Annotated in this window: 106 protein-coding genes (2 of these 106 only partly in view); 69 read left to right on the plus strand and 37 right to left on the minus strand. The window is 66.1% G+C overall.

The genetic code is table 11. The features are described 5' to 3' along the window. The 6 genes from GUV69_RS18740 to GUV69_RS18765 all read left to right on the plus strand — a co-directional run. Positions 1–1,164, plus strand: the 3' portion of a protein-coding gene (locus tag GUV69_RS18740; protein WP_164206770.1) for a TadA family conjugal transfer-associated ATPase. It extends 66 nt beyond the left edge of the window; the window shows 1,164 of its 1,230 coding nt (coding positions 67–1,230); its start codon lies beyond the left edge, outside the window; it ends in the stop codon at positions 1,162–1,164. Further along, on the plus strand, positions 1,161–2,108 hold the full coding sequence (locus tag GUV69_RS18745) for a type II secretion system F family protein (RefSeq protein ID WP_164205165.1): 948 nt from the start codon (positions 1,161–1,163) through the stop codon (positions 2,106–2,108). The genes GUV69_RS18740 and GUV69_RS18745 overlap by 4 nt, the downstream gene beginning before the upstream one ends. Next, positions 2,105–2,737 carry a type II secretion system F family protein gene (locus tag GUV69_RS18750; RefSeq protein WP_164205167.1) on the plus strand — a complete coding sequence of 211 codons (633 nt, stop codon included), beginning with the start codon at positions 2,105–2,107 and terminating at the stop codon, positions 2,735–2,737. Before GUV69_RS18745 ends, GUV69_RS18750 begins: the two co-directional genes overlap by 4 nt. 154 nt (positions 2,738–2,891) lie before the next feature. Continuing rightward, positions 2,892–3,254, plus strand: a complete 363-nt coding sequence (locus GUV69_RS23290) for a DUF4244 domain-containing protein (protein ID WP_244292781.1) — start codon at positions 2,892–2,894, stop codon at positions 3,252–3,254. Between the two features lie 125 nt (positions 3,255–3,379). Then, on the plus strand, positions 3,380–3,784 hold the full coding sequence (locus tag GUV69_RS18760) for a TadE family type IV pilus minor pilin (RefSeq protein WP_244292782.1): 405 nt from the start codon (positions 3,380–3,382) through the stop codon (positions 3,782–3,784). Then, entirely contained in the window at positions 3,781–4,140 is a 360-nt protein-coding gene (locus GUV69_RS18765) for an Rv3654c family TadE-like protein (protein ID WP_164205171.1), read from the plus strand. Before GUV69_RS18760 ends, GUV69_RS18765 begins: the two co-directional genes overlap by 4 nt. Here the strand turns inward: GUV69_RS18765 and GUV69_RS18770 are convergent. Beyond that, positions 4,113–6,545, minus strand: a complete 2,433-nt coding sequence (locus tag GUV69_RS18770; protein WP_244292783.1) for a DEAD/DEAH box helicase — start codon at positions 6,543–6,545, stop codon at positions 4,113–4,115. The two genes, GUV69_RS18765 and GUV69_RS18770, sit on opposite strands and share 28 nt — an antisense overlap. A gap of 27 nt (positions 6,546–6,572) precedes the next feature. Further along, complete coding sequence (locus tag GUV69_RS18775; RefSeq protein ID WP_164205172.1) at positions 6,573–7,265, minus strand: GNAT family N-acetyltransferase; 693 nt, start codon at positions 7,263–7,265, stop codon at positions 6,573–6,575. 270 nt (positions 7,266–7,535) lie between these two features. Here GUV69_RS18775 and trhO point away from each other — a divergent pair, with 270 nt between their 5' ends. After that, positions 7,536–8,429 carry an oxygen-dependent tRNA uridine(34) hydroxylase TrhO gene (gene trhO, locus GUV69_RS18780; protein WP_164205174.1) on the plus strand — a complete coding sequence of 298 codons (894 nt, stop codon included), beginning with the start codon at positions 7,536–7,538 and terminating at the stop codon, positions 8,427–8,429. Positions 8,430–8,439: 10 nt separating this feature from the next. Here trhO and GUV69_RS18785 read toward each other — a convergent pair whose 3' ends face one another. The 3 genes from GUV69_RS18785 to GUV69_RS18795 form a co-directional block, all read right to left on the minus strand. Beyond that, entirely contained in the window at positions 8,440–9,039 is a 600-nt protein-coding gene (locus GUV69_RS18785) for a hypothetical protein (protein ID WP_164205176.1), read from the minus strand. A gap of 110 nt (positions 9,040–9,149) precedes the next feature. Beyond that, positions 9,150–9,662, minus strand: a complete 513-nt coding sequence (locus tag GUV69_RS18790) for a hypothetical protein (RefSeq protein ID WP_164205178.1) — start codon at positions 9,660–9,662, stop codon at positions 9,150–9,152. Next, positions 9,662–10,099, minus strand: coding sequence for a DUF6023 family protein (locus tag GUV69_RS18795; RefSeq protein ID WP_164205180.1), 438 nt, complete (start codon positions 10,097–10,099; stop codon positions 9,662–9,664). Before GUV69_RS18795 ends, GUV69_RS18790 begins: the two co-directional genes overlap by 1 nt. 136 nt (positions 10,100–10,235) lie before the next feature. Between GUV69_RS18795 and GUV69_RS18800 the strand changes: the two genes are divergently transcribed. The 6 genes from GUV69_RS18800 to proC all read left to right on the plus strand — a co-directional run bounded on the left by GUV69_RS18800 (position 10,236) and on the right by proC (position 18,398). Then, positions 10,236–11,024 (plus strand): MerR family transcriptional regulator, encoded by a 789-nt coding sequence (locus GUV69_RS18800; RefSeq protein ID WP_164205182.1) that lies wholly within the window; start codon positions 10,236–10,238, stop codon positions 11,022–11,024. 132 nt (positions 11,025–11,156) lie between these two features. Further along, a complete protein-coding gene (locus GUV69_RS18805; protein WP_164205184.1) occupies positions 11,157–12,887 on the plus strand; it encodes a DUF7059 domain-containing protein in 1,731 nt (576 codons plus the stop codon). Between the two features lie 159 nt (positions 12,888–13,046). Further along, positions 13,047–15,776 carry a type I DNA topoisomerase gene (topA, locus tag GUV69_RS18810; protein ID WP_164205186.1) on the plus strand — a complete coding sequence of 910 codons (2,730 nt, stop codon included), beginning with the start codon at positions 13,047–13,049 and terminating at the stop codon, positions 15,774–15,776. A 53-nt stretch (positions 15,777–15,829) separates the two neighbouring features. Further along, positions 15,830–16,282 carry an SseB family protein gene (locus tag GUV69_RS18815; protein ID WP_164205187.1) on the plus strand — a complete coding sequence of 151 codons (453 nt, stop codon included), beginning with the start codon at positions 15,830–15,832 and terminating at the stop codon, positions 16,280–16,282. A 51-nt stretch (positions 16,283–16,333) separates the two neighbouring features. Next, positions 16,334–17,311, plus strand: a complete 978-nt coding sequence (locus tag GUV69_RS18820) for a Ppx/GppA phosphatase family protein (RefSeq protein ID WP_164205189.1) — start codon at positions 16,334–16,336, stop codon at positions 17,309–17,311. A 253-nt stretch (positions 17,312–17,564) separates the two neighbouring features. Continuing rightward, positions 17,565–18,398: a pyrroline-5-carboxylate reductase gene (gene proC, locus GUV69_RS18825; RefSeq protein ID WP_164205191.1), complete on the plus strand. Its 834-nt coding sequence runs from the start codon at positions 17,565–17,567 to the stop codon at positions 18,396–18,398. A 20-nt stretch (positions 18,399–18,418) separates the two neighbouring features. Here the strand turns inward: proC and GUV69_RS18830 are convergent, their stop codons facing one another. Together GUV69_RS18830 and GUV69_RS18835 are read right to left on the minus strand one after the other, a co-directional pair. Further along, the gene (locus GUV69_RS18830; RefSeq protein ID WP_191081982.1) at positions 18,419–19,057 is read right to left on the minus strand and encodes a potassium channel family protein; all 639 of its coding nucleotides are present in this window, start codon (positions 19,055–19,057) and stop codon (positions 18,419–18,421) included. 40 nt (positions 19,058–19,097) lie between these two features. Continuing rightward, entirely contained in the window at positions 19,098–20,531 is a 1,434-nt protein-coding gene (locus tag GUV69_RS18835; RefSeq protein ID WP_164205194.1) for a TrkH family potassium uptake protein, read from the minus strand. 104 nt (positions 20,532–20,635) lie between these two features. Between GUV69_RS18835 and GUV69_RS18840 the strand changes: the two genes are divergently transcribed. Next, complete coding sequence (locus GUV69_RS18840) at positions 20,636–21,847, plus strand: acetoin utilization protein AcuC (protein ID WP_164205195.1); 1,212 nt, start codon at positions 20,636–20,638, stop codon at positions 21,845–21,847. Positions 21,848–21,915: 68 nt separating this feature from the next. Continuing rightward, positions 21,916–22,461 carry an ArsR/SmtB family transcription factor gene (locus GUV69_RS18845; RefSeq protein ID WP_164205196.1) on the plus strand — a complete coding sequence of 182 codons (546 nt, stop codon included), beginning with the start codon at positions 21,916–21,918 and terminating at the stop codon, positions 22,459–22,461. Positions 22,462–22,544: 83 nt separating this feature from the next. Here the strand turns inward: GUV69_RS18845 and GUV69_RS18850 are convergent, their stop codons facing one another. Then, positions 22,545–23,882, minus strand: a complete 1,338-nt coding sequence (locus GUV69_RS18850) for an alpha-hydroxy acid oxidase (protein ID WP_164205197.1) — start codon at positions 23,880–23,882, stop codon at positions 22,545–22,547. A 105-nt stretch (positions 23,883–23,987) separates the two neighbouring features. On the opposite strand from GUV69_RS18850, the gene GUV69_RS18855 reads away from it, so the two are divergent. Beyond that, positions 23,988–24,695 (plus strand): FadR/GntR family transcriptional regulator, encoded by a 708-nt coding sequence (locus GUV69_RS18855; RefSeq protein WP_164205198.1) that lies wholly within the window; start codon positions 23,988–23,990, stop codon positions 24,693–24,695. 57 nt (positions 24,696–24,752) lie between these two features. On the opposite strand, the gene GUV69_RS18860 is transcribed toward GUV69_RS18855, so the two are convergent. Next, positions 24,753–25,826, minus strand: coding sequence for a LacI family DNA-binding transcriptional regulator (locus GUV69_RS18860; RefSeq protein ID WP_164205199.1), 1,074 nt, complete (start codon positions 25,824–25,826; stop codon positions 24,753–24,755). A 363-nt stretch (positions 25,827–26,189) separates the two neighbouring features. On the opposite strand from GUV69_RS18860, the gene GUV69_RS18865 reads away from it, so the two are divergent. The 4 genes from GUV69_RS18865 (at position 26,190) to GUV69_RS18880 (ending at position 30,730) form a co-directional block, all read left to right on the plus strand. Next, positions 26,190–27,674 carry a Gfo/Idh/MocA family protein gene (locus tag GUV69_RS18865; RefSeq protein WP_164205200.1) on the plus strand — a complete coding sequence of 495 codons (1,485 nt, stop codon included), beginning with the start codon at positions 26,190–26,192 and terminating at the stop codon, positions 27,672–27,674. A 67-nt stretch (positions 27,675–27,741) separates the two neighbouring features. After that, positions 27,742–28,710 carry an NAD-dependent epimerase/dehydratase family protein gene (locus GUV69_RS18870; protein WP_164205201.1) on the plus strand — a complete coding sequence of 323 codons (969 nt, stop codon included), beginning with the start codon at positions 27,742–27,744 and terminating at the stop codon, positions 28,708–28,710. Further along, positions 28,707–29,612: a 5-dehydro-4-deoxyglucarate dehydratase gene (locus GUV69_RS18875; protein WP_164205202.1), complete on the plus strand. Its 906-nt coding sequence runs from the start codon at positions 28,707–28,709 to the stop codon at positions 29,610–29,612. The genes GUV69_RS18870 and GUV69_RS18875 overlap by 4 nt, the downstream gene beginning before the upstream one ends. Next, positions 29,612–30,730, plus strand: a complete 1,119-nt coding sequence (locus tag GUV69_RS18880; RefSeq protein ID WP_164205204.1) for a mandelate racemase/muconate lactonizing enzyme family protein — start codon at positions 29,612–29,614, stop codon at positions 30,728–30,730. The genes GUV69_RS18875 and GUV69_RS18880 overlap by 1 nt, the downstream gene beginning before the upstream one ends. Positions 30,731–31,017: 287 nt before the next feature. Here the strand turns inward: GUV69_RS18880 and GUV69_RS18885 are convergent, their stop codons facing one another. Both GUV69_RS18885 and GUV69_RS18890 read right to left on the minus strand, forming a co-directional pair. After that, the gene (locus GUV69_RS18885) at positions 31,018–32,169 is read right to left on the minus strand and encodes a M24 family metallopeptidase (protein ID WP_244292784.1); all 1,152 of its coding nucleotides are present in this window, start codon (positions 32,167–32,169) and stop codon (positions 31,018–31,020) included. 22 nt (positions 32,170–32,191) lie between these two features. Continuing rightward, the gene (locus tag GUV69_RS18890; protein WP_164205206.1) at positions 32,192–34,234 is read right to left on the minus strand and encodes a DUF6807 family protein; all 2,043 of its coding nucleotides are present in this window, start codon (positions 34,232–34,234) and stop codon (positions 32,192–32,194) included. Positions 34,235–34,794: 560 nt separating this feature from the next. Here GUV69_RS18890 and GUV69_RS18895 point away from each other — a divergent pair. The 4 genes from GUV69_RS18895 to GUV69_RS18910 all read left to right on the plus strand — a co-directional run bounded on the left by GUV69_RS18895 (position 34,795) and on the right by GUV69_RS18910 (position 39,206). Next, entirely contained in the window at positions 34,795–35,739 is a 945-nt protein-coding gene (locus GUV69_RS18895; protein ID WP_164205208.1) for a carbohydrate ABC transporter permease, read from the plus strand. After that, positions 35,729–36,679 carry a carbohydrate ABC transporter permease gene (locus tag GUV69_RS18900; RefSeq protein WP_164205210.1) on the plus strand — a complete coding sequence of 317 codons (951 nt, stop codon included), beginning with the start codon at positions 35,729–35,731 and terminating at the stop codon, positions 36,677–36,679. Before GUV69_RS18895 ends, GUV69_RS18900 begins: the two co-directional genes overlap by 11 nt. Positions 36,680–36,776: 97 nt before the next feature. After that, positions 36,777–38,135: an ABC transporter substrate-binding protein gene (locus GUV69_RS18905; RefSeq protein ID WP_164205212.1), complete on the plus strand. Its 1,359-nt coding sequence runs from the start codon at positions 36,777–36,779 to the stop codon at positions 38,133–38,135. 273 nt (positions 38,136–38,408) lie between these two features. Next, on the plus strand, positions 38,409–39,206 hold the full coding sequence (locus GUV69_RS18910) for a hypothetical protein (protein ID WP_164205214.1): 798 nt from the start codon (positions 38,409–38,411) through the stop codon (positions 39,204–39,206). Between the two features lie 97 nt (positions 39,207–39,303). On the opposite strand, the gene GUV69_RS18915 is transcribed toward GUV69_RS18910, so the two are convergent. Beyond that, positions 39,304–41,151 (minus strand): HNH endonuclease signature motif containing protein, encoded by a 1,848-nt coding sequence (locus tag GUV69_RS18915; protein WP_164205216.1) that lies wholly within the window; start codon positions 41,149–41,151, stop codon positions 39,304–39,306. Positions 41,152–41,397: 246 nt separating this feature from the next. Then, a complete protein-coding gene (locus GUV69_RS18920; protein ID WP_164205218.1) occupies positions 41,398–43,413 on the minus strand; it encodes a beta-galactosidase in 2,016 nt (671 codons plus the stop codon). Positions 43,414–43,587: 174 nt separating this feature from the next. On the opposite strand from GUV69_RS18920, the gene GUV69_RS18925 reads away from it, so the two are divergent. The 5 genes from GUV69_RS18925 (at position 43,588) to GUV69_RS18945 (ending at position 48,796) form a co-directional block, all read left to right on the plus strand. Further along, positions 43,588–44,871, plus strand: a complete 1,284-nt coding sequence (locus GUV69_RS18925) for an ABC transporter substrate-binding protein (protein WP_164205220.1) — start codon at positions 43,588–43,590, stop codon at positions 44,869–44,871. Between the two features lie 45 nt (positions 44,872–44,916). After that, a complete protein-coding gene (locus GUV69_RS18930) occupies positions 44,917–45,885 on the plus strand; it encodes a carbohydrate ABC transporter permease (RefSeq protein WP_164205222.1) in 969 nt (322 codons plus the stop codon). Continuing rightward, entirely contained in the window at positions 45,882–46,799 is a 918-nt protein-coding gene (locus GUV69_RS18935; RefSeq protein WP_164205224.1) for a carbohydrate ABC transporter permease, read from the plus strand. Before GUV69_RS18930 ends, GUV69_RS18935 begins: the two co-directional genes overlap by 4 nt. A gap of 26 nt (positions 46,800–46,825) precedes the next feature. Continuing rightward, positions 46,826–47,470, plus strand: a complete 645-nt coding sequence (locus tag GUV69_RS18940) for a Poxvirus protein I5 (protein WP_164205225.1) — start codon at positions 46,826–46,828, stop codon at positions 47,468–47,470. 66 nt (positions 47,471–47,536) lie between these two features. Then, positions 47,537–48,796: an MFS transporter gene (locus GUV69_RS18945; protein ID WP_164205227.1), complete on the plus strand. Its 1,260-nt coding sequence runs from the start codon at positions 47,537–47,539 to the stop codon at positions 48,794–48,796. A 20-nt stretch (positions 48,797–48,816) separates the two neighbouring features. Here the strand turns inward: GUV69_RS18945 and GUV69_RS18950 are convergent, their stop codons facing one another. The 5 genes from GUV69_RS18950 to GUV69_RS18965 form a co-directional block, all read right to left on the minus strand. Continuing rightward, positions 48,817–49,404 carry a hypothetical protein gene (locus tag GUV69_RS18950; protein ID WP_164205229.1) on the minus strand — a complete coding sequence of 196 codons (588 nt, stop codon included), beginning with the start codon at positions 49,402–49,404 and terminating at the stop codon, positions 48,817–48,819. 109 nt (positions 49,405–49,513) lie between these two features. Continuing rightward, positions 49,514–50,713, minus strand: a complete 1,200-nt coding sequence (locus GUV69_RS18955) for a Gfo/Idh/MocA family protein (RefSeq protein ID WP_431197115.1) — start codon at positions 50,711–50,713, stop codon at positions 49,514–49,516. Between the two features lie 384 nt (positions 50,714–51,097). Further along, positions 51,098–51,256, minus strand: coding sequence for a hypothetical protein (locus GUV69_RS22880; RefSeq protein ID WP_167525102.1), 159 nt, complete (start codon positions 51,254–51,256; stop codon positions 51,098–51,100). Between the two features lie 24 nt (positions 51,257–51,280). After that, positions 51,281–52,684: an FAD-binding oxidoreductase gene (locus GUV69_RS18960; protein WP_208786674.1), complete on the minus strand. Its 1,404-nt coding sequence runs from the start codon at positions 52,682–52,684 to the stop codon at positions 51,281–51,283. A gap of 140 nt (positions 52,685–52,824) precedes the next feature. Next, positions 52,825–53,838 carry a LacI family DNA-binding transcriptional regulator gene (locus GUV69_RS18965; protein ID WP_164205231.1) on the minus strand — a complete coding sequence of 338 codons (1,014 nt, stop codon included), beginning with the start codon at positions 53,836–53,838 and terminating at the stop codon, positions 52,825–52,827. 141 nt (positions 53,839–53,979) lie between these two features. Between GUV69_RS18965 and GUV69_RS18970 the strand changes: the two genes are divergently transcribed. The 8 genes from GUV69_RS18970 to GUV69_RS19005 all read left to right on the plus strand — a co-directional run bounded on the left by GUV69_RS18970 (position 53,980) and on the right by GUV69_RS19005 (position 62,313). Further along, positions 53,980–54,327: an L-rhamnose mutarotase gene (locus GUV69_RS18970; RefSeq protein ID WP_164205234.1), complete on the plus strand. Its 348-nt coding sequence runs from the start codon at positions 53,980–53,982 to the stop codon at positions 54,325–54,327. A gap of 122 nt (positions 54,328–54,449) precedes the next feature. Further along, the gene (gene rhaI, locus GUV69_RS18975; protein ID WP_164205236.1) at positions 54,450–55,616 is read left to right on the plus strand and encodes an L-rhamnose isomerase; all 1,167 of its coding nucleotides are present in this window, start codon (positions 54,450–54,452) and stop codon (positions 55,614–55,616) included. A 4-nt stretch (positions 55,617–55,620) separates the two neighbouring features. Beyond that, positions 55,621–57,660, plus strand: a complete 2,040-nt coding sequence (locus GUV69_RS18980; RefSeq protein WP_164205238.1) for a bifunctional aldolase/short-chain dehydrogenase — start codon at positions 55,621–55,623, stop codon at positions 57,658–57,660. After that, positions 57,657–59,141, plus strand: coding sequence for a rhamnulokinase (locus GUV69_RS18985; RefSeq protein ID WP_164205241.1), 1,485 nt, complete (start codon positions 57,657–57,659; stop codon positions 59,139–59,141). The genes GUV69_RS18980 and GUV69_RS18985 overlap by 4 nt, the downstream gene beginning before the upstream one ends. A gap of 94 nt (positions 59,142–59,235) precedes the next feature. After that, positions 59,236–60,231, plus strand: coding sequence for an acetylxylan esterase (locus tag GUV69_RS18990; RefSeq protein ID WP_164205243.1), 996 nt, complete (start codon positions 59,236–59,238; stop codon positions 60,229–60,231). Between the two features lie 334 nt (positions 60,232–60,565). After that, positions 60,566–61,675 carry a 3-deoxy-7-phosphoheptulonate synthase gene (locus GUV69_RS18995; RefSeq protein ID WP_164205245.1) on the plus strand — a complete coding sequence of 370 codons (1,110 nt, stop codon included), beginning with the start codon at positions 60,566–60,568 and terminating at the stop codon, positions 61,673–61,675. Between the two features lie 137 nt (positions 61,676–61,812). Further along, positions 61,813–62,025, plus strand: coding sequence for a helix-turn-helix domain-containing protein (locus GUV69_RS19000; protein WP_164205247.1), 213 nt, complete (start codon positions 61,813–61,815; stop codon positions 62,023–62,025). A 189-nt stretch (positions 62,026–62,214) separates the two neighbouring features. After that, positions 62,215–62,313 carry a 30S ribosomal protein bS22 gene (locus GUV69_RS19005; protein ID WP_003792170.1) on the plus strand — a complete coding sequence of 33 codons (99 nt, stop codon included), beginning with the start codon at positions 62,215–62,217 and terminating at the stop codon, positions 62,311–62,313. A 120-nt stretch (positions 62,314–62,433) separates the two neighbouring features. Here GUV69_RS19005 and GUV69_RS19010 read toward each other — a convergent pair whose 3' ends face one another. Beyond that, on the minus strand, positions 62,434–63,252 hold the full coding sequence (locus GUV69_RS19010; RefSeq protein ID WP_164205249.1) for an HAD family hydrolase: 819 nt from the start codon (positions 63,250–63,252) through the stop codon (positions 62,434–62,436). Positions 63,253–63,351: 99 nt separating this feature from the next. Here GUV69_RS19010 and GUV69_RS19015 point away from each other — a divergent pair, with 99 nt between their 5' ends. Then, positions 63,352–63,606, plus strand: coding sequence for a glutaredoxin family protein (locus tag GUV69_RS19015; RefSeq protein ID WP_164205251.1), 255 nt, complete (start codon positions 63,352–63,354; stop codon positions 63,604–63,606). Positions 63,607–63,696: 90 nt separating this feature from the next. Then, positions 63,697–64,404, plus strand: a complete 708-nt coding sequence (locus GUV69_RS19020) for a redox-sensing transcriptional repressor Rex (protein WP_164205253.1) — start codon at positions 63,697–63,699, stop codon at positions 64,402–64,404. Positions 64,405–64,459: 55 nt separating this feature from the next. Here GUV69_RS19020 and GUV69_RS19025 read toward each other — a convergent pair whose 3' ends face one another. The 3 genes from GUV69_RS19025 to GUV69_RS19035 all read right to left on the minus strand — a co-directional run bounded on the left by GUV69_RS19025 (position 64,460) and on the right by GUV69_RS19035 (position 67,015). After that, positions 64,460–65,362, minus strand: coding sequence for a Yip1 family protein (locus GUV69_RS19025; RefSeq protein ID WP_164205255.1), 903 nt, complete (start codon positions 65,360–65,362; stop codon positions 64,460–64,462). A gap of 170 nt (positions 65,363–65,532) precedes the next feature. After that, positions 65,533–66,195, minus strand: coding sequence for a hypothetical protein (locus tag GUV69_RS19030; protein WP_208786675.1), 663 nt, complete (start codon positions 66,193–66,195; stop codon positions 65,533–65,535). Between the two features lie 271 nt (positions 66,196–66,466). Beyond that, entirely contained in the window at positions 66,467–67,015 is a 549-nt protein-coding gene (locus tag GUV69_RS19035) for a YceI family protein (RefSeq protein ID WP_164205257.1), read from the minus strand. Between the two features lie 201 nt (positions 67,016–67,216). Between GUV69_RS19035 and GUV69_RS19040 the strand changes: the two genes are divergently transcribed. The 10 genes from GUV69_RS19040 to GUV69_RS19085 all read left to right on the plus strand — a co-directional run bounded on the left by GUV69_RS19040 (position 67,217) and on the right by GUV69_RS19085 (position 81,227). After that, entirely contained in the window at positions 67,217–67,897 is a 681-nt protein-coding gene (locus GUV69_RS19040; RefSeq protein WP_164205259.1) for a histidine phosphatase family protein, read from the plus strand. 2 nt (positions 67,898–67,899) lie between these two features. Further along, a complete protein-coding gene (locus GUV69_RS19045) occupies positions 67,900–68,505 on the plus strand; it encodes a TlpA family protein disulfide reductase (RefSeq protein ID WP_191079738.1) in 606 nt (201 codons plus the stop codon). A 12-nt stretch (positions 68,506–68,517) separates the two neighbouring features. After that, on the plus strand, positions 68,518–69,273 hold the full coding sequence (locus GUV69_RS19050; RefSeq protein WP_164205260.1) for a cytochrome c biogenesis CcdA family protein: 756 nt from the start codon (positions 68,518–68,520) through the stop codon (positions 69,271–69,273). After that, the gene (resB, locus tag GUV69_RS19055; protein ID WP_164205262.1) at positions 69,273–70,997 is read left to right on the plus strand and encodes a cytochrome c biogenesis protein ResB; all 1,725 of its coding nucleotides are present in this window, start codon (positions 69,273–69,275) and stop codon (positions 70,995–70,997) included. Before GUV69_RS19050 ends, resB begins: the two co-directional genes overlap by 1 nt. After that, on the plus strand, positions 70,997–72,121 hold the full coding sequence (ccsB, locus tag GUV69_RS19060; RefSeq protein WP_164205264.1) for a c-type cytochrome biogenesis protein CcsB: 1,125 nt from the start codon (positions 70,997–70,999) through the stop codon (positions 72,119–72,121). Before resB ends, ccsB begins: the two co-directional genes overlap by 1 nt. A gap of 155 nt (positions 72,122–72,276) precedes the next feature. Next, complete coding sequence (locus GUV69_RS19065; RefSeq protein ID WP_164206785.1) at positions 72,277–74,319, plus strand: Hsp70 family protein; 2,043 nt, start codon at positions 72,277–72,279, stop codon at positions 74,317–74,319. Positions 74,320–74,325: 6 nt separating this feature from the next. Continuing rightward, positions 74,326–76,368, plus strand: coding sequence for a helix-turn-helix transcriptional regulator (locus GUV69_RS19070; RefSeq protein WP_244292906.1), 2,043 nt, complete (start codon positions 74,326–74,328; stop codon positions 76,366–76,368). Between the two features lie 165 nt (positions 76,369–76,533). Further along, positions 76,534–77,670: an IniB N-terminal domain-containing protein gene (locus tag GUV69_RS19075; RefSeq protein ID WP_164205267.1), complete on the plus strand. Its 1,137-nt coding sequence runs from the start codon at positions 76,534–76,536 to the stop codon at positions 77,668–77,670. Positions 77,671–77,859: 189 nt separating this feature from the next. Beyond that, a complete protein-coding gene (locus tag GUV69_RS19080; RefSeq protein ID WP_208786729.1) occupies positions 77,860–79,737 on the plus strand; it encodes a dynamin family protein in 1,878 nt (625 codons plus the stop codon). Further along, a complete protein-coding gene (locus GUV69_RS19085) occupies positions 79,734–81,227 on the plus strand; it encodes a dynamin family protein (protein ID WP_164205269.1) in 1,494 nt (497 codons plus the stop codon). The genes GUV69_RS19080 and GUV69_RS19085 overlap by 4 nt, the downstream gene beginning before the upstream one ends. A gap of 23 nt (positions 81,228–81,250) precedes the next feature. Here the strand turns inward: GUV69_RS19085 and GUV69_RS19090 are convergent, their stop codons facing one another. Both GUV69_RS19090 and GUV69_RS19095 read right to left on the minus strand, forming a co-directional pair. Then, entirely contained in the window at positions 81,251–81,847 is a 597-nt protein-coding gene (locus GUV69_RS19090; protein WP_244292785.1) for a hypothetical protein, read from the minus strand. Positions 81,848–81,852: 5 nt separating this feature from the next. Next, on the minus strand, positions 81,853–82,254 hold the full coding sequence (locus GUV69_RS19095; protein ID WP_164205271.1) for a PLD nuclease N-terminal domain-containing protein: 402 nt from the start codon (positions 82,252–82,254) through the stop codon (positions 81,853–81,855). 60 nt (positions 82,255–82,314) lie between these two features. On the opposite strand from GUV69_RS19095, the gene GUV69_RS19100 reads away from it, so the two are divergent. Then, positions 82,315–82,626 (plus strand): DUF4229 domain-containing protein, encoded by a 312-nt coding sequence (locus tag GUV69_RS19100; protein WP_208786676.1) that lies wholly within the window; start codon positions 82,315–82,317, stop codon positions 82,624–82,626. Here GUV69_RS19100 and GUV69_RS19105 read toward each other — a convergent pair. The 5 genes from GUV69_RS19105 to GUV69_RS19125 form a co-directional block, all read right to left on the minus strand. Further along, positions 82,623–83,504: a 1,4-dihydroxy-2-naphthoate polyprenyltransferase gene (locus GUV69_RS19105; protein ID WP_164205275.1), complete on the minus strand. Its 882-nt coding sequence runs from the start codon at positions 83,502–83,504 to the stop codon at positions 82,623–82,625. The genes GUV69_RS19100 and GUV69_RS19105 overlap by 4 nt on opposite strands. A gap of 80 nt (positions 83,505–83,584) precedes the next feature. Then, positions 83,585–84,796 carry an AMP-binding protein gene (locus tag GUV69_RS19110; protein WP_208786677.1) on the minus strand — a complete coding sequence of 404 codons (1,212 nt, stop codon included), beginning with the start codon at positions 84,794–84,796 and terminating at the stop codon, positions 83,585–83,587. 13 nt (positions 84,797–84,809) lie between these two features. Further along, complete coding sequence (locus GUV69_RS19115; RefSeq protein ID WP_164205276.1) at positions 84,810–85,763, minus strand: 1,4-dihydroxy-2-naphthoyl-CoA synthase; 954 nt, start codon at positions 85,761–85,763, stop codon at positions 84,810–84,812. A 21-nt stretch (positions 85,764–85,784) separates the two neighbouring features. Continuing rightward, positions 85,785–86,225, minus strand: coding sequence for a VOC family protein (locus tag GUV69_RS19120; RefSeq protein WP_164205278.1), 441 nt, complete (start codon positions 86,223–86,225; stop codon positions 85,785–85,787). 68 nt (positions 86,226–86,293) lie between these two features. Then, positions 86,294–87,055, minus strand: coding sequence for a CPBP family intramembrane glutamic endopeptidase (locus tag GUV69_RS19125; protein WP_164205280.1), 762 nt, complete (start codon positions 87,053–87,055; stop codon positions 86,294–86,296). 146 nt (positions 87,056–87,201) lie between these two features. Between GUV69_RS19125 and GUV69_RS19130 the strand changes: the two genes are divergently transcribed. The 8 genes from GUV69_RS19130 to GUV69_RS19165 all read left to right on the plus strand — a co-directional run bounded on the left by GUV69_RS19130 (position 87,202) and on the right by GUV69_RS19165 (position 96,767). Next, positions 87,202–88,200, plus strand: coding sequence for a metal ABC transporter substrate-binding protein (locus tag GUV69_RS19130; RefSeq protein WP_164205282.1), 999 nt, complete (start codon positions 87,202–87,204; stop codon positions 88,198–88,200). Continuing rightward, complete coding sequence (locus tag GUV69_RS19135) at positions 88,197–89,000, plus strand: metal ABC transporter ATP-binding protein (RefSeq protein WP_164205284.1); 804 nt, start codon at positions 88,197–88,199, stop codon at positions 88,998–89,000. Before GUV69_RS19130 ends, GUV69_RS19135 begins: the two co-directional genes overlap by 4 nt. A gap of 3 nt (positions 89,001–89,003) precedes the next feature. After that, the gene (locus GUV69_RS19140; RefSeq protein WP_164205286.1) at positions 89,004–89,873 is read left to right on the plus strand and encodes a metal ABC transporter permease; all 870 of its coding nucleotides are present in this window, start codon (positions 89,004–89,006) and stop codon (positions 89,871–89,873) included. Between the two features lie 187 nt (positions 89,874–90,060). After that, on the plus strand, positions 90,061–91,743 hold the full coding sequence (locus tag GUV69_RS19145) for an ABC-F family ATP-binding cassette domain-containing protein (protein WP_164205288.1): 1,683 nt from the start codon (positions 90,061–90,063) through the stop codon (positions 91,741–91,743). Positions 91,744–91,908: 165 nt separating this feature from the next. Continuing rightward, positions 91,909–92,256 (plus strand): molybdopterin oxidoreductase, encoded by a 348-nt coding sequence (locus GUV69_RS19150; protein ID WP_164205290.1) that lies wholly within the window; start codon positions 91,909–91,911, stop codon positions 92,254–92,256. Beyond that, positions 92,256–94,772: a nitrite reductase large subunit NirB gene (nirB, locus tag GUV69_RS19155; RefSeq protein ID WP_164205292.1), complete on the plus strand. Its 2,517-nt coding sequence runs from the start codon at positions 92,256–92,258 to the stop codon at positions 94,770–94,772. Before GUV69_RS19150 ends, nirB begins: the two co-directional genes overlap by 1 nt. Beyond that, on the plus strand, positions 94,769–95,119 hold the full coding sequence (locus GUV69_RS19160; RefSeq protein ID WP_164205294.1) for a Rieske (2Fe-2S) protein: 351 nt from the start codon (positions 94,769–94,771) through the stop codon (positions 95,117–95,119). The genes nirB and GUV69_RS19160 overlap by 4 nt, the downstream gene beginning before the upstream one ends. Before the next feature lie 187 nt (positions 95,120–95,306). After that, positions 95,307–96,767: an amino acid permease gene (locus GUV69_RS19165; RefSeq protein ID WP_164205296.1), complete on the plus strand. Its 1,461-nt coding sequence runs from the start codon at positions 95,307–95,309 to the stop codon at positions 96,765–96,767. Between the two features lie 165 nt (positions 96,768–96,932). Here the strand turns inward: GUV69_RS19165 and GUV69_RS19170 are convergent, their stop codons facing one another. Further along, a complete protein-coding gene (locus tag GUV69_RS19170; RefSeq protein WP_164205298.1) occupies positions 96,933–97,676 on the minus strand; it encodes a dienelactone hydrolase family protein in 744 nt (247 codons plus the stop codon). Between the two features lie 154 nt (positions 97,677–97,830). Next, on the minus strand, positions 97,831–98,007 hold the full coding sequence (locus GUV69_RS19175; RefSeq protein WP_164205300.1) for a CsbD family protein: 177 nt from the start codon (positions 98,005–98,007) through the stop codon (positions 97,831–97,833). Between the two features lie 131 nt (positions 98,008–98,138). On the opposite strand from GUV69_RS19175, the gene GUV69_RS19180 reads away from it, so the two are divergent. Continuing rightward, positions 98,139–98,597 carry an SRPBCC family protein gene (locus GUV69_RS19180; RefSeq protein ID WP_164205302.1) on the plus strand — a complete coding sequence of 153 codons (459 nt, stop codon included), beginning with the start codon at positions 98,139–98,141 and terminating at the stop codon, positions 98,595–98,597. Next, positions 98,597–99,259: a pentapeptide repeat-containing protein gene (locus GUV69_RS19185; protein ID WP_164205304.1), complete on the plus strand. Its 663-nt coding sequence runs from the start codon at positions 98,597–98,599 to the stop codon at positions 99,257–99,259. Before GUV69_RS19180 ends, GUV69_RS19185 begins: the two co-directional genes overlap by 1 nt. A 30-nt stretch (positions 99,260–99,289) precedes the next feature. Here GUV69_RS19185 and GUV69_RS19190 read toward each other — a convergent pair whose 3' ends face one another. After that, complete coding sequence (locus GUV69_RS19190; RefSeq protein ID WP_164205306.1) at positions 99,290–99,523, minus strand: DUF6480 family protein; 234 nt, start codon at positions 99,521–99,523, stop codon at positions 99,290–99,292. An 84-nt stretch (positions 99,524–99,607) separates the two neighbouring features. On the opposite strand from GUV69_RS19190, the gene GUV69_RS19195 reads away from it, so the two are divergent. After that, positions 99,608–100,216 carry a GNAT family N-acetyltransferase gene (locus tag GUV69_RS19195; RefSeq protein WP_164205308.1) on the plus strand — a complete coding sequence of 203 codons (609 nt, stop codon included), beginning with the start codon at positions 99,608–99,610 and terminating at the stop codon, positions 100,214–100,216. A 22-nt stretch (positions 100,217–100,238) separates the two neighbouring features. Here GUV69_RS19195 and GUV69_RS19200 read toward each other — a convergent pair whose 3' ends face one another. Further along, positions 100,239–101,051 carry an SGNH/GDSL hydrolase family protein gene (locus GUV69_RS19200; RefSeq protein ID WP_164205310.1) on the minus strand — a complete coding sequence of 271 codons (813 nt, stop codon included), beginning with the start codon at positions 101,049–101,051 and terminating at the stop codon, positions 100,239–100,241. 208 nt (positions 101,052–101,259) lie between these two features. Here GUV69_RS19200 and GUV69_RS19205 point away from each other — a divergent pair, with 208 nt between their 5' ends. The 4 genes from GUV69_RS19205 to GUV69_RS19220 all read left to right on the plus strand — a co-directional run bounded on the left by GUV69_RS19205 (position 101,260) and on the right by GUV69_RS19220 (position 105,055). After that, entirely contained in the window at positions 101,260–101,955 is a 696-nt protein-coding gene (locus GUV69_RS19205) for a tyrosine-protein phosphatase (protein ID WP_164205312.1), read from the plus strand. Further along, on the plus strand, positions 101,952–102,209 hold the full coding sequence (locus GUV69_RS19210) for a hypothetical protein (protein WP_164205314.1): 258 nt from the start codon (positions 101,952–101,954) through the stop codon (positions 102,207–102,209). Before GUV69_RS19205 ends, GUV69_RS19210 begins: the two co-directional genes overlap by 4 nt. A gap of 26 nt (positions 102,210–102,235) precedes the next feature. Next, positions 102,236–104,401: a S1 family peptidase gene (locus tag GUV69_RS19215; RefSeq protein ID WP_244292786.1), complete on the plus strand. Its 2,166-nt coding sequence runs from the start codon at positions 102,236–102,238 to the stop codon at positions 104,399–104,401. 255 nt (positions 104,402–104,656) lie between these two features. Next, positions 104,657–105,055 (plus strand): VOC family protein, encoded by a 399-nt coding sequence (locus GUV69_RS19220; protein WP_223883744.1) that lies wholly within the window; start codon positions 104,657–104,659, stop codon positions 105,053–105,055. Between the two features lie 62 nt (positions 105,056–105,117). On the opposite strand, the gene GUV69_RS19225 is transcribed toward GUV69_RS19220, so the two are convergent. Further along, positions 105,118–106,218 (minus strand): S1C family serine protease, encoded by a 1,101-nt coding sequence (locus tag GUV69_RS19225; RefSeq protein ID WP_164205318.1) that lies wholly within the window; start codon positions 106,216–106,218, stop codon positions 105,118–105,120. Positions 106,219–106,498: 280 nt separating this feature from the next. Between GUV69_RS19225 and pta the strand changes: the two genes are divergently transcribed. The 4 genes from pta to GUV69_RS19245 all read left to right on the plus strand — a co-directional run bounded on the left by pta (position 106,499) and on the right by GUV69_RS19245 (position 112,682). Continuing rightward, positions 106,499–108,586, plus strand: coding sequence for a phosphate acetyltransferase (pta, locus tag GUV69_RS19230; protein ID WP_164205319.1), 2,088 nt, complete (start codon positions 106,499–106,501; stop codon positions 108,584–108,586). A gap of 181 nt (positions 108,587–108,767) precedes the next feature. Continuing rightward, positions 108,768–111,641: a winged helix-turn-helix domain-containing protein gene (locus GUV69_RS19235; RefSeq protein ID WP_164205321.1), complete on the plus strand. Its 2,874-nt coding sequence runs from the start codon at positions 108,768–108,770 to the stop codon at positions 111,639–111,641. Positions 111,642–111,783: 142 nt separating this feature from the next. Continuing rightward, positions 111,784–112,458, plus strand: coding sequence for a hypothetical protein (locus GUV69_RS19240; protein ID WP_208786678.1), 675 nt, complete (start codon positions 111,784–111,786; stop codon positions 112,456–112,458). Next, positions 112,455–112,682, plus strand: coding sequence for a DUF8691 family protein (locus tag GUV69_RS19245; RefSeq protein ID WP_164205323.1), 228 nt, complete (start codon positions 112,455–112,457; stop codon positions 112,680–112,682). The genes GUV69_RS19240 and GUV69_RS19245 overlap by 4 nt, the downstream gene beginning before the upstream one ends. A 23-nt stretch (positions 112,683–112,705) precedes the next feature. On the opposite strand, the gene GUV69_RS19250 is transcribed toward GUV69_RS19245, so the two are convergent. The 3 genes from GUV69_RS19250 to GUV69_RS19260 all read right to left on the minus strand — a co-directional run. Next, entirely contained in the window at positions 112,706–112,969 is a 264-nt protein-coding gene (locus GUV69_RS19250) for a hypothetical protein (RefSeq protein ID WP_164205325.1), read from the minus strand. 95 nt (positions 112,970–113,064) lie between these two features. Beyond that, on the minus strand, positions 113,065–113,187 hold the full coding sequence (gene ykgO, locus GUV69_RS19255; protein WP_058931424.1) for a type B 50S ribosomal protein L36: 123 nt from the start codon (positions 113,185–113,187) through the stop codon (positions 113,065–113,067). 37 nt (positions 113,188–113,224) lie between these two features. Then, positions 113,225–113,861, minus strand: the 3' portion of a protein-coding gene (locus tag GUV69_RS19260) for a GTP-binding protein (protein ID WP_164205327.1). It continues 470 nt past the right edge of the window; 637 of the gene's 1,107 nt are visible here — the last part of the coding sequence; its start codon lies off the right edge, out of view; it ends in the stop codon at positions 113,225–113,227.

The raw sequence follows: 113,861 nt of genomic DNA on the forward strand, positions 1-113,861 counted from the left end.
GGTGTTGATTCAGCACTGCTGGAAACGGTCCGCGAGTCGGTCATGGCCGACGCCGGTCCGGTTACGGCTTCCCGCGTTGCCGCAGCTGTCCAGGCCACCGGACGGCTGCTGGGCACAGCCGGTTCCCTGGCGGCCGTCGAACGGATCAGCGCGGAGCTGAACGGACTTGGACCCCTCCAGGAGCTGACCCGGGACGTCCGGGTCACGGACATCTTCGTCAATGCCCCGGACTCGGTATGGATCGACAGGGGGAGGGGCATCGAACCGGCGGGGGTTTCGTTTGCCGGCGAAGCCCAGGTGAGGGCGTTGGCTTCGAGGCTTGTGGCTGCCGGCGGAAGGCGGCTGGACGACGGTTCGCCGTGCGTTGATGTCAGGCTCGAAGGCGGCTACCGTGTCCACGCCGTACTGCCGCCGATTTCGACAGCGGGCACCCTGCTGAGTGTCAGGATCCGGCGCGAACAGGTCTTCACCATGGCGGAGCTCAGCTCCGGCGGGATGTTCGGCAGCGTGGTGCATGAGGTTTTGGAGGGCATTGTCCGGCACCGGCTGAGTTTCCTCATCAGCGGAGCCACCGGCTCGGGGAAGACCACGCTGCTCTCTACCCTGCTGGGGCTGTGTTCCCCGGCGGAGCGGCTGGTCCTGATCGAGGACGCCTCCGAACTGAACCCCGTCCATCCGCACATCGTTGCGCTGGAGTCCCGGCACGGAAACCTCGAAGGCGGAGGCGAGGTGGATTTGGGCGAACTTGTCCGGCAAGCACTGCGGATGCGCCCGGACCGCCTGGTGGTGGGGGAGTGCCGGGGCGCCGAGGTTCGGGAACTCCTGACGGCCATGAATACCGGCCACACCGGCGGAGGAGGGACTATTCACGCGAACACGGCCACCGCCGTCCCTGCCCGGTTGACGGCCTTGGGCGCCCTCGCAGGGCTGGGCCAGGACGCGGTCCGGCTCCAGGCAGCGAGTGCACTGGACGTTGTGGTGCATGTGGAGCGGTCGCGTCAGGGACGGCGGGTAGCCTGTGTGGGCGTGGTGCAGGATGGCCCCGGAGGACTGGCTGTGGTCCCGGCCCTTGAGAACCGGCTCAACCGGTTAGCCGCCGGGCCCGCCTGGGAGTTGCTGAGTGAGCGGCTGGGGATGTCGCCTGAGCTGGGGGCCGTGGCGTGACGGCCGTGCTGGCCGGTATCCTCGCCGCTGCTGTCATTCTGCTGTTCCGGCCGCCCGGCGGTGCGGCGGGCCGGTTTCGGCGGGCTGCAGGGAGCACCGGCCGGGGCCGCGCCGCAGGTCCGGATGCCCTGCACGGTGACGGAAGCATCGACCGTTCGGCGCCGGGATTCAGCTTTGGCCCTTCATTGCGCAAGGTACGCCGTGCGGGACAGGGCCAGGGTCAGCTTTCGCTGACCCTGGTGGTCCAGCAGCTCGCGGCGTTGCTGAAGGGAGGGCGCACACCGGCGCGGCTGTGGGACGAATTATGGCTGGTCCACCACGGCCGTCCGGAAGAAAGCGGACGTGGCCCATCAGGCATTGCCCGGCTAAGGAATCCTGCGGAGGCACCAGCTGCTCCGGCCAAGGCCCGAACTGCTCCGGCCGAGGCGCCGGCTGCTTCAGCCAAGGCACGAGCTGCCGGGCGTAATGTACCTGGCCTGAGCCCCGGTTCCCTGGCGATGCTGGGCGCCGTCCGGGCCGCTGCATCCCGGGGCCTGCCGGTGTCCGAGGCGATCAGGAGAGCCGCCCCGGCGGCATTTCCGCGCGCTGCCGGCAGGGAGAACCGGATCTGGCTGGAGCTGGCCGCGTGTTTTGACATTGCCGAAGCCAGCGGCTGTCCCCTGGCGGATGTCCTGGCGCGGTTCGCAGTCCAGCTGGAGGTGGAAGATGACGCGGACGCCGCCCGGCAAACAGCGCTTGCCGGGCCCAAGGCCACCGTGAGCCTTCTGACCTGGCTGCCAGCGATGGGCCTGGGCCTGGGCATGGCCCTGGGTGTAGACCCCCTGGCCATGCTGTTCGGGACGCCGTTGGGCATGGCGGCGCTCGCAGCGGGGGTGGCCCTCACCGTGGCCGGGAGAATCTGGTCCGCCCGCCTGGTCCACGCTGCCGCAGGGGCCGTGCCGTGACAGGTCACCTTGTGCCCGGGGTTGTGCTCGCCGTTCTCCTGGTCCTCGTTTCAAGTCTGGTCTTTTCACAGCCGGGCCGGGTACGGCAGCGGCTGCTGAGATTGGGTGTGCGGTCCGGGCGGTCCGGCAACAAGCCGGGTACGCGGAGCGCCCGGGATGCCCCTTGGCAGGGCGATGGCCAGGGCCTCCCTGATGGATTGCGCGACACAGCCATGATGCTCGAACTTGTGGCCGCAATGCTGGACGCCGGCTCCGGAATTGGACGCTCCTTGGAACTCATTGCGGCCTCCGCGTCCAAGGACTACCGCCGGGCGCTGCGCCCGGTAGTCTCGGCACTGGCCATCGGGGCCGACTGGGAGACGGCCTGGCGCAGTTCCGAAGTCCGGCTTCCCGAGATTCTGGAACTGCGTGATGCGCTCGGATTTGCCGCCCTGACCGGCGCGCCGTCGTCCGCCATTCTCTACGCACAGGCCGCCAGGCTGCGCCGGGAAAGATTCCGCGCGGCGGAGAAACGTGCCGCCTCCCTGGGCGTGAAGCTCGTCATTCCGCTGGGCCTGTGCTCTCTGCCGGCCTTCATCTGCCTCGGCGTGGTGCCCGTTCTTCTAGCGCTGGTTCCCTCTGGATCGTAGACGGGTCCTGGCACTGGTTCCGTCCCCTCCTCCACAACCTGTTCACAGGCCCGGTTATCCACTTGGAGGAGTCTCGCCCTTACCGCCCCATGGGAAGCCCGGAAGAGTCGAATCAGCCCGGCAACTCGGCCGGACACAGAAGGGACAAACAACCATGACAATCATCCAAAACGGCTCTTCCCCGGCCCCTGCACCGCAGTCCGGCGCTGGGTTTGCCGGTACCCCAGAGCGGGACCCGGCAGCGCCTTCCGTTGCAGAAGTCGTCGCCTGCACCTGCCCGCGGGAGGAGGGCATAGAGACCGCGGGCAACGTTGTGGAGCTGAACGCGGGAGCCAGTGCGGCGAAGAAGCGCTGGCAGCAGTTCACGGCTTCCGAGGCCGGGATGGCTACAGCCGAATACGCCATAGCCACGCTGGCGGCAGTGGGCTTCGCCGGGATCCTCGTCTTCATTCTCCGCAGCGACGAGGTACGCGGATTCCTGCTGACGCTGATCCGCACCGCGCTGGCCCTGCCGTGAGAAGGGCGCCGGCAGCGATGCTTCCGGACACCGGGCAGGGCAGCATCAGGAAGCCGGATCCCGTCCCGGCCGGTCGCGGGGGTCGTGGTGGTGAAGCTCGTGGGGCCGGAAACGCCCCGGGCTCCGTGACCGGCGCCGTGACGGCCGAATTCGCCGTGGCGCTGCCGGCTGTCCTTCTGCTGCTTGCTTTGCTCCTGTCCGGAGCCGCTGCCGGCGTCACCCAGCTCAGGCTTGAGGAGGCAGCACACGCCGGCGCCAGGGCACTGGCACGAGGCGAGGACCCGGGTGCGGTGGAGGGTATCGTCCGGACCTTAGCGGGCGCGTCGGCCACGGCGTCTGTGACGGTCAACGGCGAGTGGCTTAGCGTCACCGTTGCGGACAGGGTTGGCGGTCCCATGGGCGCCACCGTGCCGTGGACCCTGACAGCTCGGGCATCAACCCGCGGCGAAGTGCCGGTAGCGTCAGGAATTGCCCTCCACAGCATGGTGCCCCCCGACGTGATGCCCCGATTGAGCGACGTCCGGTCATGAGCGTCCGGAGCCGGGACCAGCGGGAGCGCGGCTCGGGAACCGTCCTGGCGGCAGGGCTGGGGCTGGTGGTCATCATGGCTTTGGCACTGATGCTGCTTCTTGCCCAGTCAGCCGTGATGGCCAGCAGGGCGGCAGCGGCGGCGGACCTTGCCGCGCTCGCCGGAGCAGATGCCCTGCGCGGGCTGACCTCAGGTGATCCTTGTACGGTCGCAGCGGACGTGGCCGCCCGGCACAGCGCCGTCCTCGTGACGTGCACGGAAGGACCCGGGCAGACCCTGGAAGTCAGAACAGAGCTGGAGGTCCGGACCGTCTTGGGCGCCGCCAGCGGTCATGCGCGGGCGGGACCGCCGCCCTGAGCCGAAACCGGATCGAGGTCGCGTTCCGCAGGGGGCGGGAGTTCCACGTCCCGGGGAAGCGCCTCGCTCGAGTCTTTGAGGAGGACGTTGATCAGCGTGATGGCCGCAGCCTTGTCCAAGGGGTTGTTTTTGTTCCCGCATTTGGGGGACTGGACGCAGGACGGGCAGCCGGACTCACACTCACAGGCTTTGATGGCGTCCCGCGTCGCCGAGAGCCAGACCTTCGCCTTGTCGAAGCCGCGCTCCGCGAAACCCGCGCCCCCGGGGTGCCCGTCATACACGAAGATGGTGGGCACTCCCGTGTCGGCGTGGATGGCTGTGGACACGCCGCCAATGTCCCAGCGGTCGCTCGAGGCCACCAGCGGCAGAAGCCCGATCGCTGCGTGTTCGGCAGCGTGCAGAGCTCCCGGGAACTGTGCCTCGATCAGCCCCGCACCTGTCAGCGAACGGTTCTCCACCACGAACCAGACGGCCTTGGTGAACAGGTCGCGGGCGCCCAGCTCCAGCGGTTCCTCACCCAGGATTTCATTGGAGATCAGGGCCTTCCGCTGGAAGGAGACCACCTGGGTTGTGACTTTGACGTCCCCGAAGTGCACGGAAACGTCGCCCCACTGTGCGGTCCGCTGGGTTTCGAGGACCTCGATCTGGGTCACGTCGCGGGCGGTGGTGTAGTAGTCGGGGTTGGCGCGGCGGACCATCACGCAGTGGTCGTTCTCGTTCAGCTCCTCCACAACATAGCTGTCACCCTGGTGGACGTAGACCGCCCCGGTATGGGCCTGATAGTGGGTCTGCGGCGAGTCCATGGTCCCCAGCAGGGAGCCGGTGTCGGCGTCCACGATGCTCACCGGTCCGCCGCCGTCGGCCCGAAGGTTCACCATGGCGGCAGCGCTCTGGGAGTGGGTCCAGAACCAGCCGGCCGGCCGGCGCCGCAGGTAACCCTGGGCAACAAGCTGCCCCAGCAGCTTTTCGGACGTATTGCCGAAGAGCCCGAGTTCGGCCACACCAAGCGGGAGCTCCGCGGCGGCAGCGCAGAGATGCGGTCCCAGCACGTAGGGGTTGGAAGGGTCAAAAACGGTTGCTTCCACCGACACGTCAAAGATGGCCTCGGGATGGTTCACCAGGTACGTGTCCAGGGGGTCGTCGCTGGCAACGAACGCAGCAATGGCGTCCTGGCCCGCGCGTCCGGCCCGGCCGATCTGCTGGAACAGTGACGCCCTGGTTCCCGGCCAGCCGGCCACCAGCACGGCATCCAGCCCGGAGATGTCGATCCCCAACTCGAGGGCGGACGTGCTGGAGACACCCAGGAGCTCTCCGGAGCGGAGGGCCTTCTCCAGGGCGCGCCGTTCCTCCGGCAGGTAGCCCGACCGGTAGGCGGCCACGCGCTGCGGCAGGCTGGGGTCCACCTCGTCCAGTAATCGCTTGGTGATCGAGGAGATGGTTTCGGCCCCGCGCCGGGACTTGATGAAGGCGATGGTCCTGATCCGGGAGGAGACCAGGTTTGCCAGCAGGTCGGCGGTCTCCGCAACAGCTGTGCGGCGCTCCTTGGCTCCGTTCTCACCCTTGAGATCGGTCAGGGCCGGCTCCCAGAACGCCACGGTGGTGGAACCGTGCGGCGAGCAGTCCTCGGCAACAGCCCGGACGGGCGCCCCGATCAGCCGCCCGAACGATGTGCCCGGCTCCGAGGCTGTGGCAGACGCCGCGATGAAGACCGGGCCCGGGTGGGACGTCCCGGCACCGTAGTAGGCGCAGATGCGGCGCAGCCTGCGCATCAGGTTGGCAACGTGGGAGCCAAAGACCCCCCGGTAGCTGTGGGCTTCATCGACAATGACGTACCGCAGCCGCCGGAAGAAACTTGCCCACCAGGCGTGGTTGGGCAGGATGCCGAAGTGCAGCATGTCCGGGTTCGCCAGGATGAAGTTGGCGTGGTCCCGGATCCAGCGGCGGGACGCGGGGTCCGTGTCGCCGTCGTATGTCTCTGCCCGTACGGTGGGCAGCTTCAGGGAGCGGATGGCCGCCAGCTGGTCGGCGGCGAGCGCCTTGGTGGGGGAGAGGTACAGCGTCACGGCGCCGTCGTCGTGGATTTTTCCGGGTTCGGACAGCACCCGCAGCTCGGAGCGGTGGATGGCGTCCAGCGCGGGCAGTTGGTAGGCAAGGGATTTTCCGGAGGCCGTGCCGGTGGCAATCACCACGTGCTCGCCGCCGTGGGCCAGGCTGGCCGCCTGGATCTGGTGGCGGTAGGGCTGGTGGATGCCCAGCGACCCATAGGCTGCCACCAGGTCTGGATGGGCCCAGTCAGGCCACGGCTCGTGGACCGCCCGCCGGGCGGGGATGGTGCGGACATGACGGAGCTGCTCCGGGTCCGGGCCGCGGCCCAGCAACGGGATCAGCGAGTCATGGGGGTTCACCCCAACATTCTTTCACCCGGGGAAAAATCAGCCCACGGACAGGTCGGAACCTTCGGAGGACGTGGAGAGCATCAGTACCCGGCACACCACGGACCAGCCCAGGTGTGAGTAGAGCTTTTGACCATCCAGCGAGGCCAGCAACAGGCCGTTCTCAACGTCCGGTCCGATGGCCTGCGCCGCGAGGGCCTTCATGATGAAGCTGCCCAGACCGCGGCGCTGAAACTCCGGCTGGACCACAATCTTGTCGAACACGGCCGTCCCGTCCACCACAAAAACCCTGCCGCTGGCCGCCACCTCATCACCGGAGCGGACAACGGCGTGGTGGACGCCGTCGAGTTGCGACGTGACCAGGTTCAACTCGTCATCCGAGAGCCAGGGATCCTCGGTGTCCTGGGTTTCCATATCCACGATCATCATGGCCTGCGATGCGGAGGTGATGTTTAGCCCGTGCTTCTCGGCAAGCTGCGTGTAGCGGAGGACGTCATTGGTCAGCACGGTCAGAATCCGTGAAGGAGCTTCAACGGTCTTTGCTACCAATGCTGCGAACTCATCGTCGGAAGGGTCATGGGAGAAGTATTCCCAGTCCCCGGTGGTGTCGGCCCGCAGTACAGCGGGGAAGCGGCCCTCAGTGGACGTCTGGTACCCGCGGCAACCTGCCCAGCCAGTTACCCAGACCTCAAGAAGGTTCGTAATGTCTTCAACCATGGCATCCGGACTCATGTGATGAGGGTATTCCAGCCCCGTCACAAGCAACAGGGGTTGCCTCCCTTGATGTGACTTGCTTATCCAATCGTGACCCGGGGACACAGCGCGCAGACGCGGCCACGGCAGCGGTGACGGTCACCGCTGTGCCGTTTGCCGTCGTCGTCCCCGGCTTACCGGGATGCCGAAACCGTGCTGAACAGGCGCGATGCAGCCGGCGCAGCGAACCCTGGCGGCCGCTGGCTCACCGGCAGGACCGGGCGGGGCAAAGCCAGTACCCTTAAATACGTGGCTTTGAACAGAATTGTGCTCTTTTACGGTTTTACGCCCATCGCTGATCCGGACGCGGTGCGGCTCTGGCAGCGTGCCCTGTGCGAGAAGCTCGGGCTGACCGGACGCATCCTGATCTCCAAGGACGGCATCAATGCCACGGTGGGCGGCGAGATCGGCGCCGTCAAGCAGTACGTCAAGACCACGCGCGAATACAAGGGCTTCCACGGCATCGACGTGAAGTGGTCCGACGGCGGTGCGGAAGACTTTCCGCGGCTGAGCGTCAAGGTCCGGGACGAGATTGTCTCCTTCGGCGCTCCCGGCGAGCTCAAGGTGGATGCAGACGGTGTTGTGGGCGGCGGCACACACCTGAAGCCCGAAGAGCTGCATGAACTGGTAGCGGACAGGAAACAGGCGGGGGAGGACGTGGTGTTCTTCGACGGCCGTAACGCCTTCGAAGCCCGGATCGGAAAGTTCAAGGACGCGATCGTCCCGGATGTCGCCACCACGCACGACTTCATCAAGGAACTCGACTCCGGCAAGTACGACGCCCTCAAGGACAAGCCGGTCGTCACCTACTGCACGGGCGGCATCCGGTGCGAGGTGCTGTCCAGCCTGATGGTGAACCGCGGTTTCAAACAGGTCTACCAGCTCGACGGCGGCATTGTCCGCTACGGCGAAACGTTCAAGGACCAGGGCCTCTGGGAAGGTTCGCTCTACGTCTTCGACAAGCGCATGCACCTGGAGTTCAGCGACGAGGCGAAGACCATCGGCCAATGCGTCCGCTGCGCAGCACCCACCAGCAAGTTCGAAAACTGCTCCAACCTCAGCTGCCGCACCCTCACCCTGTACTGCGCAGAGTGCGCCGCCAGCCCGGAGACGCTGCGCTGCCCCGAAGGCTGCGCGGCCTAAAGCGTTGCCGTTAGAGCCAGATCAGCCGGTACGCGTAATTGGCCTCGGACTGCGCCTCCACCCGGAAAGTCAGCGCCGTTTCCTTCGCCAGGTAGATCACATTCTGCCGCTTCGATCCGCACCGCAGGCTGAGGTGCACCATGGTGTACACCTCGTTGCTGACGGTGAAGGTGACCGGCCGCTGGCTGCGGCACACCAGCGCTAAGACGTATGTCCCCACCGGCAGGCCGGCCACGGTTTCCGTCCGGACTTCCTTGGCCTGAAGCAGGCCATAGCCCCGGTGTGCAACCTGCAGCCCGGAGCCGAGCTGGACCGTCTCAAGCCAGGCCTCAAGGCCCGCCGCACTGACCGGTTCGTTCTGCCATTGCTCCGCGGCAACATCCGGCTCTGTGACCCGCGGGGCTGCGGACACGTCATTGAGGGCAGGCCGCCAGCCGTCGTCGTAACTGTATTCGCACCCGGCCAACACCGCTCCCGCCAGCAAGGCACCCGCCGTTGAAAGCGCGACGGCGGACCTTGTCCGGGTGCGCAGGGGAACCTTCCCGGACAGGCAAAGGCCCGGACGACGAGCCGCACGGTGATGCGCAGATGCTCCCTGCAGTGAGGGCATGGACTGATTTTAACGCCGGCAGGCCCGGCAGAAGCGGGTCATGCGCCCCCTACTTAACCGCGCGCCTAACCGCGCGCCGGAGCCGCGTAGCCAAGCCGCAGCCGCGTGGCTCAGGCCGGGCCGGCGAAACGCACGGCACCGCCAGCCGGCCCCGCGTCCCCGATGGGGTCAAGAGCAGCCGACACCTCGCCGGCGGTAAGGTCAAGCACCGTGTCGTGCGGAGCGCCGCACTCGATCCGCTGCGAGAGGCGCAACTCTCCATGCTGCCGGACGGTCACCGTGGCGCCGGGGCCGGTGGTGCAGAGAGCGCGGACCGTGTACGTGCCGGTGTCCCGCAGCAGGCCCCCCGTGGTGATGCCGCGACCGTCCCGCAATCCGCCCATCGCCCCAAGGGAAACGACGCCTTCGGGCTCACCCATCAGGGATTCCACTTCCGCCATCAATTCGGCCTGCCGGGCGGCTTCGCCTGCGTCCATGGTTGAGTCGGTGGGGGCCGACGGCAGCACAGCGGTGCTCCCGCCAGGCCGGGGTTCCGCATCCTCGTACTCGCACGCGCCCAGCGATACCGCAGCCAGCAGCATGCCGCCGGCTACGATCAGAGATCGTCCCGCATTCACAGGCACTAGTCGGCCTGCACAAGCTGGTAGGCATAGAGCGTTGGTGCGTCCACGCTGGAGGCGCTGAGCTCCAGCGGTCCGGATTCCGTGATGGTGATTCTCGCTGTCTCGCGGGTTCCGTAGCAGGCAGCGCCGAGGTCCATGAGCTCCTTGCCGCCTGACCGGACGGCGAGGAAAGCCTTGCCGCCGCCGTCGCACACCAGCGTCAGCGTGTATTTTCCTGCCGGTACATTCTCGGTGTGGTCCACGGGCCGGGCGTCGAGGATCTTGCCTGCATCCTCGGCCACGATGCCGCTGGCCGACGGCATCGCCGTGGCCTTCCATGCCGGAACATCGGCGTTCTCCACCGAAAGCCGCTGTGCACAACCGGAAACGCCAAGCACCACGGCGGCTGCCGCCACCGCGGTCAGGGCACGCGGGATGGAAGTGGGAAAGAGAGCCATGCTTCAAACTTACCCGGAGCCCCTGTGATCCGCGGATCCCAAACATATTGACCTTGACGCAGCGTCAACATTTACGGTTGAACCATCAGCCCGGGACGCCTTATATTTCGGGGAAATGCAACGGAAAGAGGAGCGGATGGACTGGTCCATCCAGGAGATCGCCCGGATCGCCGGTACCACCAGCAGGACACTGCGGCATTACGACAGCATTGGCCTGCTGAAACCCAGCCGCACCGGCCACAACGGATACCGGTACTACAACCAGGCGGCCCTGGTACAGCTCCAGCGCATCCTGCTGCTTCGGGAACTCGGGCTGGGCCTGCCGGTCATCAGCCAGGTGCTCGACGACGAAACGGACGCCGCGAAGGCCCTCGCCGGCCATCTCGCCTGGCTTAAACAGGAGCAGGACAGACTGTCGCGGCAGATCGCGTCGGTCACACAAACCATCAACGCAGTAAAAGGAGGCGGCGAAATCATGGCAGAAGAGATGTTCAACGGTTTTGACCACACGCAGTACAAGGACGAAGTGGAGGAGCGCTGGGGCAAGGACGCCTACGCCAAGGGGGATTCGTGGTGGCGCGGCATGAGCGCCGATGAGAAAGCGGCGTGGAAGCAGCGCTCGCAGCAGCTGGGCGAGGACTGGATCGCTGCTGCCACGGCCGGCATCGAGCCCGACAGCGCCGAAGCCCAGGCCCTCGCGAAGCGGCACGTCGAATGGCTGACCGGCATACCGGGCACACCGGCGTCGGACGCCCGCGGCACGGCAGACGGCGCGGGTGGTGGCACCAGAGGCGTCAAGGGGTATGTCACGGGTCTCGGCGAAATGTACGTCGCGGACCCCAGGTTCGCCAAGAACTACGGCGGGGCTGAGGGGGCAGGTTTTGTCAGGGACGCCCTCGCGGTCTACGCGGAGAAGAACCTGTAGCTGGTCGCCCCTGCTAGGTTCCGGTCCCTCCCAACTAAGTAGCGCTAAGTGTCGTTTTGAGGCGCTAAAACGACAGTTAGCGCTACTTAGTTGGGCAGCGGCGCGGGGATACTCCGCCAATAGACTTGGGCGGTGACTGATTCCACGCTTTTCTTCGCCGGCAACACTCCCGACGCACCGCGCAGCGACCGTCCGGAACTCCTGGCGGCTCTCGCCGCCGACTTGCGGGCGGTGGACTACACGCTCGACGGCGTGGCCTCTCTGCTGGGCGAGTCCGCCTACAACGCGCTGAACCGGGACCAGATCATCCCGGCCCTGCTGGCCACCGAAAGCGCCGTCGAGGCCGGCGTTGAAGGCGGCACATCCGGTGACCGGACAGCGGCGGCGCTCGCCGCCGTCGTCCGGCTCTGGCTCCTGGCGGAACCGCAGACCCCGGCAACGCTCGACGCCGCCCTGCCGCGGATCCGGACAGCGGGCCTGCTGGAGCTGGGGCTGCTGGAGCCCGTGCCCGGCGCCGCGTCCGCAGGGGCCGGGCTGATGCAAGCCAAGGCGGACCTCCGGCCCTATGGCTGGGAGGGCGCCGAAGCGGAAGACACAGTCAGCAGCGGCGGCGCCGAACTATGGGTGGCCAGCGATCTCGCCGCCCACCAGCAGGCAGGGATGCTGCGCCACGACCATGTGCTGGGGATTGGCCAGGCGTCCACCACGCTGGTGCAGACCACCATCCGGCGGCACGTGGCCAAGGCGCTGGATCTGGGGACGGGCTGTGGAATCCAGTCGTTCCACCTCCTGCACCACGCCGAACACGTCACGGCCACGGACATTTCCGCACGGGCACTGGCCTTCACCCGGTTTAACCTGCTCCTCAACGCCGAGGCGCTGCACCTGGATCCCGCCCGCCTCGAGGACCGGGTAAGCCTCCGGCTCGGCTCACTGCTGGAGCCTGTGGCCGGGGAGGAATTCGACCTGGTGGTATCCAACCCGCCGTTTGTGATTACGCCGCGAACCTCCGGCGAAGAGGCGTCCGGGCAGTTCACGTACCGCGACGGCGGCCTGCCGGGGGACCAGATTGTGTCCTCGCTGGTCCGGGACCTTCCCTCCGTCCTGGCTCCTGGCGGAACAGCCCAGTTATTGGGCAACTGGGAGATCCCGGCGGGGACGGACTGGGCCGAACGGCCGCAAAGCTGGGCTGGTCCGGACGCGGATGCCTGGTTCATCCAGCGGGAACAGGTCAGCCCGGAACAGTACGCCGAAACGTGGCTGCAGGACGCCTCCGAGGCCCGCGACCGCCAGCACTATCGCGACGCCTACGCCGCCTACCTCGCGGACTTTGCCTCCCGGAACGTTGCCGGGATCGGTTTCGGCATGATCTGGCTGCGGCGTCCCGCCACTGCAAGCCCCGCCGTACGTGGAACCGCCGCTCCAGGATCCGGAGGGGCCACCATCAGCCGCTTCGAGGAAATCACCTACCCCATCGAACAGCCGGTGGGACCACACCTGGGTGCCGCGGTCGATCGTTCGGACTGGCTGGCCGCACACAGTCTTGAAGATGCACACCTGCTCGTTGCTGACGACGTCACCGAGGAACGCCACCAGCGCCCGGGCGCCGAACATCCGGGCGTGATCCTGCTCCGCCAGGGTGCGGGGCTGCGCCGGACCAACCTGCTCAGCACCGAGCTGGCCGGCTTCGTATCCGCGTGCGACGGCGACCTCTCCGTTGGGCAGATCATCGGGGCACTTGCCGCGCTGCTGGGAGGCAGCCTGGCCGGGGAAGACGGGTTCGACGACGACGCATTCCGGGCGGCGCTGCTTACCGAAGCGGGCAACCTGGTCCGCGACGGATTCCTGGTGCCGGCGGATTAGGGAGGATCCCCGCGGCGCGAAATAGCGGGGATTCCGGGCCCAAAAACCGCGCTGCGGACCCTGACGTTTTCCACATGAATGCGCATCCTTGGCCAAAATATGGTGAACTAGGCGAGTATGGGCTCATCTGCCCGAGCAACCTTTTTCTGTAGGAGCACCGTGCCAAGCAAGGCCAAAACCGGCAAGAAACTCGTGATTGTGGAGTCTCCCGCCAAGAGCAAGACCATCGCCAAATACCTCGGCGAAGGCTTCATCGTTGAGGCCTCCATTGGTCACATCCGCGACCTGCCGCAGCCGTCCGAGCTTCCCGCGGAACTGAAGAAGACCTCGGTGGGCAAGTTCGCCGTCGACATCGAAAACGACTTCAAACCGTACTACGTGGTGTCAGCGGACAAGCGGAAAAAGGTCACCGAGCTGAAGGCGGCGCTCAAGGATGCCGACGCTCTCTATCTCGCAACCGATGGGGACCGCGAGGGCGAGGCCATCGCGTGGCACCTGCTGGAAGTGCTCAAGCCCAAGGTCCCGGTCTACAGGATGACCTTCGGCGAAATCACCAAGGAAGCCATCCACCGCGCCATGGACAACCTGCGCGACGTTGATACTGCCCTGGTGGACGCGCAGGAAACCCGCCGAATCCTGGATCGCCTCTACGGCTACGAAATCTCCCCGGTGCTCTGGCGCAAGGTGGCCCGCGGCCTGTCCGCCGGCCGCGTGCAGTCCGTGGTCACACGTATGGTGGTGGACCGCGAACGCGAACGCATGGCCTTCAAGGCTGCCTCCTACTGGGACCTGACGGGCCAGTTCGGCGCCGGCGCCTCCTCCTTCAAAGCCAAGCTGGCGGCCGTTGACGGCGCCAAGGTGGCCAGTGGCCGCGACTTTAACGACGACGGCGTACTCACCGCGCGCAATGCCGTCCACCTCAACGAGGAACTTGCTACGTCGCTGGCGGCAGGGCTCCAGGAGGCGGACTTCCGCGTCCGCTCGGTGGACACCAAGCCGTACACGCGCCGCCCTGCCGCGCCGTTCACCACCTCGACGCTTCAGCAGGAGGCCGGCCGCAAGCTGCGCTTCTCCTCCAAGAGCACCATGCAGATTGCCCAGCGCCTGTATGAAAACGGCTACATCACCTATATGCGTACCGACTCCTCCGCGCTGAGCGACGAAGCCGTCACGGCCGCCCGCCGCCAGGCTTCGGAGCTGTACGGTCCGGAGTACATCCCGGCATCGCCGCGGGTTTACTCCAGCAAGGCCGCGAATGCGCAGGAAGCCCACGAGGCCATCCGTCCCGCCGGTGACTCCTTCCGCACCCCGGCCCAGGTGGCCAAGCTGCTGTCGGGTGACGAATTCCGGCTGTACGAGCTGATCTGGAAGCGCACCGTGGCATCCCAGATGGGCGACGCCAAGGGGTCGACGGCGACCATCCGCCTGGGTGCCGTTGCTACCGATGGCCGCGACGCTGAGTTCTCCGCCTCCGGCACCGTCATCACCTTCCCGGGCTTCCTGGCCGCCTATGAAGAAGGCAAGGACGAAAGCCGCGGTGACGACGACTCCGACGAGGCCCGCAGGCTCCCGAACGTCGCGAAGGACGATGCCCTGACGGCGTCGGACATTGTTGCTGTTGGCCACGAGACCTCCCCGCCGCCGCGCTTCACCGAAGCATCACTGACCGCAGAGCTGGAGAAGAAGGGCATCGGGCGTCCGTCCACCTATGCCTCCACCATCTCCACCATCCAGGACCGCGGCTACGTCCGGAAGCAGGGATCCGCACTCGTGCCCAGCTGGATCGCCTTCTCCGTGATCCGCCTGCTGGAACAGCACTTCTCGGATTACGTGGACTACGAGTTCACTGCAGACATGGAAGGCGACCTGGACAAGATCGCCAACGGGCAGGCTGTGGGGTCCGCCTGGCTGCGTCACTTCTATTTCGGTGAGGACACCGAGCCCGGCCTGCTGAGCATTGTTAACAACCTCGGCGAGATCGACGCCCGGGAAATCAACTCCATTCCCATCACGGATGAAATCACGCTTCGGGTGGGCAAGTTCGGCCCGTACCTGGAAAGCTCCGCTGCCGTGGTTGATCCGAAGACCGGCGAAATCGTGGAGAACTCGCGCGCCAACGTGCCCGAGGAGCTGGCTCCGGATGAGTTGACCCCTGCCAAGGCAGTGGAACTCATGGAGACGGCCGCACCCGAGGAACGCGTCCTGGGTGCCGATCCGCACACCGGCCACACCGTGGTTGCGAAAAACGGCCGCTACGGCGCCTACGTCACCGAAGTCATCCCGGAGATGACCGAGGAGCAGATCGCCAACCAGCCCGTGGAGTATTACAAGAACGGCAAGCCGAAGCCGCCGAAGAAGCCTGTCATGGCCAAGCCGCGCACCGGTTCGCTGTTCAAGTCCATGACGGTTGAATCGGTCACCCTGGACGAAGCACTCCAGCTGATGAGCCTGCCCCGTGCGCTCGGCGAGGACGCCGAAGGCAACCTCATCACCGTACAGAACGGCCGCTTTGGCCCGTACCTGAAGAAGGGTACGGACTCGCGCTCGATCGGCACCGAAGAGGAAATCTTCACCATCACGCTCGAGCAGGCGCTGGAGATCTACTCCCAGCCCAAGCAGCGGGGAGCCCGTGCAGCGGTTCCGCCGCTGGCCGAGTTCGGCCCGGACCCGGTGTCCGAGAAGAACATCGTGGTGAAAGAAGGCCGCTTCGGCCCGTACATCACCGACGGCGTCACCAACATCACCGTGCCGCGCGCCACCTCCCTGGAGGAACTGACGCGCGAGCAGGCCATCGAACTCCTTGCAGAGAAGCGGGCCAAGGGGCCGGTCAAGCGCACCACAACAGCCCGCAAGGCTCCGGCGAAGAAGAAGGCCCCGGCCAAGAAGTAGTTTGGGGAGCGGCTCTATTTGCGGTGCCGGGCTCAACGTGGTCGAGTAGATACATGACTGAACAGCCCGGCACAGCCGACCCCACGCCGCTGAACGACCTCGAAGAGAAGCTCGCCCAGGGCGGACAGCCTGAGGGCAGCCCGGTGGACGTCATCCTGTCGTTCCTTAACAGCGAGGTGTACGTCATCAGCACCGACGGGATCGAAGGCGAAGATTCCCAGGTGGAGCCGCTGGTCCTGGCCAACGCCGAGGGCGAGCCGGTCCTGGCCGTGTTCTCGCACCCCACCCGCGTTGATGAGCACTACCTCGAGGCGGCCCCGAACGTCCTGGGAACGCAGGGAGCCGCGATTATTGCCAACATCGGCGAGGACCTGGGCATGGTGATCAACCCCGGAGCCGCGTACGGTTTCGAGATCAACCCTGAGGGCGTGGCCAACATCAAACGCGATTTCAAGCGCGCCGATGAGCTTCCCGACGGCGCACCCGAAGACCCTTCCGCCAACTGACACTTTTGGACCGGTTGTGAGTGCAGGCCCGGGCCGGGGAATAATGGCAGGATGCGGCTAGGCGTCCTCGATATCGGGTCCAACACTGTCCACCTCCTCCTGGTGGATGCCCACCCTGGCGCGCGCCCTGTTCCCTTCGCCTCGCATAAGCGGCCGCTGTCCCTCGTCCAGTACCTGGACGCGGACGGCAACATCAACGATGCCGGTCAGCATGAGCTGACCGAATTCGTCCTGGAAGCCTGGGAATTCGCTGCCCGGCACAAGGCCGATGACCTGCTGGCCTTCTGTACGTCGGCCATCCGGGAAGCTACCAACGGTCCCGCCGTGCTGGCACGCGTCAAATACGAGACCACGGTGACCCTGCAGGAACTGACGGGCAGCGAGGAGGCGTCCATGACCTTCTTCGCCGTCCGCCGCTGGTACGGCTGGGGAGCCGGACCCGTCCTGAACCTGGACATCGGTGGCGGCTCCTTCGAAATGGCTTTCGGCCAGGACGAGCTGCCGGAAGTGGCCACGTCGGTTCCGCTTGGCGCCAGCCGCCTGACCAGGGACTGGCTGGCCGAGGATCCGCCGTCGGCCAAAAGCGTCAAGGAGTTGCGCCGCTATATCCGGGCCACGCTCGCCCCTGCGGTGAAACAGTTCGAGGGCCTTGGCCGGGCGAACGTGGTGGCGGGAACGTCCAAGACCTTCCGCTCGCTTGCCCGGATCGCCGGTGCAGCCCCCAGCGCGGCCGGGCCGTACGTGAAGCGCGAGCTAAACGCCACCGACCTGGGCGTGTGGGCGCAGCGGATCTCCGCCATGAAGGTCGAGGACCGGCTCTTTTTGCCGGGTGTATCCGATGCCCGCGCGCACCAGCTGCTCGCAGGGGCCTTGGTGGCCGAAGCTGCGCTGGAACTGTTCAAGTTCAAGAAGATGCGAATCTGCCCCTGGGCGCTGCGTGAGGGCCTGATCCTGCGCCGCCTGGACCAGCTTGTCTTTGCCGGTCCGCTCGATCCCGCACCCCACGTCGGCGTGCCAGCTACCCGTTAACGCGAAAGCGCCGGCGTCCACAGCAGGAAAATGGGGGGAAACCTGCTGCAAACTACCGGCGCCTCGGGCAAACATCCCCATGCTTGCCGCATCACTCGCACCCTCAATGAGGTAGTAACTACGTTAGGCGGGCAACTTGTGAACAAGCTGCAGCGAACATGGGAGTCCGCTGGGAGTCCAAATAAGGGAGTTCCCGCTTCACAGGATTAATTCCATTTCTGCAGCCGTCCACCCAAACTGCAATGATGGGTCCATGAGCAACCGAATCGCCTTCCTGGGCTGTGGATCCATGAACGAAGCCATCCTTTCCGGCCTGCTTAAGGCCGGAACCGACCCCGCCGACGTCGTGGCCACCGTCAGGCGGGCCGAACGCGCTGCGGAACTGGCCGAGCGCCATCACGGTATTACGGCCATCGCGGGTGAAGAGGAGCCGGACAACAACAAGCAGGCGGCCAAGGGCTCCGGGGTGGTGATTCTGGGTGTCAAACCTGTGGGCATCGCGGACCTGGCGCGCGAGATCAGCGGTTCCCTGTCGCCGAAAACCATCGTGGTCAGCGTCGCCGTGGGTGTTTCGCTTGCCCAGCTTGAAGCTGCCCTGCCGGCCGGGCAGCCGGTCATCCGGACAATGCCCAACACGCCTTCGAAACTGGGCCGCGGCGTCGTGTCCGTCTCCCCGGGGACCAACTGCACGCCGGAGCAGCTCGAGCAGGCCAAGGCCGTCTTCAAAGGCGCGGGCACAGTGGTTCAGGTTCCCGAGGAGCAGGTGGATGCGTTGTCAGCCATCAGCGGCTCGGGCCCGGCGTATGTGTTCTACCTCGCCGAGGCCATGGCAGCCGCGGGCGTCGAACTAGGCCTGGATAAGGATCTGGCGCTGCTCCTGGCCAGGGAGACAGTAGCCGGAGCCGGGTTTATGCTCGCCGAGCCGGGCGCCGATCCGTCAGCGCTCCGCAAAGGTGTGACCAGCCCCAAAGGCACCACCGAGCGCGCCCTCGCCACCTTCGACGAGCGGGGCCTGCCGGCCATCATCGCCGCCGGCACCCGTGCCGCCGCAGACCGGGCAGCGGAGATCACCAAACAGCTCGGCTGAGTGGAGCCTGGACCGCAGGGTTAAGGCCGGGCGGCGAACCGTTCCAGCAGGTCCACATGGCCGGACACGATCAGCATGTCGCGGGCGGAGACCTTGGTTTCCGGCCGGGCGTAGGTGAAGTCCTCGCCGGGGGACTTCACGCCGACGATCGTCACGCCGTACTTGGAACGCACCTTGGATTCGTCCAGGGTGAAGCCCACCGTCTCGCGCGGCGGGTACATCTTCACGATGGCGAAGTCGTCGTCGAACTCGATGAAGTCCAGCATGCGGCCGGAGACGAGGTGCGCGGCGCGGACGCCGGCGTCGGCCTCAGGGTAGATCACGTGGTTGGCGCCGATCCGGGTCAGGATCTTGCCGTGCGAGGGCGTGATGGCCTTGACCCAGAGGTGCTCGATGCCCAGGTCCACAAGGTTCACGGTGATCAGCACCGAGGACTCGATGGACGTGCCTACGCCGCAGACGGCGGAGCTGAATTCCTGAGCGCCGAGCTGGCGCAGCGCGTCGATGTTCGTGGCGTCCGCCTCCACGACGTGTGTGAGGAGCGGCGCCCACTTCTGCACCAGGGTCCGGTCGCGCTCGATCGCCAGCACTTCCCGGCCCTGCTTCACGAGCTGCTCGGCCGTGGACGAACCGAACCGGCCCAATCCGATCACCAGCACCGGCGCGTTGTGGGCGGGGCGGTTCGGGGTGCCTGAGGAATTAGCCAATGATGGGCCTCTCTTCCGGGTAGTGGTACAGCTGGCTGCGCTGGCGCAGGGCGAGGCCGGCGGCAAGGGTTACCGTGCCCACGCGGCCCGCGAACATCAGGGCAGTAAGGACGTAAACGCCCGACGGCGGCAGTTCGGCACTGAGGTTGGTGCTCAGCCCCACCGTGGCGAAGGCGGAAATGGTTTCGAAGAGCACCCGGTCCAGCGATGCGCCGCTGATCTGCAGGAGCAGGAACGCCGAGACGGAGACGAGCGTTGCCCCGGCCACGATCACCGAGATGGCCACCCGCATGGCACCCTGGGGGATGGTCCGGCCGTAGACCTTGACGTCCGCGTCGCCGCGGGCCTCAGCAACGATGGCAAGGAACATCACCGCAATGGTGGTGACCTTGATACCGCCCGCTGTGGACGCCGAGCCGCCGCCCGCGAACATCAGCGCGTCCGTCAGCAACATGGTGGTGGACTCCATGTGGTTCTGGTCCACGAGGTTGAAGCCGCCGGACCTGGTCATGACGGAGGCAAACAGCGAATGGGTGATTTTGTCGCCGAGGTCCATGTGGCCGATGGTCCGGATGTTGTCCCACTCCATGAGCCCCCAGAGGAAGGTGCCGGCGAAGAGGAGGATAAAGGACACCTGGATGGTCAGCTTGGTGTGCAGGTTCCATTTCTTCCAGTTGAGGCCGTTCTGCTGCAGGACCATGACCACGGGGAAGCCCAGGCTGCCCAGGAAGACGCCCAGCATCAGCGGGACCAGGATCCACAGATCTGTCTCGTAGGGCACGATTCCGTCTGAATGGGGGGTGAAACCGGCGTTGTTGAAGGACGAGATTGCGTAGAAGATGCCGTGCCACACAGACTGCCAGAACGGCTCGCCCAGCGTCATGAAGCGGGGGATCAGTGCCAGGGCCAGCACACCTTCGATCACCACGGAGGTGGTGATGACGATCCGCAGGAGTGTACCCACCTCGCCCAGGCGGCCGGCGTTGTTCATGGCTTCCTGTGCAATGAGCTTGCCGCGGACGCCAAGCCTCTTGCTCACCATCAGGGCTAGCAGGGAGGCGAGCGTCAGGGTCCCCAAGCCGCCCACGAAGATGCCAATAAGGATGACCAGTTGGCCGAAGAATGACCAGTGCACCGCCGTCGAAACCACCGTCAGGCCGGTGACACACACAGCCGATACCGCGGTAAACATTGCCTGGTGCAGCGGGGTGGCCGTACCGGTCGCGGATGAGACGGGCAGCGACAGGATGAATGTGAACACCAGGCAGACCGCTGCGAACACCGTCAGGGCCAGCCGGGCGGGCGAGGTGTTGGCAATGTCGTCAACGAAGTCGCGCAGCCGCGCGAACATCCACAGGCCTTCGCGTTCCGGTGCGGCAGGGTGCCAGGGGGCCGGGTTTCGGGGCCTCGACTGGCGATCCGTCATAGGTGGCTTTTCCTTGGTAGAAACTGTTTCCTTCAGTAGTAAACCACTAATGCATGCGTAATGGCCGGGCCGGGCCGGCGGCGACCTCCGGTAGCCTGTCAGTGATGACATTCCTGCCAGGCCTCAGTCAGCCCGCGCCACCAACGATGGTTGTGTGGAATTCCGCCATGACCGCCTACGATTTTGGTCCGGTCCATCCCATGGCCCCGGCCCGCCTGGACCTGACGGCGCGACTGGCCCGGAGCCTGGGACTGTTCGACCTGGAGCACGTTTCCGTTGCCGCCCCTGAGGTCGCTTCAGACGCCGAACTGGAGACCGTCCATTCGCCCGGGTTTGTGGCCGCGGTCCGCCGCGTGAGCGCGGATCCGCTGTCGCCCGATGAAGCCCGGGGCCTGGGCACGGACGATGATCCCGCCTTCGCCGGCATGCACGAGGCTGCCGCGAGGTTGGCGGGCGGATCGCTGATGGCCGCGTCCGCCATCCTTGACGGCTCGGCCCTCCACGCCGTCAACTTCGGCGGCGGCCTGCACCACGCCGCCCGGGAGCGCGCCAGCGGCTTCTGCATCTACAACGACTCCGCACTGGCAATCCAGAGGCTGCTCGACGGCGGCATCCGCCGGGTGGTGTACATCGACGTCGACGCGCACCACGGGGACGGAACGGAAAGCATCTTCTGGGATGACCCCCGCGTGCTCACCATCTCGCTGCATGAAAGCGGACTCACACTGTTCCCGGGGACCGGCTTCGCCAACGAGACCGGCGGTCCGCAGGCCGAGGGAAGCGCCGCCAATGTGGCGCTTCCGTCGGGCACGGGCGACGCCGGCTGGCTGCGCGCGTTCCACGCCGTGGTGCCGCAACTGGTGGGTGCGTTCCAGCCCGAAGTCATTGTCAGCCAGCACGGCTGCGACTCGCACCGCCGCGACCCTCTGGCCCACCTGAACATCAGCGTGGACGGCCAGCGTGAGGCCGCAACCTCCGTCGGGAATCTTGCCGCGCGGCACTGCGAGGGCCGCTGGATTGCCACGGGCGGTGGCGGGTACAGCGTCACCGACGTCGTTCCGCGGTCCTGGAGCCATCTGATAGCCATAGCCGCCGGACGTCCCGTGCCGTTGCGGGCTGAGGTGCCAGAGGATTGGCGCGCCTATGTGCTGGCGAAGTTTGGCCGCGATGCCCCGGACATGATGGGGGATGACGTGGAGCTTTGGTGGCGGTCCTGGGAGGTCGGGTTCGACCCCAACGACGCCGTTGACCGGTCCGTCATGGCCACACGTAAAGCCGTCTTCCCCTTCCACGGCCTGGATCCCTGGTTCGACTAATTCCCCTGCACGTTCGGCCGGCGAAATAGTTGATGCCCTGCGGCGTATATGTCGCTAGGGTGGGAGGCATGGTGACAGACGACGTATTTGCCGTCATTGCGGAAGCAACCCGGCGCGACATCCTGGTATCCCTTCGCGCAGGGGACAAGGCAGTGGGGGAATTGGTGGAGGAACTTTCCGCCAGCCAGCCCACCATTTCCAAGCACCTGAAAGTCCTGCGCGAGGCGCAGCTGGTCAGCATGCGCGCACAGGGCCAGAAGCGTTATTACGCGCTCAACCCCAAGCCGCTGGAAGGCGTCATCAGCTGGCTGGAAACGTTCGACGTCGGCCGGACAGCCAGCGCCGCAGCGTCACCTGAGGCTCCTGCCGCGGAAGCCGGGAGTGAACCCGCCGCGGCACCTCACCTGCCGGATGACGCAGCCGTGGCAGCCGTCCTGGCACGCGAAGACGCAGAGCTGAGCCCCGCCGTCGTAATCCCCGGCGGTACCACCACCCCGCTCAGCGACGACACCGTGCCGCAGCAGATCGGCCGGACCGTGGGCCGCGCCGCCACCAAGGCGGCGGACCTGCTGGCCAACCTCCCGAACCTCCCCAAGTTCGGCCGCAAGAAATAACCACTTAACCCAAAGTAGGTAGCAGCACATGTCGTTCTGGGGCCCCAAAACGACATGTGCTGCTACCTAGTTGAGCGGGCGCCTTACTTGTTGAGAACGCGGACGTGGTCGGGGGTGAGCTCGGAGATTGAGCTGACACCGAGCAGGGCCATGGTGCGGGACATGTCCTTTTCCAGGATCTGGATGGCACGGTCCACGCCCGCCCGGCCGCCGGCCATCAGGCCGTAGAGGTACGCCCGGCCGATCAGGGTGAAGTCGGCACCGAGGGCCAGCGCGGCCACGATGTCCGCGCCGCTCATGATGCCGGTGTCCAGGATGATGGCGGCCTCGGAGTTGTCCGCCTTCAGGGCAGCGGAAACCTCCGGCAGCAGATGGAACGGGATGGGTGCGCGGTCCAGTTGGCGGCCGCCGTGGTTGGAGAGCACGATGCCGTCGGCGCCGTGGTCCACCACTTTCCGGGCATCCTCCACGGTCTGGATGCCCTTGACTACCAGGTTGCCCTTCCAGGTTTCGCGCAGCCAGTCCAGGTCCTCGAAGGTCAGCGTGGGGTCGAACATGGAGTTGATGAGGTCAGCCACGGTGCCGGTGTAGCGCGAGAGCGAGGCGAAGGTCAGCGGCTCGTGCGTGAGGAAGTTGAACCACCAGGCCGGGCGGTAGGACGCGTCCAGCACGGTTTTGACGGTCAGTGCCGGCGGGATGGTCATGCCGTTGCGGACGTCGCGGAGGCGGGCGCCTGCGACGGCGGTGTCCACCGTGACCATCAGGGTGTCGTTGCCTGCCTTGGCGGCGCGCTCGATCAGTTCGAGGGACCGCTCGCGGTCCGTCCACAGGTAGAGCTGGAACCAGTTGCGGCCGTTGGGGGCGGCGGCGGCCACGTCCTCGATGGAGGCGGTGCCCATGGTGGAAAGGGTATAGGGGATGCCGGCGGCTTCGGCAGCCTGCGAGCCGGCGTATTCGCCCTCGGACTGCATCATCCGGGTGAAGCCGGTGGGGGCGATGCCCACGGGCAGCCGGGAGGGCTTGCCCAGGATGTCGGTGGTCAGGTCGATCTCCGAGACGTTCCGCAGGATACCGGGCCGGAATTCGATGTCCAGGAACGCCTGGCGCGCGCGGCGCAGGGTGATTTCTTCCTCGGCCGCACCATCGGTGTAGTCGAACGGGGCCTGCGGCGTGCGGCGCTTGGCCATGTCGCGCAGTTCCCAGATGGTGCTTGCGCGCTTGAGTTTCGCGGTGCGGCTGAACTCGGGCTTTTTGAACTGCATGAGCGGGGCGAGGTCCGAGTACTTGGGGACCCGGCGCTTGAGTGCCGCAGGCACAACCGACGACGGCGTGGCGCGCGGGACGGTGTCGGTGGCTGGAATGTCCGTTGCATCCGGAGCCGGGGTGGTCTCGGGATTGTTCGGCTGGATGGTGTGGGTCATGGCTTCCTCCATTGGCGGGCCGGACGTGCCGGACCCTGCGGGTTGCGCTGTGGTCTAACCACACTGTAAGCCATGTGGTCCGACCACATCAACTACTATGGCGATATGCGTACGCACCAACTTGTCCTGACGTGGATCGAAAAGCAGCTCTCCGACGGGGAACTGAGCGTGGGCGGACGGCTGCCTGCCGAGCGGACCCTTGCTGAGAAGCTGGGCGTCTCGCGGACCTCGGTGCGGGAGGCCATCCGGATCCTGGAGGCCATGGGTGTGGTCCGGGCCGGGGTCGGTTCCGGTCCGGAAGCCGGCACCGTGGTCATCGCGGATCCGACGGCGGCGCTTGGCTCGGCGCTGCGGCTCCACGTTGCCACGCAGCACCTGCCCGTCGCGGACATTGTGGAGACGCGCGTCTTGCTGGAATCCTGGGCAGCCGCCCGGGCCAGGGCTGACGCACCCCAGCTGGAACAGGCGGCGACGCTCCTGGACGAAATGGACGCCGTCGGACACGGCAGCCGGGAGGCGGATGCCTTCCTCGCGCTGGATGTCCGGTTTCATCTTTGTCTGGCCGACGCTGCCGGCAACGCCGTGGTCAGTGCCATGATGGGGTCCCTGCGCGAGTCCATCCAAGGCTATGCCGCCACGCTGACCGCGAATCTCCCGGACTGGGACGCCACGGCGCAGCGCCTCCAGGCTGAGCACCGGGGCATTCTAACCGCCATCCGGAACGGCGACGGCGGCCTCGCGGCCAAGCTCGTCGCTGACCACATCGAGGGCTACTACCGGGAAGCCGGGGTCAGGCACGCGCCGAAGTCTTGACCCGGCATCGGGACGGCAGTCGGCAGCCGCGTTGGCGGAACACGCTCCCGCAGAGTGTCATCTCGCGGGAGCAGGATCCTTGGCTGGTTTCGCGGGGGCGGGGGTTTCCTGGGCAGCGTTCACCGGCGCGGGGCCGCTGCTGGCCCGGATTTCGAGGCGCGGCTGGTAGCGGCTGCCGGGAATCTCGAGGCCTTCTTCGCGGATCAGCGATCGCATCTGGTACCAGGCCTGGGCGCCCAGATCGGCGATGGGAACCGCGGCGGTCGTCAGGGTGGGCGTGGTGTAGCGGGCGAAGGGGATGTCGTCGAAGCCGGTGACGGAGATGTCGGCGGGAACGTTGACTCCGCGTTCGTGCAGTCCGCTCATGAGGCCCATGGCCACGAGATCGTTGAACGCCAGGATGCCAGTGGCGCCGCTGGCCAGGACCGCGTCCACGGCGTCATGGCCGGTGTCGAAGTCCGAGCCGCCGTCGAGCATGGTGACGCTTACGTGCGGGTGGCTGGCCTTGAAGGCTGCCAGCCCTTCGAGCCGGAGCCCGTTGGAGGCGCTGCCTGCCGGGCCGGCGAGGAATGCGAGGCGCGTGTGGCCGAGCCCCACCAGATGTTCCGCGAGGGCCTGGACGCCCTGCCCGTAGTCCACCACGAGGCTAGGAATTCCTGGCGCCGCCGTGGTGCGGTTGATCAGGACCAGCGGGTGCAGGGACGGTGAGATTTCCTCGAGCTCGGCGTCGCTCATGCGCGGGGCGCACAGCACCAGGCCGTCGCAGCGCCGGCGCGCCTCGCCGGCCAGGATGGCTTCCTCGCTGGAGACTTCGAAGGAATCGGCAATGAGGACCCGGTAGCCGTCCTGCGCCGCGGCCCGGCTCAGGCCTCGCAGGATTGCCTGGAACGTGGGGTTGGCCAGGTCCGGCACCACTATGCCGATGGTGTCCGTCTTGCCCAGTGCGAGGCTGCGTCCCACGGGGTTGGGCTGGTATTTGAGTTCGACGGCGGCCGCTCGGACGCGCGCCGCGATGTCCGGGTCCACCGTGAAGTTGCCGTTCATGACGCGCGAAACCGTGGCATGCGAAACCCCGGCCTTGAGGGCGACATCCGCAATGCCGATCCTGCCTGTTGCCGATCTCCTGACCATGTCCTGCCTTTCGTGTCGCGGTGTATCTTCAGCCCCGGCGGGCGCTCGCCTGTGAGTCCCGGCCCTGAGCCGTTGTTCCAAAGTCACTGTTGTGAGAAGCATATATCGCTCTCAGAAACCGATTTCCACCCGAAGCTGCGTTTCCGGGTGATGCACACGACGCGTTTCCGGGGCCAGTCGTAGAAAACGCTTTCTCCTAGAAAGAATAAGGGTTGACGGGACTGCGCGTCTATTGATAGAAATCATGTAGCGAACTGAGAAAACGCTTTCTCACCGAAAACTACGGCGACTGCAGAACACGCAGTCCCCAGAGCCACGAACGGCCATGCCCGGCCGCGTATTGAGCTTTCGAAAGGGACCCCCATGGTCAACACCGCCGAACCGAGCACCGCCGCCGATTCCAGTCCCGTCCCGTTGCCCGGCGCAGCAGCCAGCGCACGCACCGGCAGCGCAGCCGGAACAGCCCTGGAAGCCGGTGCGCGCACCAAAGCCCGCCTCGCACTGATCGGCACGGGCGGCCGCTCCGAGATGTACATCCGCGCCGTTTACGGGAAGCACGCCGACACCGCGGAGCTCATTGCCTTCTCGGACCTCAACCCCGGCCGCGTGGAGTACTACCAGAAACTCATCCAGGAACTGGGGGCGCCCGCTCCCGTGGCTACCTTCGATCCCGCGGACCTCACAGCGTTCATCCAGGCGAACAGCATCGACCGCGTCGTGGTGACCACGCCGGACTACACCCACGCGGACTACATCGTGGAGGCACTCGAGGCGGGTGCCGACGTCGTGGTCGAAAAGCCGCTGACCATCGACGCTGACGGCTGCCGCCGCATCACCAAAGCGGTGGCAGAGACCGGCCGCAACGTGGTGGTCACCTTCAACTACAGGTATTCGCCGCGCAACAGCGCACTCAAGGAGATTATCCAGAGCGGCGTGATCGGCAAGGTTACATCCATCGACTTCAGCTGGGTCCTGGACACCGTCCACGGCGCAGACTACTTCCGCCGCTGGCACCGTGAAAAGAAGAACTCCGGCGGCCTGCTGATCCACAAGGCATCGCACCACTTCGACCTGGTCAACTGGTGGATTGACGATGTTCCCGAGCGGGTCTTCGCCTCCGGCGGGCTGCAGTTCTATGGCGACAGGAATGCCGCCGAGCGCGGACTTGGTCCCCGTCCGGAACGCGGAACGCCCGACGCCGGAAGCCCGGGTGCGCGGGACAGCTCAGCCGAAAAGGACCCCTTCGCGCTGGACCTCCGTGACGATGAGCGGCTCAAGGCACTTTTCCTGGACAACGAACACTATGACGGGTACCGCCGCGACCAGGACGTCTTCACCGGCGGCATCACCATCGAGGACAACCTTGCCCTCGTGGTCGAATACCAGGGCGGACCGCGGCTGAGCTACTCCCTGAATGCCCACAGCCCGTGGGAAGGCTACCGCGTGGCCGTCAACGGAACCGAAGGCCGGGCTGAACTGGAGGTGGTGGAACGCGCCGCGGTGGTCAGCAGCACCGATAAGAAGCTGGTGGTGGACCCGAGCGCCACACCCATCGAGGAGGAGGACGCCGTCCGCCGCATCGGCGAACGCCTGGTGGTCCAGCGCCACTGGGAAGCAGCCTATGAGGTGCCCATCGTCAACGGCGAGGGCGGCCACGGCGGCGGCGACGCGCTGCTCCTCTCGGACCTGTTCAACGGTCCCGGCGAGGACCCGCTGGGCCGCCCGTCCGGCTACCTCGACGGACTCCGTTCTGTCTCCGTGGGCATTGCCGGCAACCGCTCCCTGGAATCATCCCTCCCGGTCCGCATCGAGGACCTTGACCTCGGCGCCGACCTCCGCCGCGCCTAGCCCCCGCTCTGACTCGCTGACCGCCGTGGGCCTGACCCGCGCAATCCTGACCTACTAAGGAACCACCATGAGCAAAATCTTTGTCACCGGCGGCTCCGGCCGCCTCGGCCGCAGCGTAGTGGCCGGCCTCACCGAAGCGGGCCATCAGGTCATCTCGGTGGACCGCGACTCGATCCCGGCCGACCAGCTGCCCGCCGGCGTCATACAGGAGACCGGCGACCTGCTGGCGCCGGGGGAGGCGCTGCGCCTCCTCCGGAAGACCGCGCCCGACGCCGTCATCCACCTTGCCGCAATCGCCGTGCCGTTCAGCGCGCCCGAGGACGTCATTTTCGCCACGAACACGCGTCTCGCCTATGCCGTGATCAGTGCGGCCACGGAACTGGGGATCGGCAAGATCGTCACGGCCAGCAGCCCCACAGTGCTGGGCTATGGATCGCCGGCCGGCTGGTTGCCGGACAGCTTCCCGCTGGATGAGTGCACCGCGCCCAAACCGTGGAACGCCTACGCCCTGTCCAAGCTCATCGCCGAGCAGACCGTGCAGATGTTCGCCGCAGCACAGGGTACGAAGATCCGGTACGCCGCTTTCCGCCCCTGCTACGTCATCTCGCCCGAGGAATGGGACGGCGCCCCCACCCAGCAGGGCCATACCCTTGCCGAACGCCTTGCCGACCCGGCCCTGTCCGCGCCCGCGCTGTTCAACTATGTGGACGCCCGTGACGTCGCAGATTTCCTGGACATCCTCCTGCAGAAGATGGATTCCATCCCCAACGGCGAAACCTTCTTTGTCGGTGCCGCTGACGCCCTGGCCACCGCACCGCTGGCGGAGCTGATGCCCCGCTTCCTGCCGGGAAGCGAAGCGCTCGCCGACGGACTGACCGGCACCAGCCCCGCTTTCGCCATCACCAAGGCCCGTGAGCTGCTGGGCTGGGAGCCCAAACGCAGCTGGCGGACCGAACTCAAAACAAACACCCACCTCAATGACGAGACGTCCGCTTCACTGGTCACAGCCGGAGCCGGGTCCAAGGAGACACCATGAAATTCGACGGCGTCCTGTTCTTCCCTGTCACCCCGTTCACGCCCGAAGGCGCCGTGGATGTTGACCTTCTCAAGGAGCACATCAGCTCCCGGCTTCCGTACGGCCCGGGCGGTGTGTTCCCCGCCTGCGGCACCGGAGAATTCCACGCCCTCAGCATCGATGAGGTGCGCACCGTGGTAACGGCTGCCGTCGAGGTTGTGGCAGGGAAGGTGCCGGTGGTTGCCGGCGCCGGCGGGCCGCTGGGCCATGCACTTGCTGCCGCCCGGGTGGCGGAGGAGGCCGGCGCCGACGCACTCCTGGTCCTGCCGCCGTACCTGGTCACCGGCCCCACCGATGGCCTGGTGGCCTACATCGAAGCAGTGGCGGACGCCAGCAGCCTCCCGGTGATCGTGTACCACCGCGGAAACGCCAGGTTCACGGCCGCCTCCGTCGCCAGGCTGGCGGCCAACCCCAAAGTGGCGGGCTTCAAGGACGGGCTCGGCGACGTGGGCCTCGCCCAGGAAATTGTGTCCGCCGTGCGCGCCACGGGACGCGAGGACTTCGCGTTCTTCAACGGCCTGCTGACCGCCGAACTGACGCAGGGTGCCTACCGCGGCCTGGGCATCCCGCTCTATTCGTCAGCTGCGTTCGCCATGGCTCCGGAGATCGCCAAGGCGTACTACGACGCCTACGTGGCCGGTGACGAGGACCGCCGCAACGCGCTGCTGGAGGGGTTCTACGCTCCGCTGGTGCGGCTCCGCGACCAGACTCCAGGCTTCGGCGTCTCCCTGATCAAGGCCGGGCTTCGCCTGGGCGGGCTGCCTGTGGGCCCCGTCCGTCCGCCGCTGGTTGACCCCACTGAAGACCAGCTGGTCCAGCTGAAGTCCATCCTGTCCAGGGGCTACGAGCTGGCTGGCCGCTGATGAGTGCGCCCGCAATGGCTTCCGTCCGGACTGCCCCGGTGATTACGGGGCTGTCCACCCGGCTCCTGACCGTCCCCCTGCGCCGCAGCTGGGGAGCGGACGCGCCGGAAAACCATGTGATCGTTACGGAAATCCAGACGGACGACGGCGGCGCGGGGCACGGTTTTTCGTGGACGCCCACCATTGGGCCGCGAGCCGTCAAGGCCCTCCTCGACTACGACATCGCACCTTTTGTGACGGGGCTTCCCGCACATCCGGAGACGGTGTGGGACGCGCTGTGGAAGCGGCTGCATGAGGCAGGCGGCGGGGGAGTGACCACCATCGCGATGGCCGGCGTCGACCTCGCCCTCTGGGACCTCCAGGCCCGCGGGGCTGCCACCTCGGTCACGGGTCTGCTGGGCCAGCGGCAGGAGTCCGCCGAGGTGTACGGCTCCGGCGTGAACCTGCACTACACGCTTGAGGAACTGGTGGCACAGACCGAACGCTGGGTGGCCGCCGGGCACCGTGCCGTCAAGATCAAAGTGGGCAAGCCGGACATCCGCGAGGATGCCGAGCGCGTTGCGGCCGTCCGTTCCGTGCTCGGCCCGGACCGGAAGCTGATGATCGACGCCAACCAGCGCTGGGACCTGCCCGCCACCTTCAAGGCATTGGACGTGCTGGCGGAGTACGGGCTGGAATGGCTCGAAGAACCCCTCCGCGCGGACGACCTCTGGGCGTACCGCAGGCTGCGGAAGCACTCAACCGTTCCCATTGCCCTCGGCGAAAACCTGCACACCATCTACCGCTTCCGCGATTTCATCGAGGCGGAGGCGGTGGACATCATCCAGCCCAACATCATCCGGGTAGGCGGCATCACACCGTTCCGGCGGATCGTGGAGCTGGCCCGGACCAACAGCATCCGGGTCATGCCGCACCTGCTGCCCGAACTGTCCGGGCAGCTCGCCCTCACACTGGCCGAAGCCACCCTGGTGGAGGACGTGGAGGACGCGTCCTTCGAGCAGTTGGGCATCCTGGCGGGACCGTCACCGGTCCGCTTCAGCAACAGCCAGGTGGCGCTGACGGACCAGCCGGGGCTGGGTTTCCGCTTCCGCGACTCCCCGCAACCCTCTCTCACTTAGTGTGCATTAAATCCAAACGATCTCTCACTTATGTGGCTTTAGGCCAAACGCTCTCGCAGTCGATGCCACTTCACCGAATAACGCTCCCGCAGTCACAGACTGCGGGAGCGTTATTTGCGTTCGGGTTTTGTTCGTGTTCGCTTCCTGATGAAGACAGGCCACGCGTTCCGAGGTCCAGGAAGTGAGAGAGGATCGCCGGAAAACCCACATCAAGTGAGAGAGCGTCGCCGGAAAACCCACGTTAAGTGAGAGAGCGTTCCGGGGTGGGGGCGGGTGGGGGCAGGGGGCTACAGCTGCAGGGTGACCGGCCGCCGCAGGCCGTTGACCGTCGTAGTCGGCCAGCGGTCATCCACGGTCAGGACTTTGAGGCCCGACTCCATGAGCTGCACGGTGTCCTCGATCTTCACTCCCGGTCCCGAGGGGTTCCACGTAAACGGCTGGCCCATGACCACGGTGTCGGTGACCGCGGCGGTGACGCGCGGGTCCCGCCCCGCATATCCGGCCGGGCCGCCCTGGTGGTGCTGCTCCCACTGATCTGCGCCGAAACCGTGCCGGACGTATGCTGCCTGAATCTCGCCGAAAATCGCATCCAGCCGGGCGCCGGGAACGGTCGCATCGAAGATATCCGCCTCCACCGCCGCGATGCGGGCCTCGGCGTCGAGCTCGTCAGGCGTGCCGGCGTCGAACCTTACCCAGCGGGTGATGTTGGCAACCAGGCCGTCCCGGCGGGCGCACATCACGGCCATGGCACGGCGGCCCAAAGGCGAGTGTGTAGCCAGCGGGTGGCGGAACTCGCTGCGGGAGCTGCCATTGCACAGCAGCACCAGCGGCTCAGCACCTGCCGCCACCACACGGCCGGCCAGCGCGGACACCAGCTCGAATTCCGTGGTGTCCGGCCGTGCGTCGGACAGGACATCGGTCATGATGCCCGCGAGTTCCGCACAGAGGTGGGCGTAGCGTGCGCTCTCGCCCGGCAGCAGTTGCTGACGGGCTGCCCGCAGCTCGGTTGCCACCGCGGTTTCGGCGAGCGGGGCTCCAGTGCCCGAAGAACGCCCGACGGCGGCAGCAGCCTCGTGCAGATTCCCGTACCAGGGCACCGCGTGGAGTGAGACTCCGGCAGGAAGCTCCTCGGCGGCTATCCGGCCGGCCTCGTTGTTGAACGTCACGAGGTGGTCGCCGTCACGGTCCACGAGCAGCGCGGCGATGGGATCGCCGGCCAGGCTGATGTGCACGCGGCTGCCGTCGAGATACCAGGTCAGTGCCGTGTGTGTTGTCAGCAGCAGCGAGTCCTGCCCCTTGGCATCCAGGATGTCCAGGACCCTGCGCCGCTTGATGGCACGGTCCCCGGCCGAGGCGGGTGCCGTGCGGCGGAACTGGTCCGCGGGGTCTGCGTCTGCATTCAGCCGGGACGGCGGGATGGCGACGGTGGTCTGGCTCATGATGTGGTCCCCTGTGGTCTGGTCAAAGTTTTGATATCAGGGTCTCGATGTCTTCGGTGCCCAAGAACCCGTCGGCGATACACACGGTGACGCTCCGGCGGACCGGTGTGCCGGGCTCGGCAATGACCGGCGCATCCCAAGCGAGCGACTGCCCCACGCCCGGGTAACCGTCCACGCGCACAAACCACGGGTCATGGGAGCCCCCAGCGGCGACGAACACCAAAGTGGCGGCGCTGCCGGCAAAAGCGCCGGACCAGGCAAGCCACGGCGTCACGGTCCCGTGCACGGCTGACTCGCCGGTCAAGGTATTCCCGGCTGTATCTGGAGCCCACACGGTGGCCCCTGCACATTCCGGCAGTCGCCAGAAAAATCCGCCGTAACCGCCTTGGGCGCGGCCGTTGGAGCCCGGGCTGCCCAGGCTGACGGGATGGCGGCCGGCGGGGGAGAGCGCGAAGTCCAGCGTGAGCCGCCAAACGGAAGGCCCGACGGCGGCCCACGTCCAGGTGCGCTGTTCTGTCAGGATGGGAGCGCCGTCGGGACCGTTCCACGACAGTTTCTCCGCCAGGGAACCATCCCGCTCGAGCGGTTCACCCAACCGGACGATGCTGCCGTGATCCGGGCGCCAGACGTATTCGCCCGCCGCGCGGGTATAAGTGCGGCCGCCCCAGAAGTTGACGCCGTCCACATCCTGCAGAGCCACGCCGACACCGAGATGCCACACGTGGTCGAGCGGCTGGTGATCCGTGACGACGGTTCCGGCCAGCGTGCGGACGGGATGAAGGTAGGGCCGCGGAGAGGAAACGGAGCGGATGCGGCTGCCGTCCTGGTAGGCGGCCACAGGATGACCGTCCAGGACGAAGCTTCGGGACGCCGGAAGGCTGCGTGCCCACGGAACGCCCAGTTCCGCGAAGGTGGCCTGTGCCTTGGCCGCGCGGTCCATCACCTCGGGAAGATTGTGGACGACAGGGTGCGCGTCGTCACCGTCGCCCTCCCAGGTGACATGATCGGCGCCGATTTCCTGGGGCTCCGGGGACGTCCGGATGGCTTCGAGTACCGACGTGAACGCGCCGGTATCCGCCAGGGAACACAGCAGCGGAGTCCCGGTCTGCCGCGCGGCGAGCAGGTTCTCCAGCAGATCGGTCCGGCCGAAGGTTTCACGGCGCTCGCCGCCGCTGGTGGTGGTGACCACCTCGTCTTCGGTGTAGAAAAACGTGATGTCGCCCAGCGTGCCGTGGACCGTCACCGAGGGATTCTGCTGTTCCGGGGCGCAGAGCGTGAGGGCGCACAGCAGTGTCCGGCCGGCGGTGGTGCGGACGCGGATTACCGAAGTGTCATCGCTCTGGGTGGTGTGGGCACGGTAGAGGTCGGTCTCCACGGAAGCCACATCTGCGGTGGTGTGCGCGCCTGCCATGTGGAGTCCGGTGGCTACCGCATGTGCCAGCGCGTTGGTGGCCACGCCGTCCACCACATCGGTGCCGTCCAGGCTGCGTTTGCCGGCCCAGCGCGAACGCGTGAAGTACCCCCTGGTCCGCACCCACCTGCCCTGGGCGCTCAGCCCCAGGACGTCGCCAACCTCGCCAGAGTCGATGGCACTGCGGATCGCGGGGAGGGCGTGCGATCCCAGGCTCTGGAACCCCACTTGGACCAGCTGTCCCGACGCATCCGCCGCGGCCAGCAGGTCCTGGAACTGTCCCATGGACGCCACCGGGGGCTTTTCCACGTAAATGTCGGACCCGGCCGAGAGCGCGGCCAGCGCAAGCGGTGCGTGCGTCTGGATAGGCGTGGCAAGAATGACCACATCAGGGGCGGGGCCGGCGGCCAGAAGCTGATCCAGTGTGTTGAAAACCGCCACAGAACCGGGGAGAGTGCCGTCCTGCGGGGGGTGGGGATCGGCCACTGCCACGAGCTCGACGACGCCGGCCGCCTGAAGCCTGGTCAGGTTGGCCCGGTGCCGCTCGCCAAAGCCGTGCACGCCTACCAGGGCGACGCGCGGAGGCGCCGTGGGGGCGGTAGCCCCGGGCACGACGGTGTGGCGGGCGGCCTGCTTGGCCGATTGCTGAATCATCAGGATCCTTGGGGCTAGTGGTGAACGGGGCTGGGAGGAGGTGACGTCGTCGTACGTTTACTCCCGGTGTCATTCCCATTACAGACTTCTGGCGCAGAAACGTCACTGTTAGAGGCAGACAAAGCCGGTGGCTGAGTCAGCGAACCCGTTTCGGAAAACGCTTTCTCAAAAATTAGCAAAAGCCTGTACAGCAGTCAAGAAACCGTTTACTTTGGTAGGGAACCGCTTTCCCGCAGACCGCGGGACGGTGGCAGGATCCGGGCCGGCGCCTCTTAGCCGGATGCGGACAGAATCCGCCATCGGAAGCGGTATGGCAACGGATCGCATGGGTTGATGACCCGGTTGCGGTCATCCGATCTGCGGGTCCACCCGGACTGCGCACTCAACCGAACCGGCGGATTCACGCTGCCAGGAGCGATCAACACCACGTGGAGGGCCACGATGACCAAAGGAGACCATATGGCCGCTAACCAGAAACCCGGGGCTCTGCGCCCGGCGGGACCGTGCCCGGAAGGCGTGCTGGCCACAGCAGCCCGGCGGGGCGACAGTAAGGCGCCGGCATGAGCGCCATCAGCGAACTCTCAACGCTCAAGCGCCGCAAGGGTCCGATGACCGCCGAGGAGAAGAAAGCCAACGGCCGGGACAACAAGGCCGCGTACATCTTCCTCCTGCCATGGCTGGTTGGCCTGGTGGCCATCACTATCGGCCCGATGCTGATGTCGCTGTACCTGTCCTTTACGGACTACAACCTCCTGCAGTCGCCGGAATGGACCGGCCTGGATAACTTCATCCGGATGTTCACCGATGCCCGGCTGCACAATTCGCTGGGCGTCACATTCACCTACGTCTTTGTTGGTGTGCCGCTGCAGCTCGCTGTAGCCCTGCTGATTGCGCTGGTGCTGGACAAGGGCCTGCGCGGCCTGCCGTTCTACCGTTCGGTCTTCTACCTGCCGTCCCTGCTGGGCGGTTCGGTGGCAGTTGCCATTCTGTGGAAGCAGATCTTCGGCACTACCGGCCTGGTCAATCAGGCGCTCGCCCTTGTTGGTATCCAGGGCCCGGGTTGGATCTCCGACCCGAGCACGGCGTTGGGCTCCATTGTCCTGCTGCACGTGTGGACCTTCGGCGCCCCCATGATCATCTTCCTGGCCGGCCTACGGCAGATCCCGGTGATGTACTACGAGGCCGCCAAGGTTGACGGCGCCACCACGCTTCAGCAGTTCTGGAAGATCACGCTGCCGATGCTCAGCCCCATCATCTTCTTCAACCTTGTGCTGCAGATCATCGGATCGTTCCAGTCCTTCACCCAGGCGTTCATCGTCTCGGGCGGCAACGGCGGGCCGTCGGACTCCACGATGTTCTTCACGCTGTACCTGTACCAGAAAGGCTTCGGCCAGTTCGACATGGGCTATGCCTCGGCCATGGCCTGGTTCCTGTTGGTCATCATCGGTGTATTCACCGCCATCAACTTCATCGCTGCAAAGTATTGGGTTTTCTATGACGACTAAACTTGAGACGCTGCCCGCCCCGGATAAGAACAACGCCGGCGCCGGTACGCCAACGAACCACCGCAAGCCCAGGAAGGCCCGCGAATCCCGCGGAACCCTCGCGTTCAGCCGCTCGGCCCGCACCAAGGCGCTAATCAAGCACGCCATCCTGATCCTGGCCGGCGGACTGATGATCTACCCGCTGCTGTGGATGGTGGTCTCCTCGCTGCGGCCCAACGACCTGATTTTCAAGGATCCCGGACTCTGGCTGAGCACTCTGGAAATGAGCAACTACACGGACGGCTGGTCCGCGCTGACGCATCCGTTCGGGCATTACATGCTCAACTCGGCCATCGTGGTGATCGGCTCCATCCTGGGCAACCTCATATCGTGCTCGATGGCCGCCTACGCGTTTGCCCGGCTGCAGTTCACCGGCAAGAAGCTGTTCTTCGGCATCATGCTGCTGACCATCATGCTGCCGTTCCACGTGGTGATTGTGCCGCAGTACATTCTGTTTTCGCAGATCGGCTGGGTGAACACGTTCTGGCCGCTCATCGTGCCCAAGCTCCTGGCAACTGACGCATTCTTTGTCTTCCTGATGGTCCAGTTCATCCGCGGCATCCCGAAGGACCTCGATGAGGCTGCGCGGATCGACGGCGCCGGCCACCCGCGAATCTTCCTGCGGGTGATCCTGCCGCTGATGGTGCCGGCGCTGGCAACCACCACCATCTTCACCTTCATCTGGACCTGGAACGATTTCTTCGGCGCCCTCATCTACCTGACCGATCCGGACATGTTCACAGTCCCCGTAGCTCTTCGCGCCTTTGTGGATGCGCAGTCCGCCACCAGCTGGGGATCGCTGTTCGCGATGTCCATCGTCTCGCTGCTGCCGGTGTTCCTCGTGTTCCTCTTTGGCCAGCGGTTCCTGATCAAGGGCATCGCCACCACGGGCATCAAATAACCTCTTGTAATACAAGTCACACACTTGTAGCATTAGAACAAGAAAACGCTTTCTCATCCATTCCTCCTCACGAGATCAAAGAAGATCGGAGTACCCAGTGCCTCTTTTTCCCCGCTCTGACGCTGCTGTCAACCAAAGTCCGGCAGCTGCGTCGCCCTCCGGCGCACGCCGCCGCTTCCGTAAGACAGGCGTGGTAGCCGCGGCAGCCGCCGTCGTCATAGCCCTTAGCGCCTGCGGCGGGGGAGCCGCCCCGCAGAGTGACGGCGGACCCGTTGAACTGCGCTTCTCCTGGTGGGGGAGCGACAAGCGGGCCCAGGTCACACAGGCCGCCATCGCCGCCTTCGAGGCAGAGAATCCCAACATCAAGATCAAGCCCGAGTACGGCGACTGGAGCGGATACTGGGACAAGCTGGCCACCCAGGTTGCTGCCAACGATGCCCCGGACATCATCCAGATGGACGAGAAGTACATCACCGAGTACTCAACCCGCGGTGCGCTCCTGGACCTCTCCAAGTACGAGATCGACACGTCAAAGCTTGACGAGGCAGCCCTCAACGCCGGCAAGAGTGAGAAGGGCCTGACGGGCATCGCGGCCGGCATCAATGCCGCCACCATTCTGGCCAATCCGGAAGTCTTCAAGGCCGCCGGGGTTGAACTCCCGGACGACACGACCTGGACCTGGGACGACTTCGCGCGCATTTCCGCCGAAGTGACCGCCAACTCGCCGAAGGGCACCTACGGTGCCGCCGCCTATGGCACGGATGAAGCCTCGCTCGGCGTCTGGCTCCGGCAGAACGGCAAGTCCCTGTACACCTCCGACGGCAAGCTCGGCTTCGAGCCGGGCGACATCGCCGGGTGGTGGGCAAACCTGAAGGAGCTCAGCGAGAACAAGGCTGTGCCCACGGCGTCTGAGGTTGTGGAAGCCGAGGCCGCCCCGCTCGATCAGAGTGGCCTGGCCGTCGGCAAGAACGGGCTCGCGTTCTGGTGGTCCAACCAGCTGCCGGCACTGGAGAAGGCTGCGGGTTCGGACCTGCAGATCCTCCGCTTCCCGTCCACCACGGGCAAAGCTGCCGACGCGCAGCTCTGGTACAAGGCTTCCCAGTTCTGGTCGGCTTCATCGCGCACCAAGCACCCTGAGGAAACCGCCAAGTTCATCAACTTCCTGGCCAACAGTGAAAAGGCCGGCGAGGCCCTGCTGGCAGACCGCGGTGTGTACCCCAACTCGGACGTCCGCGCAGCGATCGAGCCGAAGCTCACCCCCGCCGATATCAAGGTGGTCAAGTTCATCGACCAGATCAAGGATGAGCTCGGCGACGCTCCCGCACCGCCGCCGAAGGGCGCCGGCGCCATCCAGGAGATCGTCAAGCGTTACACCTCCGAAGTCCTCTTCAACCGACTCTCCACTGACGACGCGGGCAAGAAGGCACACGACGAAATGAAGTCCGCAATCAGCTAAGGAGCGCGCCAGTGCATCCCTCCGGGCGCCTCTGACGGGACCTGGGGCGCATGCAGGAAGCGTACGACGGCGGGTTGTCACCACTGCCCCGGCCGGAACCTTTGGGTTTCGGCCGGGGCAGCCGTATTTAAGGACGTTGCCCCGCAAGAGTGCTTCTTGAGACCGGGTCGACAGTGCCCGCGGAGTCGTGGCGGGTTTGCTGGCTGGATGTGGCCATAGACCGGAAGCGGTGCGCGTGATCCACTTGGTGCACGTCACATCATTGGGGGAAACATGAAGGCATCCAACCGGCTGAGCAGGCGCGCTGTGGCGCCCGCAGCACTTTTGGCGTTAGCGCTCCTGGCGACGGGTTGCGCCGAAGGTGTGCCGGGAGGAGGTACGACGCCGCAGACGTGGACTCTTTCAGCTCCCGCCGAAACCGGCGTACCCACTGCACCCGCAGACGCTTCCTCGCCGTCGGGGCAGGCCTCGGGTGCACCGGTGCAGGCGATCGCCATTCCTCTGGGTAAGCGTGTTGACTATGTCGAGGCCAGGTTGCCGATCAACGGATACTTCGCAATGCCGGGTATGGAAATTACGTATGACGCCTCAGAATCCGTGGGTGTGGTCATAAAGTACGAATGGGACCTGGACGGGGACGGAAGCTACGACCGGACCACTAACGCTCCGGTCCTCAAGCACACCTACGCCGCAGAATTTGAAGGACTTATGATTCTCCGGATCACCGGCATTGCCGGTGGTACGGACACGTTGGAGACGCCAGTTCGCGTCAGCACTGCACCGTCGCACCCGCGGCTGGCAGCGCCGTCTAATGTCCGTGTCGAAGTTCTCTCTACGGTGGGGCGGATCAGTGAGGTCAAGGTCAGCTGGGAGTCTGCTGATCCGGCGGTGTACCGGTGGGGAGTGACCATTGACGGCTACCCGGCAGGCGTCGTTGAAGGATCGGCCCGCTCAGTCAACGTGACAGAGGTACATCGCGAAAAGGATGTCCTGATTGAGGTCCTGGGCTTTACGTCCGACGGTGCCATGGGGGAGCGGGCGGGCCCGGTCCTGGCCGCAGCGGCCGAGTAGTGGTCTGCTCCCCGAATTCCTGGTGATACCGGATTCCCACCCACTGGAGTGATTGTCGTGTGTTCCGGCGGCATGCCACTTAGGCGTGGACCGGTGCTTATTCGCGTGGGGGTGGTTTGAAGTAGTGGTTTTGTTGGGGTTTTTGGGTGGGGTCGATGTGGCGTGGGGGTGTGAACCAGGGGGTGCCGTTGGTGGTGTGGATGGTCCATTGTTCTTTGTGGATGAGGTGGTGGTGGTGTGAGCAGAGGAGGACGCCGTTGGTGGTGCTGGTGGGGCCGTTGTGTGACCAGTAGGTGATGTGGTGGGCTTCGCACCAGGGTGCGGGGATGGTGCAGTTGGGGAAGGTGCAGCCTTGGTCGCGGGCGGTGAGGGCGAGGCGTTGGGCGGGGGTGAAGAGGCGGGTTTTGCGGCCGAGGTCCAGGATTTCGCCATGGGTGCCCAGGAGGGCGGGGATGATGTCGGCGTCGCAGGCGAGTTTGCGGATGGTGGCGGCCGCGGCGGGTCCGGTGAAGATGAAACTCCCCTTGCCTGGGCCCGGGTCTGCTCCTGTGCCTGTGCCTGTGCTGGCCGGACCGGTGTCGGTGCCGGTTTCCGGGGCTGGGAGGTGGGGGAGGAGGTCCTGGTAGTTGATGGTGGCGATGATTTGGGGGCGGTTCCCGCCTGCGGTGGGGAGTTTGTTGGTGGTGAGGGCTGCTTTGAAGGCGGTGATGATGCCGTCGAGTTGTTTTTGGGGCCGGGTGCGCCGGTCCAGGTCCACGTTATTGTCCTGCCACACGCCGGTGTCCTGCCGCCCGCCCTGCCTTGTCCCGTCGGGGTTTCCCATGCTGGTGGTGGGGTGGGTGCGGGGGTTGGTGGCGGCGTTCATGATGGTGGCGAAGTGTTCGTATTGGTCGGTGGTGGCGAAGATTTCGAGGTGGTGCAGGCCGTGGCGGGGTTTGCGGATGAACGCGCCTTGGGTGTGGCGGAGGGCTTCTTCGGTGGGTTCGGTGCCGTCGGCGTCGAGGGTGTCGGCCCAGCGGCGGGCGAGGCGGGCGAGGAAGTCGGGGTCGGTGGTCGCGGCGGCGCGGGTCAGGTCGTGTTCGATCCGGTCCAGGGTCTCGGCGGTGGTGTGGTGTGTGAGGCGGTCCAGGGTGGCGCTGATGATGGTCCCGGCCCGGGAGGACATCACGGGCCCGGACCCTGCCGGGAGCTCAAGGGGGTTCAGGGTTTCGGTGCCGGGGTCTGTCGTGCCGCTGGTGGGGGTGAGGGCTGCGGCGAGGTGTTCGCGGGCCGGTGGCAGGGTGTCGCCGGTGAGGGTGGTTTCGGGGAGGATGGCGTGGGCGAGGTGGAGGCGGCGTTTGGCTTCGCCGCCACCGATCCGCAGCCGTAGACGGAGGAATTCGGCGGTGTTTTTGCAGCCGTCGTCTGCCGGTGATCCGGACGCAGGAGCAGGAGTGCCTGTGCCGGCGGGCCAGGCTGCGTCGGTTTCGGTGACGGTTTCGATGCCGGTTTCGATGCCGGTGCTCTCCCAGCCGGTGGTCCAGGACCTGACCGCCCGGGTGGCAGCGGCGTCGGCGATGGCCTGGGTGCGGGTGCGGTCCACGGCCCCGGCGGAGAGGATCTGGAGGTATTCCACGGTCCGGGAGAGTTCTTCGGTGAGGCCGGCGTAATCGGCGGCCTCCACGTGGGAGGCCAGGGCCAGGTGGGCCGGGGCTGCGGCGGCAGCGGCGCGGACGACGCCGATCGCCGCCGCCAGACTCGCCGGCGCAGCCACGGCAGAAACGCTGCCGTTCCCCGTGAGTTGCTCCGTCAAAGCCTCCATGGGAATACTCTGCCGTGAGGCACTGACATTTAGGCCGGGGCCGGGAATGCCGGCCCGGGAACACTCGTCAGCTGTGGAGGCGGCGCGCAATTGCACGGCGGAAATGCTGCCGTTCCCCGTGAGCTGCTCCGTCATAGCCTCCATGGGAATACTCTGCCGTGAGGCACTGACATTATTGCCGGCGTCGGGCATTCCGCCTCGGGAACACTCGTCAGTTGCGGAGGCGGCGCGCAATTGCACAGCGGAACGGCTGCCGTTCCCCGTGAGCTGCTCCGTCAAAGCCTCCATGGGAATACTCTGCCGTGAGGCACTGACATTTAGGCCGGCGTCGGGCATTCCTTCTGGAAGGGGGACCGGAGAGCGTTCGGAAGCCCCCGGTAACCCTTCGAATCAGTCCTCCGCGATCACCGCAACTGAGCCGGCCTCAACCGTCCCCGCGAACGCCGAACCGGTCAGCAGGTCAATGCCCGCAGCCTCAACGGCGGCAGCAGACCGGGTGTGGTTGATGGCGAACAGGTAGCTCCCGCCCGAGTCGGCGCGGCGGCGCACGAGCTCCACCCCGGCGTCGGCCGCAGCAGCGGGGGCAACTCCGGATTCGGCCAGCAGCCGGTCCACGAGCGCCTCGATGCCGGCATGGTCCGGGAACGTCGCCAAGTACCAGGCAGTACCGGAGCCGGCAGCATGACGGGTCAGGGAAGGCACGCCCTCCAAGGGATATTCAGCAAAAGTCTGCACGGCCTCGGCCCCGGCAAGATGGACGTGCTCACTCCAGATGCTGGACACGCCGCCGTCGCTCAACTTCAGCTGGCTGCCAGCCAACAGCGGATGGAATTCCTCCACCCGAATGCCCAGCAGGTCCCGGAAGGCACCCGGGTAGCCGCCGAGCCGCACATGGTCGTTCTGGTCCACGATTCCGCTGAAGTACGTCACCAGCACCGTCGCGCCGGCGGACGCAGCAGCCGCGATGTTGGAGGCGTCGGCATCGGACACAGCGTACAGCGTGCATACCAGCACCAGGTCGTAGGCCTCAAGCGGGGCTGAAGGATGCACCATATCCACGGATACGCCCCGCAGGAACAGCGACCGGTGGAAGGCCCGCAGCAGGTCCAGGTATCGGACGTCTTCGCTCGGCTTTGAATCGATTTCGCTTGCCCACCAGGCCTCGTAGTCGAACACGATCGCCACGCGCGATTCCACTCGGGATCCGCGGACCGGCGCAAGCCGCTTCAGGGCGGCGCCGAGTCCCACTACCTCGCGCCACACCCGCGTGTCCCGGCCGCCGTGGGGCACCATCGCCGAGTGGAATTTCTCGGACCCGGCGAAGCTTTGCCGCCACTGGAAGAACATCACGGCGTCTGCGCCGCGGGCCACGTGTGCCAGCGAATTGCGCAGCATCTCGCCCGGCAGTTTGGGCTGGTTGCGCGGCTGCCAGTTGACGGCCGACGTCGAATGTTCCATCAGGATCCACGGGTCCCCGCCCGCAATTCCCCGGGTGAGATCCGCGCTGAATGCCAGTTCGATGTGCCGTTCGGGATCCGCCGCCACGAGGTAGTGGTCGTTGGCGATGACGTCCAGATCCTTCGCCCAATCGAAGTAGTCCAGAGCTTTGGTGGCGCTGGAGGCCATGAGGTTGGTGGTAGCCGGAATGCCGGGGGTGACCTCCCGCAGGACCGACACCAGTTCCCGGTAATAGTCCATCAGGGCCCACGAGTTGAACCGCTGGAAGTCCAGTTGCTGGCCCGGATTGAGTGTTGAAGGCGCGACGCCCGGCGGCAGAATCTCTTCAAAGGAACCGTAGTTCTGGGACCAGAACGCCGTTCCCCACGCTGAGTTGAGGGCATCGATGCTGCCATATCGCCGCTCCAGCCACGCCCGGAAGGCCGCCGCGTCCTCGGCTCCGTAGAACTCGGAAACGTGGCAGCCCAGTTCGTTGTCCACATGCCAGAGCGCCAGAGCGGGGTGGTTTTTGTACCGCTCGGCGATGACGCGGGTAATGCCGCTGGCGTACCGGCTGTAAACGGCCGACGACGGCGTGTAGTGCCGCCGTGAGCCCGGTCCCAGCACGCTCCCGTCAGCCGTGACGGGGAGGATTTCCGGGTGCCTGCGGACCAGCCACGCCGGCGGTGCCGCCGTTGCCGTAGCCAGGGCCACCTTGATTCCGTAGGCGGCCAGGTTGTCCATTACCTCGTCCAGCCAACCGAAGTTGTACTGGCCTTCGGAGGGTTCCAACAGAGCCCAGGAGAAAATCCCGACGCTCAGGAACGTGACGCCGGCTTCCTTCATCAGCTCGAGGTCTTCGAGCCGGACGTTGACCGGCCACTGCTCCGGGTTGTAATCGCCGCCGTAAGCGATCCCTTCCACGTTGCTCCAGATACTGGCGGGGACGGAATTGCCTTGCATGGTCATTGGACTCCTTCGTCTGCGGGATGGACTAAACGTATCGCAATAACGGCCGTGGGAAAACGCTTGCCCAATCCGGGGAATGCCCGTATTGTATCGATTCAGAAAGCGTGTAAGCCAGCTCACAACCTCCAGTTGCCGGAGCGAATGGTTTTGCACAACCCGAGCAAGGAGGCTCTTATGATCAGCAGAAGAAGTTTCATCACCACGGTAGCGATCGGTTCGGCATCGGCCGCGGCTCTGGCGGCCTGCGGCTCACCCGCAGCGAGCCAGACGGGCTCTGCGGAGAACCCCGTCACCATCAACTACACCTGGTGGGGCAACGACGACCGCGCCGAGCGAACCCGCAAGGCGATTGCCCTCTTCGAGGGGAAAAACCCGGACATCAAGGTCAACGGCAACTTCACTGACTTTGCCGGCTACTGGCAGAAGCGCGCCACGGAGGCTGCCGGCGGCGGCCTGCCGGACGTGATGCAGTGGGACCTGTCCTACCTCCGGGACTACGGCCAGCGCAACCAGCTCCTGGATCTCGGCACCGTCAAGATCAACACGGACGCCTTCGAGAAGTCCCTTCTGCCGTCCGGCCAGATCAAGGGCAAGACCTACGGCATCCCCACCAGCACCAACGCGTTCGCCGTCTATTACGATCCCGCGAAGCTGGCCTCCCTGGGCATCCCGGAACCGACCGGCAAGTGGACCTACAAGGACTACAACGCGTTCCTCGCCGAGGTGGGGGCCAAGGGAAACGGTGCACTGTTCGGCGCCACCGATTACACCTCCGTCTGGTGGATGTTCAACATCTGGCTGCGCCAGAACAACATCCAGGCCTTCACCGAGGACGGCAAGCTCGGCTTCACGAAGGATGACCTCAAGAAGTGGTGGAACGTCACCGCCGAGCTCCGCGGCACCCCTGCCATCGTCTCCGAAGAACGCGTCACCCAGCTTGCTCCCAAGTCGCCGTTCGGCTCAAACGTCACCGGCTCGGAAGTCACGTGGGACAACTTCATGGCCAGTTACCTCGGTGACAGCGGCGCCAAGGAGCTCAAGCTCGTCCCGGTTCCGTCGGATGACGCGGACAACCTGGGCCTGTTCCTGAAGCCTTCCATGCTGATGGTGGCCAGCGCCAAGACCAAGTACAAGGACGCTGCTGCCCGATTCATCGATTTTATGGTCAACGATCCCGAGGTGGGTCAGATCTTCAAGACCTCCCGCGGGGTTCCCGCCTCCAAGACGCAGCGGGACGGCACCACTTTCGAAGGGACCGACAAGCTGGTTGTTGACTACGAGAAGTCCATCGAGCAGTACCTCAAGGATGCCCCCGAGCCGCCCATCGTCGGTTTCGGCACTCTCGAGTCGTCGTTCAAGCGCGTCGCCTCCGATCTGAACTACGGCAAGCTGACCGTGGACGGTGCAGCAGACGCCTGGTTCAAGGAAGCCGAAGACCTCATCAAGCAGAACGCCTGAGCAGCGTATTGCCTGCCCGACGCTCATAACTGACGGACTGAAATCGTGACTCAAAGCCCAACCCTGAGCAGGCGCCCGCCGCGCTCCGCTCCTTCGCAGCCCCGCACATCGCGCCGGCCCAGGTCCAAGCGGAGCGGGGCGGACGCCCGCGCCGGCTACACCTTCCTCTTGCCCTGGTTGCTGGGATTCATCGCCCTGACTGTGGGCCCGATGATTTCCTCGCTGTACCTGTCCTTCACCAACTACAACCTCTTTGACGCGCCCAAATGGATCGGGCTGGATAACTACGTCACCATGTTCCAGGACGAGCGGTTCCTGCAGTCCGTGGGCGTAACCGTGGGCTATGTAGTCTTCGGTACCCCGCTCAAGCTCGCGGCGGCACTGGCGGTGGCGATGCTGCTGAACAGTGCGCGCAAGGGCCAGGGTTTCTACCGCTCGGCGTTCTACGCACCGTCCCTGATTGGAGCGTCGGTCTCGATCGCGATCGTGTGGAAGGCGATGTTCGGCGATGCCGGCCCGGTGGACCAGGGCCTGTCCTTCTTCGGCATCAACCTCGGCGGCTGGGTGGGCAACCCGTCCATGACCATGGCCATGTTCATCCTGCTGACCGTCTGGCAGTTCGGCGCCCCGATGGTGATCTTCCTCGCCGGCCTCAAGCAGATCCCGGCGGACCTCTACGAGGCGGCGTCGATGGACGGTGCCGGCCCGGTGCGGAAGTTCTTCAACATCACCTGGCCCATGCTCTCCCCGGTTGTTTTCTTCAACCTGCTGATGGAAACCATCCACGCGTTCCAGATCTTCAGCTCGGCCTACATCATCTCCAACGGTGAAGGCGGCCCGGCCGGTTCCACCCTCTTTTACACGCTCTACCTGTACCTGCGCGGCTTCTCCGATTTCCGGATGGGCTACGCCTCGGCGATGGCCTGGCTCCTGGTCGTCGTGGTCGGCGTTATCACCCTCATCTTCTTCAAAACCTCCAAGTCCTGGGTCCACTACAGCGGTGATTCTAAATGACAGCTTTGGCAACCCCCACCCAGTCCATCCCGGACGACCAGGTGCCGCACTACAACCCCAAATCCGAGTCGGCCACGGCCAAGCGGGTCAAGAGCACCATCTTCCACATCGTGGCCCTCGCGCTCACCGCAGTCGTCTTGTACCCGGCATTGTGGATGGTTGCCTCAGCCTTCAAACCCAACGCCGAGATCGGTGGCGCGAACACGTCGCTGTGGTCCAACAACTTCAGCTTCGATAACTTCGTGACGGCCATGGACGGGATCGGCGGGGTCTCCACCCTGCAGTTCTTCACCAACTCCCTGGTCCTGGCCATCGGTGCCGTCGTCGGCACCATCCTCTCCGCGTCCGTCTCGGCCTACGCCTTCGCCCGGATCAAGTTTCCTGGCCGCAGCATCTTCTTCGGGATGATGATCGCCACCCTGCTCCTGCCCTTCCACGTGGTGATCATTCCGCAGTACATCGTCTTCAACCAGCTGGGCCTCGTGGACACCTACGTTCCGCTGCTGATCGGCAAGTTCCTCGCCGCTGACGCGTTCTTTGTGTTCCTCATGGTCCAGTTCATGCGCAACCTCCCGGCAGAACTGGACGAAGCGGCAAGGATCGACGGCGCCGGCCACGTCCGGATCTTCACCGCCATCATGCTCCCGCTGATGAAACCGGCCCTGATCTCCACCTCGATCTTCTCCTTCATCTGGAGCTGGAACGACTTTTTGGGCCCGCTCCTCTACCTGAACACCCCGGAAAAGTACCCGCTGCCCCTGGCCCTGCGCCTCTTCGTGGACCAGACCCAATCCTCGGACTACGGTGCCATGATCGCCATGTCCGTCCTGGCCCTGCTCCCGGTGCTGATCTTCTTCCTCGTCTTCCAGCGCTACATCGTCGAAGGCGTCTCCACCCAGGGCCTCAAGGGCTGACGGCAACGGAAATCGGATACAGAAAAATGAGCATCATGGACAGCACCAGAGCCGCCTCCGACCGGAGTGATCCCATCCCGGTGAACCGCTTCGCACTCTTTTCCGAGACCCTCCTCGCCGGGCTGCTGGTGCTGGTGCTGTCCGTTCCGCTGGTTACGATCCCTGCCGCGTATGCGGCGGGGATCGCCCACCTGGAACGGCATCTTTCGGGACGCGACGATTCCGTCCGTTCCCTGTGGACCACCTTCCGCGCTGCCCTCCCCGGCAGTTGGAAGCTGGGAATCACGACGGCGGGAGCCGGCGTCGTGATTGTCCTTAACCTGTTGCTCGCAACAGTGGGGCAGCTGCCGGGCAGTGCGGTGGTCCTTCCGGCCACGCTGGTCCTGGCAGTGGCCGGCGCGATCCTGCTCCTGCGCACTGCAGCTGCCTGGCCTGACGGTCGCGATTCCGCCGTTCCCGGCGGGGGATCCGCTGCGCCGGGAGCATGGCACTCGGCCATTAGTACCTCTAAAGCGTTGACGCTGCGTGACTGGACGGGCTCGCTCCTTCTTGCCGCGGCGCTGTTCGCGTCCGTGGTCTTTGTCTGGATGCTCGCAGCCCTGTTTGTGGTGGTTCCGGGCACGCTGATCCTGGCGGCGGCTGCGGTCAAAATGCGGTCCGCCCGCGCGTAGGAACTTGTTCTATCCGTCTCCAACCTCTTACGAGACCTTTCCATCACTAGCGAGTTGAGCCCAGTCGTGTCTTCCGACCGCCCGCAGTCCGCAGAATCCCTTCGTTCACCTCAGCCGCCGGTCCGGTGGTACCACCCGCTGACGCAGCATAACTACCGCTTGTTCCTGGGCATGACACTGGCCGGCAGCATGGGCGTGTGGATGCAGCGGCTGGCCCAGGACTGGCTGGTGCTCCAACTGACCGGCAGTCCTGCGGCGGTGGGTATCGCCGTCGCTCTGCAGTTCCTCCCCATGCTGATCGTCGGCCCGCTCAGCGGCCTGCTGGTGGATATCTTCCCCAAGCGCAGCATCATGATGGCCTGCCAGTCGGTGATCGCGCTGCTGGCCATCGGCCTGGCGGCCTGGGTGGCCAGCGGCAACATCACCGTGTGGGCCGTGTACGGAAGCTGTGTGGCGCTGGGCGTGACGTCGGCCATCGATGGGCCGGCCCGCCAGGTGTTCGTCAACGAGGTGGTGGGCGACGCCGGGCTGAGGCCCGCGATCGGCGTCAACAATGCTATCGGCCAGTTCGGTGCCATGCTGGGGCCGGCACTGGGCGGGGTGGTCATCGCGCAGGCGGGATCTGCCGCCGCCTTCGCCGCCAACGCCGTCCTTTCGCTGCTGGTGCTGGGCATGATCGCCGCCGTCCGCCCGGCGCTCCTGCACGCCAGCGCTCCGGCATCGCGCGGACGCGGTCAGCTGCTGGCGGGATTCCGGTACGTCCGCGAGCGGCCATCGCTGCTCCTGATCATTACCTTGGCCGGGCTGCTGGGGGCATTCGGGATGAACGGGCCGGTGGTCCTTTCAGCCTTCGCCGAACGGGTCTGGCACAACGGAGCGGCAGGGTTTGGCCTCTTCAATACGGTGAGCGCCGCCGGCGCTCTTGCCGGCGCACTCCTGGCTGCCCGGCTGAAGACCCTTGGCCGCAAGGGAATCGTCGCCGCCGCCGGCCTTTTTGGGCTCTCGCAGCTGATCGCCGCACTGATGCCCACGCTGGTTCTCTTCGTCGTGATGCTCGTCGTGGTGGGCCTGATGACCCTGCTATTCCTGACCAGCGCGGCCACGGCCGTGCAGCTGGAAGCCGGCCCCGAAGTCCGGGGGAGGGTGATGGCGCTCTACCTGCCGCTGCTTCTGGGCGGGCATGCCCTCGGCGGGCTGCTTGCCGGGTGGCTGACGGAGGAGTTCGGGGTGCGGACGGGACTTGTTGTCACCGGTGCGCTGGCGATGCTGTCCGCGGCCGCCGTCGGACTCTTGCTGTGGCTGAACTCGCGCCGCTCCCGGAGGTGACCATCAAGAGCGGCTGGCTGTCACCGTGCAGGTTCCATGCTCAGCCCTAACCACCACGAGTCGCCCCTCGTCTGTGAGATGCGCAGCGTTGTATCGAAACCTCCGAGGACCCCATCAGCGGAGCAGCTAATGTCGCTGCTGTTCGTATACGTGAGCCTGCAGTACCGGTCCTCAATCACCAGCCTGCCCTGCCAGCCGCTGCGCCGAATGACCTCTTCCAGGTCCGCCCGCTTCAGTGCGAGGAGACCGGGGCCGGACCATTGGCGGTACAGGGATGGGCAGGGGGCCGTGACGGCGCCGCAGGGCAGGAAGGCGGTAGCGCGGACTACTCTCCCTCCCCTGAAGTTCTCGTCGTTGCCGGGCTCGAACCGCTCAGGGACCGCGAGCTCATCCGCAATAGTCAGCATCGCGTTGGTTTTGGCGGTCTGGATGAACCCGCTGGCGAGAAGCCAGGCCCCGATCAGCAGGGCGGAAGATATTCCGACGACTACGGCACGAAGACGCTTCTTCTTTCGGGCAAGGACCAATGTGATAACGCCGGCAAGCACGGCGAGGAGAACAGCCACAACCGTATCGAGGAAGCCGACCGAGAAGTTCGAGTAATCCATGGGCGTGTCCTTTGTCCTGGGACAGCTGTCCTTGGACAGCACCCTACAGGCCGCTTCAATGCCTCCGCCGCCGGTCTCTATCCAGGCAGCGGCCAGGAAGCAGCCGCTGTCACGGTGCAGCCCAAGGCAGCCCCAGTTCGCTGAACGTCGCATGCTCCTGGGTGGCACGCTTCAATGCCTCTTCGATCCCCACCACCACGGCGTGTGCATCGTCGCCGTCACCCTCCCAGCGGACGTACTCCGGCTGGATCAGGGTGGGTTCGGGGGCTGTGCGGATCGCTTCGAGGACCAGCATAAATGCGCCGCTGTCCGAGATAGGGCTGATCAGTTCGGCGTCCCCTCCACGGTGCGCGATCAGGTTCTCGGTGAGATCGTCCCTGCCAAAAGTGGTCTCTGACTGCCCTTCTGCCGTTGTCACGACGAGGCGGTCCTCGGTGTAGTGGAAAACTGCCGTGCCTGCCGAGCCCTGCAGGGTCACGTAGGGTTCTACGGATTCGCTGGCGCAGATGGTCAGGGCGCAGGTGATGGGCAGCCCCGTAGTGGTGCGGATCCGGATTACGGACGTGTCATCTGATTCGATGTCGTTGGCGCGGTAGAGATCGGTTTCCACAGAGGCGACATCAGCTTTGGTGCGCGCCCCCGCAATCCGCAGGGCAGTTGCCACCGCATGGGCCAGCGGGTTGGTGGCGACGCCGTCCACCACATCGATGCCGTCAATACTGCGCTTCCCCGCCCACCGGGAGCGCGTGTAGTACGCGCGGGGACGAACCCAGCGACCGGTCGCGGAGATGCCCTCAAGGATGCCGATGGTTCCGTCAGCGACGAGCTCCCCGATGGCGGCCAGGGCATGCGATCCAAGGCTCTGGAAACCGATCTGCACTGCCCGCCCGGAGGCCGTGGCCGCATCAAGCAGCGTGTCGAAATCTGCCAGCGAAGCAACCGGAGGCTTCTCCAGGTAGAGGTCGGCCGAGGTGTCCAGGACCGCAAGGCCCAGTGGCGCGTGGGTCTGGATGGGGGTGGCCACAATGATGACGTCAAGGTCCGGTGCACCCGACAGGAGTTCAGCCAGTCCAGGGAAGACCGCTGCGGCCTCCGGAACGGATCCCGGTTCCGGTGGCTGGGGATCAGCCACTGCCACGAGGTCGACGACGCCGGCCTCCTGCAGGCGTTCAAGGTTCCGCAGGTGGTGCGTACCGAAGCCGTGGACACCTACCAGCGCCACCCTCGCCGGCGTCGTCGGCCTGCCGGTCAGGGGAGTGGCGGGCCTGGCCTGGACTGTCGACGGCATTGCGGGGGCTGACGATCCCATGGTGCTCCATTCCTGCCCGGGAGGGCGCAAGGGGTTTGCTTCCCAACCTTTGGGCAAGCGCTTTCCCGCATCCAGTGTGCAGCAAAGCCAGGGCGGTCGTCCAGTGTGTCTTACAGGCCCCGCCCCACCGGTCCACCCCCCCTTGCCGTAGCCCGCATGACCGGCCCTCGCCCGCATGGCCGGCCCTCGCCCGCATGACCGGTGCTCGCCCGCATGACCGGTGCTGCCCGCATGACCGGCCCTCGCCCGCATGGCCGGTGCTGCCCCACCCCGTTTGAGCGGGGCAGGGCCGCTGACGTTTCCGGGCGGAGGCGGAATCTGTGCCGCGATCTGTGTAGGGGGAGGCGCGACGGGCCGGTTGCGCGCAGGCTTGTTGCCCGCCGGCTACCCGCCGAGCGGGGCTGCCCAGTTGCCGTTGCGGCCGCTGCCGCCCGTCTGGTACTTGCCGCAGCGTGCGCATTGCCGGTACCGGCCGCCGTCGTCCGTGGTTTCAACATGCCAATCGTGACGCACGTTCTTTTTGCAGAGCAGCATCTTGAGCACGACGTTCTCCGATCCGTAAGGACCTTAGTCGGGCTTGATGTTCTGGTTGAGGCGGAAGAAGTTTGTGGGATCGTACTTGCGTTTGAGGGTCTTGAGCCTGTCGTACTTGGCGGCACCGTACGCCTGCCTGACGCGCTCCTCACCCTCTTCCATGAGGAAATTCACGTAGACGCCGGTGTGATGGGGTACCAGCGCCGACCAATAGTCCCGGGCCCACTGCCGCTCAGCATCGAAACCATCGGCGGTCTTGCTGTTGCCGTTGATGTTGAAGGTAAACCCTGCCTGGCGTCCGTTGAACGCGGTGGCATCGTTGCCAACCCGACCCACGGCACCGCCCAGCTGCCACATGGCCACGCTGGTGACGGGTGAGGTGATGCGCAGCCCGTATTCGGTGGCGATGTCAATGACGTCGTCGCTGAGGCCCGAGACATCGCAGGACCTGACGTAATACGACCAGCCGTGCGGGAACGAGGGGTTGAACATCTTCTGGTGCTCCAGGAACGGCTTCGGCCGGCAAAGATCGAGCACGGGGGACCCGAATTCCTTCAGCGGGCGCATGACCCGTTCGCCGTCATCAACCGATCCGGAATAGCATCCGACGATTGCGATAACGCGCTTGCCCACCAGTTCGGGCGGAACGATCGGCAGCGCCGGTGCCTTCCGCTGGATCGCGGCGGTCATAAGCTCATCAGGGCAGTCTGCGATCCAGTCACGATAGAAGCGCAACACCTCCGGGGCGTCCTCCATGGCCCAAAACACCGGCCCGGCCATCACCTGGGGACCCACAGGGACAAGCCGGAACTCGAACTCGGTGACGATGCCGAAGTTCCCGCCCCCGCCCCGCACGCCCCAGAAGAGGTCGGCGTTGTGATCCTCGCTGGCCGTGACCAGCTCGCCGTCCGCGGTGACAAGATCAACGGACACCAACTGGTCGATGGTGAGTCCGTGCTTGCGCATGATCCAGCCGATGCCGCCGCCCAGGGTCAGGCCTGCCACGCCGGTATGGGTGACAATTCCCGAAGGAACGGCCAGCCCGAACTCCTGCGTCTCGCGATCAAGCTCTCCAAGCAGAACACCGGCCTGGACGCGCGCCGTCCGCGCCTCCGGATCCACACGAATCCCCTTCATCAGGCTCAGGTCGATCACCAGGCCGTCGTCGCAGACGGACAGTCCCGGGAAGCTGTGACCGCCAGCGCGGACGGCGGTCCGCAGGCCCCGGGAACGTGCCAGCCGCAGGGCGGCGCGAACGTCTGCGACGCCGGCGCAGCGGGCTATCACGGCGGGCCGGCGATCAATCGACCCGTTCCACACCTTGCGGTGATCGTTGTAGCCGGCATCATCCGGGCGGAGGATTTCGCCCCGAAAGGATGCCTGCAGTTCGTCGACGGCAGTGCCGTCGATCTCCACGCTTTGTGTCACTGGAATCACGGACCTCTCGCTCCTTCCAGCAGAGTCCCACAGTGCTGCGGGGCCTGACAAGAGGAAACTGTGGCCGTGCGGCGGGACGCGGAAAGCCGGCACAAGCTAAGGCTAACGGCCTCCCTGCCGGGTGTCGGCGGCTGCTGTTTTTAGGCCCCGCCAGTGCTCTGGCGCACCACCAGTTCGGGGGTGAAAATGACGGCCCTGTGTTTGGGCTGGTCGGATTCGAGTTCCTCAGCCAGCAGTTCAATGGCCGTGCGTCCCAAGGCTTCGGTGGGCTGGCGGATTGAGGAAAGCGGTACGACGGCGGAGTCTGCGAAGTCGATGTCGTCGTAGCCGATCAGGGCGACGTCGTCGGGAATCCTTAGCCGGTGGGTCATGGCGAGAGACTGCATCACCCCGAGGGCCAGGAGGTCGTTGGCGCAGAAGATGCCGTCCGGGAGGTCCTCGAGCCCACGCTCCACCAGCATGTTTCCCACGCTCCGTCCGGCCAGGACGCTCTGTCCGTCGGAATCGAGGACTTCCAGCGTGGCATCGTGTTCCTCCTTCACGGCGCGCTCCGCGCCCTGAAGACGGTCGGCAATCTGGCGGATGGACGCCGGGCCGCCAACAAAGGCGAGCCGACGGCGGCCGGTATCCAGCAGGTGCCGGGCAGCGAGGTAACCGCCGGCGTCGTCGTCCACTGAAACCGAACTGTACTTCTTCTCATCGGCGAGCCGGTCCACCAGGACGGTGGGGACGCCCCGCTCCCTGAGCTGGTCGATGCGGGCAGTCACGTCACCGACCGGGGAGATCAGGAGGCCCTGTACCCGCTGTTCCTGGAAAAGGTCGATGTAGTTGGATTCGCGTCCCGCGTTGTGGCCACTGTCGCCGAGCAAAACGGCACTGCCCTGGAGGGCGGCGGCGTCCTCTGCGGCGCGCACCACCGAGGTGAAAAACGGGTTTCCGACATCGAGCACGATCAGCCCGATAGTCCTGCTGTGGCCGGCACGCAGCTGGCGGGCGGCGTCGTTGCGGACAAAGCCCAGCTCATCGATGGCCCGCTGCACCCGTTCCTTGGTCCGGGGCGACACCCTGTCCGGGTAGTTCAGGACGTTTGACACCGTGCCGACGGCCACCCCGGCATGGTTGGCGACGTCCTTGATGCTGGCTGAGCGATTCATGGTCCTCCGTACCTCTTGGCCTGCAATGCTTCCTGCTCCAAGACTACGGCCGGAAATTGCTTGACACCCTCTTGCCTCCAGAGTACTTTGAATCGTAACAATGAAACGATTCAAACAGGGCAAAGTTCACGAGAGGTCCAGATGAGAGTGTGTTTCCGCGCTTCGGTTATGCCGCAGCAGATCGATGAATACCGACGGCGGCACGCAGCCGTGTGGCCGGACATGCTGCAGGCGCTGGAAAGCGCCGGCTGGCACAACTACTCGCTTTTCCTCGGTGAGGACGGGCTCCTTGTTGGCTATCTCGAATGCGACGACTTCGACGCCGTCCGGGCCCGGATGGCGTTGACCGAAGTGAACGCCCGGTGGCAGGCGGAAATGGCAGCACTTTTCGACAACCCGGACCAGGCACCCGACGAAGGGTTCCGCGTCCTTGAAGAGGTCTTCAACCTTGATGACCAGCTGGCGGCGGCGGAGTCCACCGCACGCTGAATTCACCGGCACCCGCGGCAGGGCCGCAATACCTTGCAGCACGCGCAGGCAGCAGTTACGAACCACAGCTTCTTAACCACAGCGGTTATCGACCGCAGAACCACAGACTGAAAGAACACATCATGAATGACGTAGCAACGGCGCTGGGCAGGCTCGGGGAGCTTGCCATCGAGGTCCCTTCGTGGGCGTATGGAAATTCAGGCACTCGGTTTAAGGTGTTTGGCACGCCGGGCACCCCGCGGACCGTGCAGGAGAAGATCGCGGACGCGGCCAAGGTCCATGAGCTGACCGGGTTGGCCCCCACCGTGGCCCTGCACATTCCGTGGGACAAGGTGGATGATTACGCGGCGCTGAAGGAGTATGCGGCGGGCCTCGGCGTCGGTTTGGGCACCATCAACTCCAACACGTTCCAGGATGACGAATACAAGTTCGGTTCACTGACGTCCTCGAACGATGCTGTGCGGCGCCGGGCCATCGCGCACCACCTGGACTGCATTGAGATCATGCACGCTACCGGTTCGAAGGATCTGAAGATCTGGCTGGCGGACGGCACTAACTACCCGGGCCAGGACGACATGCGCGGACGCCAGGACCGGCTGGCGGAGTCGCTGCAGGAGATTTACGCGGGCCTGGGTGAGGACCAGCGGCTGGTGCTGGAGTACAAGTTCTTCGAGCCGGCTTTTTATCACACCGATGTTCCGGACTGGGGCACGTCCTACGCGCAGACGCTGGCGCTGGGCGAGAAGGCGTTTGTCTGCCTGGATACCGGCCACCACGCGCCGGGCACCAACATCGAGTTCATCGTGATGCAGCTGCTGCGCCTGGGCAAGCTCGGGTCCTTTGACTTCAACTCCCGCTTCTACGCGGACGATGACCTCATTGTGGGTGCGGCGGATCCGTTCCAGCTGTTCCGCATCATGTACGAGGTCATCCGCGGCGGAGGCTTCGGGAAGGATTCCGGTGTGGCGCTCATGCTGGATCAGTGCCACAACCTGGAGGAGAAGATTCCGGGCCAGATCCGGTCGGTCCTGAACGTCCAGGAAATGACGGCCCGGGCCATGCTGGTGGACACCACTGCATTGGGTGAGGCGCAGCGTGCCGGCGATGTCCTGGCCGCGAACGGCATCTTCAACGATGCCTTCTACACAGACGTCCGGCCCCTCCTGGCCGACTGGCGTGAAGAGCGCGGCCTGCCCGCGGACCCGATGGCCGCGTTCAAGGCCAGCGGTTACCAGAAACAGATCAACGAGGACCGCGCAGGCGGCCAGCAAGCCGGATGGGGCGCCTAAGAGCATGAGCAACAACAAGACTGTTGAAGACCTGATTTCCCGTTCCAACCGCCTGGGTGCGGACAAGCGCAACACCAACTTCGCCGGCGGCAACACCTCGGCCAAGGGCACCGCGAAGGACCCGGTGACCGGCGAGGACGTCCAGCTCCTCTGGGTGAAGGGCTCCGGCGGGGACCTCGGCACGCTGACGGCACAGAACCTTGCGGTACTGCGCCTGGACCGGTTGAACGCGCTGAAGAACGTCTACCCCGGTGTGCATCGTGAAGATGAGATGGTGGCCGCTTTTGATTACTGCCTGCACGGCAAGGGCGGCGCCGCGCCGTCGATCGATACCGCCATGCACGGCCTGGTGGACGCCGCGCACGTGGATCACCTGCACCCGGACTCCGGCATCGCGATTGCCACCGCGGCGGACGGCGAGGCCCTGACCACCAAGATCTTCGGCAACAAGGTCCTCTGGGTGCCCTGGCGCCGCCCCGGCTTCCAGCTGGGCCTGGACATCGCCGCGATCAAGGAGACAAACCCGCAGGCCATCGGCACCATCCTGGGCGGCCACGGCATCACCGCCTGGGGCGCCACGTCCGAAGAAGCCGAAGCCAACTCGCTGTGGATCATCGAACAGGCCGAGAACTACATCAAGGACAACGGCCGCCTGCAGCCGTTCGGCCCGGAACTGCCCGGCTACGGCGCCCTGCCGGAGGCAGAACGGCGTGCGAAGGCCGCAGCCCTCGCCCCGGTGATCCGCGGCCTTGCCTCCACGGACAAACCGCAGCTGGGGCACTTCAGCGATGACGCCGTCGTCCTGGACTTCCTCGCAGCCGCCGAGCACCCGCGCCTGGGCGCCCTGGGCACGTCCTGCCCGGACCACTTCCTGCGCACCAAGGTCAAGCCGCTGATCCTGGACCTGCCCGCCGACGCCCCGGTCGAGGACTCCATCAACCGGCTGAAGGAACTCCACACCGCGTACCGTGCGGATTACCAGGCCTACTACGACCGGCACGCCGACGCCGACTCCCCGGCCCTTCGCGGTGCGGACCCGGCCATCGTCCTGGTCCCGGGCGTGGGCATGTTCTCGTTCGGGGCGACCAAGCAGACCGCCCGGGTCGCCGGTGAGTTCTACCTCAACGCGATCAACGTGATGCGCGGCGCCGAGGCCATCTCCGCCTATGCCCCGATCGAGGAATCCGAGAAGTTCCGGATCGAATACTGGTCTCTCGAGGAAGCCAAGCTCGCCCGGCTGCCCAAGCCCAAGTCCCACGCCACGCGCATCGCACTGGTCACCGGTGCCGCCTCCGGGATCGGCAAGGCGATCGCCACCCGGCTGGCGTCCGACGGCGCGTGCGTGGTCATTGCGGACCTGAACCTTGAAAACGCGGAAAAGGTCGCCGCGGAACTGGGCGGACCCGACGTCGCCATCGGTGTCCAGGCCGACGTGACCGACGAAGCCCAGGTCGCCGCCGCCATCGACGCGGCTGTGCTGGCGTTCGGCGGGCTGGACCTGGTGGTCAACAACGCCGGCCTGTCCATCTCCAAGCCGCTGCTTGAAACCACCGAGAAGGACTGGGACCTCCAGCACAACGTCATGGCCAAGGGCTCCTTCCTGGTGGCCAAGGCCGCGGCGAAGGTCATGATCGGACAGGACATGGGCGGGGACATCATCTACATCTCCTCCAAAAACTCCGTGTTCGCCGGCCCGAACAACATCGCCTACTCCGCCACCAAGGCAGACCAGGCCCACCAGGTCCGGCTCCTCGCGGCCGAGCTGGGGGAATACGGGATCCGCGTCAACGGCATCAACCCCGACGGCGTGGTCCGCGGCTCGGGGATCTTCGCCGGCGGCTGGGGCGCCAAACGCGCCGCGGTCTACGGCGTGGACGAGCAGGAACTGGGCAGGTACTACGCCCAGCGCACCCTGCTCAAACGCGAAGTCCTGCCCGAGCACGTGGCCAACGCCGCCGCCGTGCTCACCAGCGCCGAACTGTCCCACACCACCGGACTCCACATCCCCGTGGACGCCGGCGTCGCCGCAGCCTTCCTCCGATGAACACCGGCGCAACCCGTGCACAGGCGGGTATCGACGGCGGCGTGTTCGCCGCCGTCGACATCGGTGCCTCCTCCGGCCGGGTCATCCTCGGACGCGTCAGCGGATCCGACGTGGAGCTGGAGACCGTGCACCGGTTCCCCAACGGGGTGGTGGAGCTCGACGGCGGTCTCCGCTGGGACTTCGACGCCCTGTTCGCCGAGGTCCTCACCGGGCTCGCTGCCGCGGCCAGCGCGGCCGGGGAGCGCGGCGAGACCATCACCAGCATCGGGATCGACACCTGGGCGGTGGACTACGGCCTGGTCACCAAGGCCGGGCAACTGACAGCGCAGCCGTACAGCTACCGGGATGACCGCAGCCGCGCCGCCGTCGCCCCGGTGCACCAGAAACTGGACCCTGCGCGGCTCTACGGCACCACGGGGCTGCAGTTCCTGCAGTTCAACACGATCTACCAGCTCGCCACCGAACCGGACCTGGAGGGTCTGCAGGCGTTGCTCATCCCGGACCTGATCGCGTTCCTGCTCACCGGAGTCCGCCTCACGGAATCCACGAATGCCTCCACCACGGGACTGTTCGACGCCGTCGCGGGGGAGTGGGCCACCGAGTTCCTCACCGCCCTGGGCCTGCCCAAGGACGTGTTCCCGCCGCTGATCGAGCCCGGCGAAACTGTCGGGACCCTGCTGCCGGACATCGCCGCGCGGACCGGACTGGCCCAGGCAACCACGGTGGTGGCCGTCGGCTCGCACGACACCGCCTCCGCCGTCGCCGCCGTTCCCGCCGTGACATCTGAGGGCAGCGAGGAGAACTTCGCCTACATCTCCTCCGGCACCTGGTCCCTAGTGGGGCTCGAACTGAAACACCCGGTCCTGACCGAAGCCAGCAGGAAAGCGAACTTCACCAACGAACGCGGCGTGGACGGCACTATCCGCTACCTGCGCAACATGGGCGGGCTCTGGCTGCTCAGCGAATGCCAGCGCACCTGGATCGCGGAAGGCTTCACCCAGGACCTCACCACACTGCTGTCCGCGTCTGCGGCGCTGCCCCCCGGCGGACCGCAGATCAACCCGGACGACTCCTACTTCATCGCCCCGGATAACATGCCAGACCGCATCCGCGGCGCCGTCCGCCACACCGGGGACATCCTGCCCGATGACCCCGCAGCGATCACCCGGTGCATCATGGACAGCCTCGCCGCCGGCTACGCCCGCACCCTGGCAGAAGCGGAGCGACTGTCAGGCCGCACGGTGAATGTCGTTCACATCGTCGGCGGCGGCTCGCAAAACAAGCTGCTCTGCCAGCTCACCGCCGAAGCCACCGGCAAACGCGTCATCGCAGGACCCGTCGAAGCCACCGCGCTCGGCAACATCCTCATCCAGGCACGGGCTGCCGGGAAGGTTAGCGGAGGGCTCCCGGATCTGCGGCGCCTGGCGGCTGCGTCGGCGGGCCTCCAGACCTTCACTCCGCAGCAGCTGTCCCGGTTGTGACTCCCAGTGGTTGGCAGGCCAGCGGATGCCGCGCGTGATTTGTATGACATAGGATCTCCGAAGGTATCCAGACGAGTAAGGACCGGACAGCACCATGCCCCTCTTTGACCTCCCGCTTGAGCAGCTCCGCGGCTACACGTCCTCCGTCGCACCGCCGCCGGATCTGCAGGACTTCTGGGACGCCACCGTCCGGGAGGCCAGGACCTTTCCGCTCACCGCGACGTTCGAGCCGGTAGAGAACCACCTGACCGTCATCGACACCTTCGACGTCAGGTTCGCCGGCTACGGCGGCGCACCGATCAAAGGCTGGCTGCACCTCCCGGCAAACCGTCCGGCCGGGAGCCGGCTGCCCGTCGTCGTGCAGTACATCGGTTATTCAGGCGGTCGCGGTCTGGTCAACCAAGACACTCGATGGGCACAGGCCGGGTATGCGCAGTTCATCATGGACACGCGGGGCCAGGGATACGGCGGGATCACGGGCGAGACTCCGGACCCTCACCCGTCCGCCGGTGACGTCGCCTATGCCGGGCTCATGACCCGGGGTGCCGGCAGCCGCGAGGACTATTACTACCGGCGCGTGTATGTCGACGCGTTCCGTGCCGTGGAGGCGGCGCAAGCCCACCCGGAGGTGGATGCGTCGCGCGTGGTGCTGGCCGGAATCAGCCAGGGCGGCGGCATCGTGGTGGCGGTGGCCGGACTGGCGGCCGGAAGGCTCGACGGCGTCATCGCCGCGCTGCCCGACGTCCCGTTCCTTCAGGACTTTCCCCGGTCCATCGACATCGCACCGCGCGGCCCCTATCCGGAAATCGCGGCCTTCCTGGGCCGGCACCGCGACCGGTACGAGCCGATGCTGGCGGTGCTGAACTATTTCGACGGCGTCAACCTCGCCCGGGCCGCCACCGCCCCGGCGCTCTACTCGGTGGCTCTGATGGACGATGTCTGCCCGCCATCCACCGTGTTCGCCAGCTTCAATGCCTACGGAACCGGGGCCGCCAAGGAGATCGAGGTCTACCGGTTCAACAACCACGAGGGCGGCCAGGAGCACCACTGGATCCGGCAGCTGCAGTACCTCCGCAAACTCCTGGGGTGACCGTCCGGCGCCGACCCTTACCCTCCCCAAGTAGGTAGCGCTATCTGTCGTTTCGAGCGCTCATAACGACAGATAGCGCTACCTACTTGGGGAGGGGCGGATTGCGGTGTGTGACGCCGCCGATTTTGCACGGGCCAAATCGTCCGGTTATGGTCTCCCTATGACTAACCGTTGGTATGCGTATTTTTCGTTGGCTCTGGAGGAGCCCGCGTCTAACTGACACGCATCCAACTTCCTTCAGAGCCAACAGGGCAGAGATCATTCTCTGCCCTTCGCCATTTCTCCGGCGGGTTCTGATCTGGGCCCGCTTCCTATCTGGAACAGGACCCCGAGCATGAGCCCCGCAACAGCAACTCCCGCTAAATCCACATCCAACCTGCGCGTCAGCGAATTCACTGCGCTGCCCACGCCCGCCGAGCTCATCGCCGAGTTGCCGCTGGATGACCGGGTGACTGACGTCGTCGAACGCGGCCGCGATGAGGTCCGCGCCATCATGGACGGTGTGGACGACCGGCTGCTGGTTATCGTTGGCCCCTGCTCCATCCACGACCCAAAGGCCGGCCTGGAATACGCCCGCCGGCTCGTTAGCCAGGCCGAGAGGCACAAGGAAGACCTGCTGATTGTCATGCGGGCCTACTTCGAAAAGCCGCGCACCACGGTGGGCTGGAAGGGCCTCATCAACGATCCCCGCCTCGACGGCAGCCACGACATGGAAACCGGCCTCCGCGCTGCCCGGCAGTTCCTTCAGCAGGTCACCGCACTCGGCCTGCCCACCGCAACAGAGTTCCTAGAGCCCATCAGCCCGCAGTACATGGCGGACCTGATCTCCTGGGGTGCCATCGGTGCTCGCACCACCGAGAGCCAGATCCACCGCCAGCTGGCGTCCGGGCTCTCCATGCCCATCGGCTTCAAGAACGGTACCGACGGCGGCCTCCAGGTTGCGATTGACGCGTGCGGTGCCGCCGCGGCAGCGCAGGCTTTCCTGGGGATCGACGGTGACGGCCGCGCCGCGCTGGTGGCTACTGCAGGCAACCCGGACACGCACGTCATTCTCCGCGGCGGACGCAAGGGGCCCAATTACTCAGCGGCCGACGTCGAAAGCGCGTCCGCCTTGCTGGCCGGCAAGGGACTGAACCCCCGGCTGATCGTGGACGCGAGCCACGCCAACAGCGGCAAGAGCCATCACCGGCAGGCCGAAGTTGCGCTCGAAATCGGCGCCCAGCTTGAGGAGGGCGGCCCGGCTGCCCAGTCCATCGCCGGCGTGATGCTCGAAAGCTTCCTGGTAGGAGGCGCGCAGAACCTGGATGTCGCCGAGCACGCCGCGGGAACCTCCGCGCTCGTGTACGGGCAGAGCGTCACGGATGCATGCATGGAGTGGGATGTGTCAGCATCGGTCCTCAACCAGCTCGGAGCGTCCGCGCGGAAACGCCGTACTGCACAGTGATTGACGGAAATGACTTTCACTACAGCCCCATGAACCTCTAGAGTATCTATCACATGGTTGGTGGATGGCTCAGCATCGGCACACCGCAATGGAACACGCTGGGGTTAGTAGTCATCCGTCAGCAAAGGAATAGGGAAATGTCTGCAGAACAGAACTTCTCGAACGCGAAGTTCCTGACCGTGGCCGAAGTGGCCCAGGTCATGCGCGTCTCCAAAATGACCGTCTATCGGCTGGTTCATTCAGGTGAAATGCCCGCGGTGCGTTTCGGTCGCTCATACAGAGTGCCGGAGAACGCCGTCGAGCAGTATCTCAAGGGTGCGGTGGTGGACGGTCACACCGAAACCGCGTGACAACCTGGCGTTCCAACCCATGATTCAGCCCGAGGATGGGCTGCGGTCGGTGGTCGACGCCAGAAAGCGGTACCCTGTTAAGGATTGTTTTACGTCATTGTAAGAATCTGTCAGTTGTTTCAGTCTGTAGCTCTGCTCACGGACCACTTCCATCAGACAGGTACTACATCTAGTTTGTGAGGAACTTTCGTGGGTTCAGTTATTAAGAAGCGTCGCAAGCGTATGGCCAAGAAGAAGCACCGCAAGCTGCTTCGCAAAACGCGTCACCAGCGCCGCAATAAGAAGTAGAGATACTTCGAACTGTGTGAAATGCCCGTTGCCTCCCCGGCAGCGGGCATTTTTGTGTGCAAAAGACGGTGAAACGCCGACGGCGACAGTCGCGACGGCGGTTATGCCCGGGGGCCGCAGTTATGCCCGGGGGCCGCGGATGCGGGCGAAGCCCTTCCACAGTCCGTAGACCACGCCGCCGGCCGTTGCCGCCTTGAGGCCCAGGGTGGCGGCGCGGCGGCCGGAGCGGAAGTCGTAGACCGGCCAATTGTGGTCGCGCGCGTGGCTGCGGAGCCGGGCATCGGGATTGATGGCCACCGGGTGACCCACGAGGGTCAGCAGCGGGATGTCATTGTAGGAGTCGCTATACGCCCAGCACCGTTTCAGGTCCAGGCCCTCGGCATCGGCCAGTTCCTGGACTGCCACTGCTTTCGCGGAGCCGTGCAGGATGTCACCCACCAGCCGGCCGGTGTACATGCCGTCCGCAATCTCGCCCACAGTGCCCAGGGCTCCGGTGAGTCCCAGTCGGGTTGAGATGACTGCGGCAACTTCGATGGGGGTGGCCGTGACAAGCCAGACCCGCCGGCCCACGCGCAGGTGCTGCTGCGCCAGTGCCTTGGCTCCGGGCCAGATCCGGGAGGCGATCATCTCGTCGTACACTTCTTCGCCCAGGGCCTTGATGTCGTCCACCGTGATGCCGGCCGCGAGGGTGAGGGCCGAATCGCGTACTGCATGGACATCGTCCATGTTCTCGCCGCGCGTCACAAACTTGAATTGCTTCCAGGCGAATCCGGCCGCCTGGGTCAGCGTGAATGCACCCCGCTGGTGCATCTTGCGGGCCACGTGGAAGAGGCTGGCGCCCTTCATGAGGGTGTTGTCAACGTCAAAGAAGGCCGCTTCGCCGGTCTGCATCACCGCATCCGGCTTGGTGATCACAGCGACGTACTTCTCCTCGGGCATTCCACGAGTCTAGTCAATACTCGGTGCCGAACATTTCAGCAGGCGCCGGCGGCCCTGCCCGCAGCGCTGGCAGCACCCAAAGGGCGATACGGTTAAAGCATGGCAAAACCGGAGGTAGTCCTCATCACCAAAGCAGACTGTCACCTGTGCGCAGACGCGCGCGACGCCGTCGAACGGGTTACCGCCTCGCTGGGACTCGGGTGGACGGAACAGCGGGTTGATGAAGTGCCGGAACTGCGTGAGCGGTACGCGGAGGAAATCCCCGTGGTGCTGGTGGACGGCATCCAGCGTGACTTTTGGAAAATCGATGAAACCCGGCTTGCGCGTGTCCTCCAGCGGGCCATGGCCCAGTAGACAACCGATTGCCAAAAATGTCGCTGGCTTTGTTGACACCAGCCGCGGGGCTCTAGAGTGGAGTCACAACGCGAGGCAACGGAGGGGATAGTGAGTTCACTGGATGCATCCCCCCATGCCGTGGAAGGTGCGGGCGTGGCCCCGACCGGGGAAATCGCCAAGCAGATTCCGCCCGCCGCCGTGGCACGGCTGACCATCTACCTGCGCGCCCTGAACACACTGCTCGCTGACGGTGTGGAGCGCGTGTCCTCGGAGTCCCTGGCTGAAGCGTCGGGCGTCAGTTCTTCAACACTGCGCAAGGACCTGTCCTATGTTGGCTCGTATGGCACGCGCGGGGTTGGCTATGAAGTGCAGTACCTTAGCCGCCACATCTCCGCGGCCCTCGGGCTGACCCATGATTGGAAGGTGGCCATCGTCGGCGCCGGCAACCTGGGCAAGGCGCTGGCCCGTTACGGCGGTTTCGAGTCCCGCGGCTTTGACGTTGTGGCAATCTTCGACGCCGACCAGATGGTGGTGGGCAACGAGGTGGGCTGGCTGCGCGTCAGCGACGTTGCCGACCTCGAGACAGTACTCGAGCGGACGGGCGCCAATATGGTGGTCCTGGCGCTGCCGGCCGCCGTGGCACAGGCAATCTGCGACCGCGTCGTTGCGGCCGGCGTCCACAGCATCCTGAGCTTCGCTCCGGTCATGCTGCAGGTCCCCGCCGGAGTCAACCTGCGCAAGGTGGACATGGCCACCGAACTTCAGATCCTGGCGTATCACGCGCAACGAGCGCAGGCCCCGGACCAAACCGCCTAGGTTCTGTTCGGCGGCTGGCGGGGTCCACGCCCGTCGTGTCTGGCTTGGCCGGGACCTACTGGCCGTAGGGGTTGCCCGGCGAGCTGTAGGGGTTGGCGAACGGCTGCTGCTTGCGGAAATACGGAGCGGTGGACGGCAGGTACAGCAGAACGATCGCTGCGATTCCGGCCACGGTTCCCAAAGTCCCGAGGTTCGGCACCTGGAAAAGGCTGGTTATGGACAGCGCCGCGAATACGGTTCCCAGGATCCTGGCCCAGTTCTTACCCTTGCGGATGAAGAAGGCCACCAGCAAGTACATTCCCGCACCGAGGATTGCCACGACCACCAATGTTCCAGCGAAGACGCTCCTGAAGTCCTCGAAGTTGAACTCGGTGCCGGTGGCGCCGCTGCTGCGCATGGCATCTTCAAACGCGTCACGCATGATCGGGTCATCGAGCATGCCGATGCCCACAAGCAGGGTGATGACAAAGAGTGCAGCCGCAGCGATCAGGAGCCAGAACGAAATGTTGACCAGCTGGGGAACGCCCTTGGCTCCGGTGGCCTGCGGCTGCTCAGAAGGGTACTGGGCGTAGGGGGACTGCCCGTACGGCTGCTGGCCATAGGCCGGCGGCGTAGGCTGCCCGAACTGGGGTGGATTCTGGCCGTAGGGCGGTTGTGGTGCCTGCGGCGAGTTCTGGCCGTACTGTGGTGCGTTTTGGCCGAATTGCGGCTGTGGTGAGTTCTGGCCGTACTGCGGTGCGTTCTGACCGAATTGCGGCTGTGGTGCGTTTTGGCCGAATTGCGGCTGCTGCGGCGAGTTCTGGCCGTATTGCGGCTGTTGCGGTGCATTTTGGCCGTACTGCGGCGCCGGCGGAGCGGGCTGCCCGGGCTGCGGGCCGTTCTCGCCGTAGCGGGGTGCCTGGGGCTGGTTGCCTGGCTCGGGTTCGTTCGGGACGGGAGGCGGGACAGGTGTGCTCATGAGCGGTCCTTTGCAGGTCGGAAGTCAGTTCGGCTGCTGGGTGCAGTCCACTGGCCCTGCCCCCAGTACGGCTTACTTCCAACCGTACCCCTGCCGGTGCCGGGACGGGTCATACCAGAGAGGTATTCGCGCCCTCCCGGCCAAGCGGAATCACGGTGGAAACGGGCTGGTCAGCGGCCTTTGGAAGCGTTGAACCAGGCCTGCGAGTTGGGAAGCCACATGAGTACGGTCGCCGCGGCGCTGATCAGGAAGCCAAACCAGTTATTGCCGATGCCTTCACCGAAGCTGCCGCCGATGACCGCCAGGATCAAGGAGACGCCCGCGACGATGGTGAGTGCCAGGCGGGCCCATTCCTTTCCCTCCTTCATCTTCAGAGCGAGGACGATCTGAGCCACGGCCAGGGCGAGGGCAACCAGGACCAGGACGAGGACGATGGCCGCCAGGGCGGGCGCCACTGTGAAAACAGCCAGAGCAGCAAGCAGACCGAAAAACGTGCCGAGCACACCCAGCATGCCGCCGATGAGCCAGATCCAGTACGAGACCTTGAGTTCCATGGGAAGCCCGGCCACGCTGAACATCCCCGAGAGCCCGCCCTTCGGCATCACGTCGTTGAAGTTGCGCGGACCGTCGGTTGGCATCTGGAACTGGAAGGCGCCCGGCTGGCCAGGCTGCTGGTAGCTCTGGCCCTGTGGGGGATAGGGCTGGCCTGGCGGCTGGTGCCCTGGCGGAGCCGGGTATCCCTGCGGCGGCTGGTAGCCGGTGGGCGGAACGTTGCCGGCGGGCGGCTGGTCACCGGGCTGCTGAGGCGGCGGTGTGTCACTAGGGTTGCTCATGGCTTCACTGTAGACGGCGAATTCCCGGTTCTCTAGGAGAATCGGGGCAAACTCGCGGGGAACGGCGGGGCCTTCCGGGGGACACGTCGGCGTGCGCAACGCAGGAATGAGTGGACCCGCACCCCGCGCCCACTGCGCCCTAACTAGGTAGCGCTAACTGTCGTTTCGAGCCGTCAAAACGACAGTTAGCGCTACCTAGTTGGGGTTAACGCGCTGAGCCCGGCCGCAGACCCCCTTGGGGATCCGGCAGCCGGGCTCAGCGTGGGAAGAACTATGCAGCGGGAGCGATGAATGCCAGTTCAAGGTTGATGGCAACCTTGTCGCTGACCAGGACGCCGCCGGCGTCGAGCACGGCGTTCCAGGTCAGGCCGAAGTCCTTGCGGCTGATGGTGGTTTCGGCGGAAACGCCGGCGCGGGTCATGCCGAACGGGTCAACGGCCACGCCATTGAACTCGGTCTCGAGGGAAACCTGGCGGGTGATGCCCTTGATGGTGAGGTCGCCGGTCAGTTCGTAGCCATCGCCTGCAGCCACGAGGCCGTTGGAGACGAAGGAGATTTCCGGGAACTTCTCGACGTCGAAGAAGTCTTCGCCGCGGACGTGGCCGTCGCGGTTGGCGTCGCCGGAGTCGAAGCTTGCGGTCTGGATGGTGGCGCTGATTTTGGAATCGGCCACGTTTTCGGCGAGGTCCAGGGTTGCGGCCGCATCCTTGAACTGGCCGCGGACCTTGCTGATACCGGCATGGCGGACGGTGAAGCCGATTTCGCTGTGCGAGTTGTCGAGGGTCCAGGTGCCGGTGGTGACGTCTGCGGGAAGAGCCATGGTGTTTTCCTTAATGTTTGTCGGGTGTCCTGCCGGACAGCTTGACGCTTCAGTTATTGAAGTATCAACCATCCGCTGTATCGAGTATAAGCATGCATTTGCATGTTTTGTTCCGTGTTCAGGAACTTTTTCCCCAGAGTTTCAGTTCTACGGAATGTAGAAGATTTCGGATCGCACGCCATCTTTGAGAAACTGGTAAACATGCCCCAAGCCACTGTCCATCTGCTCCGCCACGGCGAGGTCCATAATCCCGACGGCGTTCTGTACGGCAGGCTGCCCGAATTCCACCTCTCCGAGCTGGGCCGGGAAATGGCGCAGACTCTCGCCGAGCACTTTGCCGAGCGCGCCGCCCAGGGCGCCCGGATTACGTACCTGGCAGCGTCGCCGCTGGTCAGGGCCCAGGAGACGGCCGCCCCCACTGCCGAGGCGCTGCGCCTCGAGGTCCACACGGACGAGCGCATCATCGAGGCGGAAAACTACTTCCAGGGCATGAAGGTCACCAAGGCCGAGCTCCGCAAGCCCAAGCACTGGCCGCACCTGGTCAACCCGCTTCGGCCGTCCTGGGGCGAGCCCTACAAGGCGCAGGCTGCCCGCGTCCGGACCGCGGTCGAGGATGCCCGGCTGCGGGCCATCGAACTGGCTGCCGGTGACTATGGAACCAGCGGCCCCGAAGCAATCATGGTCAGCCATCAGCTGCCCATCTGGGCCACGCGCCTGAGCGCCGAGGGCCGCCCGCTGTGGCATGACCCGCGCAAACGCGAGTGCACGCTGACGTCAATCACCTCCCTGGTGTTCGACGACGACGGCTCCCTCCTGCGCGTTGAGTACAGCGAGCCCGCTGCCGCCCTTCTTCCCGGTGCCGCCACCACCCCGGGGGCCTGACCGTGACCTTTAACCCCACCACCTCCCGACGCGCCCTGCTCACCGCCGGCGGCGCAGCGTTCCTCGTCCTGGGGCTCTCCGCCTGCGCCCAGGAGGATGCCCTTGCCAAGCAGGCCAAAGCCGGCGACAACAAGAACTACATCGCCGGAGACGGCTCGGTGACGGAATTCACCGCCGCTGACCGCAAGTCAGCCGTCGCCGTCAACGGCACCCTCTTTAACGGCACCACAGTCACGCCCGAAAACTTCCAGGGCAAGGTGACCGTCCTGAACTTCTGGTTCGCCGCCTGTGCCCCGTGCCGGGTGGAGGCGCCCATCCTGGAAGAACTCCATCAGGAGTTCAAGGACCAGGGCGTGCAGTTCTTTGGCGTTAACCTCCGCGACGAAAAAGCCACCGCTGAGGCCTTCGACAAGACCTTCAACCTGACCTACCCCAGTTTCGATGACAAGAACGGCGGCGTGCTCCTGGCCGTCTCCGGCATTGTCCCGCCGGGGGCGGTCCCCACCACGCTGGTCCTGGACAAGCAGGGCCGGGTAGCCTCCCGCGTGCTGGGCGAAATCCAAAAGGGCACCCTCAAGGCCCTCATTGCCGCCGCAGTGGCAGAGTAGCGGCCGCCCACCGTGAACAGTCCCTTCGCCGAAACCATCCTGAACGGCTCGCTGCTGCTTGCCATTCCGGTGGCACTGCTCGCCGGCCTGGTGTCCTTCCTGTCCCCGTGCGTGCTGCCCCTGGTGCCCGGGTACCTTGGCTACGTCACCGGCCTGAGCGGGGTGGACCTGCAGAAGCAGAAGCGCGGGCGGATGTTCGCCGGGATCGGGCTTTTTGTGCTGGGTTTCTCGGTCATTTTTGTGTTGCTGGGCGGTGCCTTCGGCCAGTTGGGCACCCTCATCACGGGTTCCCAGAACGCCTGGATCACCCAGCTCCTGGGCATCCTGGTGATCATCATGGGCGTGGTGTTTATGGGCGGATTCGGCTGGCTGCAGCGTGACGCCAAGATCCACGCCAAGCCGCCGGCCGGTCTCTGGGGAGCGCCGCTGCTGGGGCTCACCTTCGGCCTGGGCTGGGCGCCGTGCATCGGCCCCACCTACTCGGCCGTCCAGCTCCTAAGCCTGTCCGGCGGGTCCTCCGCAGCCAAAGGCGCCCTCCTGGCGTTCGTGTACAGCCTGGGCCTGGGCATCCCGTTCCTGCTGATTGCCCTGGCCGTCCGCCGCGGCATGGGCGTGATGTCCTTCTTCCGCCAGCACCGCCTTGCCATCCAGCGGATCGGCGGCGGCATCCTGGTGGTGCTGGGCCTGCTGATGGCCAGCGGCGTCTGGGGCACCTGGGTCACCGAACTGCAGTACTGGTTCCAAACCGACGTGAAGTTACCAATCTGATGAGCGAGCGAGTGAAAGCAAACAAGAAGTCCCCGGCCCCGGTTGCTGCTGCCAAGGCAGACGCGGCCCTGCCCGTCCTGGGGCCGCTCGGGATGCTGCGGTGGGCCTGGACCCAGCTGACCAGCATGCGCACGGCGCTGTTCCTCCTGCTCCTGCTGGCTGTTGCCGCGGTGCCGGGTTCGCTGTTCCCGCAGCGCCCGGCCAACCCCTTCGTCGTCACGCAGTACATCAAGGACAACGCGGAATACGGTGAACTGCTGGACACCCTCCAGCTCTTCGACGTCTACTCCTCGGCCTGGTTCTCGGCCATCTACATCCTGCTCTTTATCTCCCTGATCGGCTGCGTGGTTCCGCGCGCCATCGCGCACTACAAGGCCATGCGCTCCCAGCCGCCGCGGACCCCCAAACGGCTCTCCCGCCTCCCCGAGTACGGCACCCTGGTGGTTCCCGCCAGCGCCAACTTCCCGGCGTCGGACGCTATTAACAGCGCCGCCGGGCTGCTCCGGAAGCGCGGTTACCGCGTTGAGGTGAGGGACGACGACGGCGCGCGGCCGTCTTTGGGAGCCGAGCGCGGCTTCGCCAAGGAGGTAGGGAACCTGGTGTTCCACACCTCGCTGATCGGCGTGCTGGTGTCCGTGGCCATCGGCGGCCTGTTCGGCTACAGCGGCCAGCGCATCCTGGTGGAGGGCGATACGTTCGTCAACACCCTGGTGGGCTATGACCAGTTCACCCCCGGCACCAACTTCCAGTCCAGCCAGCTGCAGCCGTACTCCATCCAGCTGGACAAGTTCGACGTTGTGTTCGACCGCGAGTCCCCGGGCAAGTTCGGCCAGCCCATCGATTTCAACGCCGAAGTCACCACCCGGGAAACCCCGGACGCGCCCGCGAAGCAGGAGGTCCTGAAGGTCAACGAACCGGTGACCCTGGGCGGCACCAGCATCTACCTCACGGGCAATGGCTACGCGCCCGTGGTGACCATCCGCGACGGCGCCGGCAACGTGGCGATGCAGGGCCCCGTGGTGGCGAAGCTGCAAGGCGAGAACTACTACTCGTCGGTGGTCATCAAGGTCCCCGATGCCAAGCCGGACCAGCTGGGTTTTGTGGGCTTCTTCCTCCCCACCGCGTTTATCACCGACGAGGGCATTTCCTTCAGCGGCGATCCGGACCTCTTCAACCCGCAGCTGACCCTGAACTCCTACTTCGGGGACCTCGGCCTGGACAACGGGTCACCGCAGAACGTCTTTGAACTGGACGTGGCGGACCTGACACCGTTGAACAACCGCAACCTGGATGCCGGCGGCATCACCCTGGCCCCGGGCAGCACCTACACCCTGCCCGACGGCAAGGGCAGCATCAGCTTTGACAGCGTGAAGCGGTACGTGGGCGTGGACATCCACCACAACCCCGGCCAGCTCTACGCCCTCATTTTCGCCCTGCTTGCGGTGGCCGGGCTCATCGTTTCGCTCTACGTCAACCGCCGCCGCGTCTGGATCCGAACCGGAACCCACGACGACGGCCGGACCATGGTGGAATATGGCCTCCTTGCCCGTGGCGAGGACCACCGCCTGGCCGGGGAAGCGCAGGCTATCCGGAAGCTTCTCGCCGAGGAATGGGACCTTGACGACTCCGGTTCCACCCAGCAAACTCCCAGCCGCCAGGGCGATAATGGCGCAGACTCCGTCACCACCCCCACCGGCTCCGCCGGACCCACAAAGGACCAGTAATGCCTGTCGTGATCAACGAAACCATGGGCGCATACAGCGAACTGCTGATGCTGCTCGCCGCCGGCACCTACACCGTGGCGTTCATCGCCTTCGCCTGGGACCTGGCAAGAAGCAGCAAGGCCCTGCGTGCCATCGACCTGAAGGCCGCCGAGGCTGCCGGTACGGCCGGTGCGGCCGGTGCGGCCGGTGCCAAGGTTCCGGTGGCGGCGGGAGTCGGCGCATCAGCCGCGGCAGCGGACCGCGTGGATTCGCACCTGGCCGGACCGGCCGGACGGGCCGAGCGCCCGTCGTCGTCCGCGGCGAAAGCAGGAACTGCCTCGGGAGCGGGGCTGACAGCCGACGCCGACATGCGCTACGCGGCTGAACGCCGCGTCCCTGCACGGGTAGCCGTCGCCCTCACCGTCCTGGGTGCCCTGATCCACGGCGGCGGAGTGGTCACGCGCGCCCTCGGCGCCGGCCGCGTGCCGTGGGGCAACATGTACGAGTTCCTCACCACAGGTGCGTTCGTGGCGGTGGCCGTCTTCCTGCTGGTGCTGATCCGTCGCGACCTGAGGTTCCTGGGGACATTTGTCGTCGGGTTGGCGATCGTTATGCTGGTCGCCGCGTCGGTGGCCTACTGGACGCCCGTTGGCCACCTGGTCCCGGCGCTGCAAAGCTACTGGCTGATCATCCACGTCTCCATCGCCGTGCTCTCCTCGGCCCTGTTTACGCTCACGTTCGCCATGTCCGCCCTGCAGCTGGTCCAGTCCCACCGGCAAAAGACCATCGCCGCCGGCGGCGCAGACAAGCTTGGCTTTATGCGCCTGGTGCCCTCTGCCCTGAGCCTTGAAAACCTGTCCTACCGGATCAACGCCATTGCCTTCATCGGCTGGACGTTCACCCTGATGTTCGGGGCCATCTGGGCCGAAAAGGCCTGGGGCCGGTTCTGGGGCTGGGACACCAAGGAAGTCTGGACGTTTGTGATCTGGGTGGTCTACGCCGGCTACCTCCATGCCCGCGCCACACGCGGCTGGACCGGAACCCGCGCAGCATGGCTGTCGATTGTTGGCTACCTTTGTGTCGTCTTCAACTTCACCATCGTGAACCAGTTCTTTAACGGCCTGCACTCGTATTCAGGCCTCTGATCAGCGGTTTCGTCGGATCGGCCGCCAGCCTCCGGCGTAATACGCTAATCGATGTACGAATAAGGGTGTCGCCCGGCAGACGGTGATGCTACCTTGGTGGAAGCTCGTCTGTGATGAAGCTTGCAGACGGCCAGCTGCGTTTTTCCGAGGTACCCATGAGCTATGTCCTCGCCGTTGATGTCGGGACCAGTTTCACCGCCGCCGCGATTGCCAAAAACGACCAGCCTGTTCCTGAGAGCCTGCCCTTGGGCCTCCGCGGAACAGCAGTCCCCTCAGTGGTCTACTACCCCGAAGAGGGTCCCGTCCTGGTGGGGGAGGCAGCCGAACGCCGCGGCCTGGATGTTCCCGCCAGGGTTGTGCGCGAGTTCAAACGCCGCATCGGTGACAGCGTCCCCATCGCAGTCGGTACATTAGTCCTGCCCGCAGAGGACATCTTTGCCACGATGGCCCGCTGGGTCGCCGACCGGGCCGAAGAACGCGAGGGCGCCCCGCCGTCGGAAATCATCATCACGCACCCCGCAGCCTGGGGCGGACACCGGACCACCGCGGTCCTGGCAGCCCTCGCTGCCAAAGGACTGAACAACGTTACGCTCATCAGCGAACCGGAAGCGGCGGCACTGCACTACGCCTCCCAGGTACGCGTGGAGGACGGCAGCACTATTGCCGTCTACGATCTGGGCGGCGGGACGTTCGACACAGCAATCCTGAAGAAGGCCGGCAACGGCCGCTTCGACTTCCTGGGCAGCCCGGACGGCATTGAGGGGCTGGGCGGCGCCGACTTTGACGCTGCCGTGCTCCGGTACGTTGCCTCGCATACCGGGGAGGCACTGGCAGCCCTTGACCCGGAGGACCCCGGCGCCCTGGCCGCACTGGCCAGGCTGAAGCGTGAATGTGTGGAGGCCAAGGAGGCACTCTCGGCCGACAGCGAGGCGAACATCTCCGTCTTCCTGCCCGGCATGCAGCAGCAGGTCCGGCTGGTCCGCTCAGAGTTCGAGGCCATGATTGAGGAGCCCATCCGCGAAACCGTGGATGCGCTGGAACGTTCGCTGGAGCAGCTCGGGCTGGAGCCTGCTGACCTGTCCGCGGTGCTCCTGATTGGCGGTTCTTCACGGATTCCGTTGGTGGCGCAGCTGATCTCCGACCAGCTGGACCGGCCTATCGCCGTGGATGCAGACCCCAAGTCTTCCATTTGCCTCGGCGCGGCCGTCGCCGCGCTCCGGGCCGCTGCGGCGTCCGCAGCCGGCCCCGCTGACGCTGCTGCCGGCACGGTTCCTGCGATCCCGGCTCCAGCAGACCTGGCGGATGAGCCGCACAACGCCGACCGCCGCGCCAGCTGGTCCCGGAAACCCGGGTTTGGCTCCTTGGCCGGCACCGCCGCCGCAGGCGACGGTGCCAGGGGAGTTGCCGCGGGCCGTCGGCATGGTGCGAAGGCGGGGGCACATGCTCCGCGTCCCGCCATCCGGCTGACAGCGGTGGCGGCAGGGGCTGCCCTGTTCACCATCCTGACCGCCACTGCCGCGCAAAGCCCGGAGGGGCTGGGAAACCTCACCGCGATGTTCGCACCGCCGGCCGCGCCGGCCGACGCCTCTCCAGGCGGCGGCAACGGCGCGGCGGCGGCGCCCGGAGGCTCTGCGGACGCGGTACAGGATCCCGCGAGTGGCATTGAGGCCAGCGCGAAGAAGCCTGCGGACACAATTGGCAGTTCAGCAGGACTCGAAGCGGCGGCGTCACCCAGCAGCAAGCCGTCCCCCGCAGCGTCATCGCCTGCCGGCACCACGCCGGACGCCGCGGCCCCGGCGTCCACCCCCGACGGGCAGGGGACAAAGACTGAACCAACGCCGGCGGCGGCCGTACCGGGAACTCCCGCCGGGACAACACCCGACACCACGACCCCTCCGCCTTCGACGACGGCCCCGGTCACGCCTGCGCCAACGGATCCTCCTCCGGCGACGCAGGAACCGACGACGCCGCCGACGACTGATCCGCCGCCGCCAACGGAGCCACCGACGACGCCCACCCCGCCGCCGTCAACTGATCCGCCGCCGCCCACGGATACGCCTGTGACGCCGGAGCCAAGTGCCGAGCCTGCGCCGACCACGTCTGCGCCGCCAGCGCCCGAACCGGAACCAACGGCTACGCAGACCGTTGCGCAGACCGCAGAGCCGACACCCGATCCGACCATCGTTCCGGCAGGGTGATCCATGATGAGACATCAGGCCACGCCGGCAACGGAATCTTCATTGCCCGCCAACCCCCAGCACACTGCTGCACAGCTCCGTGGCGAGGACGCCGTGCTACGGGAGCTTCTGCTGGCATTGTCGGTCGGGTTCACACTTCCCGGACCGCTGCCCGGGGAATTGTCCCGCCGGATGGCAGACGGGGAAGGGGAGAGCCTTAGCTCCCTGGTCGCCCGGGCGGAATCATCCGGGCTTCTGAATCCTGACGGCACAGTGATGGGAACCGTCCAGCACGCCCTCCTGTCGTCCACCCCTACGCCGCGGGTTCACGCACTGCAGCGCGAACTTGTGGGCTGCTTCGCTGCGGACGGGCGTCCCCTCGGCGAGCTCGCGCGCCAACTGGCGCGCAGCGGATTGGCCGACCCCCGCGTCGCAGCCGACCTTGAAAAGGCCGGGGACCGGGCCCTGGAACACAATCCCGGACTGGCCGCCCAGCTCTACGACGAGGCCCTCCTCGCCGGCGCGGATGAATTGGCCACCGCGGCCCGCCGCGCCCAGGCAGCGTTTGCCATCGGGGATCTGGATTCTGCCAGCCGGATCATCGACGGATTGCTGATGTGTCCCGATCCGCCGGACCTCCGGCTGGGGGCGGACGTCTCCGCTGCAGTGTGGGCACAACGGGGTATGCTGGCCCGCGGCGCCGATGTGTACACGTGGCTTGGCCCGGAGAGGGTGGGACCGTCCCGGCCGGCGGCCGCCGTTGCGATGATCGGCAGCGGCGACCGTGAAGGTGCCGAGGCAATGTTCCCGAAGGGGTCTGCGCCCGCGTCGCCCACGTCCCTGGCCGTGGCGCAGGCCCAAATGGCCAACGGCATCATGGAATCGTTGGCTGGGGATCCGCATCAGGGGCTTCCGATTCTCATCCACGCCTCAGACATGTTGAATGCCTCGGGCGCAGCCCTGCCTGCTCCGGATACGCCCGGGGCACTGGCTGCGCTGGTTGCACTGCACAGCGGCGAACCCCACCTCGCAGAAACGATTGTGCGCGCCGCGGCGGCCGCGGGTCAGGGGGGCGACGCGGCCAAGCCACGGCTGTTCCTGCTCCAGGCATGGTCCGCCATGCAACAGGACAATCCGGATGAAGCGAGGCTGGCCATCAACGAAGCCTCCAAAGCCAACCACTGGCCGCTGGTCCCGCGTGACGAATTCCTCTGCGCTGCCTTGGAAGTAGGCCTGGCGCGCCGGAGCGGCGAAGTTCATGGCCTGGTCCTGGCCTGGGAACGGGCCCGCGAAGCCATGCTGCACACCACGCTGGACCTGTACAGCCTCCTTCCGTGGGGGGAACTGATGATCACCGCCGCCCGCCTGCGCGAAACCCGGCGGGTGTCGCACTACTTCGATGAGGCGTGGAAGCTTCTGCGGGACCTGGGGGAGCCGCCGCTCTGGGCAGTGCCATTCCACTGGGCCGCCGTGCAGGCGGCGCTGTTGAACGAAAGTCCGGCCGCACTGGGCCCCCATGCAGCAGCCCTTGCCCGCGCTGCGGACCACAGCCACCTTGCCTCCCTGCTGGCGGCTGCCGGCAAAGCCTGGGTCTCGGTCCTCGCTGGAAAATTCCAGCCGGCAGACGTCGAGGCGGCAGCCCGGGGCTTGAACACGGTCGGGATGCCCTGGGAAGGTGCCCGGCTGGCAGGGCACGCCGCGGCCCGCGCGGACGAGCGGAAAGACATGCTCCGCCTGCTCTCCTGCGCCCGGGACCTCCACCCGCAGTCGAGTTCAGGCGGGCCGAAACCGTCCGTCCAGGCCGAAGTCCACAATGTTCCCGACGCTGACCAGGGCAATGGCTCCCGGCCATCGGATGCGTCCGTGCTGAGTGAACGCGAAAAAGAAGTGGCAAGGCTGGTGCTGGAAGGAAAAACCTACCGGGAAATCGGGGAAGCAATCTATATCTCGCCGCGTACCGCCGAGCACCACATTGCCCGGATGCGCCGCCGGCTGGGGGCTGAAAACCGCTCTGACCTGCTGGTGCGGCTGAGGCTGGCCCTTGGGCCGGAAGAACCCCCGCGCGAATGATCCCTAGTACCCCTAACCGCCCGGTCCGGCCCATCCCCCGTAGGGGCCGGACCGGTAGGGGGAAACGACCCGATGCCCGGTCCCGGGGTGGGACCTTACGTTTGATTCAGGCCCCGCAAGGAAGCCGGGCTACCCATAACTCAGAGAAGATTTGAGGACCATCCAATGCCTACACTCGCAAACGACCTCGTACTGTTCCTGATGAGCCTTTTCGGTAACGAGGAGGCAGCGAAGGAATTCCTGGATGATCCGGAGAAGGTCCTTGAGGAACACGGACTCGACAAGGTCTGCTCAGCAGATGTTGATGCCGCAATGCCCGTCATCCTGGACTTCGCTCCCATCACCGTTAATGCTTCGTCCTTCGACCGGGAATACAACACCGGCGGGAACGATTCCGAGGTCAGTGGCGGCGGCCACACCCCGCCTCCGGCCGGAGGCGGCCGCGACCATGACCACGATCATGATCATGGTGACCACGACCACGACGACCACGCACACGCCGTCCAGCAGTTGCACCATGTGGTGAACAACTACTCCTACACCTCAACGGTGGATGACCGCGACACCATCACGGACCAGTCCGTCAACCAGAACATCTGGGCCGACGGCGACGTCACGCAGTGGTTCGACAACGATTCCGTCGTGGCCTCCGGTGACCGTGCAGTGGCTGCCGGCGACGACGTCGACATCGAGGATTCGAACAACATCGAGGACTCCTACAACACGGACAACTCGCATGACGATTCGACGGATAACTCCATCCGCGCAGGCGGCGACGTCAATATCGGAAACGAAGAGACGGACATCGAGGATTCCTTCAACACCGACCTTGACGTCGACATTGAAGAATCCTTCAACGACAACTCGGACAACTCCACCAACGATTCCAACAACAACAATTCGGACAACTCCGACAACTCCGATAACTCGTCGGAGACGGATATCGACGTTGATATCGAGGACTCGCTGAACGACAACTCGGACAACCGCGTGGACAACTCCGAGGAGACCACCGACTCGTACAACGACGAGTCCATCGAGGTGGATGTGGAGGACGTTGGAAACACCGAGTACAACCTGGAGAATGTCGCCAACACCGAGAACGACCTGGAGAACTTCAACAACACCACCACCACGGACGAGTCTGTGACGGTCGGCGACATCGATTACACCGATGTCAATGTTGAGGACAACACCCTCGAGTTCACCGAGGACAACTCCGACAACTCGATCAACACGGATGTGGACATCGAGGACAACGTACTGGTGGTTGATTCGCTGAACGACAACGAAATCGACTAACTAAGGCGGTGGCCAGGAAGTGCCCGGCGGGAGTCCAACCTCCCGCCGGGCATTTCCCGGCTCACCCTAACGTCCCATTTTCGAGAATTGACCAAAGGACTGGCTGTGGTTGAAACGCAACGATCAGGAGCTCCGGCAGCGGCGGCAGAATCTCCCGCCCCGCCCCAGCCAGCGGCGCCGGCGACCTCAGTGCAGCTGGTCAGGCTCGTTGAGCAGGCAATCGACATCGTCAGCGAGGGCGAGCGGGCCGACTTGCGGAAGCGACTGGACCAGACTCTTTCACGGCTGAAGGATCCCAGCATCCGGGTGATAGTGGTGGGCGAGTTCAAGCAAGGAAAAAGCAAACTCATCAACGCTTTGGTCAACGCGCCGGTCTGCCCCGTCGACGACGATATTGCCACCTCGGTGCCCACAGTTGTCCGGCACGGCGATCCGGCGTCGGCCTCTGTCCTCCTGCCCCGGGCAGACAAGGACCCCGGTGACGACGAACCACTCGAACGGCTGCCGATCAACATCGCTGACCTGGCCGCCTATGTTTCCGAACGCGGGAATCCCGGCAACGCGAAGAAGCTGGTGGCCGCGGAAGTGTTCCTGCCCCGCAAAGTCCTGGCCGGCGGCCTGACCGTTGTTGATTCCCCCGGCGTCGGCGGCATGGGCTCCAGCCACACGCTGACCACCTTGACGGCATTGCCGACCGCAGACGCGATGCTGCTGGTATCGGATGCTTCCCAGGAATACACCGAGCCGGAAATAAGGTTCCTCCGGCAGGCAATGCGCATCACACCAAGCGTTGTCGGAGTGTTGTCCAAGACGGACCTTTACCCGGAGTGGCGCCGCGTGGCTGAACTGGACCGCGGACACCTAGCCCAGGTGTCGGCCGACATCCCGCTGTTCCCCGTCTCCTCGGACCTTCGGCTCGAGGCCGCACGGCACCAGGATGCGGAACTGAACAATGAATCGGGCTTCCCCGGCCTCATCGGCCATCTGCGGAACGAAATCGTGGGGAAGGCCGAGCGGATCCAGCGGCGCTCCGTAAGCCAGGACCTGGTCTCGGTGACCGATAACCTCCGCCTGTCCCTGCAGGCGGAACTGGCGGCCCTGGAGAACCCGGCAGGGACGCCGGCCATGATCGCCGGCCTTGAAGCGGCGAAACTGGAGGCCGACGACCTCCGCAAACGCTCGGCACGGTGGCAGATCACCCTTAACGACGGCATCGGCGATTTGATAGCCGACATGGAATACGACCTGCGGGACCGCTTGCGGCGGATCCAGCGCGATGCGGAGAACGCCATTGATCAAGGCGATCCCGGCCCGACATGGACGGCGTTCACCAAATGGCTTGAAGAGTGCACCGCTGCCGCGATTTCGGACACCTTCGTCTGGACGAGCGAGCGCTCCCAGTGGCTGGCAACGCAGGTTGCCGAGCACTTCTCCGAGGACGAGGTAACACTTCCGGTGCTGCGCGTCTCCGATACCGGGGATGCCCTGGACCCCGTGGACGATATGCCAGGCCTCGACGACGGGCACATCAACCCGATGCAAAAAGTCCTTATCGGCATGCGGGGATCCTACGGCGGTGTCCTGATGTTCGGCCTCCTGACAGGGATCTTCGGCATGGCTTTGATCAATCCGCTGTCCGTCGGCGCGGGGCTGCTGCTGGGGCGCAAGGCCTACCGGGAGGACAAGGACGCCAGGCTCAAGCGCCGGCAGTCAGAGGCCAAGGCCCTGGTCCGCCGCCAGTTGGACGATGTGGTCTTCCAGGTGGGTAAGCAGCTCAAGGACAGGCTGCGGATGGTCCAGCGGTCCACCCGTGACCACTTCACGGAAATCGCCGAGGAGCATCACCGCTCGCTCTCGGATTCGGTGTCGGCGGCGCAGAAGGCAGCCACGACATACAAGCTTGAAAAGGACACGCGCATCCGGGACATCAAGGCCGAGCTCAAGCGGGTGGACACCTTGCAGCAGGCTGCCAGGGCCCTGGCGGAGAAGGAGCAGGCGCCTGCCAGGCCGGCACACGGGGCTGTTTCCGTACCGCGGCGGGCTCCGGCGGTGGTGGCAGCCGGATGAAGGTGACCACGGTCGCGGGAGTATCGGACCTGATCCAGGAGGCGCTTGCCGCCTACCGCGATGACCCCGCTGCGGTGGAGGCTTTGGAAGGATGGGCCGCAAGGTTGTCGGAGCCTCTGCGGATCGCCGTGGCCGGAATGGTGAAAGCCGGAAAATCAACCCTTCTCAACGCCATCATCGGGGAGGAGATCGCCCCCACGGACACCGGTGAATGCACCCGCATCGTCACCTGGTACCGGTTCGCCCACTCGCCCCGCATCATGCTCCATCCCGTTGCGGGCGAACCCCGCCCGCTTCCCCTGCGACGAAGCAACGGGCGCCTCGTCTTCGATCTCGGCAGGGACCGGGCGGAGGACGTGGAACGACTGGTGGTGGAATGGCCGTCGGAAAGCCTGCGGAACGTCACCCTGATCGACACCCCTGGCATCGCTTCCCTGTCCGGCGACGTTTCTGCCCGGTCCGTCAATTTCCTCACTCCTGCCGACTCGCCATCCGAAGCGGACGCCATTGTGTACCTGATGCGGCATATGCATGCCGCCGATCTGCGGTTCCTGGAGTCCTTCAAGGACACCGAGGCCGGCCGTTCGGGAACAGTCAACGCCCTGGCGGTTTTGTCCCGGGCCGACGAAATCGGCGCCGGGCGGATCGATTCCCTGCTCTCGGCCGGAGAAATCGCAGAGCGGTACCGCCGGGACCCCGGCCTGCGCAAGCTGGCATTGGGGGTGGTCCCGGTGGCCGGTCTGCTGGCCCAGAGTGCCCGGAGCATGCGCCAGTCCGACTACGAGTCGCTGGCGCTCCTCTCCACCTTGGACCGGGCGGAACGTGAGCGCCTGCTGCTCTCCGCGGACAGGTTTCTGCGGGCGGGCATTCCGGACGGCCTTACCGCCGAGGCGCGGAAGCAGCTACTGGAGCGGTTCGGCCTGTTCGGAATCCGGCTCGCCGTTGTCCTGATCCGGGCAGGCTTTACGGACCCCACGCCACTGGCCCATGAGCTGGCCAGGCGCAGCGGCCTGGACCCGCTGCTGGCCATGCTGGCGGGCCAGTTCCATGCACGCGCGGACGCCCTCAAGGCCCGCACCGCCCTGGTGGGGGTGGAAACCCTGCTCCGGAACTCACCCCGGGACGGAACGGGGCACCTTGCCACAGCACTGGAACGGCTCCAGATCAACGCCCACGAGTTCAGGGAACTGGGCCTGCTGGCCACGCTGCGGACCACCGGGGTCACGCTGAAGCACGAGCTGGCCGTGGAGGCGGAGCGGATCATTGGCGGCGAGGGCGTGGCAGCCCATCTGAGGCTGGGCCTGGAGCCGGAGGCGTCCCGGGACGAGATCAGCGCGGAGGCCCACCGCGTCCTTCACCGGTGGCGGCTGCTGGCCGAGAACCCGCTGACGGACCGGTCCGCGCTGGATGTGTGCCGGGTAGTGGTACGCAGCTGTGAAGGCATCCTGGCTGAGGCCGCCGGACTGCACCTGCACAAGCAACCTGCCTGACGGCGGGCGCCCGCGACGTGCTGCTAGGGCCGGTTTCGCCGTGACTTGAACCAGCGGTGGGCCGATGGCATCAGCAGCGCCAGGAGGCCGGCGAAGGCCAGCAGCACCTGGGCGGCCCAAAGGATAAGAACGTAACTGCCGGCGTCGCCCTCGGGAACGAGGAAGACTGCTGTCACTGCCATCACGCCCACCTGCCCGGCCAGGAGCAGGAGCATGAGCCAGCGGGCCCACCCGCGGCGGCCGGAGACAGCCCCCAGCAGGGCCGCCTGGAGAAGGATCAACAGAAGCAGGGCACCGCCGCTGCCCCAAAAAACGATCGCCGTGGACGTGGTGAGGGCGGCGTCATCCCCGCCCGGCGCCATCTCGTCCACGACGGTGCGGAGCCGCTCCAGATGGGAATCCCGGGTGAGGAAAGAGCCCACCAGGACGGCAAGCCCGGCGACGAAACTGGACAGCCAAAGGGCCCGGCCCAGCCGTATGCTGCGCGGGGCCGGCGGAATCACCAGGATGGGAGCCGGTGCGGCGTAGGACAGGCCCGGCCGCGGCGGGGGAGGAGGGGGCGAAGCAGCCCCGGCGGGCGCAACTGGCAGTTGGGGGTTTCCGTCGGGGTGCTGTGGCATAGGTCCTACTTCACGTCGCCGGTGTCGTGGGTGTCTGCGTCTCCTGTGCTGTCCGGGCCGGCGCCGGCGGGACCGTCGTCGGACTTCGCCTCCAGGTCATCCTTGAGTTTCTTGAGGCGGGCGGCTTCGGCCTGTTTGCGGCGGCGGACCTCCAGGTTCCGGAGGAAGTCGGGATCATCGTCCGGGGCGGTGGGGCCGCTGTAGGTGCGGCGGGCGGGAGGCGTGTTCCGGGGACGCCCCATCAGCAGCCAGAGGATGGCGCCGATCACGGGAAGGACGATCATGACGATGATCCATGCCGGCTTGGAGATCCCCCGGGTCAGGCGGGCGTCAGTACGGATCACGTCCACCAATCCATACACAAAGATGACGAGTACTGCCACGGCCAGAGCCACACGGAAGAGCATGGCATTAAGTCTATCGTCCGCAGGGGTTTGGCGTTCAGGCGGGGCGGCTAAACTTGGGTGGTGGCTTTCCTGAAATACTCCCTGATCCGGCTGGCGCTGTTTGCGCCGCTCTTCGTCTTGTTTATGTTCCTGCAGCTGGGGGCGTTGCTGTCTGTTGTCTGCGCGGCGCTGATTGCCTTCGCCGTCAGTTACCTGCTTTTCCAGAAGCAGCGGGACGAAGCTGCTGCCGCCCTGCATGACCGGTTCACCGGCAAGACAAAGCCCGGGCCCAACGCCGGCGAGGCCGCGGATGCCGCCGCCGAGGACCGCCTCACGGATGCCAATACCGACGTCACCATCCGGAATACCACCCCGAAGACTCCCGACGCCTAGAAACCGTGGCTGAGTACCAGTCCCAGTGTGAACAGCAGGCTGTAGCCGAGGTTGATCAGGCCGGTCTGCTTGAGGACGGGGATCAGGCTCTTGCGCTTGCGGCCGTTGATCATCAGCCAGGCGGGCATCAGGCAGGCCGGGATGAGCAGCAGCACGATCAGGATCCATGGGCGCCCGGGTGCAAGGATCACCACCAGTAGGATGGCCACCGCGAGCATCAGCACGTAGCTTTCGCGGGCGTGTTTATCGCCCAGCCGCACGGCCAGGGTCTTCTTGCCCGCCTGGATATCCGTGGGGATATCGCGGACGTTGTTGGCCATCAGCAGGGCGCAGGCAATCAGGCCCGTGCCGATCGCGCCGATCACCGCGGACAGGCTGACCTGACCGGCCTGGGTGTAGGTGGTGCCGAGCGTTGCCACGAGGCCGAAGAAGACAAACACAAAAACGTCACCCAGGCCCATGTAGCCGTACGGGTTCTTGCCGCCGGTGTAGCCCCAGGCCGCCATCACACAGCCGATCCCCACCAGGATCAGCCACCAGCTCTGGGTGATCACCACCAGTGCCAGGCCAAATAGCATGGCCAGGGCGAACGTACCAAACGCCGCATACTTGACGTGCTCGGGTTTGGCAGCGCCGGAGCCCACCAGCCGCAGCGGTCCCACCCGGTCCTCGTCGGTGCCGCGGACGCCGTCGGAGTAGTCGTTGGCGTAGTTCACGCCGACCTGCAGGAGCAGCGCCACCAGGGCGGCCAGCACGGCGTTCACGGGGCGGAACGAATCCAGCTCGTAGGCTGCGGCGGTGCCGATCAGCACGGGGGCGATGGCGGCCGGCAAAGTGCGGAGGCGGGCGCCTTGGATCCATTGTGCGGCTGTGGCCACGGTGAGTACCTCGTGTTGGGTTGGGGGAAAACGGTGAAACGGTGTGCACCGGCTGCGGGGGCCGCCGGTGCAGCTCTACTCTACTTTCCCTGGTGCAGGGCGTTGAGCCGCTCGATCATGGCCAGGCGGTCCGGCTTGCCGTTGGGAAGCATCAGCAGCTCACTGGCGGTGAGGATTGTTTTCGGGGCCAGCAGTCCCAGCCGGGCGTGCCATCTCTGTTCAAGCACGACGGCGTGATCCCCGGCGCCGGAGGGGGCGTCGCCGGGGGGAGCTGCCAAAGCATCGGCGCCGGAGGCGCCGCCGGCCAGCGCAACATAGGCGGCCACGGCCTGGCCCCATTCCGCGGACGGGACACCGGCCACAAAAGCCGCTGCGACGCCGTCGGACTTTTCCAGCTCTTCCTGTACGTGCGCCGCGGAGACCTTGACTCCGCCGGTGATAATGACGTCGTCGGCGCGGCCCAGCACGGTGAGCCGGCCGTCCGCGTCCACGGAGCCCAGATCGTTCGTGCGGTACCAGCGCACGCCGTCTTCCTCATAAAACGTGTCCGTGCTCTCGGGCGCGTCGAGGTATCCGGCGGCCACGGTGTCGCCGCCCAGCAGGATCCGGCCGTCCTCGGCGATCCGGACCTCCACACCGGTCAGCGGCACGCCGTCGTAGACGCAGCCCCCGCAGGTTTCCGCCGAGCCGTAAGTGGTGATGACCCGCAGCCCGGCCTTGCGGGCGTCCTTCAGGAGCCCGGCCGACGCCGGTGCGCCGCCCAGCAGGATGCCGTCGAAACGCCGCAGGACAGCCAGGGTCTCCGGGGACGGGGCGTCCAGGAGGCGCTGCAGCTGGGTAGGCACCAGCGAGGTGAATCGGATGGGATCCGTGAGCTCCAGGGCGCCCGCCGTGAACGCTTCGGGCGTGAAACCGCCGGACATGTCCATGACCCACGGCCGTGTGCCGGCAAACAGCGAGCGCACCAGCACCTGAACGCCGGCCACGAACTGGACCGGAAGGGCAAGCAGCCACTGGCCTTCGCCCTGGAGTGCCAGCGCTGTGCCCATGGAGGACGCGGCCAGCGACTCGACGGTCAGGACGGTGGCCTTCGGCGCGCCGGTCGAGCCGGACGTGCGCACCACTGCCACGGCGTCGTCGCAGCCGGGGGTTTTGGTGTGCCCCACCACCAGTTCGCCGTCAGGGCTGATGGATAGTTCGACGGCGGGGCCCTCACCGCGGAGGGCGGCCGCCAGGGCGGTGAGCGCCGGTTCAATGTCCAGGGGGCCGATGTGCTGGCGTCCGATGTTCATGTGCCGTCCTGCCTTAGAAGTAATGGGGGAAGCGGGACCAGTCAGGGTCGCGTTTCTCCAGGAAGGCTTCCTTCCCTTCCACGGCCTCGTCCGTCATGTAGGCCAGGCGGGTGGCTTCGCCGGCGAAGACCTGCTGGCCCGCCAGGCCGTCGTCGGCGAGGTTGAAGGCGAATTTGAGCATGCGGATGGCCTGGGGCGACTGGCGGGCGATGTCCGCGGCGTATTCCAGGGCCACTTCCTCGAGCCGTTCGTGGTCCACGGCCTCGTTCACGGCGCCCATGCGGACCATGTCCTCGGCGGAGTACTCGCGGGCCAGGAAGAAGATCTCGCGGGCGGTCTTCTGGCCGATCTGGCGGGCCAGCAGTGCGGAGCCGTATCCGGCGTCGAAGCTTCCCACGGTGGCGTCGGTCTGCTTGAACTTGCCGTGCTGGCGGGAGGCGATGGTGAGGTCGGAGACCACGTGCAGGGAGTGCCCGCCGCCGGCTGCCCAGCCGTTCACGACGGCGATGACCACCTTGGGCATGGTCCGCATCAGCCGCTGGACTTCCAGGATGTGGAGGCGGCCGGCGCGGGCGGGGTCGATGGTTTCCTGCGTCTCGCCGTCCGCATAGCGGTAGCCGTCGCGGCCGCGGATCCGCTGGTCTCCGCCGGAGCAGAAGCTGTGTCCGCCGTCCTTGGGGGAGGGGCCGTTGCCGGTGAGCAGGACGGTGGCGACGTCCGGGGTCATGCGGGCGTGGTCCATGGCCCGGTAGAGCTCGTCCACGGTGCCGGGGCGGAACGCGTTGCGGACCTCGGGACGGTTGAACGCGATCCGGACTGTGGGCAGGTCCCGGATCCCGGTGCCATCCTCGGAGCGCTCCACCTGCCGGTGGTACGTCATGTCCTGGAAGTCGTCGAAGCCGGAGACGGTGCGCCAGCGGGTGGGGTCGAAGACGTCGGACACCTTGGCGGGAATTTGGTTGCTCACCGGACAAGTCTAGTAATCGGGTCAGCTGATGCAGAACTCGTTGCCTTCGGGGTCAGCCATGGTGTGCCATTCGTGCGGGCCCTCGTTGGCGGTCCAGAGGAAGGTGGCCCCGCGGGCTTCGAGTTCCTTCCGGACTTCTTCCTTGTCCCGCCCGTCCAGCCGCACGTCCCAGTGGACACGGTTCTTGACGGTTTTCCCTTCCGGGACTGCCTGGAACAGGACGCGGTGGGCGGGCGCTTGAGCCTCGAGTTCCTCCGGCGGCCGGATGGCCTGTCCTGTGCGCCAGACGAGTTTGCCGTTGTGCGTGAGGGTTTCCGCTTCCGTGGCGTAGCCCTGGCTGATCATGGACCGGATGAAGCCCTCGTCCTGAGGTTCCACAGCCCAGTCCAGGGTCTCCGCCCACCAGTCGGCGAGCTCGTGCGGGTTCTTGCTGTCCACCACAATCTGGATCTTCAGTCCCATCCCACCAACCTACGCGCGGCGGCTTGCTGATGGATAGGGGAGCCGGCCCCCTGTTAGGGCCGGAGCTGTTAAGGCTGGACCTGCTGGAGCTGCTCGAACAGCTCGGGCGGGATGGCGTAGATGAACACCACGGCCAGCAGGTTCTTCGCCGCGTGCACAAAGTAGGCGAACATCAGGTTCCTGCCGGTCCAGACATACACAAAGACCAACGTGGCGCCCATGGCCAGGTACGGCAGCAGTGCCGGGAGCGTGATGGCTTCCTGGCCCACAATGTGGAGGGCGGCGAACAGCACCACGGACAGGGCGCAGCACAGCCAGATGTTCAGTTTGCGGCTTAGCTTGCCGATCAGCAGGTGCCGGAAGATGTACTCCTCCACAAACGGGCCCACGATGACCACCACGGGCACCATGAGCCAGGCGGGGACCTGCTGCATAAGCTCCTGGAGTCCGGCCTGGTTGGCGGAGGTCTGCACGCCGCCGGCCGCGGTCACCACGATGGCGGTGAGGATCATCATGGCGATCACCGCGGTGGGGATCATCAGGAGCGTGAACCATGGCCGGGTGGCCAGCACCCGGAGGTCCCTGGCCATCACCCGGCGGGCGGCGATCACGGCCAGGATCCCGACGGACCCGTAAAACAACAGATTCACCCCGTACGACGCCGCGGCGGGGCTGGGTGCCAGCTGGCGCAGGAACGGGGCGAGCAGTTCACCGGCGACGGCGAAGAGTCCGGCCGCGGCGACGTACAGGCCCACGGTGGTGAAGTCGAGGGCCGAAAACCGGTAGAGCTCGGGCTGCGGAGCGGGTGGTCGCCGGTGGATTGTCGCCATGGGTTCAGCCTATCGCCCGCCCAAGTAGGTAGCGCTAACTGTCGTTATGGGGCTCCAAAACGACAGTTAGCGCTACCTACTTGGGGAAGGGGAAGGGGGCGGCGTCACATTGCGGCCCCAGTTCGGCGTCCCGTAGAATATTCGGTATGCCTAACTTTCTGTTTCGGTGCGCCAAAGTAGCCGCCCGGACCTTCGCGCCCCAAGCGGCGAGGTTGCGCGCTGCAGGTGCTGCCGCCGTCGTCCTCCTCTCCCTGTCCCTTACAGCCTGCGGCGGCGATGCGTCGGGCAACGGCAACAGTGAGAAGCCCGTGGTGCTGACCACCTTTACGGTGCTGGCGGATGTGGCCCGGAACGTTGCGGGGGACAAACTGACGGTGGAGTCCATCACCAAGGCAGGCGCCGAAATCCACGGCTACGAGCCAACCCCCGGCGATATCCGGAAGGCGTCCAAAGCCGACCTGATCCTGGACAACGGGCTCAACCTTGAAGCATGGTTTGCGCAGTTCGTGGAGGGCCTGGACGTGCCGCACGCCGTGGTCAGCGACGGCGTGGCGGTCATGGACATCAGCGAGGACTCCTACCAGGGCAAGCCGAACCCGCACGCGTGGATGTCCCCGGTGAACGTGCAGATCTATGTGGACAACATGGTCAAGGCATTCAGCGGGCTGGACCCGGAGAACGCCGCGGCATTCGAGGCCAACGGTGACGCGTACAAGGCCGAGCTGCAGGCTGTGCAGGACGAGATGAAAGCGAGCCTGGCCGGCGTCCCGGAGAAACAGCGTGCCCTGGTGACCTGCGAAGGCGCCTTCTCCTACCTTGCCCGCGACGCCGGCCTCCGCGAGGTCTATATCTGGGCCGTCAACGCCGAGCAGCAGGCCACGCCGCAGCAGATCACCCGCGCCATCGAGTACGTCAAGGCGAACCAGGTCCCGGCTGTCTTCTGCGAATCCACCGTGTCGGACGCCCCCATGCAGCAGGTGGTCGGGGCAACCGGGACGACGTTCGGCGGCATCCTCTACGTCGACTCGTTATCCGAGGCGGACGGCCCCGTCCCCACTTACCTGGATCTGATCAGGCACGACGCCGACCTCATCACCAAGGCGCTCACCGGCACCGCAGCAGCTTCAGCCCGGGCAACGTCATGAACGCCCCGGCCATCCTCGTTGAAAACGTCACCGTCCACTACGGCGAGGTCCTGGCGCTCGATTCCGCCTCGCTCACCCTGGACGCCGCCCGGATCTGCGGCCTGATCGGCATGAACGGGTCCGGGAAATCCACCCTGTTCAAGGTGATCATGGGCATGATCAAGCCCGACGCCGGCCGCGTCCTGATCGGCGGACAGTCACCCGCCAGGGCACGCAGGGCAGGCGGGATCGGCTACGTGCCGCAGAGCGAGGATGTGGACTGGCAGTTCCCGCTGTCCGTCCGCGACGTGGTGATGATGGGCCGCTACGGGCACCAGGGATTCACCCGCCGCCCCTCCAAGGCGGACCGCGCCGCCGTGGACGAAGCACTAGACCGGGTGGAACTGTCCGAGTACGCCGGACGCCAGATCGGCCAGTTGTCCGGCGGCCAGAAGAAACGGGCATTTGTGGCCCGCGGCATCGCCCAGGGTGCCACCATGATGCTCCTGGACGAGCCGTTTGCCGGCGTCGACAAGCGCTCCGAAGCCACCATCACCCGGCTGCTGCGAGAACTGGCCTCGGACGGCTGCACCATCCTGATCTCCACCCATGACCTGCACGCCCTTCCCGAACTGTGCGACGAAGCCGTGCTCCTGATGCGCCGTGTCCTGATGCATGGCGCCCCCGAGCTGGTCCTGCAGCCGGAAAACCTGGCCATGGCGTTCGGCCTGGACGTGCTGAACCGGGACCTTCCGGAGGAGCCTGGCCGCAAACACCCCACAGCACGCGCCACGGCAGCCGGTACCGAGAGCAGGAGCTGAGCCATGGAACTGCTCCTGGAGCCATTGAGCTACGACTTCATGGTCCGTGCCATCATCACCACCGCCCTCGCCGCCATCGTCTGTGCCGTGCTCAGCTGCTGGCTGGTCCTGATCGGCTGGTCGCTGATGGGTGACGCCGTATCGCACGCTGTGCTGCCCGGCGTCGTTCTCGCCTATATTGTGGGGGCGCCGTTCGCAGTCGGCGCGCTGGTGTTCGCGCTGATCGCCGTGACGCTGATCGGGGTGGTGCGCAACACCAGCCGGGTCAAGGAGGACGCCGCGATCGGCATCGTGTTCACCTCGCTGTTTGCCCTGGGCCTGGTTCTCATCTCCGTCACACCCAGCCAGACAGACCTGAATCACATCATCTTCGGCAACCTCCTGGGAGTCAGCATCCCGGACCTCATCCAGGTGCTGGTCCTCGGCGTTGTTGCCTTCGCCATCCTGATCCTGAAGCGCCGTGACCTGACGCTCTACGCCTTTGACCCCACGCATGCCCACGCGATCGGCCTCTCGCCGAAGCGGCTGGGGGCGCTGCTCCTGGGGCTGCTCGCGCTGACGTCCGTGGTGGCGCTGCAGACCGTGGGCGTGGTGCTGGTGGTGGCCATGCTCATCATTCCGGGTGCCACGGCCTACCTGCTGACCGACCGCTTCTCCCGCATGCTGGTGATCGCCCCGGCGGTCTCGGCCACCTGCTCCATCGCCGGCATCTACTTCAGTTACTACCTGGACACAGCCTCCGGCGCGATGGTGGTGCTCACGCAGGGAGCCGTGTTCGCCGTCGTCTATCTCTTCAGCCCGCGGCAGGGGCTGATCGGAACCCGGCTGGCGAAGGCCCGCCGCAAGAAGGCAGCCGCGCTTCAGGCCGCGTAATCCCGCACAGGGGTCCCGATCATTGACTGACGGGCCGCCGCACGGCAGGCTGGACCGATGAAGTCCTAAGCAGCGGACCGGCCAGGCCGGACCGTTCCCCCGAAACCCAAGGCCGTCGTCGAGCACCCCCTGAACAATTCCGGTTCAGCTCCGGCGGCCACACTGCGGAAAAATACAAGGACTTCCCGTGACCGAACATCTCAAGCTCTCAGGCGTCTCCCACGGCTACGGCGACCGCCAGCTGCTGGCTGCCATCACCCTGGTCATCACGGCCGGGGAACATGTGGCCATCGTGGGCGAAAACGGCGCCGGTAAATCAACCCTGCTCCGGATTATGGCCGGCCTCGAAACGCCCGACGAAGGCTCCGTCACCAGTGATGGCCGGGTGGGCTACCTCGCGCAGGCCCACGGCCTGCCGGAAGACTTCACCGTGGGCGCCGCCATCGACGCTTCCCTGGCCTCGCTAAGGGCTCTCGAGGCTGAGCTTGACCGGCTGGAGGCAGGCCTGGCCGACGCCGAGGACGACGACCTGGAAACTTACGGCAGGCTCCAGACCGAGTACCAGCTTCGCGAAGGCTACGCCGCGGAATCACGGGTGGAGGCGGCGCTGGACCGGCTGGGCCTGGGCGGCCTGGACCGGCACCGGACCCTGGGCTCACTCTCCGGCGGCGAACAGGAACGTGTGGCCCTGGCCTGCGTGCTGGCCGATCCGGCGGACATCCTGCTCCTGGACGAACCCACCAACCACCTGGACGCGCGGGGAACGGCGTGGCTGGAGGACCGGCTGGCCGCCCACCGCGGCACCGTTGTGGTGGTCTCCCACGACCGTGTGCTCCTCCGTAAGGTGGCCGGCACCATTATCGAGGTGGACGCCGAGCGTCTCGCAGTGGCTCGCTACGGCAACGGGTATGACGGCTACCTCCGCGAGAAGGCCGCCGAGCGCCAGCGCTGGGTCCAGGAGTACCACCAATGGATCGACGCGATGGACGCCGAACAGCGGCAGGCCGATACCGTGGCCGGAAAGATGGGCTACGCCCGCAAACGCGACGGCGACAAGATGGGCTTCGACTTCAAGGCAGGGACCTGGCAGAAGGCGGCCACCAGCAAGGTCCGGAACGCACAGGAACGGCTCCGCCGGCTTGAGGCCAGCCCGGTGGCCCGCCCGCCGGTTCCGCTGCGGCTGAATGCGGACCTGGCCGTGGACGCGGACATTGCGCCGGCCCCTGGCCTGGATGAGCCCTCAGCGGTCCTCTCTGCCCGTGGCGTCAGCGTTCCGGGCCGCCTCCGCCCTACGGATTTCGAAGCCTGGACCGGCGACAAGATCCTCATCACCGGTCCCAACGGCGCCGGCAAGTCCACGCTGCTTTCCGTACTGGCCGGCACCCTCGAGCCGGCCGGGGGGAGCGTGAGCCGCCCGGCGCGCGTCGGCTATCTGCAGCAGGAGCTCGAACTGCCGGAACGGCCCTCACTGCGGCTGCTGCCGGCCTTCGTGGCAGGACTGGGCGGGAATATTGATGAGCACGCCGAGGCCCTCCTCCGCCTTGGCCTGTTCCGCACCAGCGAGTTCCATGTCCCGGTGGGCAGCCTGTCCGCAGGCCAGCAGCGCAGGCTCGCGCTCGCCCGCCTGCTGCTGGGCGGCTACAGCACCCTGATTGTGGACGAACCCACCAACCACCTGGCGCCCGTGCTGGTGGAGCAGCTCGAGGAAGCGCTCGCGGACTTCACCGGGACCCTCGTGATGGTCAGCCACGACCGCGCCCTCCGGGACTGGTTTGCCCGCTGCGCGAAGAAGAGCGAAAAGTCGCGGACGGACGAGGCCGGCCGCTGGATCCGGTACTCGATGGACAGCGGGGTGCTCGCCCGGGCTTGAGCGCCCCCGCACCGCACCGCGCCGGCCCGCGCCCGCGCACCGCGCTGGCGCCGCAAACGGTGAGTTTTGCGCAAACGAAAAGTTACCGGCGGACCGGCGGACGGAAACATCGGCGGCGGAAGATGGGCTCATGCCAGTCTTCCCGCCGGCCGAAAGGATCTGTCCATGATCACCAAGAACCTTTTCCTGCAGGGCATCTTCCCGTTCGAGGGCGCGGGGTTGGAGAAACCCGGCCTCATCCACAGCGAACTGTCGCACTATGTCCCGGACGGTGTGATCAACCAGACGCTCTACTTCCGCGGCGGCAATTCCAGCGCTGAGCTCATCACGGTGGTGCTGATGCGGAACGGCGTGCCCATGCGCTATTTTCCCATCGGCGCCAAGAGCGAGGTCCACGTGCCGCTGCGCGTGGTGGAGGACATCGACGGCGGCTCGGTGGTGGAGCTCCATGTCGCGGCACCGGACGGCGTGGCGGGATTCGTTGTGGTGGACCTGGGCATGGTGGAGCACTGATGACCAGCGTGCTGGAGCGGCCGCACGGCAGGCACCCGGGCGGCGCGCCCCGCCGTCGGCTGGTGGTGGTGGGCAACGGGATGGCCGGTGCCCGCGCGGTGGAGGAAATCCTTGCCCGGGGAGGCGCGGACCAGTTCACCATCACCATGTTCGGCGACGAGCCCTACGGCAACTACAACCGGATCATGCTCAGCCACGTCCTCTCCGGTGAGGAAAGTGACGCCGACATCTTCCTGAACGCCCTGTCCTGGTACCGCGAGAACAGCATCACGCTGCACGCCGGGGTCCGCGTTGACCGGATCGACAAGGCAACCAAGCACGTGTTCTCCAACGACGGCCGCGTCACACCGTACGACACCCTCATCATTGCCACCGGCAGCCGCTCGCACATGCCGCCGATGGACGGGCTGTACACGCCGGGCGGGTCCGTGAAACACGGGATCTTCGGCTTCCGCACCATCGATGACACACGCAGGATGGTCCAGCACGCGCAGCAGGAGCACCACCGGCGGGCGGTGGTGATCGGCGGTGGCCTCCTGGGCCTGGAAGCCGCTTACGGGCTGAAAAGCCACGGCATTGCCGTGGAAGTGGTGCACTCCGGCGGGCACCTCATGAATGCGCAGATGGGGCCCGACGGCGGCGCGGTGCTGCGGAGGAGCGTGGAGGCGCTGGGCATCGGGGTGCACACGTCCAGCCGCACCACTGCCGTCCTCGGCGCCGACAGCGTCACCGGGGTCAGCCTCCGCGACCGGGAGGACATCGCGTGCGACATGGTGGTGGTGGCCGCCGGGATCCGGCCGAACGTGGACCTGGCCGTGCTGAGCGGGCTGCCGGTGGAACGGGCCATCGTGGTGGATGACCGGCTGATGGTCCAGGACGAGGACGATATCTATGCGGTGGGGGAGTGCGTCCAGCACCGCGGGGAAGTCTACGGACTGGTGGCGCCGCTGTGGGAACAGGCCGTGGTGCTCGCCAACCACGTGACCGGCGCCGATACGTCGTCGGCCTACCTCGGCTCCCGGACGGCCACCAAGCTCAAGGTGGCCGGCGTCGACGTCGCCTCCATGGGGCTCCACGGACCGGAACTCGACACGGACGAGCACATCGTCTTCTCCGAGCCCAGCCGCGGCATCTTCAAGTCCATCGTGGTCCGCGACAACAAAATGGTGGGCGCAACGCTGCTGGGCGACAGCCGGAAAGTGGCCTACCTGACGCAGGCGTATGACCGCGGGCTGCCCCTGCCGGAGGAGCGGATCGCGCTCCTGTTCGACGTCGGCGGGCCCGGTGAGGAGGCCGGCGTGGCCGAGCTCGACGACGGCGCCCAGGTCTGCAACTGCAACGGCGTCTCGAAGGGGGCGCTCGTGGCCGCCGTGAAGGGCGGCTGCGCGACGGTTTCGGGTGCGATGGACGCCACCCGGGCGGGCAAGGGCTGCGGTTCGTGCAAGCTCCTGGTGAAGCAGGTGGTGGAGTGGGCGGCGGACGGCGCCGTGGAGGAGGACCCGGCCGCCAGTTATTACGTGCCCGGGATCCCGCTGGACAAGCCGGCGCTCATGGCCGCCATCCGGAAGCAAGGCCTGCGCTCCGTGTCCCAGGTGTTCACGGCCTTGGCCCCGGGAAGTGCCGAGGACGCCAAATCCAAGATGGGCCTGGCCTCGCTGCTGAAAATGATGCTCGCGGACCGGTACATCGACGAACGCGACGCCCGGTTCATCAATGACCGTGTGCACGCCAATATCCAGCGCGACGGCACGTTCTCCGTGGTGCCGCAGATGAAGGGCGGCGTGACGTCCGTGCAGCAGCTGCGCCGCATCGCCGACGTCGCCGAGAAGCACAAGGTGCCGCTGATCAAGCTGACCGGCGGGCAGCGGATCGACCTGCTCGGGATCCCCAAGGAGGACCTCCCGCAGGTCTGGGCGGACCTGGACATGCCCTCCGGCTACGCCTACGGCAAGAGCTTCCGCACCGTCAAGACCTGCGTGGGCAAGGACTTCTGCCGGTACGGGACGGGCGATTCCACCAAGCTGGGCATCGAGATCGAGTCCCGGTTCCAAGGGATCGAGTCGCCGGCCAAACTGAAGCTGGCCGTGTCCGGCTGCCCGCGGAACTGTGCTGAATCGCTGGTCAAGGACGTGGGTGTGGTGGCCGTGGAAGGCGGCCGCTGGGAGCTGTACGTCGGCGGAGCGGCGGGAGCCCACATCCGCAAGGGCGACCTCCTGGCCACCGTGGACGATCCTGAGGAGGTCAAGCTCCTGACCGGCCGGTTTATGCAGTACTACCGCGAGCAGGCCAACTGGCTGGAGCGGACCTACGCCTTTGTGCCGCGGGTAGGCATCGAGCACCTCCGCGCCGTGATTGTGGAGGATTCCGAAGGCATCGCCGCCGCCCTTGATGCCGCCATGCAGGCATCCGTGGACAGCTACGTGGATCCCTGGAGCGAGCGCGACGATCCGCTGACGCCAGGCCAGTTCCGCACAGCATTGCCGCTCACGGTCCTCCCCCAGGTCCCGGTCCGATGAGCGGGCCTTCAAGCGTCCATACCCACAACCTGGGCCCGGTGAACCAGATCCCCGTCGGCGAGGGGCGCGCGTTCGGCGTCGATGGGGAGCAGGTGGCTGTCTTCCGGCTCCGTGACGGGTCCCTGCGGGCACTGTCAGCCGTGTGTCCCCACCGCGGCGGCCCCATTGCGGACGGCACCATCGACCGACAGGTTGTGATGTGTCCGCTCCACCAGCACGCCTTCGAGCTGGATACCGGCTGCTCCACAACCGGCGCCGAACCACTCACCGCCTATGGGGTGCAGGCGGATCCTGCGCGAAATATTATTCTGCAATGCGGGGAAGCGGCTCGCAGTTCTTCAGCTTAATTGCCGCTGAATGTAGTCCGCGTCACTCACTGCGGTGCGGGTCTTGTAGGATAGACAGGCCGCGCGAACTTCGACGCAATGTGACTTTCCATGCAGGAAATTCCTTCAAACATACTGAAGCCGAATTTTCAGGATGAGAGAGCTGTGCCAGGGGCGCCGGCCAATCCCCTACCCACAAGGAATTGTTGTGCCTCAAAGTACCCCCACAGAACTCGTGAGCCCCACGGCGCAATCCGCCGTCGTCGACTCCACCCTCAGCGCCGAGGGCTACAAAAAATCCCTGAGCGGCCGCCAGGTCACCATGATCGCCATGGGCGGCGCCATCGGCGTCGGCCTCTTTATGGGTGCGGGCGGACGCCTGGCCTCCACCGGCCCGGCGCTCATCTTCTCGTACGCCATTGCCGGCGTCATCGCCTACCTGCTGATGCGTGCGTTGGGCGAACTGATCATGTACCGCCAGACGTCCGGTTCCTTCGTCAGCTATGCCGGCGAAATGTTCGGCAAGAAGGGCGCCTACCTTTCCGGCTGGATGTATTTCATCAACTGGGCCATGACCGGCATCGCCGAGCTTATAGCGATCGGACTGTACTTCCAGTTCTTCTTCCCCAACGTTCCGGTTGAACTGTCCGCCATCGCCGCCCTGCTGCTGCTCGTTGGCGTCAACCTCCTGAGCGTCAAGGCCTTCGGCGAATTCGAATTCTGGGCCTCCTGCCTCAAGGTCGGCGCCATCATGATCTTCCTGGCCGTGGGTACCTTCATGGTCATCACCAACGCCCAGGTGGGCGACGGAAACGCCTCGGTCAACAACCTCTTCGCGGCCGAAGGCGGAATGTTCCCCAAGGGCGCCCTCGTGATGATCCTGGTGCTGAACGCCGTGATCTTCGCGTACAACGGCATCGAACTGGTGGGCATCACCGCCGGCGAAATGCAGAACCCGGCCAAGGAAGTGCCCAAGGCCATCCGCGCCGTCGTCTTCCGCATCGTGGTGTTCTACGTCGGTTCCGTGACTCTTCTGGCCATGCTGCTGCCCTCGGACCAGTACGTCGCCGGCACCTCGCCGTTCGTCACCGTGTTCGGCCAGATGGGCCTCGGCTGGATGGGCGATGTCATGAACATGATCGTCATCACCGCGGCGCTGTCCTCCTGCAACTCGGGCCTGTACTCCATCGGCCGGATCTTCCGCACCATGGCCAACAACGGGCACGCTCCGGAATGGCTGACGCGGATGTCCAAGAGCCACGTGCCGTATGCCGCCATCCTGGCCATCGGCGCCGTGTACCTTGTGGGCATCCTGCTGAACATCTGGCTGGGCGGCTCCCACGCCTTCGACCTCGCGCTGAACTCCGCATCAATCGGCGTGATCTTCACGTGGGGTGCCATCTTCGCCAGCCAGATCGCGCTCCGCACGAAGAAAGGCAAGGTTTCCTCCCTGCCCGCGCCCGGCGGCATCTGGAGCAGCTGGGCCGGCCTCATCGCACTGCTGGCCATTACCGTGCTGATCGGCTTCGACACCATGACCAGTAAGACCGGCGAGGTATTCCACCTCGGTCTCTGGACCCTGGCCACCATCCCGTTCTTCGCGCTTGTGCTGTGGCTGGGCTGGCAGAAGGTCAAGCACAACGAGCCCAAGAGCGAGCTCTTTAGCTAAGGCTTTCCACCCAAGCAGTACGACGTCGGCGGGTCACCTTCCCAAGGTGGCCGCCGCCGTCGTACTCCCGTGCGTTCCTGCCCGGTTTGTCCGGCCGGCCGGACCATATCCACGCCGTTTCGGGCGTTCTGCCTTGATTGCGGGGGAGTAACCGGGCTGGAGTGCTCAGACAGCCGGGTTGTCCGAGCCCTTCAGGTGCCGGGCGAAGTGATCCTCGATCCGTTGCCATGCCTCAGGGGCGGATTCGGGGTCCGGGCCGATGCCCATGACCCGCATCAACGGCCGGAGCACTGCCGGGCCCAGGTCGGTTTCGTTGAGGAACGCGTGGCCGGCCGTGGGGAATTCCTTGACGTCGTTCTCGATGCCGAGGTTGTCCAGGGCGGTCTCGAGCCTGCGGGCCGCACCCTTGAGGGTGGTGTCTTTGGCTCCGAAGTTGGCCACGATAGGGCACGCCCCGCGGAGGGCACCCTCCAGGTCGCGGGGCAGGCGGCCGTAGTTGACGGAGGCCGCATCGAAGCCGTCCCGGGCCACCAGCAGGGCGAAGCCGCCGCCCATGCAGAACCCGATCACGCCGGTTTTGCCTGTGGACAGCGGTGACTTGGCCAGCCAGGTCCTGGCCGTGGCGAGGTCGGTGAACACGCGGCCGCTGCCCGTCATCATGCTCCGCATGGTGCTGACAAGGCAGCGCCGGGCACCGCCGTCGCTGAACAGGTCCACCGCCAGCGTGAGGTAACCGGCGCGGGCCAGCCGCTCCGCGTGGCCGCGGATCGAGTCGTTCAGGCCGAAGGCCTCGTGGATCATGAGGACGGCGGGAAAGGGTCCGGCTCCGGCGGGCGTGGCGAGGTAGCCGCCCAGCGAGGGCGAACCCCCGGCAGCGGCACTTTCGGCGCTCAGGTCGACGTACGTCATGGGCCAAGGGTAGCCGGGCCCTTGCATCGACTGCTCCGTAACGGTCCTTATGGGGCCTCAGAAGGGCCGTTACGGAGCAGTCGATGAGGAAAGAGGCAAAAGAACGGCGGCGGATCCCCCATAGGAATCCGCCGCCGTCCGGTTCTGTTAGGAACTAATCCTTCTTGAAGGTGTCCTTGACGTCTTCGCCGACCTTCTTGGCGTCAGCCTTGACCTGATCCGTCTGGCCTTCAGCCTTCAGGCGGTCGTTGTCCGTGGCGTTGCCGGCCGCTTCTTTGGCCTTGCCGCCGAGGTTTTCCGCTTCGTTACTGATCTTGTCTCCGAGGCCCATGTCACTGACCGCCTTTCGTTTCCTGTTGATCAAACACTGCATTTTCACCATAACACAAAGCATGCTTACTATTTCAAGGGCCCGGTTGAGGTTGCCTATTGAATGTCAGCAGCCCCGGCTAGGCTCGATGCATGGACCACACAACAAGCCTGACGCAGCACATCCATGCCAGCCCGGACAAGGTCTGGGCCGTCATCTCGGATATTCCAGGCTCTGCTGCCACCCTGTCCAGCATCGAGGCGGTGCAGATGCTCAGCGACGGACCCTACGGTGAGGGGACACGCTGGAAGGAGACGCGGAGGATGATGGGCCGGGCGGAAACGGTTGAGATGTGGGTGAACCAGGCTGATCCGCCACGCAGCACCACCGTCAAGGCCAACCAGGGCGGAGCCGATTACACCACGCGCTTCAGCCTCGCCGAGCGGGACGGCGGGACGGACCTCACGGTGACTTTCGGCGCCGAAGTGGTCAAACCCACCACGCTGAGCAAGATCTACATGGGCCTGTTCGGCAAGCTCGGCATGAACATTACCCGCAAGGCCCTGACCAAGGATCTGGCGGAAATCGCGGCCAAAGCCGAATCGCTCTAGTGGCGGTCAAGCTTCCCAAGATCACCGTTCCCCGGATCAGTGAGGTGCGGCTGGAGGACCTCACCGAGGATCCTTCGCCGGACTTCCGGCGCGGTGAAACGTACGACGGCGTCCGGTACAGCCGGGCGGCGGCTGACGGTCTGGAGCTTAGCGGCACGGACTTCGCTGAGTGTGAGTTCCAGGGCGCCTCGTTCAATGAGACCCAGCTCCGCGGCGCCGGCTTCCGCGACTGCGTCCTGTCCGAGCTGTACGCGCCTGTGTTCAGGGCGGCCCGGTCCACATGGCGTGACGTGCAGCTGAACAACCCCAGACTCGGGTCCGCTGAACTCTACGAGAGCGGCTGGCAATCGGTGCGCATCGACGGCGGGAAGCTGGACTTCCTCAACCTGCGGGGCGCCAAGCTGACAGACGTGCTGATCACGGACTGCATCATCAACGAGCTGGACCTGGGCTCCGCCGCGGGAACAAGAGTGGCGCTGAAGAACTGCACCATCGGGACGCTGGACCTCACCGGGGCCCGGCTCAAGGACTTCGATATCCGCGGCACGGACTTCAGGACCATCAGCGGCCTGGGGAGCCTGGCCGGTGTCGTGATTGACGACTACCAGCTGAGCCTGCTGGCCCCGCTGCTGGCGGCACACCTGGGCATGCGGGTGGTGTAGCCCGGTCCTGAGGTGCCGGTTACACCAGGGTCAGTCGAAGAAGCCCACGATGTAGCCGATGAAGAAGAGAAGAAACAGCAGGACGCCACCTGCGATGGCTGCGATCCAGAAAACCTGCTGGCCTTTTCCGGAGCCCCGCAGCGTTGGTTCGTGTGTGCCGGCCACGGAACCCTCGCCAGGCGGGGTTTCGCCGGGAGGAACACCGCCGCCCGGTTCCAGGCCTGTGATCTTGTCGTCCTGCGGATCGGGGTTAGGTCCTGTCACGGTAACTTCCTCGGCTCGGCGTGGGGTGGTCCTGATCGTGTCCCCAGACTAACTGCCAGCGGGTGGCGGGCCTAGGCTGGTGCCGTGACTTTTCTCCAGCCCCTCACCCTGACCGGCCGCCACGTCATCCTCGAGCCGCTGATGGCCGGGCACCACGACGGCCTGGTGGCAGCGGCCCGGGACGGCGACCTGTGGAAACTCTGGTACACGTCCGTTCCCACCCCGGACGGAATGGGCGCGGAGATTGAGCGCAGGCTGTCCATGCAGGCGCAGGGGTCCATGCTGCCGTTCACCACACGGCTGATCGATCCCGCGACTGGCGGCCCGGGCCGCATCATCGGGATGACCACTTACTGCAATGTCGACGCCGTCACGCCCCGCGTGGAGATCGGCTACACCTGGAACGCCGCGTCAACCCACGGCACCGGCACCAACCCGGACTCCAAGCTGCTGCTGCTTCAGCACGCCTTCAAAGCACTGGGCTGTGTGGCGGTGGAGTTCCGCACCCACTGGATGAACCACCAGTCCCGTGAGGCCATTGCCCGGCTCGGCGCCAAGCAGGACGGTGTGCTGCGCAGCCACTCACGCACGGCCGACGGCGTTCTGCGGGACTACGTGGTGTTCTCCATCCTGGAGCACGAGTGGCCCATGGTCCGCAACGGGCTCGAACACAGACTCGCCAAGCACCCCTAGGGGTGCTTGGCGAGGGTGCATGTCAGTTGGGAGCGACGTCAAAAGCATCCTGGTCCACCAACGATGCAAAGTAGCCGTGCCGATAGCCCTCCCCGTTGGGGTGGAAATTGGCATTATCGGATGAATCTTCCGGGTTGTAGTTGATCCAGGGATCCGCAGAGCCAATGCCGTGGCCGATGAAGGCGGGGGCGACGTCTACATATGTGGACCCGGTCCCTCCTGCCACGTCTGCGATGACCTGGTTCAGTGCTCCGGCCAAGGGATTTGCCACCCCGGCGAACGGATGGGAAGGGTCGAACAGCAAGGGGTACCCGGTGAAGACCACTTTGGCAGTAGGCGACTTGGACTTGATGGCCACCACGATTTCTCCCAGGCCCGTTGCGAGGCTGCCGAGTTTTGTTAGCACGGCCCCTTGAGCGGTGCCGCACTCCACCGACTCCGGTGCGGGCACGCAGGCCGCTAGGACGGCCATGGAATCGAGATCGTTTCCACCGGCGGTCACCGTCACAATATCGGTGTCACCAGTGACCCTCAGCAGCGCAGCATCCCGGACCTGGGAAGTCTTCCAACCCGAACAGGCTGCGTTTGCCGTTAGCTCCACGTTGCGGAGATGGTCAGATATCACGGGGTATCCCTTACGGCTCAGATCGCAGACAGGGTCCGTATAAGGGGCCGCGCCTACCCCCGCAGCGTAGGAATCGCCGAGCGCAACATAATTGAGTTGGCCTGGCGGTGCCGCCTCCGCCGGAATAGCCGCAAAGCCCAAGGCCATGACCATGGTGGCGAGGCCGGCCGCAAAAGCCGGGCGCCGCCGTCGTACTGCTGACGTTGCCATCGAATTCCCCTCAGATTGATCCATTGGACAGGTGACACAGGCATATAAGTGACACCGTACGCCTCACGTCCAACCTCGTCACCGCTCCGGAGTACTCGACTTTCGCCCTGCCCCCTGCCCGGATGCGCGACGGGTACCTGCACCAATGCGCGTGCGGGCCGTGGCGGCTTTGTGGTTAGCTGTCCGGGTGGAGACGACTGGGGGAGCTGTGAGCTGGGACGGAGCCGTCAACGCATGGCACGTCGCCGGCCGTGTCTACCGGATGGGCCGCCGCGAGTGGCTCACCGAGGCCGGTTGGCGGCAGGCGCACGACGACGGCATCCGCACCGTGGTGGACCTCCGTCACCCCCGCGAGGTGCGGCGCCGGGACACCGACCCGGCCGTGCCTGACGAGGCGTTGTCCGGCGTGGACATCGTCATCACCCCCACCGAAGAACCCGACGATCCGCGCTTCACTGCCGTCTGCGGCCCGTACCTCAACGATCCTGCGCATTATCTGCACAACGTCAGGCTTTTCCCGGAAAAGCTTGTCGGCGTCTTCCGTGCCCTGGCCAGGGCGTCTGCCGGCGCCGTTGTGGTCCACTGCGCGGCGGGCCGGGACCGCAGCGGCATGGTGGCCGCGATGCTCCAGGATCTGGCCGGCCACGCGGATCACCTCATCGCCGACGGCTACGCGAAGGCGGCCCGCGGCATCAACGAGCGCTACCGGACGCACGGGCCTCCGCACGCGCGCGAACGCTACCTCCCCGACGCCGAGCTGACGCCCCTTCTGGAGGAACGCTCCCGGACCGTAGTGACGTTCGTCCGCGAGCTGGATACGCGGGCCTTCCTGCTGCAGAACGGGCTAAGGGACACCGAACTCGCCGCCATCCTTCGACTGCTCGAACCTCCGGAGGGGCCATGAATACGCTCCGATATGTGGCAGCCGGCCTTGCCATGGCGGGTGTGGTGATGCTCGTGGCCGGGCCCCTCTGGGCCGTCCTGGCCTCGGATGTTGGGCAGACGGACGAAAATTTCGGCCTCGGCGACGGGACCGTCCACGGCGAGTGGCTTCCCGGTCAGGTCTTCCTGATGGTGGCAGGGGCCGTGCTGTGCGTGGCCGCAGTGATCACCGCCTACCTGTCACGGCGGAGCGATGCAGATGACCAGAGCAGATGACTAGAACAAGAGCGAAGGCGGCCGGTTTGAAGCGCGTATGGGGAGCAGCATCGGCAGCGGGGATGGCACTTGCCGTGGGATTGGGCGGCGTTCCGGCGTCTGCGGTGGCGGCGGTGCCGGGGTCAGCGCTGCCAGCTGTTCCGGCGCCGGTTGCGCCGTCGGAGGTTCCGTCCTCAGATCCGTCGGCAGAGGTTCCATCGCTGGATGCAGGGGAAAGCCCGACGGCGGGTGGTGGCCTTTCGGGGGCCGGCCTGTCCGAGGCCGCCCTCCGGGACCTCGGCCTGACGCCCGCGGAATTCGCCGCCGCCGGCCAGCTGGGCAAACAGGCCGCTGATGTTGCCGCGGCGCTGCGGGACGTCCCCGGATACCTCGGAACGCGGCTTGAGGACGGCAGCATTCTAGTTGCCGGCAGCGGGGAGGATCTGCAATCTGCGGTAGCTAAACTTAGGGTGACCATCCCGGCGGTGACCCTTGAAGCGGTACGGACCACGCCGCCGTCGGACGTTCCGGGAGAGTCCGTTCCGGTTGGGTCCGCTCCGGCTGGGTCCGCTCCGGCGGCGGCTGATCCGGGTGACGCCACCGGCACCACGGCCACGTCCCGGACAGAAGCCGCGACGGGCAGCGAGCTCGCGCATAGCACGCAGCAGCTGTACCAGGCTTACCTTCGCGAGGTGGGACCGGCAGGGCTCCAGGCAGTGGCCCACACCGGCAGCGGGTTCGTCATCCGCACCGGGGGAGTGAACACCTCCGAAGCCTCACAGCAAGGCATGGGTGCACCCGAAAGCGCGGGGGCGGACGTCGCGGGCCAGGAGGCCGCTGCCGCCGCGGGCACGGCGGGCACCGCGGGCCAGGTGGCCGCTGCCGCCGCGGGCACGATTTCCGCCGAGGAGTTCGTGGCGCGCTTTGCCAACGTGGAGCTCGACGCCGGCGCCCGGCTCGCCCCCGAAGCGGACGTCCCCGGGGGCCTGGGCTATGCCGCCGACACCGGCTATGTCTGCTCCACGGGCTTCGCCGCCTTTGATCCGGCGGGGCTGCCCGCCGTCCTTACTGCCGGCCACTGCACCAACGACGGCTCGGCTCGGTCCGCCACGCTGCAGTTCCTTGGAACTCCGGCCGGGCGGCTCGGAGACTTTGGCTTCAGCCAGTTCGGCGGGCCGGGAAACACAACGGTACTGCGGCCCGGCAATTCCACCGACCCCGGCAATGTGGGGACGGACATCGCCGTGATCGATGACCTCCGGCCCGACGTGGACCCCATGCCGGCGGCCAGCACCTGGGGCAACCCGTCAGAACCGGAACCGGATGTGAAAGTCGTCGGGACCTCGGCCCCTGTGGTGGGCATGCCCGTCTGCCGGTCGGGCCGGACGTCCGCCTGGTCCTGTGGAACGATCGACGTGGTGGGGATCTTCGTTGTGCCGGGGCACGGCTACCCGGCAGACCCCCTGGATCTCAGGGCGTTCAATGGTTTCTTGTCCTTCGATGTCCAGTCCAGCGGCGGCGACTCGGGCGGGCCGTGGCTGAGCGGGAACTACGCGGTGGGCACCCACGCGGCAGGAGAAGAAGCACCCAGGCCCGGTGAAGCTCCGCCAGCGAACTTCGCTGTGGCAGCCACGCTGGAGGACGCGCTCGCGGTGCTCCCCGGGTACCAGCTGGAACTCTTCCTCAACAGGCCCACCGTCGCCTCGCCGGCCCCCGGCGCAATGTTTAACGCCGGGCAGGCCATCAGCGGTCAGGTGGCCGCCGCTCCGGCATCGGCAGTCGCTGCGGGTTCGAAGGTCAGGGTCACGGTTGCCGGCGAAGCGCCGTTTGAGGTGCCTGTGGACTCGGCCGGTGCGTGGTCGTTCCCGGCCCCTGCAGTGGCGGGACCGCTGCGCTTTACAGCTGAAACGGTCAACGGGTTCAGCGCGTCGGGGGCCAGACAGTTCGAGTTCGCCCCGGCGCCTCCGGTTCCCGCACCGGTGGTCGAAACCCCGGCGGCGGTGACCGCGGCGGGCGGTGCGCCGGCCGCCCTCAGTAACAGCGCCGCCGTCGTCCGTCCGCTCGTGGCTGACCGGCCCGCCGCGCTTGCCAACACCGGTGCCTCCGGCCTGCTCCTGGCCGCCGGTGTTGCGGCCGCTGCGCTCGCCGTCGGCGGTGTCCTTCTGCTGCTGGCACGGCGGCGGAAGCAGCAGCGCGCGACCCCGGCGGAGTAGCCGCACCCCCGGGGACGCTCTCTCACTTAACGTGGGTTTTCTCCAAACGCTCTATCACTTAACGCGGGTTTTTCCGGAACCCTCTCGCGCTGACGGCCTCAGCAGTTTGATCGAGTGAGAGAGCGTTGGCCAGAAACCCACATTAAGTGAGAGAGCGTCCGATTGAGGGGGCAAGGGCGGGGGTACCCGGCGGATCTTTCCCGGCCGCCCGGGCGTAAAATTTGCACCGTAGGAGGTGGCGAAATGACCCTAGCGATGACCACAGCCAGAACCATTCTGCCCGTCGACGATCCCGCGCGGGCCCACAGTTTCTACACCGAGAAACTGGGCCTTCCGCACCGCGGGATGACAGAGGATGGAAGCGAATTGCTCGGTACCGACGGCGGCCCGATGCTGCAGTTGAAGCCGGTCTCGGACGGCAAACATTCCGAGCACACCGCCCTCAGCTTCGAGGTGCACGATATCGAGCGGATTGTGCAGGACATGGAGGCCAAGGGCGTCCGGTTCCAGGACTACGACCTGCCCAACCTGAGGACCGAAAACCACATCTGTACCACGGACTCAGAGAAGTGCGCCTGGTTCATGGACACCGAACACAACATCCTGTGCGTCCACGAGACTCTGGGCGGCAGCGAGCCTGAATACCAGCTCTGACCGGCACGCGGCCAGGCCCGGCACGCGGCCAGGCCCGGCCGCGGACGGCGCTGAACGGACGGCTACCGGCCGGCGTTGCTGGCCGGCCGTTCGCTGAGCCCGACTTTGATGTCCAGGCTCTCGCCGCCCCGCTTGACCTGGAAGCCAACGGTGTCGCCCGGATTGCGGCTCCGGAGTTCGGCCAGCAGTTTCTCCGGAGCGGTGAGCGCCACGCCTTCCATGGATTCGAGGACGTCCCCCGGGCGAATGCCCGCGCGCCCTGCCGGGCCGTCCCCGTCAACAGAGAGAACAACGACGCCGGTACTGACGTCGACGCCCAGCTGCTCGGCAATGGGCCGCGTCAGTTCGCCCGGTGTCAGTCCCAGATAAGCGTGTTCCGCCGTGCCGTCTGCCAACAGCTCCTCGGCCACTTCGACGGCGGTGGCTGCCGGGATCGCGAAGCCCAGCGCCACGGCACCGGACGAGGGCGGAATATAGGCCTCGCTGATGCCCACCACCTCACCGCGCATATTGATCACGGCCCCGCCCGAGTTCCCGGGGCTGATCGGCGCATCTGTCTGGATAAGGTCCACCAGGGACAGGCTGTCCTGCGCCGATCCGGGAATAGAGCGGTGGAGGCCTGAAATGATGCCGGCGGTGGCAGTGTTCTCGAAGCCCAGCGGCGAACCCAGCACGACTGCGCCCTCACCAACCTTGGGCAAGGCCGGCTGGTATGTCGGTTTGGGCAGGCCGGTCCGTGACGCCTGGACCAGGGCAAGGTCCGTCACGGGATCGGTCGCCTTGACGGTGCCGGCCACACGCTGGCCGTCAGCAAAACCCACTTCCACTTCTGTGTTGCCGCGGACCACGTGCTCATTGGTCAGGATCAGCCCGTCCGCTGAGTAGACCACACCGCTGCCCAGCCCGCCGTCGGTGAAGATGGTAACCACCGACGGGGCTAAGTTCTCCACGATTTGGGTGACCGACAAGGCTGTGCCCGGATCGGCCGGAGCCGGAGCAGCGCCGGTAGTGGCGGCGGAGCCGGGCGATGTGCTCCCCGTGGTGGCGGGCGAAGGGCCGGGCGTCGGTGAGTTCGTGCAGGCGGAAAGCGCCAGGACTGCGGCGAGCACCGCTGCCAGGAACGCGGCCTGACGGCGGCCCGCTGAGCTGGATGGTGGCTTCATCGACAACCTCCACGTGGACGTCGGCTCTGTCCCTCCACCGTAGCGCCGGGTGCAATACGCCGCCAGTGTCCGGGGGGAACCGGGCTGGAACGTCCCCCGGCTGGGCCCGCGGTGGTTTTCCTGCGTTAAGTGAGAGAGCGTCCCGAAAAAACCTGCGTTAAGTGAGAGAGCGTCCGGGGGTGAGGGGGCGGGCGGGGGTACGGCGGAGCCGGTGCAGCACGCCGCAGCCCGGAAGTGAAAGGATGGTTGGGACCGGCATCAGCACAGCAAAGGGCGGACCATGGCCAAAGGCATTTACGTCAGCGCAACCACTCCGGGCTCGGGCAAATCCCTTGTAGCCCTGGGCCTCGCGGACACTCTTCACCGGCACGCGGACCGGATCGGTTTCTTCAAGCCGGTGGTCCACGGCCCGGATGCCGCGGATGACCCGATGGTGGCGCTGATGAAGGCACGGTTCGGGCTCGACGACGACCGCTGCCGTGGGGGCCTGACGTCCGCTGAGGTGCGTGCCCTCCTCGCAGACGGAAAACGCGCCGAGATCGATGCCCGCTGTGTGGAGATCTTCGCCGAGATCGCCAAGGACTGCGACGTGGTGATCGTGGAGGGGACGGACCTGACCGGCCAGGACGCCGCCGTCGAGTTTGACCTCAACGCAAGGCTGGCCAACAACCTGGCCGCCCCGGTGGTCGCCGTGGTGGGCGCGAAGGGACTCAGCGTGGCGGAGGCGGCAGCCGCCGTCGAGGTTGCCCGCAAGGAGCTGATCGCCGAGAAGTGCGCGCTGCTGGCCATCATGGTGAACCGCGCCGACCCGGAGATCGTGGACCGGATCGCCGCTGAAGTCACTGTGGGTGCATCCGGCCGGCCGGTGTATGTGCTGCCGGAGCTGGAGGAAATCGCGCGGCCCACCACCGGTGAGGTGGCCGCGGCGCTGGGCGTACGGCAGATCGCCGGCCGTGCGGACATGGAACGCGACGTGCGGGACATTAAGGTTGCCGCCATGAACGTGGGCAACTTCCTGCACGTGCTGGACGAGGGCGCGCTGGTGATCGTCCCGGGCGACAGGGCGGACGTGATGGTGGCCTGCCTGGCGTCGTCGTTCTCGCCGGAATTCCCCGTACCGTCGGCGCTGATTCTCACCGGCGGCCTGGCTCCGGACGCCAATATCCTGCCCCTGCTGGCACAGTCTCCCTTCCCCATTTTTGCCGCCAGCGAGGACACGTACATGACGGCCAAGCGCGTCTCCGAAGTCCGGAGTGAGATCTGGTCGGGGCACCGCCGCAAGGTGGCCTCAGCCCTGGGCCTGTGGTCCAAGCGGGTGGACGAGGCCGAGCTGGTGGAACGCCTCCATCTTCCCCGCCTGGAACGGATGACCCCGCTCCGCTTCCTGCACGACCTCATCGAACGGGCCCGTGGACAGCGCCGGCACGTGGTGCTTCCGGAGGGCACGGACGTGCGGATCCTGCGTGCCGCCGAAATCCTGCACCGCCGCGACGTCTGCGATCTGACCCTGCTGGGGCCCGAATCGGACGTGCGCGAGCTGGCTGCGGCCAACGGCATCGACCTCGCCGGCATCAACATCGTGGACCCGGCCACCTCGGAGCTGCGCCAAAAATTCGCCGAAAAGTATGCCGAACTGCGCGCGCACAAGGGGGTGGACCTGCCCAAGGCCTTGGAGATCATGCAGGACGGCAGCTACTTCGGCACCATGATGGTCCAGCTGGGTGTGGTGGACGGGATGGTTTCCGGCGCCGCGCACACCACCGCTCACACCATCCGTCCGGCGCTGGAATTCGTGAAGACGCGCGAGGGCGTGAAGATCGTCTCCTCGGTGTTCCTGATGCTCATGCCCGACCGCGTTCTGGTTTACGGCGACTGCGCCGTGAACCCGGACCCCAACGTGGAACAGCTGGCGGACATCGCCCTGGCCTCGGCCGAAACCGCCGTGCAGTTCGGGGTGGAGCCGCGGGTGGCCATGCTCTCGTACTCCACCGGCGGTTCCGGCTCCGGCGAGGCCGTGGACGAAGTCCGGCAGGCCACCGAACTGGTGCGTGCACGCCGCCCGGATCTCGCCGTCGAAGGCCCCATCCAGTACGACGCCGCAGTGGACGCCTCCATCGCGGAGTCCAAAATGCCGGGCTCGACCGTGGCCGGGCAGGCGACAGTTTTCATCTTCCCCGACCTGAACACCGGCAACAACACGTACAAGGCGGTGCAGCAGAGCTCCGGTGCGGTCGCCGTCGGGCCCGTCCTGCAGGGCCTCCGCAAACCGGTCAACGACCTCTCCCGCGGCTGCACCGTGGAGGACATCGTGAACACGGTGGCCATCACGGCCATCCAGGCGCAGGTGCCGGTTCCGGCGGAGGCATAGCGGTTAACGTCCGACGGCGGCACCCGGTTGGGTGCCGCCGTCGCCGGGTGCCGCTGATCGAACGCCGCCGCCGCCAGTCACTGCTCGTAGACGCAGACAGTGCGGTTGCGAGGCCGGGATCAAACTTGAGGCTGATCATCACCCAGCCCGACCGCCGTCGCCTAGGCTGGAACGGATTCGTATGGAACGTTCGATGATGGCCACCAAGATCTATCTCCCCGCGCCGCGCCGGGGTTTTGTGGCGCGTCCGCGGCTGCTGGAGAAGCTGGGCCTCGGCACGGAGTCCGGCCTCACCCTCGTGTCCGCACCGGCCGGATTCGGGAAGACCGCCCTCCTGGCCGACTGGCTGGGTGACGCCGCAGCCCAGGACCGCCGCGTTGCCTGGCTCTCGCTGGACCCGGGGGACCGTGAGCCGGCCGTTTTCTGGAGCAGCGTTATTGCGTCGCTCCAGAACGCCCTGCCCGGCGTTGGTTCCACGGCGCTGGAGCTGATCGGGACCCAGCCACTGGCTACCGAGCTGGTGCTCACCATACTCGTGAACGACCTCGTGAATGACTTGGCGGCCGTGACCCGGGACGTGGACCGGGACGTGTGGTTGGTGCTGGATGATTACCACACGGTGGACAGCCAGGTCATCGGGACGGGCATGACCTACTTCCTGGAGCACCTTCCGCCGCAGGTGCACGTTGTGGTGGGCACCCGGTCGGAGCCCGGTTTGCCCCTGGCCCGATGGCGTGCGCGGGGAGAGCTGGTGGAGATCCGCGCCGCAGACCTGCGGTTTACCCCGGACGAGACGGCGGCGTACCTCAACGACGCGGCCGGACTGGACCTGCCCGCAGAGCAGGTGACCATCCTGGACCAGCGGACGGAGGGCTGGATTGCCGCACTCCAGCTAGCCGCGCTCTCGCTCCGGGACCATGAAGACGCCGCCGGATTCATCGAACGCTTCGCCGGGGACCATCGCTACATCGTGGACTACCTGGTGGAAGAGGTCCTGGACCACCAGCCGGAAGCCGTCCGGGATTTCCTGCTGCACACCGCGGTCCTCGACAGGCTGACGGGGCCGCTGTGCGATGCGGTCACCGGCCGCGACGACGGCGGCGCCATGCTCGTGGCCTTGGAACGCGCGAATCTTTTTGTGGTCCCGCTGGATGACCGGCGCGAGTGGTACCGCTACCACCACCTCTTCGCCGACGTCCTGCGGGGCCGCCTGCTCAGCGAGGAACCCGGGCACATTCCGCTGTTTCACCGGCGTGCCAGCCACTGGTACGAGGCCCACGGACACGTCGAGGACGCCGTGCGGCACGCCCTGAGCGGCCAGGACTTTGACCAGGCTGCCCGCCTTGTGGAACGGGCCGTACCGGTGCTCCGCCGCAGCCGCCAGGATGCCGTGCTGTTCGGCTGGCTGAGGGAACTCCCGGACCGGGTCATCCGGCGCAGCCCGCTGCTGAGCGTGTTTTACGGCGGAATGTTCATGGCGTCCGGCGACCTCGGCGGGGCGGAGCAGCGGTTCGACGACGCCGAGCGCGCGCTTGCCGACCGCGCGCTCGCGGAACGAGAGGCCATTGACCGCGCGGCTGCGGGGGAGGACATGGTTGCCGTGGAGCGGGCCACGGCGTCTTCCGGGCCGGAGGGGGCCGCAGCCGCGGAGCTTGAGATGCTGCCGGCCACCATCGCGATGTACCGCGCCTCGCTCGCGCAGGCCAGGGGCGACGTGGCCGGGACGTCGGCCCACGCCCGGCGTGCGCTGGAGCTGGCCGGGCCTGGCCATCACTTTGCGCGCGGCGCAGCAGGCGCTTTCCTCGGGCTGGCGGCGTGGGCGGAGGACGATGTGCAGGATGCGTTGGAGACGTTCACGCAGGCCGTTGCGAGCCTGCGTGCGGCCGGAAACCTGCTGGACGAACTCAGCAGCACCGTCATCCTCGCGGACATGTGGCTGGCGGCGGGCCGGCCAAGTGAGGCGCGCCGGATTTGCCTGACTGCGCTGCGGCAGGCCGAGGCCCGCGGGGATTCCATGGCGCGTGCTAGCGCCGAGCTACACGTGGCAATCAGTGAGATCTGCCGGGAGGCAGGCGACCTCGGCAGCGCCAAGGACCACCTCCAGGCTGCCGCGCCGTTCGTGCACAATGGGCCCATCACCGAGAGCCGCTACCGCTGGTTCGTGGCGAGTGCTCTGGTGGCCCAGGACGAGGGCGACGTGGACGGCGCCATCGGCTACCTGGACCAGGCAGAGCAGCTTTTCCGGCCGGGGTTCTTCCCGGAGGTGCGCCCCATCCCGGCTATCAAAGCCCGGGTTTGGATACGTCAGGGCACTCTGTCCGGGGCTGCCGGCTGGGCCCGTGCCCGCGGCTTATCCGTGGCCAACAGCGCCGGTTACATGCAGGAGTACAACCACCTCACCCTGGTCCGGCTTGTGATTGCGCAGCACCGCGCCCAGCCTGATACCGGTGCCGTCGCGGAGGTGCTGGGCCTGTTGGACCGGCTACTGGCCCGCGCAACGGAGTCCGGCCGTGCGGGCAGCGTGGTGGAGATCCGCATCCTGCAGGCCCTTGCCCATGACGTGTTGGATCAGCGCAGCCAAGCCGTTGAGGCCCTTGGCGCTGCCTTTGATGGATCGCCCGAACCTGAGGAGTACGTGCGGCTGTTCCTGGACGAAGGGCCGCCCATGATGAAGCTCCTGCGTGACGCCATGCGGGATGCACCGGATGCAGCAACGCACGACGTCGGTGCTGCCGCCCACGCACAGCGTCTCCTCACCGCGGCTGCACTTCAGCAGAAGTCAACGGCGCAGCCGCCGACTGCGCAGATGCCACCGCCGCATCCGGGACCTGCGCACCCGGGCGAGCGGCCGCCGTCGGACGTTGACCCGCTGAGCGAGCGCGAGCTGCAGGTGTTGAGGCTCCTCGACAGCGAGCTGAGCGGTCCGGAGATCGCCCGCGCGCTGTTCATTTCGCACAACACGCTGCGCACCCACACCAAACACATCTTCACCAAGCTGGGCGTCACCAGCCGGCGGGCGGCGGTCAGCCGTGCGCGCGACCGAGGCCTGCTGTGACCGGAACCGCCCCGGCACTTTCTGGCGGCCAGGTTCACCCTCTGAAGTCACATCACCGGGTGATGCCGTCTCACACCACCCGTCCCTACCTTTGAGTTATCCGGCAGCGCCCGCCGCCGGAAGCAGACTCAGGGAGCCGGAGATGTCAATCACCACCACCAAACTCACCCGCTGGGCAGGGCTGTCCGCAGCCGCCGCGGGCCTGCTGTTCATCGGCGTCCAGATCAACCACCCCCACCTGGACGCAGAGTTCGCCACCACCGCGGAGTACACCGTCCGCCAGTCCTTTAAGGCGCTGATGGCCGGGCTTGCACTCGTGGGCATCACCGGCATGTACCTGCGCCAGGTGGCCCAGGCAGGAGTGCTCGGGCTGGCGGGCTACCTGGTCTTCGCCGCCGGTTACCTCATCATGTTCAGCGTCGAAATCATTGGAGCGGCTGTCCTGCCCACGATCGCCCGCACCACCCCCGGCTACGTCAACGACGTGTTCGCGACAGTCATGGGGGACCCGGTCACTGGCGACATCGGCCTGATGTCCGTCCTCAATCTGGCGTCGGCGGTGACATTCCTCGGTGGCGGACTCCTCTTCGGTATCGCCCTCTTCCGCGCCGGGGTGCTCGCCCGCTGGGCCGCCGCGCTGCTCGCCGCCGGCTCCGTGGCAACCCTCTTCCTCCCGCTGCTGCCGCAGGTCAATGACAGGCTGTTCGCCCTGCCCCTCGGCGTTGCCCTGATGGGACTGGGGTATTCGCTGTGGAGCGGACTGCGCCTGGCGCCGGCACATAACAACGCGACGGCGGTGGGGGTGGAGGCGCCATGACGGCGTCCCCAAAGCAGGAGGTGCCCGCCCGGTACGAGATCCGTATCGGCGGGCACCTCGAAAAACACTGGTCGGCTTGGTTTGGTGACCTCACACTGACCCATGAGGGCGACGGCACCACGAAGCTCTGTGGATTCGTCCCGGATCAGGCAGCACTGTATGGGGTACTGATGAAGGTCCGGGACCTGGGGATTGTCCTGATCTCGGTGGAGGCGATGGACTGACCTCGCAGGCCGGACTCCGGGCGTTAGCTGTTTTCGGGCTTGGCCAGGCTCTCCGGGTCTTCCTGCTTGGCCGGCTCGTCGGAGAGTCCCTCGGGCGTGAGATCCAGGTTTTCCGGGTTCTCGGGCTGCTCGGGGGCGTCACCGACTTCTTCGGCCTTGGGCTTGCCTGTGTCGTCCAGGGCCGGGTTGGCGCCCTCCACGCCGGTGGGGTCCTTGGTTCCCGAGCCTGAAGCCGGATCCTGCGTGGTGCTGTCTGAGTTGTCGGACTGAGTGGTGTCGTTCGGCATGGAAGTCCCTCTCTGCGAAATGTAACGTGCCCGCCGACTCTATGCAGGCCCCGGCCGCTGGCGCAACGGCAGGCACGGGTGAGTCGGCCGCCGGCTCAGCCCTGACGGGCTTTCATCCTCGGATTCTTTTTGTTGATCACAAAGGTGCGGCCCCGGCGTCGGACGATCTGGGCGCCGGGAACCTTTTTCAGGGCACGGAGGGAATTTCTGACTTTCATGGGTTGCTCCTTGTTCGGGTGGCGGGTAGTAGCGGGTTCAGGATGGAGCGGAGTCGAGCCGGAACGGATCGGCCAGTCCGGCTTCCATCTCCGCGTCGGTGAGCTCGCACGCGGAGAGCAGCCGGGCAATTTCCGCGGGGTCGATGCCTTCGCCGGTCGCGGCCAGCACGCTGCCGCGGTCCCCGTGTTCCGCATGCCAGTCCAGGTGGGCGTCCACATGGTTCAGTGGATCCGGCACCGCACCGACGTCCTGGTCGGCCAGCCACGGCCCGGTATTTTCGAGCCAGACACGCGGGCCGATGCTTTGGATGGCGATCCGGCACTTCGGTGCAGCGGCGATCCAGAGGCGGCCGCGCAACCAGCAGCATCCCTCCGCGAGGGTGGTCAGGGCGTCCCGGAACCGCTCAGGGTGCAGCGGACGCCGGGCGCGGTGCGCCACGGTGGTGAACGGTGAGGCGGAGGACGACGCCGGGATCCGGACTGTGCCCGGCACTGTCCGGCCGAGGGCGTCCTGGTAGTCGTGGCGGCCCGGCCGGATATGGGCGGCGTGTTCTACGACATCGGCGTGCGGAGCCAGTTCCCTGACGAGTTGGGTGCCGCGAACGCGCAGGGCGGGGGCGGCCGGAAACAGGTCCACGTCCGCCAGCAGGACGGTGTCAGTGAACGCCAGCTCG

Source organism: [Micrococcus luteus] ATCC 49442, from assembly GCF_010367585.1.
Lineage (GTDB): Bacteria > Actinomycetota > Actinomycetes > Actinomycetales > Micrococcaceae > Arthrobacter > Arthrobacter luteus_A.

Coding starts and splice junctions, on each gene's coding strand:
- GUV69_RS18785 (WP_164205176.1), bottom strand. CDS start 9,039: ATGCCCTCACTGCAGGGAGCATCTGCGCATCACCGTGCGGCTCGTCGT.
- GUV69_RS18935 (WP_164205224.1), top strand. CDS start 45,882: ATGACAGCTTTGGCAACCCCCACCCAGTCCATCCCGGACGACCAGGTG.
- GUV69_RS18820 (WP_164205189.1), top strand. CDS start 16,334: ATGCGGCTAGGCGTCCTCGATATCGGGTCCAACACTGTCCACCTCCTC.
- GUV69_RS19065 (WP_164206785.1), top strand. CDS start 72,277: ATGAGCTATGTCCTCGCCGTTGATGTCGGGACCAGTTTCACCGCCGCC.
- GUV69_RS23290 (WP_244292781.1), top strand. CDS start 2,892: ATGACAATCATCCAAAACGGCTCTTCCCCGGCCCCTGCACCGCAGTCC.
- GUV69_RS19150 (WP_164205290.1), top strand. CDS start 91,909: ATGATCACCAAGAACCTTTTCCTGCAGGGCATCTTCCCGTTCGAGGGC.
- GUV69_RS19070 (WP_244292906.1), top strand. CDS start 74,326: ATGAGACATCAGGCCACGCCGGCAACGGAATCTTCATTGCCCGCCAAC.
- GUV69_RS19220 (WP_223883744.1), top strand. CDS start 104,657: ATGACCACAGCCAGAACCATTCTGCCCGTCGACGATCCCGCGCGGGCC.
- GUV69_RS18890 (WP_164205206.1), bottom strand. CDS start 34,234: ATGATTCAGCAATCGGCCAAGCAGGCCGCCCGCCACACCGTCGTGCCC.
- GUV69_RS19030 (WP_208786675.1), bottom strand. CDS start 66,195: ATGAGCAACCCTAGTGACACACCGCCGCCTCAGCAGCCCGGTGACCAG.
- GUV69_RS18865 (WP_164205200.1), top strand. CDS start 26,190: ATGGTCAACACCGCCGAACCGAGCACCGCCGCCGATTCCAGTCCCGTC.
- GUV69_RS18925 (WP_164205220.1), top strand. CDS start 43,588: ATGATCAGCAGAAGAAGTTTCATCACCACGGTAGCGATCGGTTCGGCA.
- GUV69_RS18870 (WP_164205201.1), top strand. CDS start 27,742: ATGAGCAAAATCTTTGTCACCGGCGGCTCCGGCCGCCTCGGCCGCAGC.
- GUV69_RS18965 (WP_164205231.1), bottom strand. CDS start 53,838: ATGAATCGCTCAGCCAGCATCAAGGACGTCGCCAACCATGCCGGGGTG.
- GUV69_RS18765 (WP_164205171.1), top strand. CDS start 3,781: ATGAGCGTCCGGAGCCGGGACCAGCGGGAGCGCGGCTCGGGAACCGTC.
- GUV69_RS19210 (WP_164205314.1), top strand. CDS start 101,952: ATGAATACGCTCCGATATGTGGCAGCCGGCCTTGCCATGGCGGGTGTG.
- GUV69_RS18980 (WP_164205238.1), top strand. CDS start 55,621: ATGAGCAACAACAAGACTGTTGAAGACCTGATTTCCCGTTCCAACCGC.
- GUV69_RS19095 (WP_164205271.1), bottom strand. CDS start 82,254: ATGCTCTTCCGTGTGGCTCTGGCCGTGGCAGTACTCGTCATCTTTGTG.
- GUV69_RS18840 (WP_164205195.1), top strand. CDS start 20,636: ATGACATTCCTGCCAGGCCTCAGTCAGCCCGCGCCACCAACGATGGTT.
- GUV69_RS19135 (WP_164205284.1), top strand. CDS start 88,197: ATGAACGCCCCGGCCATCCTCGTTGAAAACGTCACCGTCCACTACGGC.
- GUV69_RS19015 (WP_164205251.1), top strand. CDS start 63,352: ATGGCAAAACCGGAGGTAGTCCTCATCACCAAAGCAGACTGTCACCTG.
- GUV69_RS19160 (WP_164205294.1), top strand. CDS start 94,769: ATGAGCGGGCCTTCAAGCGTCCATACCCACAACCTGGGCCCGGTGAAC.
- resB (WP_164205262.1), top strand. CDS start 69,273: ATGAGCGAGCGAGTGAAAGCAAACAAGAAGTCCCCGGCCCCGGTTGCT.
- GUV69_RS18875 (WP_164205202.1), top strand. CDS start 28,707: ATGAAATTCGACGGCGTCCTGTTCTTCCCTGTCACCCCGTTCACGCCC.
- GUV69_RS19235 (WP_164205321.1), top strand. CDS start 108,768: ATGGAACGTTCGATGATGGCCACCAAGATCTATCTCCCCGCGCCGCGC.
- GUV69_RS18940 (WP_164205225.1), top strand. CDS start 46,826: ATGAGCATCATGGACAGCACCAGAGCCGCCTCCGACCGGAGTGATCCC.
- GUV69_RS18775 (WP_164205172.1), bottom strand. CDS start 7,265: ATGAGTCCGGATGCCATGGTTGAAGACATTACGAACCTTCTTGAGGTC.
- GUV69_RS19010 (WP_164205249.1), bottom strand. CDS start 63,252: ATGCCCGAGGAGAAGTACGTCGCTGTGATCACCAAGCCGGATGCGGTG.
- GUV69_RS19240 (WP_208786678.1), top strand. CDS start 111,784: ATGTCAATCACCACCACCAAACTCACCCGCTGGGCAGGGCTGTCCGCA.
- pta (WP_164205319.1), top strand. CDS start 106,499: ATGGCCAAAGGCATTTACGTCAGCGCAACCACTCCGGGCTCGGGCAAA.
- GUV69_RS18910 (WP_164205214.1), top strand. CDS start 38,409: ATGAAGGCATCCAACCGGCTGAGCAGGCGCGCTGTGGCGCCCGCAGCA.
- GUV69_RS18815 (WP_164205187.1), top strand. CDS start 15,830: ATGACTGAACAGCCCGGCACAGCCGACCCCACGCCGCTGAACGACCTC.
- GUV69_RS18845 (WP_164205196.1), top strand. CDS start 21,916: ATGGTGACAGACGACGTATTTGCCGTCATTGCGGAAGCAACCCGGCGC.
- ykgO (WP_058931424.1), bottom strand. CDS start 113,187: ATGAAAGTCAGAAATTCCCTCCGTGCCCTGAAAAAGGTTCCCGGCGCC.
- GUV69_RS19035 (WP_164205257.1), bottom strand. CDS start 67,015: ATGGCTCTTCCCGCAGACGTCACCACCGGCACCTGGACCCTCGACAAC.
- GUV69_RS19025 (WP_164205255.1), bottom strand. CDS start 65,362: ATGAGCACACCTGTCCCGCCTCCCGTCCCGAACGAACCCGAGCCAGGC.
- GUV69_RS18970 (WP_164205234.1), top strand. CDS start 53,980: ATGAGAGTGTGTTTCCGCGCTTCGGTTATGCCGCAGCAGATCGATGAA.
- GUV69_RS18920 (WP_164205218.1), bottom strand. CDS start 43,413: ATGACCATGCAAGGCAATTCCGTCCCCGCCAGTATCTGGAGCAACGTG.
- GUV69_RS19250 (WP_164205325.1), bottom strand. CDS start 112,969: ATGCCGAACGACACCACTCAGTCCGACAACTCAGACAGCACCACGCAG.
- GUV69_RS19245 (WP_164205323.1), top strand. CDS start 112,455: ATGACGGCGTCCCCAAAGCAGGAGGTGCCCGCCCGGTACGAGATCCGT.
- GUV69_RS19200 (WP_164205310.1), bottom strand. CDS start 101,051: ATGGCAACGTCAGCAGTACGACGGCGGCGCCCGGCTTTTGCGGCCGGC.
- GUV69_RS19000 (WP_164205247.1), top strand. CDS start 61,813: ATGTCTGCAGAACAGAACTTCTCGAACGCGAAGTTCCTGACCGTGGCC.
- GUV69_RS18795 (WP_164205180.1), bottom strand. CDS start 10,099: ATGGCTCTCTTTCCCACTTCCATCCCGCGTGCCCTGACCGCGGTGGCG.
- rhaI (WP_164205236.1), top strand. CDS start 54,450: ATGAATGACGTAGCAACGGCGCTGGGCAGGCTCGGGGAGCTTGCCATC.
- GUV69_RS19170 (WP_164205298.1), bottom strand. CDS start 97,676: ATGACGTACGTCGACCTGAGCGCCGAAAGTGCCGCTGCCGGGGGTTCG.
- GUV69_RS18900 (WP_164205210.1), top strand. CDS start 35,729: ATGACGACTAAACTTGAGACGCTGCCCGCCCCGGATAAGAACAACGCC.
- GUV69_RS18915 (WP_164205216.1), bottom strand. CDS start 41,151: ATGGAGGCTATGACGGAGCAGCTCACGGGGAACGGCAGCATTTCCGCC.
- GUV69_RS19110 (WP_208786677.1), bottom strand. CDS start 84,796: ATGAACATCGGACGCCAGCACATCGGCCCCCTGGACATTGAACCGGCG.
- GUV69_RS19075 (WP_164205267.1), top strand. CDS start 76,534: ATGCCTACACTCGCAAACGACCTCGTACTGTTCCTGATGAGCCTTTTC.
- GUV69_RS18855 (WP_164205198.1), top strand. CDS start 23,988: ATGCGTACGCACCAACTTGTCCTGACGTGGATCGAAAAGCAGCTCTCC.
- GUV69_RS18800 (WP_164205182.1), top strand. CDS start 10,236: ATGGACTGGTCCATCCAGGAGATCGCCCGGATCGCCGGTACCACCAGC.
- GUV69_RS18835 (WP_164205194.1), bottom strand. CDS start 20,531: ATGACGGATCGCCAGTCGAGGCCCCGAAACCCGGCCCCCTGGCACCCT.
- GUV69_RS19180 (WP_164205302.1), top strand. CDS start 98,139: ATGGACCACACAACAAGCCTGACGCAGCACATCCATGCCAGCCCGGAC.
- GUV69_RS19225 (WP_164205318.1), bottom strand. CDS start 106,218: ATGAAGCCACCATCCAGCTCAGCGGGCCGCCGTCAGGCCGCGTTCCTG.
- GUV69_RS18895 (WP_164205208.1), top strand. CDS start 34,795: ATGAGCGCCATCAGCGAACTCTCAACGCTCAAGCGCCGCAAGGGTCCG.
- GUV69_RS19125 (WP_164205280.1), bottom strand. CDS start 87,055: ATGGCGACAATCCACCGGCGACCACCCGCTCCGCAGCCCGAGCTCTAC.
- GUV69_RS18880 (WP_164205204.1), top strand. CDS start 29,612: ATGAGTGCGCCCGCAATGGCTTCCGTCCGGACTGCCCCGGTGATTACG.
- ccsB (WP_164205264.1), top strand. CDS start 70,997: ATGCCTGTCGTGATCAACGAAACCATGGGCGCATACAGCGAACTGCTG.
- GUV69_RS18950 (WP_164205229.1), bottom strand. CDS start 49,404: ATGGATTACTCGAACTTCTCGGTCGGCTTCCTCGATACGGTTGTGGCT.
- GUV69_RS18850 (WP_164205197.1), bottom strand. CDS start 23,882: ATGACCCACACCATCCAGCCGAACAATCCCGAGACCACCCCGGCTCCG.
- GUV69_RS18990 (WP_164205243.1), top strand. CDS start 59,236: ATGCCCCTCTTTGACCTCCCGCTTGAGCAGCTCCGCGGCTACACGTCC.
- GUV69_RS19130 (WP_164205282.1), top strand. CDS start 87,202: ATGCCTAACTTTCTGTTTCGGTGCGCCAAAGTAGCCGCCCGGACCTTC.
- GUV69_RS19040 (WP_164205259.1), top strand. CDS start 67,217: ATGCCCCAAGCCACTGTCCATCTGCTCCGCCACGGCGAGGTCCATAAT.
- GUV69_RS18955 (WP_431197115.1), bottom strand. CDS start 50,713: ATGGGATCGTCAGCCCCCGCAATGCCGTCGACAGTCCAGGCCAGGCCC.
- GUV69_RS19120 (WP_164205278.1), bottom strand. CDS start 86,225: ATGGGACTGAAGATCCAGATTGTGGTGGACAGCAAGAACCCGCACGAG.
- GUV69_RS18860 (WP_164205199.1), bottom strand. CDS start 25,826: ATGGTCAGGAGATCGGCAACAGGCAGGATCGGCATTGCGGATGTCGCC.
- GUV69_RS18885 (WP_244292784.1), bottom strand. CDS start 32,169: ATGAGCCAGACCACCGTCGCCATCCCGCCGTCCCGGCTGAATGCAGAC.
- GUV69_RS19175 (WP_164205300.1), bottom strand. CDS start 98,007: ATGGGCCTCGGAGACAAGATCAGTAACGAAGCGGAAAACCTCGGCGGC.
- GUV69_RS19140 (WP_164205286.1), top strand. CDS start 89,004: ATGGAACTGCTCCTGGAGCCATTGAGCTACGACTTCATGGTCCGTGCC.
- nirB (WP_164205292.1), top strand. CDS start 92,256: ATGACCAGCGTGCTGGAGCGGCCGCACGGCAGGCACCCGGGCGGCGCG.
- GUV69_RS18985 (WP_164205241.1), top strand. CDS start 57,657: ATGAACACCGGCGCAACCCGTGCACAGGCGGGTATCGACGGCGGCGTG.
- proC (WP_164205191.1), top strand. CDS start 17,565: ATGAGCAACCGAATCGCCTTCCTGGGCTGTGGATCCATGAACGAAGCC.
- GUV69_RS18995 (WP_164205245.1), top strand. CDS start 60,566: ATGAGCCCCGCAACAGCAACTCCCGCTAAATCCACATCCAACCTGCGC.
- GUV69_RS19090 (WP_244292785.1), bottom strand. CDS start 81,847: ATGCCACAGCACCCCGACGGAAACCCCCAACTGCCAGTTGCGCCCGCC.
- GUV69_RS19085 (WP_164205269.1), top strand. CDS start 79,734: ATGAAGGTGACCACGGTCGCGGGAGTATCGGACCTGATCCAGGAGGCG.